This window comes from Streptomyces sp. NPDC060184 (assembly GCF_042728795.1).
Taxonomy (GTDB): Bacteria; Actinomycetota; Actinomycetes; order Streptomycetales; family Streptomycetaceae; genus Streptomyces.
Genome location: NZ_JBHWYX010000029.1, coordinates 1 through 104,766, shown reverse-complemented (window position 1 = coordinate 104,766; position 104,766 = coordinate 1). Strand labels below are relative to the sequence as shown.

Genomic DNA, 104,766 nt, shown 5'->3' with positions numbered 1-104,766 from the left:
GCCGGGGCCCCCCGGCCGGGCCGCCGGCACGACCCCGTACGGCGGTGTCGGCACCACCCGATACCGTCGATCCATGCCCAACGCGCCCACCCCGCCCCCCAATCTGGCAGTCCTCGAAGGGGTCCTGGAGCGGATCACCTACGCCAACGAGGAGAACGGCTACACCGTCGCCCGCGTCGACACCGGGCGCGGCGGCGACCTGCTCACCGTGGTGGGTTCGCTGCTCGGCGCGCAGCCGGGGGAGTCGCTGCGGATGGAGGGCCGCTGGGGCTCCCACCCCCAGTACGGCAAGCAGTTCACGGTGGAGAACTACACGACGGTGCTCCCCGCCACCATCCAGGGCATCCGCCGCTACCTCGGCTCCGGGCTGATCAAGGGCATCGGCCCGGTCATGGCCGACCGGATCACCACCCACTTCGGCACCGACACCCTCGACATCATCGAGAACGCGCCCAAGCGGCTCGTCGAGGTCCCCGGGCTCGGCCCGAAACGCACCAGGAAGATCGCCGACGCCTGGGAGGAACAGAAGGCGATCAAGGAAGTCATGATCTTCCTCCAGTCGGTCGGGGTCTCGACCTCGATCGCGGTCAGGATCTACAAGAAGTACGCGGACGCCTCCATCTCCGTCGTGAAGAACCAGCCCTACCGGCTGGCCGCCGACGTCTGGGGCATCGGCTTCCTCACCGCCGACCGGATCGCGCAGGCGGTCGGCATCCCGCACGACAGCCCGGAACGCGTGCGCGCCGGACTGCAGTACGCCCTCTCCCAGTCCTCCGACCAGGGCCACTGCTACCTCCCCGAGGAACGGCTGATCGCGGACGGCGTGAAACTGCTCCAGGTCGACACCGGCCTGGTCATCGAGTGCCTCGCCGAACTCGCCGCCGACCCGGAGGGCGTCGTCCGCGAGAAGGTGCCCTCCCCGGAGGGCGGGGAGCCGGTCACGGCGGTCTACCTCGTGCCGTTCCACCGGGCGGAACTCTCCCTCGCCGGACAGGTCCGCCGACTGCTGCGGACCCCGGAGGACCGGATGCCCGCCTTCAGGGACGTGGACTGGGAGAAGGCGCTGGAGTGGCTGGCCCGGCGGACCGGCGCCACCCTCGCGCCCGAGCAGGAGGCGGCTGTGCGCCTCGCGCTGAGCCGGAAGGTGGCCGTGCTGACCGGCGGACCGGGGTGCGGGAAATCGTTCACCGTACGGTCCGTGGTCGAGCTGGCCCGCGCGAAGAAGGCGAAGGTCGTGCTGGCCGCCCCCACCGGGCGGGCCGCGAAGCGCCTCTCCGAGCTGACCGGCGCCGAGGCGTCCACCGTGCACCGGCTCCTCGAACTGAAACCGGGCGGGGACGCCGCGTACGACAAGGACCGCCCGCTCGACGCCGACCTGGTGGTCGTGGACGAGGCGTCCATGCTCGATCTGCTGCTCGCCAACAAGCTCGTGAAGGCGGTGGCACCCGGTGCCCACCTCCTTCTCGTCGGCGACGTGGACCAGCTGCCGTCGGTCGGCGCGGGCGAGGTGCTGCGGGACCTGCTCGCCGAGGGCGGGCCCGTCCCGGCCGTCCGGCTGACCCGGATCTTCCGCCAGGCCCAGCAGTCCGGGGTGGTCACCAACGCCCACCGCATCAACTCCGGGCAGCCCCCGCTCACCCAGGGACTCGACGACTTCTTCCTCTTCGTGGAGGACGAGACGGAGGACGCCGGGGTGCTCGCCGTCGACGTGGCGGCCCGCCGCATCCCGAAGAAGTTCGGCCTCGACCCGCGCCGCGACATCCAGGTGCTCACCCCCATGCACCGGGGCCCGGCCGGCGCCGGGCACCTCAACGGCCTGCTCCAGCAGGTCATCACCCCGGGCCGCCCCGAGCTGCCGGAGAAGCGGTTCGGCGGCCGGGTCTTCAGGGTCGGCGACAAGGTCACCCAGATCCGCAACAACTACGAGAAGGGCGAGAACGGCGTCTTCAACGGCACCGTCGGCGTCGTGACCTCGCTCGACACCGACGAGCAGCGGCTGACCGTGCGCACCGACGAGGACGAGGAGATCGGCTACGACTTCGACGAGCTCGACGAGCTGGCCCACGCCTACGCCATGACGATCCATCGCTCCCAGGGCAGCGAGTACCCGGCCGTCGTCGTCCCCGTCACCACCAGCGCCTGGATGATGCTCCAGCGCAACCTCCTCTACACGGCCGTGACCCGGGCCAAGCGGCTCGTCGTCCTGGTCGGCTCCCGCAAGGCGATCGGGCAGGCCGTCCGCACGGTTTCCGCCGGGAGGCGCTGTACGGCGCTGGATTTCCGGCTCAGGGGAGGGGCAGGGGGAGACTCACCGCAAAAAATGATCGATCAAATCGGTGGGAAACATCACGCGGGGCTTCCGGAACCAACGGGGAGGGGGCAGGATGACTAAGTTGGCGGCACTCAGTGCCGCCATTAGGTCCAATGGACGACCCCGAGTGCACTCTCCTGAGCCAAATGGGGGAGGGTGGAGACAGTCAGGGCACAGGGCACCTAGTCAGGGCACCTCGAAGAAGAGGCACTACGTCGGTGAGGGATGACGTGAGCGAGCACACCAACAACGCTGTAGTACTGCGGTACGGCGATGACGAGTACACCTACCCGGTGATCGACAGCACCGTCGGCGACAAGGGCTTCGACATCGGGAAGCTGCGGGCCAACACCGGCCTCGTGACGCTGGACAGCGGGTACGGCAACACCGCCGCCTATAAATCCGGCATCACCTACCTCGACGGTGAGCAGGGCATCCTCCGCTACCGCGGGTACCCGATCGAGCAGCTCGCCGAGAGCTCGACCTTCCTTGAGGTCGCGTACACGCTGATCAACGGTGAGCTTCCGAAGGTCGACGAGCTGTCGACCTTCAAGAACGAGATCACCCAGCACACCCTGCTGCACGAGGACGTCAAGCGGTTCTTCGACGGCTTCCCGCGCGACGCCCACCCGATGGCCATGCTGTCCTCGGTCGTCAGCGCGCTGTCCACCTTCTACCAGGACAGCCACAACCCGTTCGACGAGGAGCAGCGTCACCTCTCGACGATCCGCCTGCTGGCGAAGCTCCCCACCATCGCCGCGTACGCGTACAAGAAGTCGATCGGTCACCCGTTCGTCTACCCGCGCAACGACCTCGGCTACGTCGAGAACTTCCTGCGCATGACCTTCTCGGTCCCCGCCCAGGAGTACGAGCTCGACCCGGTCGTCGTCTCGGCGCTGGACAAGCTGCTCATCCTGCACGCGGACCACGAGCAGAACTGTTCGACCTCCACCGTGCGTCTGGTCGGCTCCTCGCAGGCGAACATGTTCGCCTCGATCTCCGCCGGTATCTCCGCCCTGTGGGGCCCGCTGCACGGCGGCGCCAACCAGTCCGTGCTGGAGATGCTGGAAGGCATCCAGGCCAACGGCGGCGACGTCGACGCCTTCATCCGCAAGGTGAAGAACAAGGAGGACGGCGTCCGCCTGATGGGCTTCGGCCACCGGGTGTACAAGTCCTTCGACCCGCGCGCCAAGATCATCAAGGCTGCCGCGCACGACGTCCTGTCGGCCCTCGGCAAGTCCGACGAGCTGCTCGACATCGCGCTCAAGCTGGAGGAGCACGCGCTCTCCGACGAGTACTTCGTCTCGCGCAACCTCTACCCCAACGTGGACTTCTACACCGGTCTGATCTACCGGGCCATGGGCTTCCCGACCGAGATGTTCACCGTGCTCTTCGCGCTCGGCCGCCTCCCCGGCTGGATCGCCCAGTGGCACGAGATGATCAAGGAGCCGGGATCGCGCATCGGCCGCCCGCGCCAGATCTACACGGGTGAGGTCCTCCGCGACTTCGTCCCCGTCGAGGGCCGCTGACCCACCCCGCACGGGCGCACTCGGGGCGCCCGGGTGAACCGGTACGGCGCGACGACCGCATGAGCCGCGTGGCGCCGTACCCGTAGGGCCGCTCGCCGTAGTCGCTCCGTCGGCGTCGCCCGTAGGGCTCGTAGTACCTGCTGCCCCGCAGTGCCCGCACCGATCGCAGTACCCGCACCACCGCGCACCACCCGGCCTCCTCGGCCGACTGCCTTCGCCCCGCGTGCCGCGCTCGCCCAGAGCGCGGCGTCCGGGGCGATTCGGCGTTGTGGGGCCCGGGGCGCCGTGGCGCGCCTCTCGGCATGGCCGGAAACAGCAGGAAGCGCCCCGCCGTCGATCCCCCCACGGGTCGACGGACAGGGCGCTTCCCATATCCCGGAGCGGATTCCCCCCACGGGATCCGGCCGGGCGTCCTTCAGGGAGTCTGCACTCCCTTGTCCTGCTGCGGTCCGCCGGGGTACGTACGGGAGGGCCGCTCAAAGCTCCCCGATGCACGTGCCCCGGCCAACGCTTGCCATGAAGCGTCCCCCAAGACACTTCATCGGACGTCCCCCAAGACATCCTTGGCATCGCACTCTAAGACTCACGAACCCATTGAATGGTTACCCTCAAATCGATGTGATCTAGATCTCTTTGTGGAAATTACGTGAAGGAGCGCAGGCGCAGGCTGTTCGTCACGACGAACACGGAGGAGAACGCCATGGCGGCTCCCGCGATCATCGGGTTGAGCAGGCCGAACGCAGCAAGCGGCAGGGCCGCCACGTTGTACCCGAAGGCCCAGACGAGGTTGCCCCTGATGGTGGACAGCGTACGCCGAGAGAGGCGGATCGCGGCCCCTGTCACCTTCAGATCTCCACGTACCAATGTGAGATCGCTCGCCTCGATCGCCGCGTCCGTCCCCGTACCCATCGCCAGCCCCAGATCCGCGGTCGCGAGGGCGGCGGCGTCGTTCACGCCGTCGCCGACCATCGCGACCGACCGGCCCGCCGCCTGGAGCCTCCGCACAACCTCCACCTTCTCCTGGGGCAGCACCTCGGCGTAGACCTCGTCGATCCCGACGGCACGCGCCACGGATTCGGCCACGGCCCGGTTGTCGCCGGTCAGCAGCACCGGGCGCAGCCCCAGCCCGCGCAGCTCGGCGACCGCCGCGGCGCTGCTGTCCTTCACGGTGTCCGCGACCTCCAGGACCGCGCGGGCCTCCCCGTCCCAGCCGACCACCACGGCCGTGGTCCCGATGGCCCCGGCGAGCGCCGACTCCAGCGCCGGCGGCAGGGCGATCCCGGCCTCCGCCAGGAGCGCGGGCCGGCCGACGAGAACCGTACGGCCGTCCACCGTGCCCCGTACGCCGAGCCCGGCGACATTCCCGAAGCCAGTGACGGAAGGCAGCGCCCCCAGGCGCTCGGCCGCCGCCGAAGCCACCGCACGGGCCACCGGGTGCTCCGAGGCGTGCTCCAGCGCCCCGGCCAGCCGCAGCGCCTCGTCCTCGTCCGTCCCGGGCGCGGTGTGCACGGCCCGGAGCGCCATCCGGCCCGTGGTGACGGTGCCCGTCTTGTCGAGCACGATCGTGTCGACGCGCCGGGTCGTCTCCAGGACCTCCGGGCCCTTGATCAGGATGCCGAGCTGGGCGCCGCGCCCCGTACCGACCATGAGAGCGGTGGGAGTGGCCAGCCCGAGGGCGCAGGGGCAGGCGATGATCAGTACGGCGACCGCCGCCGTGAACGCGGCCGTCACGTCGTCCGTCACCAGCAGCCAGGTGACCAGCGTGGCCACCGCGATCAGCAGCACCACCGGCACGAAGACCGCCGACACCCGGTCGGCGAGGCGCTGCACCTCGGCCTTGCCGTTCTGGGCGTCCTCCACGAGCCGCGCCATCCGGGCGAGCTGGGTGTCGGCCCCGACCCGGGTCGCCTCCACGACGAGCCGGCCCGAGACGTTCACCGTCGCCCCGGTGACCTGGGCGCCGGGTCCCACGTCGACCGGCACGGACTCGCCGGTGAGCATCGAGGCGTCCACCGCGGACCCGCCCTCGGCCACCGTGCCGTCCGTGGCGATCTTCTCGCCGGGCCGCACCACGAACCGGTCGCCCACCGCGAGCCGGGCGACCGGGACACGTACCTCCGTACCGTCGTTCCTCAGGACCGCCACGTCCCGCGCCCCGAGGTGCATCAGCGCCCGCAGTGCCGAACCCGCCTTCCGCTTGGACCGGGCCTCCAGATAGCGGCCGAGCAGGATGAAGCTCACCACCCCGGCCGCGACCTCCAGATAGAGCGCGGAGGACGCGTCCGCCCGGGAGGCCACCAGGTCGAAGCCGTGCCGCATGCCCGGCATTCCGGCGTCGCCGAAGAAGAGCGCCCACAGCGACCAGCCGAAGGCCGCCAGGGTGCCGACCGAGACCAGCGTGTCCATGGTCGCGGCGCCGTGCCGGAGGTTGGTCCACGCGGCGCGGTGGAACGGCAGTCCGCCCCAGACGACCACCGGAGCGGCGAGCGTCAGCGAGAGCCACTGCCAGTTGTCGAACTGGAGCGCCGGGACCATCGCGAGCAGGACCACCGGCACGGAGAGCAGCACCGACACGATCAGGCGCTGCCGGAGGGCGGCGAGGGCGCCGCCCTTCTCGCTCTCCGTGGTGTCCCCGGTGGCCTCGGCCCCCGCCCCGGCCGCCTCGCCGGGTATGGCGGCGGACGCCGCGGGCTCCGGCTCGGGCGGCGGTGGCGGTGGGGGCGGGGTGGCGGTGTAGCCGGTCCGCTCGACGGTCGCGACGAGATCCGCCAGATCCGTGCCGGGGCCGAAGGAGACGCGGGCCTTCTCGGTCGCGTAGTTGACCGTGGCGGTCACGCCGTCCATCCGGTTCAGCTTCTTCTCGACCCGTGCCGCACAGGAGGCGCAGGTCATGCCGCCGATCGTCAGCTCGGTCTCGGAGACCTCCGGGGCCGGTGCGTCGGCTGTGGTGACCTCGGCTGTGGTGGTGCTGGCCATGTCCGAACTCCTGGGAGAAACACTTCGGGGCCGTACCCCACCAGTATCTGCTGGTGGCGTCCGGCCCGAAGGGTGGTGGGAGGGGCGGCGGTCCGGGCGGCCTGCTCCGGCGGGGTTCCTGTCCGGGGCGGTGCTGCTCGGACCGTGGTTTCGCTGCGGGCCGTGCTCGTGCGGGCCGATGTCGCTCGGGGCGGTGTGGCCCGGGGCACTGTTGCCCGGGCTGTCGTCGGTGAGGCCGGTGTGGCCCGGGCTGTCGTCGGTCAGGCCTTGCCGACGTACTCGTAGCCCGCCTCGTCGACGGCGGCGCGTACGGCTTCCTCGGGCAGCGGCGCACGGGAGGAGACGGTCACCTGCCCGCTCGCGGCGACGGCCTTCACCTCGGTCACTCCGTCGATGGCGGAGATCTCCTCGGAGACGGCGCCCTCGCAGTGGCCGCAGGTCATGCCCTTGACCTCGTACACCGAGGTGACCGAGCCGATCGCCACCTCGGCGGGGGCGCCGTGGTCGGCCCCGGACGAGCAGCAGGAGCGGGCGGCGGCCTGAGGGGTCTCGGTCTCGGCGGTCATGGTGTTCTCCTCTGATCGGACATACCGAAGAGCGTGGACCGTGGCGTCAGCCGTAGGTCGAAAGCGCAACAAATCGGCATATTGAGCGTTGTAGGAAGGGCTGGGGAACCGGGCATCCGTTGCGCGTCCGGACCGGCCCGAGGCTCCCTTGCCTCATGTTCCAGACTATACCCCTAGGGGGTATCAAGGCGAGCGCCTGACGCCAGGCGCCGATTCCCCCCGCGCCCGCGCCCGCTCCTGCCGGGAGCGCAGGACGAGGACGCGGAGCCAGCACAGCCCGACCAGGGTGGTCGCCACCGTGCCGCCCACCGAGATCACGGTGAAGAGGTGCTGCTGCTGGTCCGTCGGGTTCTCCAGGAAGCCCCGGGCCGGAATCGAATCCACCTGCCCGTCGCCGGTGACCCGGGCGACCAGCCAGACCGCGATGCCCCGCATCGAGTCCCACAGGGCGTGCAGGACGGCCACTCCGAAGAAGGTTCCGACCACTGTCGGCGGGAAGCGGAACCGGCCGTTCGCCTCCCGGTGGACCAGCAGGACCCCGCCGGCGATCGCCGTCCACAGGCCGTGCCCGAAGGGGGAGAGCACTCCGCGCAACACCTCGGTCTCCAGCAGTGCGCGCAGGTCGATGCCGTCCAGGGTGACCGCCGCGTTGAAGGCGTAACCGGCGCTTTCGAACGCCGCGAAACCGAAGCCCACCGTGGCGCCCAGCACCAGCCCGGCCCTCCGCCCGCGGACGGAGTGGTGGCGGCGGAGGACGAACATCAGGGCGCCCAGCTTCACCGCCTCCTCGATCAGCCCGACGCCGAGGAACAGCCAGACCGAGGTCTGATGCAGCAGGTAGTACTCCAGCACCGAGGCGCCCAGCACCCCCAGGATTCCGCCGGTCAGGAACGAGCCCAGGATCAGGGACGGCCCGAGATCCTCGCCGTGCCGCTCGTACGCCCACAGCACGAACACGGCCGGCACGAGAAAGCTGCCGAGCAGGATCAGCGTCGGCAGCAGCGTGGAGTTCTCGGTGAGGTACGTGGCCCCGGCGGCGAGGGCCCACGCGACGACCCCGCCCCAGAGGCAGCGCCGCCAGAGGCCGGGGCGCGGCCGGGGCGCGCCCGGCGGGCCCGGTGGCGGGCCGGGCGGGGGCGGGGGTGCGGGCGGGGGCGGCGGGGCGTCGGAGGGGAGGTCGTCGGAGGAGGACCAGTTCACGCCGGCTCCTGGTGGGGGGCCTTCCGGCTCCCGGAGGGGGCAGGAGGGGGCGATCGGGAGGGGTGGGGAGGGGGCGATCGGGAGGGGTGGGGAGGGGGGCGGGAGAGGCGACCGGGAGGGGGTGGGGTGGGTGATCGGGAGGAAGGGCATCAGGGGCCCGACCGGGGCGGATCGGATGATGTCGTGACGGTCGGGATGAATCGGATGGGATCCGCACAGCCTAGGGCTGCGCCCGGGCGCATCGGGCCGGTGCCCGAAGGGCGTGTCGTCGGCGCGCGACGGTCGTTGGTGGGGCATGTCGTCGCACCGATCGGGATGTTCCGGGGCATATGCCAGCGCGTGGTGGCCCTGTCGCTCCCTGTGTCCTGCCCCGGGCCGGGGCGGGGTGCGTGCCCCGGCTGCGGTGGATGACCGAGCCCCGGTCCGGGTCGCGAGGCCTGCGCCGGGCCGGGGGGTGTGCCACCGCACCGTCGGCCGCCGCGTGTGCGGTGCCGTCCGCCGGGGCTCGCGGTCAGGGGGAACCCGGGGTGCGGGAGAGGCGGTTCGCCTCGTCCAGCAGAGGGTTCAGGTAACGGAACATCACCGTCTTCAGCTCGCGGGCGTACGCCTCGCGCTCCTCGCCCTCGTGCGTCATGATCAGGTCGATTCCGGCCTTGAACAGCTGGAAGGACATGGCGCCCACGCGCTGTATCTGCGCCTCGGGAAGCTCCGGCAGGTACCCCGCGAGCAGGGTCTCGACGCGGGTGAGCATCGCGTCGTGCACCAGGTCGTGCTTCTCGGTGATCCGACCGGGCACCTCGCCCCCGTGCATCAGGACGCAGAACGCCGGGTTCTCGGTGTTGAAGGCGATCAGCGGATCGAGCACCGTGTCGAGCATTCGGTCCAGCGCGAGTTCGGAGTGGCTCAGGGTGATGGCCTCGCCGTACGTCTCCTGCCAGCGGTGCAGGAGGCGGTCGCCGAGCTCCACCGCGATCGCCTCCTTGTTCGGAAAGAACTGGTACAGCGTGCCGGGCGACACACCGGCCTCGCGGGCGATGGCGTTGGTGCTGGCAGCGGTGTAGCCCTGCGTGCGGAACACGTCGGCGGCGGCGCCGAGCAGCTGGGCTATCCGGGCCTCGCCGCGCGCTTGGCGGCGGCGGGGGGCCGGGGTGCTCGCGGCGCCCTGGTCCGGCTCGGCGCCACCGTGCGCCTTCCCTGTCGGTTCCGTTGTCGCCGAGGTGGTGGTCCGCTCGGTTCCGGCCTCAGACATGGTTCATCCCCAGCCCTCGGGAGAGTGATTGACAAATACGAGCGGGCGCTCGCATTCTTGAGAAACGCGAGCGACCACTCGTGTTTGCCAGTCTATGTGGCAATGGCCGGCCCGTGCTGCCCTGAGCGGCCCGGGCCTGGTGGAGGGGGCACGGCACCATGTCCGTAGTCGAGAGCCCGCAGCGGCTCGGTGGCTGGACCCGTTTCGTGACGGCGCGGCCTCGGCTCGCCCTGCTCGCGGCGCTCGTCTTCACCGCGCTCGCGGTGTTCGCGGGGAGCGGTGTCGGCGACCGGATGGGCAGCGGTGGCTGGGAGGCCCCCGGCGCCGAGTCGACCTGGACGACCCGGGCGCTGGAAAAGGAGTTCCCCGCCTCCCAGCCCAATCTCCTGCTGCTGATCGACAGCGGGCGGGCCTCGGTCGACGACCCGGCGGTGGTGGCCGAGGCCTCGCGCCTCACCGCACGCCTGGCCGCCCAGGAAGGGGTCACCGGCGTCGGCTCCTACTGGCAGGGCTCCGCCCCCGCCCTGCGCGCCCGGGACGGACACGAAGCGCTGATCGCCGCCCACATCACCGGCGAGGAGAAGGGCTCCGGGGAGACCCTCGACCGGATCGCCCCGCTCTTCGAAGGGGAGCACGGGCCGGTGAAGGTCTCCGTCGGCGGGCTGATCGCCGCACGGCACGAGATGCAGTCGATCATCCAGGAGGACCTGTTCAGGGCGGAGATGGTCGCCCTGCCGGTCACCCTCGTCCTGCTGGTGATGGTCTTCGGCAGCGCGGTGGCGGCCCTGCTCCCCCTCGGCGTGGGCATCGTGGCGATCCTGGGGACCAGCGCCGTCCTGCGCGGCATCACCGAGCTGACCGACGTCTCCGTCTTCGCCCAGAACCTCACGACCGCCCTCGGCCTCGGACTCGCCGTCGACTACGCCCTGTTCATCGTGCGCAGGTTCCGCGAAGAGATGGCCGCAGGCGCCGACCCCCGCTCCGCGGTCGGCGTCACCCTCCGCACGGCGGGGCGCACCGTGCTCTTCTCCGCGCTCACGGTCGCGGTCTCGCTCTCGGCGATGCTCGTCTTCCCCCAGTACTTCCTGCGCTCCTTCGCGTACGCCGGAATCGCCGTGGTGATCCTGGCGGCCGGGGCGGCCCTCATCGTCCTGCCGGCCGCGCTGGTGCTGCTCGGCCCCCGGGTCAACGCCCTGGACCTGCGGCGCGCGCTGGACCGCCGGAGGGGGGCCCGGGAGGTGCCTCCCGGGACGGCCGGCCGGGGGTGGGCCCGCCTCGCCGCCCTGGTGATGCGCCGCGCCCCGGTCTTCGCCCTGGTGACCACGGCCGCGCTCGTCCTGCTCGGACTGCCCTTCCTGGGCGTGCGGTTCGGCACGGCCGACGACCGCCAGCTGCCCGCGGACTCCGCGTCCCGCGTGGTGCAGGACCACATCCGCGAGGCCTTCCCCGGGTCCCCGGGCGGCGGTCTCACCCTGCTCGTCCGCGAGGCCGCCACCCCCGCCCAGTACGCGGCCCTCCGCGAGCGGATCGCCGCCACGGAGGGAGTGGTGCGGGTGGACGGGCCGCTGACGGCCGGCGGATTCGCCACCTACTCCGTGGTGCCCGAGGGCGAGGCGGCCGGTCCGGAGGCCCAGAAGCTCGTCCGCGACCTCCGCGCGCTCGACGCCCCCGTCCACGCCTCGGTGACCGGGACCGCCGCCGTACTCGTCGACTCGAAGGACGCCATCGCCGAACGGCTCCCCTGGGCGGTCGGCATCATCGCGGTGGTGACCCTGCTCCTGGTCTTCCTGCTCACCGGCAGCGTCCTGATCCCCGTCCAGGCGGTCGTCCTCAACGCCCTCAGCCTGACCGCGATGTTCGGGGCGGTCGTCTGGGTCTTCCAGGAGGGGCACCTCTCCGGACCGCTCTCCTTCACCAGCACCGGCGACATCGAGACCACCCTGCCCGTGCTGATGTTCTGCGTCGCCTTCGGGCTCTCCATGGACTACGGCGTCTTTCTGCTCTCCCGCATCAAGGAGGAGTACGACCGCAGCGGCGATCACGAGGGCTCCATCGTCTTCGGGCTGCGCCACACCGGCGGACTCATCACCGCCGCCGCTGTGATCCTGGCGGTGGTGATGGTCGCCATAGGGACCTCGCGGGTGACCAACACGAAGATGCTCGGACTCGGCATCGCCCTCGCGGTACTGATGGACGCCATGGTGGTGCGCAGCCTCCTGGTCCCCTCCGTCATGAAGGTGATGGGACGCGCCACCTGGTGGGCGCCCGCCCCGCTCCGCGCCCTCCACCGAAGATTCGGCCTCGACGAGGGGGCGGCCCCCGCACCGTCCGCGCAAGCCGGGAGAGCCGTCGCTTCCGTACCCGGCAGCCGTGGGGCGGACGGCGGCGGCGGGATGACAACCCGGTCCGGCCCGGACCGGACCACGATCGCCGGCGGCGGTTGACGCCCCACCCGGCGGGACGCGGCCGAACGGCACGCCGTGCCGGTCCCACCGGGCGCATCACCGGGCACATCACCGGGCGTATCGCCGCCCGCATCACCGGGCGTACCACCGGGACCCGAGACGTGACGGATGGGCGGGGCCATGCGAGCAGTGGTGTTCGAGGAGTTCGGCCGGGAGGCGCGGGTGCGTGAGGTGCCCGATCCGGTCCCCGCCCCGCAGGGCGTGGTGGTCCGGGTCGAGGCGACCGGGCTGTGTCGCAGCGACTGGCACGGCTGGATGGGGCACGACGAGGGCATCGCCCTCCCGCACGTGCCGGGCCACGAACTCGCCGGAGTGGTCGAGGCCGTCGGAGCCGAAGTCGTCGGCCCGCGCCCCGGCGACCGGGTCACCGTTCCGTTCGTCTGCGCCTGCGGGCGATGCGGGGCCTGCGCCTCGGGGGCGCAGCAGGTGTGCGAGCGCCAGACCCAGCCCGGGTTCACGCACTGGGGATCGTTCGCCGAGTACGTCGCGCTGGAGCACGCGGACGTCAACCTGGTGGCCGTGCCCGAGGAGCTCTCCTTCGCCACCGCGGCGGGCCTGGGCTGCCGGTTCGCCACGGCGTTCCGTGCGGTCGTCGGTCAGGGGCGCGTCGCGCCGGGGGAGTGGGTCGCGGTGCACGGCTGCGGTGGGCTGGGCCTCTCCGCCGTGATGATCGCGGTGGCCGCCGGAGCCCGGGTGGTGGCCGTGGACGTCTCGGCCGCCGCCCTCGACCTGGCGAAGGCGTTCGGGGCGGCGGCGTGCGTGGACGCGGTGGCCCACCCGGAGGGTGCGGACGCCGCCGTCCGCGAACTCACGGGCGGCGGGGCGCACCTCTCGCTCGACGCCCTCGGATCGCCGGTGACCTGCACCGCCTCCGTACGCAGCCTGCGCCGACGCGGACGCCACGTGCAGGTCGGGCTGCTGCCGAGGGCGGCCGGGGCCCCGGTCGTCCCCATGGCACGGGTGATCGCACTGGAGTTGGAGATCCTGGGCAGCCACGGAATGGCCGCCCACGCCTACCCGCCGATGATGGACCTGGTCAGGTCGGGGACCCTGCGCCCCGATCTCCTGATCACCTCCACCATCGGTCTCGCCGAAGCCCCTGCGGCGCTCGCCGCGATGGGCGGGGCCGTGGGAGCGGGGGTGACGATCATCGAACCGGGGCGTACCCGCCGCGGGGCGCTCGGCGGGTGAGTCGCTCAGCCGGCGAGTGTGCGGACGCGGTTGCGGTTGCCGGGGCGGCGGGCGACCCAGTGGCGGACGGTGTCCGGGTACCAGTAGGGCCGGCCGTCCCGCACCTGGTCGGGGTCGGGAAGGAAGCCATGCTTGCGGTACGAGCGCACGGTGTCCGGCAGGACCCGGATGTGCGCGGCGATGTCCTTGTAGGACCAGAGCGTGCTGTCCGTCATCGAGTGTCGCCTCTCTGCGCGTTGCCGCACCGCAGCGGTGATGGAGGGATGGAAGAGGGGCTGCGGCGCACCGGCTGACGGTCGGTCAGCGGCGTTCTGTCGAACGACCGGGAGCGCCGACTGCGGGATGTTGTCGCGCAGCTGTGACGCATGCCGTACACAACCGGTACATGTCCCACGAAGACGGGCGGGCGCTGCCCGGTGGCCCCGTGGGTGGACGGGGCCGTGTGCCCGGGTGGATCCCGTGGCTCCGGGCGGCCCGGTGTGACCGGAGGGGGCGCGGCAGGTCAGGAGTCGGGCAGCCCCACGGCGTGCACGAACGCGTCGGCGAAGACGTCGCACATCTCCTCGACGGAGGGGATCTGGAGACCGGGCACGAGTTCCAGGGCCGGTCGGAGCAGGAGGTGCATGAGCAGGGGGTTCGACATCTGGTGGATGAGCGCGATGAGGGGCAGGTCGCGGATGCGGCCCGCCGTGACCTCGGAGGCCAGCCACTCGCCGATGCTCGCGTAGAGGCGCGGGACCATGTGGCGCGCGAGGGCCTGCGTCGCGTCGTCCCCCGGGCGCGCCAGGACCTCGGCGAGGATCGCGGGGAGCACGCGGGGTTCGAGGCCGACGACGTGCGCGAGGTGCGCGTAGATCACGCGGACCGTGCTCCGCAGGTCCCCGGGGTGGGAGGCCAGGGCCGCTTCGAGGCTCACGAACGGGCCGTACCGCTCGAAGATGGCCTGCATCAGCCCGTCCCGGCCGCCGAACGCGGCATAGAGGCTGTGCACCGAGCACTCGGCCGCCGCCGCGACGCGTTCGAGGGAGAGCGCCCCCAGTCCGTCACCGCTGATGAGTGCCGCTCCCGCTTCGACGGCCCGCTCGCGCACGGGCTTGTGGCCGCCCGGGTCGACCCCGGCTGCCCGGACCGCCTCGTCCAAGGCGTGCCGGGCGCCCCCGAGGCGGCGCAGCAGGGTGCTGCGGGAGATGCCCGCTTCCTGGGCGATGGCTTGCATCGACACGTCGGCGACGGCCGCCCCGCGCGTCCGCGCTGCCCGGAGGGCCGCCTCGACCAAGTCGGACGGCACCTGGACCGCAGGGTGAAACTCTTCGTTTGACACACGCATCAATGTACCTTGTATTCTTGTATCAGATCCTGTGGCGGACGTGTGCGAGCGTGCGAACCATCGCGCTGCCGCACTCCGCCGCGCTCTGCCGCCCGGCCGCGCTCTGCCGCCCGGCCTCACGCGGAGCGTGATGTCCGGCCCCGGCGCCCTGTGCCGGTGCCTTCGTCCCTTCTCCTCCCGGCCATGCGCATCACATGGGCCCGGCAGGCGTCCACCCACCGGTCCGTCGCAAGGAAATCCGCCATGACCCAGCAAATCACCCCGCCCGCACCCGCCGGGCAGGCGCGCAAGCTCCTGGCCGTGGTCGTGGGCCTGGTCGCCGTCGTGATCCTCATGCTCTGCGCCTTCGCCCTGCCCTCGGTGAACAGCGGGCCCCACGGACTCCCCGTCGGGGTCACCGGGTCCGCGCAGGCGACCGAGGCCGTCTCCGGCGCCCTCTCCGGCGACGACTGGAACGTCACCACCTACGGCGACGAGGCGGCCTTGAAGGCCGCGATGGAGAACCGCGACGTCATGGGCGGCATAGCACTGGCCCCCGGGCACGTGACCGTCTACACGGCCACCGCCGGAGGGGCGCAGCCCACCGCCGCGGTGACCGCCGTGGGGAACGGAATCGCACACCAGCAGCAGGCCGAGGTGACCGTCACCGACCTCAAGCCGTTCACGGCCGACGACCCGAAGGGAGCGGGCTTCGCCGCCGCGGCGTTCCCCATGATCTTCGGCGGCATGATCCCCGCGGTGATCCTCACCCGCCTCTTCCCCGGACACGCCGGGCTCCGCCGCCGCCTCGCCGGAGGCGTCGCCTTCGCCCTGCTGGCCGGGTTCGCGGTCACGGCCTTCCTCCAGTTCGGCACGGGCTCCCTCGACGGCAACTACGTCCTCAGCGGTCTCGGCATGACCCTGGGCATGGCCGCCCTGGTGATGACCCTGCTCGGGCTCGAAGCGCTGATGGGCATGGCCGGATTCGGCCTCGGTGCCGCCGTGGTCATGCTGCTCGGCAACCCGCTCTCCGGACTGGCCAGCGGGGCCCACTGGCTGCCGAACGGCTGGGCCACGCTCGGACAGATCCTCCCGCCGGGCGCCTCCGGAAGCCTGCTGCGCGCCAACGCGTTCTTCGACGGCACCGGTGCGGTAACGCCCGCCCTGGTGCTCGCCTGCTGGGCCGTTTTCGGCCTCGCGCTGATGCTGATCGCGGACCGCCGCGGCCACCGGTCCCCCGCGGCGGCGCCGGAACCGCAGGTGCAACCCGCATGACCTGACCGGCAGTCGGCACGAGGAGCCGGGGCGGGGTGGGGGTGCCACGTGCCCCACCCCGCCCCCGCTCCGGCTCCCGCTCCGGCTCCCGCTCCGGCTCCCGCTCCGGCTCCCGCTCCGGCTCCCGCCCCGGCTCCCGCCCCGGCTCCCGCTCCGGCTCCCACCCCCGTCCCGGTTCCGCAGGCTCCGCCCCCGCCCCTTCCGTCGTGGGGTCAGGGCGCGGCCGGCGGGGTGCCGCAGGAGCGGAGGTAGGCGCGGGTGCGGCGGGCGATCGGCAGCGGCGCGTCGGGGTCGCAGGGGTACATGTCCTGCTCCACGATCGCGAAGAGGTCGGTGCCGAGCGCGCGCGCCGCTTCGAGCACCGGCTCCAGCGCCGGTACGCCGCGCGGCGGTTCGCACATCACCCCCCGGGCGACGGCGGGACCGAACGGCAGCTCCTCGGCGACCACCTTCGCCAGGACCTCGGGATCGACCTGCTTCAGGTGGAGGTAGCCGATCCGCTCCCCGTACGTCCGCAGCAGGGCGACGCTGTCGCCGCCGCAGTAGGCGTAGTGCCCCGTGTCCAGGCAGAGGGAGACGAGGTCGGGGTCGGTCGCGTCGAGGAAACGGTTGACGTTCTCCTCGCTGTCGATGTGGGTGTCGGCGTGCGGATGGACGACGATCCGCAGCCCGTACCGGTCCCGCACCTCCCGGCCGAGCCGCTCGGTCTGGGTGGTGAGGTCGCGCCACTGCGCGGGGGTCAGGGTGCGGTCCTCCAGCACCTCGCCCGTCTTGTCGTCGCGCCAGAACGACGGGATGACGACGAGGTGTTCCGCCCCCATCGCCCGGGTCAGTCCGGCGATCCCGGCGACGTGCTCCCAGGTCCGTTCCCAGACCTCGGGCCCGTGGTGCAGCCCCGTGAACACGGTCCCGGCGGAGACCGAGAGCCCCCTGCGCCGGGTCTCGTCGGCGAGCCGGGCGGGATCGGTGGGCAGGTAGCCGTAGGGGCCGAGCTCGATCCACTCGTACCCCGCCGCCGCGACCTCGTCCAGGAAGCGCTGCCAGGGCACCTGCCGCGGATCGTCCGGGAACCAGACGCCCCAGGAGTCGGGTGCCGAGCCGATACGGATACGCGAGGGAGCGGGTGCGGAACGGGTCATATCGGCCACACTCGGCCCCTGTCCCGGTGGAGTCAAGGGCGCGTCCGCATGTCCCGGCCAAATGTTGACGGTGTTTCGGGGTAGGGCTGTCACGTGCCCGGTGGCGGACGGTATCCATGGCGAACGGCATCCGTGAGGGATGTGATCCGTGTGGACGCGGTCCGTGCCGGATCGGTGCGCGGTGTCGGAAAGGACGCGTATGCCTCAGCCGTACGACCTGATCACCATGGGCCGGATCGGGGTGGACCTCTACCCGTTGCGGACGGGGGTGTCCCTCGCCCAGGTCGACGCCTTCGGCAAGTTCCTCGGGGGCTCGCCCTCCAACGTGGCGGTGGCCGGTGCCCGGCTCGGACTCCGTACCGCCGTCGTCACCCGCACCGGGCGGGACCCCTTCGGTGCGTATCTGCGCGCGCAGTTGCGGGAGTTCGGGGTGGACGACCGGTGGGTGGGCGAGGTGGCCGCGTACCCGACACCGGTCACCTTCTGCGAGCTGTTCCCGCCCGACGACTTCCCGCTCTACTTCTACCGCCTGCCCAAGGCGCCCGATCTGGAGATCCACGCGGACGAACTCGACCTGGACGCGGTGCGCGCCGCACGGATCTTCTGGGTCACCGGCACCGGCCTGAGCGCCGAGCCCAGCCGTACGGCGACCCTCGCCGCCCTCGAAGCCCGTACGGGTGGCGGCCCCCGAACGGCCCCGCCGCCCGGCGCACCCGAGGGGCGGCCGGTCACCGTGTTCGACCTCGACTGGCGGCCGATGTTCTGGGAGGGCGGCGACGCGGACTCCGGGGCGCCCCGCCGCTACCGGGAAGCCCTCGCGTTCGCCACCGTCGCCGTCGGGAACCTGGCGGAGTGCGCCGTCGCCACCGGGGAGCACGAGCCGTACGCCGCCGCCCGCGCGCTGCTCGACGCCGGAGTCGAACTGGCCGTCGTCAAGCAGGGCCCCGAGGGGGTGCTCGCCGTCCACCGTGACGGTACGGTCGCCGAAGTGCCCCCGCTCCCCGTGCGCGTCGTCAACGGACTCGGCGCGGGCGACGCGTTCGGCGGGGCCCTCTGCCACGGGCTGCTCGCCGGATGGGAGACCGAACACGTGATGCGGTACGCCAACGCGGCCGGGGCCATCGTCGCCTCCCGGCTCGCCTGCTCGTCCGCGATGCCCTTCCCCGCCGAGGTGGAGACCGCCCTCGCCCGCGGACGGGTCGCCCCGGAACACCCTGACGGACCTGATGAACCGTACGCACCGGCCGCCCCCGGCTCCGTACCCCAGCCCCCGCTCCCACTCCGGCCCCCGTCCCTGCCCCCGACCGGGGCGGACACGTGAGCCCGGCCGCCGCCTCCTCGCTCGCCGACCTCGTACGGCTGCGCGCCGAGCACCCGGAGGCCATCGCCGAGGCCGCCGACCGCAGGCGCCGCAGGCCCCTCGCGCGCCCCGGCGAGCAGCTGCTCATCCTCGCCGCCGACCACCCCGCGCGCGGCGCGCTCGCCGTCGGCGGCCGGGCCCTCGCCATGGCGCACCGCTACGAACTCCTCGAACGGCTCTGCCTCGCCCTCTCCCGCCCCGGCGTCGACGGAGTGCTCGCCACCGCGGACGTCGTGGACGACCTGCTGCTCCTCGGCGCCCTGGAGGACAAGGTCGTCATGGGCTCGCTCAACCGGGGCGGCCTCGCGGGCGCCGCCTTCGAACTGGACGACCGCTTCACCGGTTTCCGCCCCCTCGACCTGGCCCGGCGCGGGTTCGACGCGGGCAAGCTGCTGCTCCGCATCGACCACGAGGACCCCGGCTCCCTCGACACCCTGCACACCGCCGCCCGCACCATCGACGCGATGGCCGCCCACCGGCTGCCCGTCTTCGTGGAGCCCTTCCTCTGCCACCGGGAGGACGGCCGGCTCCGTACGGACCTCAGCATTCCGGCCGTCACCACCGCCATCGCGGTCGCCTCCGGGCTCGCCGGATCGTCCGCGTACACCTGGCTGAAGGTCCCCGTCACCGAGCGCCCCGACGACATGGCCCGGGTGATGGAGACCTCCACCCTGCCCGCCGTGCTGCTCGGCGGCGAGGTGGGCGACGACCTGGACGGGGCGTACGAGAAGTGGCGCGGCGCCCTGCGGCTGCCGACCGTGCGCGGCCTCGTGGTGGGCCGGGCGCTGCTCTACCCGCCGGACGGGGACGTCGCGCGAGCCGTCGACACGGCGGTCGGGCTCCTCCGACCGCGCGCCCCGGAAGCCGCCCGCACCACCCCGGGCCCGGACGGCCGGCACACCACCCCGGGCCCGGACGGTGCGCGTCGATCGGCACCGCCGGAGACCGACGGGGGTAGGGAGGCACCATGACGACGCGGGAGAAGCAGGAAAGCACCAACGATCCGCACGGCGGCCCCCTGCACCTGAGGGGCGGTCCCCAAGACGCCCCGTACGCCCTGGACATCGGGCCGGAGCGGGCGGGATGGGAGCGTTCGAGCCTTCGGGTGCTCGAATTGCCGCCGGGCGGAGTTCACACACTCGTCACCGGGGAGAGCGAATGGATCGTTCTGCCGTTGACTGGCGGCTGTACGGTGCACACGGCAGGTGACATCTTTGAACTCACCGGCCGTGAGAGCGTGTTCAGCGGGGTGGCCGACTTCGCGTACCTACCGCGCGATGCCACCGCACAGATCTCCTCCGGCGCGGGAGGCCGCTTCGCCCTGGCAGGAGCGAAGTGCGGGCGACAGCTCCCCGCTCGCTACGGCCCCGCGTCGGAGGTACCCGTCGAACTGCGCGGCTCCGGCACCTGCGCCCGGCAGGTCAACAACTTCGCCGCCGCCGACGTCTTCCGCTGCGACCGGCTCATCGCCGTCGAAGTCCTCACCCCCGCGGGCAACTGGTCCTCCTACCCGCCGCACAAGCACGACGAGGCCGAACCCGGCGTGGAGTCGGTCCTGGAGGAGATCTACTACTTCGAACTGGAGCGCGGAGGCCCCGGCTACCACCGTGTCTCCCCGTCCCGCCCCGGCGGCGCGGACGTGCTCGCCGAGGTACGCGGCGGCGACGCCGTCCTCGTCCCCGACGGCTGGCACGGCCCCTCCATCGCACCCCCGGAGGGTGCCCTCTACTACCTCAACGTGATGGCCGGGCCGGACGAGGAACGCGCCTGGCTGATCCGCGACCACCCCGACCACGCCTGGATCAGGGAGACCTGGGACCCCCAGCGGGCCGATCCCCGGCTCCCGTTGTACGCCGCCCCGGAGGACCGCAGGTGACCGTCCGTCTGACCACCGCGCAAGCCCTGATCGCCTTCCTCGCACGGCAGTACACCGAGCGCGACGGACAGCGGCAACGGCTGATCGGCGCCACCTGGGGCATCTTCGGCCACGGCAACGTCGCCGGCATCGGTCAGGCACTCCTGGAGTGCGGCGGCTCCACGAACGCCCAGTACTCGGGCCACAAAGGCACCAAGGGCACCAAGGGCACCAAGGGAGCCGAGGACACCAAGGGAGCCGAGGACGCGAAGGGCACCAAGGCGGCCCAGGGTTCCGGCTCCGCCATGCCGTTCCTCCAGGGCCGCAACGAACAGGCCATGGTGCACGCGGCCGTCGGCTACGCCCGGCAGTCCGGGCGGCTCTCCGCCCACGCCGTCACCACCTCCATCGGCCCCGGCGCCACCAACCTCGTCACCGGCGCCGCCCTCGCCACCGTCAACCACCTGCCCGTCCTCCTCCTCCCGGGCGACACCTTCGCCACCCGCCCCGCCGACCCGGTGCTCCAGCAGCTCGAAGTCCCCTACGCCGGAGACGTGTCGGTCAACGACTGCCTTCGGCCGGTCTCCCGGTACTTCGACCGGATCACCCGCCCCGAGGCGCTGATCCCCGCCGCGCTCCAGGCCGTACGGACCCTCACCGACCCGGTCTCCACCGGCGCGGTCACCCTCGCGCTCCCGCAGGACGTGCAGGCGGAGGCGTACGACTGGCCCGAGGAGTTCCTCGCCGAGCGGGTCTGGCACGTACGCCGCCCCGCCCCCGATCCGGACGAGCTCGACCGGGCCGTCCGGGCGGTGCGGGCCGCCCGCAGGCCGCTGCTCGTCGCGGGCGGCGGGGTGCGGCACAGCGCCGCCGAGCAGGCCCTCGCCGCGTTCGCCGAGGCCACCGGCATCCCCGTCGCCACCACCCAGGCGGGCAAGGGCGCCCTGCGCCACGACCACCCGTCGGACGTGGGCGGCATCGGCCACACCGGTACCGCCACCGCCGACGAACTGGCCCGCGAGGCCGACCTGGTGATCGGCGTCGGCACCCGCTGGACCGACTTCTCCACCGCCTCCGCCACCCTCTTCCCCGACCCGGCGACCCGGTTCGTCAACCTCAACGTCACCGGGTTCGACGCCCACAAGCAGGCGGCCCTCCCGCTCGTCGCGGACGCCCGTACCGGCCTCGAAGCGCTCGCCGCCGCCCTCGGCACCCAGGGCACCCACGGCCACCGGGTCGACCCCGGCTACCGGCGCGCGTACACGGCGGCGAAGGCGCGCTGGGAGGCGCGGGTGGACGCCGCGTTCGCCACCCCCGATCCCGGTGCCGCACCCACCCAGACCCAGGTCCTCGGCCTGCTGGACGCCCTCGTCACCGAGGACGACGTGCTGATCAACGCGGCCGGCTCGCTCCCCGGCGACCTGCACCAGCTGTGGCGGGCGCGTTCGCCGCGGCAGTACCACGTCGAGTACGGCTACTCCTGCATGGGCTACGAGATCCCGGCGGCGATCGGCGTCCAGCTCGCCGCCCCGGGCCGCCCGGTCTGGGCGCTCGTCGGCGACGGCACGTACCTGATGAACCCGACCGAGATCGTCACCGCCGTCCAGGAACGGCTGCCGGTCAAGCTCGTGGTGCTCGACAACCACGGGTACGCCTCCATCGGCGGGCTCTCGGCGTCCGTCGGCGGCGAGCGCTTCGGCACCGACTACCGCCACCGCGACCCCGACGGCGCGTTCACCGGCGACCCGCTCCCGGTCGACCTCGCCGCCAACGCCGCCTCCCTCGGCATGCGGGCCCTGCGCGCCCGCACCGTGGCCGAACTCCGCGCCGCCCTCGCCGAGGCACGGGCCGCCGACCACCCCGTCTGCGTCCACGTCGCGCTCGCCCCGCCGTCCGCCCGCCCCGCGGTCCCGGCACCCGGCAGTGTTTCGGGCCCGCCTCCGGCGCAGGCGTGGTGGGATGTGCCCGTGGCCGAGACGGCCACCCGCCCGGCGGCGGTGGAGGCCCGCGAGGTGTACGACCGCCGACGGGCGACCCGGCACCGCCGCCTCTGAAGCCCGGGAAGCTCAAGCTCCGACGCCGGGAAGCACTGAAGCCCCGGAAGCCCGCGAAGTCTCTGAAGTCGCCGAAGCCCGAAGGAGATCGTCATGACCAGGACCGTCCACCACTGGATCGGTGGCAAGACCGTCGAGGGCACGTCGGGCGCGTACGGCCCGGTCACCGACCCCGCGACCGGCGCCGCCACCACCCGCGTCGCCTTCGCCTCCGCCGAGGAGGTGGACGCGGCCGTCACCGCCGCCAAGGCCGCCCACGCGACCTGGGGCCTCTCCTCCCTCGCCGCCCGCACCGCCGTCCTGTTCCGCTACCGCGCCCTGCTCGACGCCCACCGCGACGAGATCGCCGCCCTGATCACCGCCGAGCACGGCAAGGTGCACTCCGACGCGCTGGGCGAGGTCGCCCGGGGGCTTGAGATCGTCGAGCTGGCCTGCGGCATCACCACCCAGCTCAAGGGCGAGCTCTCCACCCAGGTGTCCGGCGGGGTGGACGTCTCCTCGATCCGCCAGCCGCTGGGCGTCGTCGCCGGGATCACCCCGTTCAACTTCCCGGCCATGGTGCCGCTGTGGATGTTCCCGCTCGCCATCGCCTGCGGCAACACCTTCGTCCTCAAGCCCAGTGAGAAGGACCCGTCGGCCTCGGTGCTCCTCGCCGAACTGGCCGCCGAGGCCGGGCTGCCGGACGGGGTGCTGAACGTCGTGCACGGCGACAGGACGGCCGTCGACGCGCTGCTCACCCACCCCGACGTGGCCGCCGTCTCCTTCGTCGGCTCCACCCCGATCGCCCGCCACATCCATGCCACCGCCTCGGCGAACGGCAAGCGCGTCCAAGCGCTCGGCGGCGCGAAGAACCACATGCTGGTGCTGCCCGACGCCGACCTGGACGCCGCCGCCGACGCGGCGGTCTCGGCCGCGTACGGCTCCGCGGGAGAGCGGTGCATGGCGATCTCGGCGGTCGTCGCGGTCGGCGCGATCGGTGATGAGCTGGTCGCCCGGATCAAGGACCGCGCGGAGAAGATCAAGATCGGCCCCGGCACCGACCCCTCCTCCGAGATGGGCCCCCTGATCACCGCCGCCCACCGCGACAAGGTCGCCTCCTACGTCACCGGCGCCGCCGCGCAGGGCGCCGAGGTCGTCCTCGACGGCACCGGCCACACCGTGGAGGGCTTCGAGGACGGTCACTGGATCGGCATCTCGCTGCTTGACCGCGTCTCCACCGACTCCGACGCCTACCGCGACGAGATCTTCGGCCCGGTCCTGTGCGTGCTGCGCGCCGGGACGTACGAGGAGGGCGTCGCCCTCATGAACGCCTCCCCGTACGGCAACGGCACCGCGATCTTCACCCGCGACGGCGGCGCCGCCCGCCGCTTCCAGCTGGAGATCCAGGCCGGCATGGTCGGCGTGAACGTGCCGATCCCGGTCCCGGTCGGGTACCACTCCTTCGGTGGCTGGAAGGACTCCCTCTTCGGCGACCACCACGTCTACGGCAACGACGGGGTGCACTTCTACACGCGCGGCAAGGTCGTCACCACCCGCTGGCCGGACCCGGCCGACGCCCCGTCCGGCGTCGACCTGGGCTTCCCGCGCAACCACTGACGCCACCCCGTACACCCCGGGGAACGACACGGCGCCCCGCGGCCGGATTGCCGCGGGGCGCCGTCGATTCGTTTCTTCCCGGCCGTGCCCGGTCAGCGCGCGCCTGCCCGGGCCGTGCCGCACCACCTCGTCACCCGGTGGGGCCCGGCCCCTCCGGTGCGCTCAGTGGCGGTTGTCGCGGCCGGGGCCGCGGTTGTCGTCGCGTCCGTCACGACCGCGGTTGTCGTCGCGGCCGTGACGGCCCCACGACTTCTCGTCGACCTTCCGGCCGCGGGAGTCGCGCAGCGTGGCGGTGTCGCTGTTGTCCCAGACGTAGTTGTTGCGGTCCTGGTAGACGTCCGTGCGGCTGTCACGGCCCACACCGGTGTGGACGCGCACCGACGAACGGCCTTCGAGACGCAGGTCGAAGCGGTAGGTGCGGCGGCTCTCGTCGGTGAGCGTCCAGCCGCGCAGGTTGACGGCCTGGCGGGACGTGTTGGTGACGGTCACCCACTCGTCGTTCAGCGAACGGTTGGAGCGGTTGTCGCGGCCCGGGCTGTCGTACTGGATCTTGCCCAGGACGACGGAGGAGCGCGGGGCGGGCTTGACGCGGTCGTGCCCGCGGTCGTGGCCGTCCGCGGAGGCCGGCAGAGCGGCTGCCGCGAGCAGGGCGCCGGACGCGAGGACAGTAGCGGTGATCCGTCGTGCGGTACGGGACATGGGACCCCTCGGTACAGGCCCGGACGGGGAGGTCCGGGCGGTTCTCGGCCCCGGCGTTCGCTGCCGGGAGCACAGACTCTGGCCGGATTCGCCGATGGCCGGAAGTCGCTCCGGAGCGCGGTTACACAGTGCAGACATTTCCGTTATGGACGGATGTAGCTCGCACTCGCCGCGATCGTCGGGACCCTGTCAAATGGTGCGCAATGCACCCACCCTTGCGCCGCAAGGGCGAGATCGACTCCGCGCAGTTCGCGCCCCGCTCCGTGCCACCTTGTGTGCGCCCTGTGAAGAAGGTGGAGGAACGTAACGGCAGTTATCGGTCAAATCGAATGGGAGTCTGCATGTTTCCGGCTGACTCGTCGAACCGTTCGAGGGGAGACGGTTCCGCAGCGGCCGAACACCGGGAACGCGCCGGTCCGGGCGCCTATGCTCGCGGGATGGAGCAGAGGGAAGTCCTGAAGCGAGTGATCGGCATCCTCACCGAAGCCGGCGAGATCCAGCGGCTGCTCGAAGAGGACGTGGAGCGCGACGACGTCGACATGGAGGGCAGTGTCGTCACCGCGCTGCTGAACGAGACGATGCCGCGCATCGCGATCCCCGGGGACGCCACCGTCGAGGAGATGGCCGCCCTGATCGGCCGTGAGGTGGGCGGCGCGGTCGAGCAGTTGGTGGGGGCGTTCACCCTCGCCTTCACGATGCTGGCGCGGGTGCACGACTCCGGTCAGACCGACGTCTCCTCCACCGACGTGCTCCGCGACCTCGCGCTGCAGGCCGAGAGCGGCCCCTCGGGCGAACCCGGGGACGACGCCACCGAGCGCTGACGGTCCGTCCGCGGGGGCGCCGTACCAGGGAGAAACCGGTCAGGGAAGAAGCCGGTCAGGGAAGAAGCCGGTCAGGGAAGAAGCCGGTCAGGGAAGAAGCCGGTCCGCCGCCCCCGGGGAAAAGCCGGTGCGGTGGACCGGTGGGCCCGCGCACCATGGTCGGCATGACCGCACCCCAGTACGAGATCCGGGCCCGGCACACCGACACCACCGTCACCGTCTACCAGGCGTACGCACCGCACATCGGCCTGCCCGCCGCGCGTGACGGCCGCTTCCCGCAAGCCTGGAAGCGTGACCGGATGACCTGGGTCAAGCCGAGCTTCCTGTGGATGATGTACCGCTGCGGCTGGGCCACCAAGGAGGGCCAGGAGACCGTCCTCGCCGTCGAGATCACCCGCGAAGGCCTCGCCTGGGCCCTGGAGAACGCCGAACTCTCCCACTACGTACGCGGGCTCCACCCCGACCGCGCCGCCTGGAGCCGCAGCCTCCGCCGCGCCCCGGCCCGCGTCCAGTGGGACCCCGAGCGCGATCTGCGGCTCGATCCGCTGCCGTACCGCTCGCTCCAGCTCGGCCTGTCCGGCGAGGCGGCGGCGCGGTACGCGGACGAGTGGACCGTCTCCGTCACCGATGTCACCCCGCTCGCCCGGGAGATCCACCACCTGGTCCGCGCCGGAGACCTCGACGCGGCGAGCGCCCTGCTCCCGCAGGAGAGGCCGTACGCCGGGGGAGCCGGGGCGCCCCGGCCGCGGTAGGCGTCCGGACGGAGGGCTCAACCGGTAGCCGTCCGGACGAAGGGCTCAGCCGGTAGCCGTCGGACCGGGGGCCGGGGAGGCGGTCCCGCGCTCACTTCTCCGTACGGTCCGCCCCCTGGCGCTCGCCCTCGCCGCCCTCGTGCTCGTGGTCGTCCTCGTCCACCGTGCCCGGCAGCGTGAAGACGAAGCGGGTGCCCGAGGTGTAGGTGGTGTCCACGGCGATCGACCCGCCGTGGTGCTCGACGATCTTCTTGCAGAGCGCCAGGCCGATGCCGTTGCCCTCGTAGCTCTCGCGGGTGTGCAGCCGCTGGAAGATGACGAAGACCCGCTCCGCGTACTCGGGCGCGATGCCGATGCCGTTGTCGGTCACCGAGATCTCCCAGAACGGGCGCGAAAGCTCCGCGCTCCCCTCGCGGCCCGGTTCCGGCACCCGGCGGGCGGCCAGGTGGACGGCGGGAGCGGTGCCGGGCGTGCGGAACTTGATCGCGTTGGAGATCAGGTTCTGCAGCACCAGGCCGAGTTGCGTCGGCTGCCCGTGGACCACCGGCAGTTCGTCGTGGGTGACGGCGGCCCCGGTCTGCTGGACGGCCACGTCCAGATCGCCGACCGTCCGCCGCACCAGATCCGTGAGGTCGACCCGCTGGTCGTCGGTGTGGAGCCGGCCGACCCGCGAGAAGGTCAGCAGGTCGTTGATGAGGAGCTGCATGCGGTTGGCGCCGTCGACGGCGAAGGAGATGTACTGCCGGGCCCGGTCGTCGAGTTGCTCCGCGTACCGCCGCTCCAGCAGCTGGCAGAAGCTGGCCACCTTGCGCAGGGGCTCCTGGAGGTCGTGCGAGGCGACGTACGCGAACTGCTCCAGCTCCTCGTTGGAGCGGCGCAGTTCGACGGTCTGGGCGTCGAGCGCCGCCCTGGCCCGGTCCTTGAGTTCGAGGTCCTCCGCGAGCCGGCGCCGCATCGCGTCCACGTCGCCCGCGAGGACCCGGATGTCGGCGGGGCCGGTGGGCGCGAGCGCGTGGGCGTAGTCCCCGGAGGCGACCTTGCGCACGTCCGCCCGCAGCCGGTCCAGGGGCCGCTGCACGCCGAGGCGCAGACCCGCGAAGGCCAGGGCCATCAGCGCGAGCACCACGGCGGCGATCACGACGAAGACCGTGTTGCGCATGGTGCGTACGGAGGCCAGGTCGGTTCGGGCCCGGTCGCGCTCCGCGGCGATGTGCTCCTGCTGGACCCTGAGGGCGGTGCGCAGCGCGTCGAACTGGGTCCGCCCGCTCTCCGCCCGTTCCTGGGCGAGGGCGGTCGGGTCCGCGGCGGCGGCGATGGGCCGGGCGACCGACGCGTGCCACTTCTCGGCGAGCTCGTCCACCCGGGCGAGATCGGCCGAGGCCCGTGCGTCCCCGGCCGTGAGGTCCTCCAGCTCGGCCATGGCGGTCTTCTGCTGGGCCAGACCGGTGCGGTAGGGGTCGAGGAACTCCGCGTCCCCGGCCAGGCCGTAACCGCGGATGCCCGTCTCCTGGTTGACCAGCGCCGCCTCCATGCGCACCGAGGAGATGAGCGCGGGGGACCAGCGGCCGACGAGCCGCTGGTTGACCGCCGTGGACCGGACCAGGGCCCAGGTGCCGCAGGTGCCGAGCACGAGCAGCACCACCAGGGCCACGGTCGTGCCCGTGACGAGCCAGCGGCTGGTGCTCCAGCCGGGCCGGCCCCGCTCCGGCCGGAGCTCGGCCGGCCGGAAACCCTCTTCGGCGCTCTGCACGGTGGTTTGCCTCTCACTCGGCTGGGAAACGGTGGGCGGATCACGGGCTCCAGTACCCACCGGAGCGCGGGTCACCCTACCCCGCCGACAACGCAGGTTGTCGCGGGCCTCCCGCTCCGGCTACGGTGCGGCCATGACAGTGGAGACCTCGGCGCCTCCCGGGACCGACGAGCTCGCCGACCGCGCGCGTCGCGCCGTCGCGGACCTGGCGCAGCGACTCGCGCTGGAGCCGGACGCCGTCCCGTACGGGGAGGACCGTGACGCCGACGGTCCCCCGGCGGACGAGAACTGGACCGACCCGCTGGCCGCGCTGCGCGCGCTGGCCCTCCTCAGCCGCGCGGTCGACGAGTGCGCCGCCCGGGCGGCCCGCGCCGCCGCGGACGAGGGGGCCGGCTACCCGCAGCTCGGCGGCGCCTGGGGCGTCAGCCGGCAGGGCGCCCGCAAACGCTGGCCCGGCCTGGTCTTCACCGCACGACCGCCCTCCCGCCCCCTGCCCAACGATCACCGGAGCCCCCACATGAACGGCCTTGCACCCCGGCGCACCTACACCGTCCTGCTCGTGGAGGACGACGTGGCCGACGCCATGCTCATCGAGGAGGCCCTGATCGAGCGCGGGATGGCGCGGGGCATCAACCGGGTCGACGACGGGGTGTCCGCGCTGGAGTACCTGCGCGACCCGGCGAAGGACCGCCCGGACCTGATCGTCCTCGACCTCAACATGCCCCGCATGAACGGCCGTGAGCTGCTCGGCGTGCTCAAGAACGACGAGCAGCTCTCCAGCATCCCGATCGTGGTCCTCACCACCTCGGCCGCGCCCGACGACGTCCAGGACGCCTACACGCAGCACGCCAACGCCTACGTGACCAAGCCGGTCAACCTGGACGACTTCGTGCACACCGTCCAGAGCATCGACAGCTTCTTCCTGGAGACCGCCGTCCCGCCCCAGCACCGCCTGGACGGCTGAGAACGCCGCCCCCCGGGGCGCGTACCGCGTCCGCAGTACGCGCCCCTGGGGCCGTACCTCCCAAGGAGGCCGGGGGTTCCGCCCTCCGGCCCGGGAAACGCCTGTCGCCCGGCTTTAGGGTCGTGACATGGAGACCTCTACCGCACGACGGCTCCGGTGGCCCCGCGCGCGCGGCCGATGGGCGGCGGCACTCGCCGCCCTCGTCGTGCTCGCCGGTGCCGGCACCTGGACCGCCGTGGCCGACGACGGCACACCCGCCGTGCACCACCGGGACCGAACGATCCGCGACGGCGGTACGCCCCTGGACACCACGTACTTCACCGCCGACGGCGGCGGGCGGCGCCCCGCCGTACTGCTCGGCCACGGCTTCGGCGGCAGCAAGGACGACGTGCGCGCCGAGGCCGAGAAGCTCGCGGCGGACGGGTACGCGGTCCTCACCTGGTCGGCGCGCGGGTTCGGCGAGTCCGGCGGAAAGATCGGCCTCAACGATCCCGGCGCCGAGGTCGCGGACGTCTCCCGCCTGATCGACTGGCTCGCCACCCGCCCCGAAGTCCGGCTCGACGGCAAGGGCGACCCGCGCGTCGGCGTCACCGGCGCCTCCTACGGCGGCGCGGTCTCCCTCCTCGCCGCCGGGTACGACGACCGGGTGGACGCCGTCGCGCCCGTCATCACCTACTGGAACCTCGCCGACGCGCTCTTCCCGGGCGGGGTGTTCAAGAAGCTCTGGGCCGGGATCTTCGTCAGCAGCGGCGGCGGCTGCGAGAAGTTCGAGCCGCGGCTCTGCGCGATGTACGAACGCGTCGCGGCGAGCGGCGTACCGGACGCCGAGGCGCGCGCCCTGCTGACGGAACGTTCGCCCTCCGCCGTCGCCGACCGCATCGACGTGCCCGCCCTCATCGTGCAGGGCCAGACCGACTCGCTCTTCCCGCTCGGCCAGGCCGACGCCATGGCGAAGGCCGTCTCCGGCAACGGCGCACCGGTCTCCGTCGACTGGATCGCGGGCGGCCACGACGGCGGCGACACCGAGGACGCCCGCGTCCAGAACCGTATCGGCGCCTGGTTCGACCGCTACCTCAAGGGCGACGAGGGCGCCGACACCGGCCCCGCCTTCCGCGTCACCCGCACCGGAGGCGTCGACTCCACCGACGGCGCCGCCCTCACCCGGGGCGCCGGTGCCGACACCTATCCCGGACTGCGCGGCGGCGCCCAGGAGTTCGCCCTGAAGGCCACCGGCTCCGGTCCGGACACCCCGGTCGCCGGAAGCGCCGGAAGCACCGCGAGCACGGGAGGTGCCCCGAGCACCCCGGACACCGTGACCGTCCGCAACCCGGCCGGGGGCAGCCCGCCCGCGATCTCCGCCGTTCCCGGGCTCGGCGCCGGGCTCTCCCAGCTCTCCTCCCTCGGCGTCGGCCTCTCCCTGGACTTCCCCGGCCAGCACGCCACCTTCGACAGCGCACCGCTGACCTCCTCGGTGCGCCTCACCGGCACCCCCACGGTGAAGGTCACCGTCAAGGCCCGTACCGGCGACGCCGTCCTCTTCGGCAAGGTGTACGACGTCGCGCCGGACGGCAAGCGCCAGGAGCTGCCCGCCCAGCTCGTCGCCCCCTACCGGATCACCCCCAACCAGCAGGGCAAGCCGGTCGAACTGACCCTGCCCGCCGTCGACCACGCCTTCGACGCCGGACACCGCTTCCGCCTGGTGCTCTCCGCGACCGACCTCGGCTACGCGTCTCCGGCCGAGCCGAACACGTACACCGTGACCGTCGACGGCCCGCTCTCCGTACCCACCGACGCCGGACTGACCGCCGCGGCGGCCGGACTCCCCTGGTGGACCTGGGGACTTCCGGCCGCAGCCCTCCTGGTCGCCGCCGTGCTGCTGCTCACCGCGCGCCGCCGCAGCGCGACGCCCGCCCCGGACCCGGCGCTCGCGGGCGTACCGCTCCAGATCTCCGGACTCGCGAAGAAGTACGCGGGGGCCGCGGACCGTTACGCCGTCAAGGACCTGGGCTTCCGCGTCGAACAGGGGCAGGTCCTCGGACTCCTCGGCCCCAACGGCGCCGGGAAGACCACCACCCTGCGGATGCTGATGGGCCTCATCACCCCCGACGCGGGCGAGATCCGCGTCTTCGGCCAGGCAATCCAGCCCGGCGCCCCGGTGCTCTCCCGCGTCGGCGCGTTCGTCGAGGGCGCCGGCTTCCTGCCGCACCTGTCCGGCCGCGCCAACCTGGAGCTGTACTGGCAGGCCACCGGCCGCCCCGCCGAGGACTCCCACATGGACGAGGCCCTGGAGATCGCGGGCCTCGGCGACGCGCTCGCCCGGGCCGTGCGCACCTACTCCCAGGGCATGCGCCAGCGCCTCGCCATCGCCCAGGCCATGCTCGGCATGCCGGACCTCCTCATCCTCGACGAACCGACCAACGGCCTCGACCCGCCGCAGATCCGCGAGATGCGGGACGTGATGATCCGTTACGCGGCGGGCGGCCGGACCGTCATCGTCTCCAGCCACCTCCTCTCCGAGGTCGAACAGTCCTGCACCCACCTCGTGGTCATGGACCGGGGACGGCTCGTCCAGGCGGGCCCGGTCGCCGAGATCACCGGCTCCGGCGACATGCTGCTCGTCACCACCGCCGAGGAGGTCGCCGAACCGGTGCTCCGAAAGATCGAAGCGCTCGCGGGCGTCGCCTCGGCGGTCCGCACCGACGACGGGCGGGGGCTGCTGGTACGGCTCGACGGCGCCACCACCGCCGGGCTGATCACCGAACTCGTCCGGCTCGACGTGCCGCTCACCGGTGTCGGCCCGCACCGCCGCCTGGAGGACGCGTTCCTCACCCTGATCTCCGGAGGCTCCGCATGAGCGACGTCCTCACCGGCAGCGGTCCCGCACCCGGCGGGACCGCACCCGGCTACCACCCCCGGCGCACCCTCCCGCTCCGCGTCGAGGCGATGCGGCAACTGCGCCGCCGCCGCACCGTGCTGATGGGCGGAGTGCTGGCCGCCCTCCCGTTCATCCTGATCGCCGCCTTCGCCATCGGCGGCACCCCCGGCTCCCGGGGAGGCTCCGGTGCCGACCGGATCAACCTGATGGACACCGCCACCGCCTCGGCGGCCAACTTCGCCGCCGTCAACCTGTTCGTCTCGGCGGGCTTCCTGCTGGTGGTGCCGGTGGCGCTGTTCTGCGGGGACACCGTGGCCTCCGAGGCGAGCTGGTCCTCACTGCGCTACCTCCTCGCCGCCCCCGTCCCGCGCGCCCGGCTGCTCCGGAGCAAGCTCGTCGTCGCCCTCGGCTTCAGCCTGGCCGCGATGGTGCTGCTCCCGCTGGTCGCCCTCGCGGCCGGAGCGGCGGCCTACGGCTGGGGACCGCTCCAGCTGCCGACCGGCGGCGAACTCGCCCAGTCCGCCGCGCTGCCCCGGCTCGCGCTCGTCGTCGCCTTCGTCTTCGTCTCCCAACTCGTCACCGCAGGGCTGGCGTTCTGGCTCTCGGTGAAGACGGACGCACCGCTGGGCGCGGTGGGCGGCGCGGTCGGACTGACCATCGTCGGCAACGTCCTGGACGCGGTCACCGCGCTGGGCCACTGGCGCGACTTCCTGCCCGCGCACTGGCAGTTCGCCTGGGCGGACGCCCTCCAGCCCCAACTGGAGTGGGGCGGCATGATCAAGGGGTCGGCCGTGTCGGTGACCTACGCCCTGATCCTGTTCGCCCTGGCCTTCCGGGGATTCGGCCGGAAGGACATCGTGTCGTAGGAACCGGGCCGGGTCCGGACACCGCTCCGTGAGGACGTCGTGTCCGGACCCCGATGTTCCGCGTCCCGGACGGCCCCGGGCAGCGTTCCGTCACCGCATCGAGATTCATCCGCAACCGGTTCGACGGCTCCCGGCGCCCCCCGCGCGCGTCACATTCACAGATGTCGACGACTTGGGGGCCTCGGATGAACCACCGCACCTCGATACGCCCGGCGGGCCGGGCACGGGCGGGCGCGGCACTCGCCGCCCTGCTGGTGAGCGCCGCGCTCCTCGCCGGATGCTCGGCGAGCGGCTCGGGCGGCCACTCGTCCGAAGGCTTCGCCGCGGACAAGCGGGGCGGCCCGGTACCCGCCCCCGCGCCCACCGCGCCGGACGAGGCGGGCAAGCAGGCGAAGGGCGACGAGGCCGCACCCGACTACCTCTCCACCTTCGCGCTCGACGTGGACACCGCCAGCTACGGATACGCGCGCCGCGTCCTCGGCGACGGACAGCTCCCGAAGCCGGAGACCGTACGGCCCGAGGAGTTCGTCAACAGCTTCAAGCAGGGGTACGAACGCCCCGGCGGCAACGGCTTCTCCGTCAGCGTCGACGGAGCCCGCGTCGACGGAGCCCGCGTCGACGGAGACCGCGTCGACGGAGCCGGCGCCGGGGGAGGGGCCGACGGCTGGTCCCTGCTGCGGGTCGGACTGGCGACCAAGGCAGCCGACGACACCGCGCCGAGGCCGCCCGCCGCACTCACCTTCGTCGTCGACATCTCCGGCTCCATGGCCGAGACCGGCCGCCTGGACCTGGTGCGGTCCTCCCTCACGTACCTCACCGAGCAACTGCGCGACGACGACTCGGTGGCCCTGGTCACCTTCAGCGACGAGGCCGAGACCGTGCTGCCCATGACCGCGCTGCGCGGCCACCGCACGAAGATCCGGGAAGCCGTCGAAGCACTTCACACGGACAGCGCCACCAACGTCGCCGCCGGAGTGGAACGCGGCTACGACGAGGCCGTGGAAGGCCGCCGGAAGGGCGCCACCAACCGGGTCGTCCTGCTCTCCGACGCCCTCGCCAACACCGGCGAGACCGACGCCGACACGATCCTGGAGCGGATCGACAGCTCACGGCGCGCGTACGGCATCACCCTCTTCGGCGTCGGCGTCGGCAGCGACTACGGCGACGCCCTGATGGAACGGCTCGCCGACAAGGGCGACGGCAACACCACCTACGTCGCCGACGAGGCCCAGGCCCGCAAGGTCTTCGTCGACCAGCTCCCCGCCCACGTCCAGCTGCGCGCCCGCGACGCGAAGGCGCAGGTCGCCTTCGACCGGAAGACGGTCCAGCAGTTCAAGCTCATCGGGTACGAGGACCGGGCCGTCGCCGACGAGGACTTCCGCGACGACAGCGTGGACGGCGGCGAGGTCGGCCCCGGGCACACGGTGACCGCGCTCTACGCCGTACGCCTGCGCGAGAAGGCCTCCGGCCACGTCGCCACCGCCACCGTGCGCTGGCTCGACCCCGTGACCCGCAAGGCGCGGGAGGCGACCGGTTCGGTGGAGACCGGTGCCCTCGACGGAGCGCTCTGGGGCGCCGCCGACCCACGCCTCCAAGTGACGGCGGTGGCGGCCTACTTCGCCGACGAGCTGCGCGGAGGATCCCTTCCCGGCGCCCCGGGACTCGGTGAACTCACCTCCCGTGCGCGGAAACTGGCCGCCGAGACCGAGGACGGCTCGGTGGCCAGGCTGGCCGACGCCATCAGCCAGGCCGCCGCGCTCACGGGCGGGGCGGGCGAGATGCCGAGCGCACCGGCAGAGGGCGAGATGGACTGAGGGGCGGTCCGGACGGAAGCGGCGGGGCCGGGGCGGAAGCGGCGGGGCCGGGGCGGCCGAAACCGTGGGCCGCCCCGGCCCCGCCGCTTCCCCGTCTCACACGTTCGGGACCTTGAGCCTCGCCCAGCTGTCCTCGCCCGGGACACCGTCGGCCGCGTCGCCGACGTACCCGAGCTTGCGCTGCCAGGCGGCGTACGACGCGCGGTCGGACGCCGACCAGGTGGGTCCGGGCCCGACCGCGTACAGGTCGCAGCCCTCCGCCACGAGCCGCCTGCCCATGGCGGTGATGATCGGACTGTTGCGCCCGATCGTGAAGAAACCGGCCCCGGGGAACGGCTCGTACGGCTCCGGGATCGGCCCGTCCGGAGCCGCGCCGAGCCGGACCCCGATCCGGTCGCGCATCGCGGTCATCGGGAAGCCGCGCGGGTCCACCTTCCCCGGCTGCCACTCCAGGTGCCCGATCACGGAGCGCTCGGACCACTTGTGGGCGCGGCAGAGCGCTGCCGACGCCCGCTCGATCGCCAGCAGTTGGGCGGCCGGCCAGGGGTCCAGGCCGTCGCCGAGGTTGACGCACTCGAAGCCGTAGAAGTGGGTGTTGCCGTCCGTGTTGGCCTCGTTGTCGGCAGGCAGCGTCGCCGCCTCGGCGACCACCGCGCGCAGCACGTCGTCGTCGCCGAGCCCGGCGTGGTTGGCACGGCCGTTGCCCACCAGGTGGACCGTGCCCTCCTTGTCGATGACCCCGTGGCAGAGCGGCCCGGGGAGGTCGGAGCGTCCGGAGTAGCAGAGCTCCACGGAGTTCGCGGTGCCGGACGTGACGGTGTGATGGATCATCACGCCGTTGACCGGGCCCCAGGGGCCCTTGTGGTCGCGGTTGTTCGTGCGCCAGCTCTTGTACTCCACCACCTTCAGCCCCTCATCGCGGAGGGCCTTGAGCAGGGTGTCGGCGGACAAGGGGGTTGCCATGGTGGTGCTCCCTCGGTGCTTCGTCTGCGCGGTCGTGCGGAATGCGGTCGTGCGGAACGGGGTCGTACGGAACGCGGCCGTACGGGGATTCTGTGCCCCTCCGTGACCGTCTCCGAACCATCGGTCACCGGGGTGAGGGGGCGCGCAGCGTATCGCGGCCCGCCCCGCCCCCGTGGCCGAAGAGCCCGATCCCCGCCCTACCGGGTGACCCGCACCCGCGTACGCAGCGGCAACTCCGCCGAGGAACGCCCCACCGCGAACTCGTACGACCCCGGCAGCAGCGTCCAGCCGTCCTCCACCGACCGCCACACGGCCAGCGCTTCCCGGGGCACGTCCAGGGCGACGACGGCCGAACGGCCCGGCTCCACCGTCACCTTGGCGAACGCTTTGAGCTGCGAGGGGGGCTCGCCCGCCGCCGCCGGGAAGGTGACGTAGAGCTGCACGACCTCGCTGCCCGCGCGGGAGCCGGTGTTGCGGACCCGCACGGTCGCCCGGTGACCGGAACCGGCCCGGACGACCTTCAGCTCGGAGAGGGCGAAGGTGGTGTACGACAGGCCGTGGCCGAACGGGAAGAGCGGCTGCTCGCCCGACCGCGTGTACCAGCGGTACCCGACGGCCAGCCCCTCGTCGTAGTAGACCTGCTTGCCGTCGCCCGGGAACTCCACCAGCCGCTTGGCCGGCCCCTGCGTCTCCGTCGCCGGGAAGGTCTCGGGAAGCCGGCCGCCGGGCTCCGCGTCGCCGAAGAGCATCGCGGCGACCGCGTTGCCCTGCTCCTGGCCCCCGTACCAGTTGGCGATCACCGCCGGAACCTCCGGCAGCCACGGCATCAGTACGGCCCCCGAGGTGTTGAGCACCACGACGGTACGGGGGTTGGCGGCGGCGACCGCGGCGATCAGCTCGTCCTGGTCGGCGGCGAGGGCCAGCGTCGAGCGGTCCATGCTCTCGGCCGTCACGTCCACCACGACCACCACCGCCACCTCCGCCGCGGCGGCGGTGGCCGCCGCCTCGGCGATCAGCCGGTCCTGCCCCGGCTGGTGGCCCACCCGCAGGCTCGCGGCGCCGGAGGTGTGGCGGTAGGTGACCTCGATGGAGTGCGGGCCCTCGGCGAGGGTCACGAAGCCGTTCTGCACCACCTCGGCCCCGGTCGTGTAATCCGCCACGACCGCCCCGTCGATGGTGAGCACCACCGCCCCGCCGCCGCTCAGCGAGAACCGGTACCGCCCGGTGACGGACGCCGTGTACGTACCGCTGTACCGCGCCGACCAGGCGCCGGTCCGGCCGCTCACCGGGGGTGGCGCGGCGGTCCAGTCGAGGCGGTCGGTGGTCGTGGTGGCGAGGACCGTGCCGGTGAGGTCGGCCGAGGCGTAGTAGACCGCCCGCAGCCCCGCACCCAGGGCGGACGCGGGCACGGCGGGCAGCGCGCCGACCCCGAGGGTGCCGCGCGCGTACGTCACCGGGACGCTCACCGGGGCGCTCGCGGCGCGGGCCGTGATCCCGGCGAGCGGGGTCACCACCCCGCCGTACGGGTTCACGCTGCCCGAACCGCCGCCGTGCGACCGGTACCCCGCACCCGCCGCGTCCCCGATCACCGCCACCGACCGGGGAGCGGCGAACGGCAGCACCCCGCCCGCGTTCTTCAGCAGCACACTGCCCTGCACCCCGATCCGGCGGGCCAGCAGCCGGTTCTCCTCGGTGGAGACGACCGTGTCCAGCAACGTCAGCGGATCGGGGAGCGGGTGGTCGAACAGCCCGACCCGGTACATCGCCGTCAGCACCCGCACGGCCATCGCGTCGAGTGTCTCCCCGGTGACCGCACCCCGCGCCACCGCCGAGGCGAGCGCCGTACCGAGGTACGTCGACCCGGGCATCTCCGTGGTGGACCCCGCCTCGGCGGTTCGCACCGTGCTGTGGGTGCCGCCCCAGTCCGACATCACGATGCCGTCGAAGCCCCAGCCGTCTTGCAGCACGTCCTGGACCAGGGTGCGGTTCTCGTGCGTCCAGACCCCGTTGACCTTGTTGTACGCGGTCATCACCGCGCCCACGCCGCCCTGTTGGACGGCAGCGCGGAACGCGGGGAAGTAGATCTCGTGCAGCGCGCGCGAGGACACCACCACGTCGATCGAGTGCCGCAGCGTCTCCTGGTTGTTGGCCGCGAAGTGCTTCACCGTCGCGATGACGTGCTGCGACTGGATGCCCCGTACGACGGGCGCCGCCAGCGCGGCGTTGAGGTGCGGGTCCTCCGTGAACGTCTCGAACGACCGGCCCCACCGGGGCGTCCGCAGGATGTTGACGCACGGCCCGAGCGCCACGTTGTGCCCCTTGGCCGCCTGCTCACCCCCGTACGCCCTCCCGTACGTCTCCGCCGCGGCCGGGTCCCAGGTCGCCGCCAGCGCCTTCGAACAGGGCCACTGGGTCACCCCCGTCGACCCGTTCCCCACCCCGCTCGGCCCGTCCGCCAGGATCGTCGCGGGGATGCCGAGCCGCTCGTTGCCCGGCACCTTGCCGATGTACCCGGGCCGCGGGACCTCCGCCTTGACGTTCACCCCGTGCAGCAGGGCGATCTTCTCGTCCGTCGTCATCCGCCCGACCAGCTCGACCGCCTTCGCCCGGGCGGCGGCCGACCCGGGCTGCGTCACGGGGCCCACGGACACGGGTGCGGCTCCTTCGACGGCCGGGGCTTCGGCGCCCTTCGCGCCGTCGGCACTTCTGCTGCCCGAGCCCGAGCCCGAGCCCGAGCCCGCGTCCTTGTCCTTGTCCGAGGCAGCGGCCCCGGCCCCCACGGCGGTGAGCCCGGCGGCGAGCGTGCCCGCACTCCCCAGTCTCAGCAGCGAACGACGACTGACCCGCATGGCCTCTCCCGGTGTTGGATGCCAGGAACCTAACGGCCGGTGGCGTGCGGGCCCGGGAGACACCAGCGGTGATGCCGGTCGCGGTACACCGATGCAGCCACGGACGACCGGGCTCCCGCCCGCCGGGAGTGGCAGCATCGGGTGATCGGCCGCACGGCGCCGCCGACGCCGTGCGACCGATCAGCTTCTATCGACCGCCCTGTACCGATCGCCTTCTCAGGCGCAGGGAACGCCGTTCAGGGCGAAGCCCGTCGGGGTGGCGCCCGGCGCCCCGGATCCCTGGAATCCGAAGGACGCCGAACCGCCCGGGGCGATCGCCTTGTTGTGACCGGCGTCGGTGGCCGTCACGGCCGCGCCGGTCTGGGTGGCGGTCGCGTTCCACGCGCTGGTGACCTTCTCCCCGCCGACGAAGCTCCAGACGAGGCGCCAACCGTCCACCGCGGTCGTGCCGGTGTTGCGGACGGTGACGTCGGCGGTGAAGCCGCTGCCCCAGGAGGAGCCGACCTTGTAGACGACGGCGCAGCCCGCCCCCGCAGTGGGCGTCGGGGTCGGCGTGGGAGTCGGTGTGGGGGTGGGGGTCGGTGTCGGGGTGGGCGTGGGAGTCGGGGTGGGCGTGGGTGTGGGTGTGGGAGTCGGGGTGGGCGTGGGCGTCGGGGTGGGTGTCGGGCCGGACCCGTCCGGCAGGGCTCCCCACTGGCGTACGCCCCCGTCCAGCAGCACCAGGTTCGGCGCGTCCGCCGGGGTGGCGCCCGGTGTGGTGGGCAGGCCCTGGAGGGACCAGTCGTTCGACGGGTCCCAGGCGCCCGAGGAACTGATGCGGAACTGGACCTCCTTGCGGTACGCCGACTGCCCGGCCGGCGCGATCACCGTGTTCGAGCAGTCCACGCTCACGTAGTACACGCTGCCCGTGTACAGCGTGGGCCCGCTCGCTGTGCCGCACTGGTTGTAGTTGGTGGTGACCGTGACGGCCGTCGGCGAGACCCCCGGCTCCAGCGTGAAGTAGTACCGCAGGGACGCCTTCGTCAGCGAGCGGGCGGGCCAGGCCGACTTGTTGACCAGGTACGCCTTGATCTCGGTGAAGTTGCTCCCGGAGGCGTTCACCGACGCCTGCGCCAGCACCTGCGGTCCGTCCGGCTGCTCGGTGGGCGGGAAGGCGGTGAGCGGGGCGCCGCCGTACTCGGCGTAGAGGCGGGCGAGGGCGCCCGTGAACGCCGCGTTGTAGTCGGTGGCCACCTCATTGTTGGTGTAGTTCTGCCGGTCGTCGGTGTAGGCGTCGTCGGCCGCGCTCGGACCGCCGACGAGGGCGCCGTAGAGGACGTGCCGGCTTTCGGCGGGGCTGGTGATCTGGTCGGTCCACGAGCCGTGCGAGGTGCGGTGGTGCGGTTTGGTGGGAGGTGTGTTGCCGAAGCCGACGACGTAGCTCGCCCCGCGGGGGTTGTCGCCGAGCGCGTAGTCGATCTGGCGCACCGCGAAGTCGTGGTAGCGCGCCTTGCGGGTCGCGTCGCCGGTCAGCCAGTCGCTGTAGGAGAGCGCGGCGAACGCGGTGTTGGCCGCGTACCGCAGGGAGCCCCACGAGTCCAGCACGGCCTCGCCGCCGGGGGAGTAGCGGACCTTCTCGCCGTTCACCCCGGACGTCCACCAGTCGAGCCACCGGTTGGCGTCGTCGATGTACTTCTGCTTCCCGGTGATCTTGGCGAGGAGCACGTAGGAGCCGTAGGAGGTGTCGTCCCAGGAGAGGGTCCACCGGTAGGAGCGGGTGGTGGTCTGCGGCTCGGTGGAGAGGCCGTCGTAGTACTGCTCGGCCTTGGCGAGGTAGGTGGCGTCACCGGTGGCCCGGTAGAGCCAGACGGCACCCCACACCAGCTCGTCCTGGTACCCGCTCCAGGAGTTGTAGTACGACTTCGCGTCGGTGATGCAGTCGCTGTACTTGCCCCGGTAGGTGTCGGCGAACGCGTACAGCTGCTTCGCGTGGTTGACCAGCTTCGCCGCGTAGGCCGGGTCGTCGTCGGTGAACAGCATGGAGGACGAGGCCATCGCGGCGGCCGTCTGCCCGGCGAGGTCCGTACCGGGGCAGGAGGCGTCGATCCGGTAGGCGGGCCGGGCCATCGGCATCACCTCGGCCGGGCCCCACCACTTGTGGTCGTCGGCGCCGTTGCCCACCTGGCCGTACAGCACGTTCGCGGACGGGTGCGCCCTGACGAAGTAGTCGTTGACGTAACGCAGACTGTCCTTGAGGTACTTCAGCTGCCCCGACGCGGTGTACGCGGCCTTCTGCTCCACGCCGCCCCAGGCCAGGACGGTGGCGCTGTACGCCATGGGCAGACCGAACTTGACGTGGTCTCCGGCGTCGTACCAGCCGCCGGTCAGGTCGAGACCGACGTCCTTGCCGTCGTCGAGACCCGAGTCGCCGCGCCAGGAGACCCGGTTGTCCTCGGGCAGTCGGCCGGAGCGCTGGGCCTCGTAGAAGAAGAGCGACTTCTGCAGCGCCTCGCCGTAGGCGAACGCGGGGGCGGCTGCGGCCGGGGTCGCGGCGAGCGGGGTGAGGGTGGCGGCGAGCAGGGCGGTCACACCGGCGAGGGCGACGCCCCAGCGGGACCGGACGCCGGACGGGAGACGCAGCCGCGGAATCAGCCCGCGGCGTGGACGCAGCCACCGCTGCTTTGCATGTGCCTGACAACGCATGGGTTTCTTCTCTCCGTGGGGAGTGTCGGGAGTGTCGGCCACGGGCAGCGGCGGCGAGGTGTGATGGGAGCGCTCCCGCGCCTCAGACTGCCGCCCCGCGAAACGAAGCGGCAATGTGCGAACGCGCCACTTCCACGCCGCGTGGCCGAAACTGTTCGCTCATTGGGCGGGTACCGCAGCCGAGGGCGGGCCATGCCGGTGGCCGGAGGCGTGATGGCCGGGGCCGGCCCTGAGCGCCGGGTCGAGTTCCCGTGAGGCGTCCGGAATCACGTTGGTGTACGGGCGTTGACAGGACGTCACCCCACTCCCAATATGGGAGCGCTCCCATCGGCGGGACCGGGCCGCCGACCCGCATGCGCCCGACCGCACCGCGCTCACCTGCCGCCTTCCGCGCCGCCCGCGCGGAACATTCCGCTGCCCGGACGCCGCTCCACCCGCCACGTCGCACGCACTCTCGTACTCCCGATCGCCCGCACTTCCGCTCGCCCGAACTTCCGCTCGCACACGCTCCCGAACTCCTGCTCGCCCGAACTCCCGCTCGCCCGAACTTCCGCTCGCTCGGCGGCACGGCCCGACATCCACCGACCCGACCCGCTCGTGACGACGGACCATCCAGTGAGGACTCCCATGCCAGCACCGCACGGACCCGGCCGCCCGACCGCCACAGGCTTACGCCCCCTCGCCCGCGGCGCGGCCGTTCTGGCCGTGGCCTCAGCCCTGCTGACGTCGCTGGTCGGCGTCGCACCCGCCGCGTCGTCGGCGTCGTCGGCGGCGGCATCGGCGACCGACGCCGCGGACGTGGACGTCCAGGTCAACGCCCAGGCGGCGCTGGGCCGGCTGTCCGACACCGCCCGCGGCGTCAACACCGCCGTCTGGGACTCGCACATGAACGATCCCGAGGTGGCCGAGCTGATGAAGGCGGCCGACGTGGGGGCGATGCGCTACCCCGGCGGGTCGTACGCGGACATCTACCACTGGGAGACGCACACGGCGCCCGGGGGCTACGTCGCCCCGGGCACCGGTTTCGACTCCTTCATGGGCACCGTCGCCGCCACCGGCGCACAGCCCATCCTGATCGCCAACTACGGGTCCGGCACGCCCGAGGAGGCCGCCGGCTGGGTCAGGTACGCGAACATCACGAAGAAGTACGGCGCGAAGTACTGGGAGATCGGCAACGAGATCTACGGCAACGGCCACTACGGCAGCGGCTGGGAGCACGACGACCACCAGGACAAGAGCCCCAGCGAGTACGCCCGCCAGGTCCGCGCCTACGCCGCGGCCATGAAGGCCGTCGACCCGACCGTCAAGATCGGCGCCGTCCTCACCAGTCCGGGCGAATGGCCGGACGGCGTGACCGGCGAAGGGGACTCCGGTGACTGGAACAACACCGTGCTGCCCGAAGTGGCCGACGTCATCGACTTTGTGAGCGTCCACTGGTACGCCGGAGGATCCGACACCACCGCCGCGGACGCCTCCGCCAGGCTGGCCAGGCTCCCCGGTGAACTGCGGGAGGTACGCAACCAGCTCGACCGGTACGCGGGCGCCGACTCCCCGGACATCGGCATCGCGCTCACCGAGATCAACACCAACACCGGTGGCGCTCGGCTCACCGCCCGCGCCAACGGACTGTTCGCCGCCGACGCGTTCATGACGGCGCTGGAGAACGGCGTGTTCAACGTCGACTGGTGGAACACCCACAACGGCGTCGGCGAGATCACGACCGTCGACGGTGAGACCGACTACGGCGACATGGGGATGCTCTCCAGCGGCGCCTGCAACGGTGACGTCTGCGAGCCGGCGCCGAACACACCGTTCCACCCCTACTACGGCATGAAGATGACCAGCGAACTCGGCACCGCGGGCGACACCATGGTCGCCGCCGCGTCGTCCGCGCAGGACGTGTCGGCACACGCGGTCCTCCGCCGCGACGGACGGCTCAGCGTCCTGCTGGTCAACAAGAACCCGGACGCCGCCCGGACCGTGGACCTCGACTACGCGGGCTTCACCCCTGCCGCCACCGCGCCCCGGGCCAGCCGCTACGCACAGGGCGACAGCGACATCACCGCGCTGGCCGCCGGGGCGACGTCCGCCTCGCGGGTCACCGTGCCGGCGTACGGACTGCTCTCCCTCACCCTCGAACCGCTGGCCGGCACAGGACCGGGAGCCTCGGCCGCCGGAGCCCCGGGCACCCCGAAGCTGGCAGGGGTGACCGACACCACCGCGAGCCTGTCCTGGGGAAGCGCGACGGGCGCCGCCCGCTACCTGGTCCAGGAGCGCGACGGCGCGCACACCCACCTGATCGGCGAGACCACTGGCACCTCCGTGACCCTGCGGAACCTGCCCCCGGGCAGCACCCACACGGTCAACGTGCTGGCAGCCGACGCCTCCGGGCGGATCTCCGCCCCGTCCTCCCCGCTGACCTTCACCACCGGCGTCCCGTCGAACGCGTCCTGCGCGGTGACCTACCACCGGGACACGAGCTGGGGCAACGGCTTCGTGTCCACGGTCACCGTCCGCAACCTCTCCGACGTGCCGATCACCGGCTGGACCGTCGACTGGGACTGGCCGACCGGAACCCAGACGGTGTCCTCCGGCTGGAACGCCACGTTCTACCAGACCGGCTCCCACGTGCGGGTGACCGCACCCGACGGAGCGGGGCCGCTGGCCCCGGCCGGCGGCTCGACGGTCTCCTTCGGATTCGTCGGCGCCAACGACGGCCCCAACCCGGAACCGACGGCCTTCCGCCTCAACGGGGCGGTCTGCACCAGCGGCTGACGCCCCGTCGGCCAACGCCTACGACCTGCCCCTCAGGCCCACCCTGCCGCGCGGACCATTCCTGCGGTGGGGTGGGCCGAGTGGCGGGGTGGGGTGAGTGGCGGGGCACTCTCGGGCACGTGACGGCGCCTTGTCCCGCGCAGCGTCGGCAACTCGCGCGACACCCGCTGCGCTGGCCGCCGTCGCCTCGACCACCCGTAGCGGCCCGGTGGCAGCCGTAGAGCCCCGGTGCCGACCTTGATCACAAGGCGGATGCCGGGGCTTCGCTCTCTCCTCCACCGAAACCCACCGTGACCAGCGAAGAGCCCTCCCGGCGGGGAGGGCTCTTCGCTGGTGCCCCCGGCAGGACTCGAACCTGCGGGCAAGCGCTTAGAAGGCGCTTGGCCGGACCGGCGGCGCATGCTGCCCGAGCTGGCGTTATCCGCCTCGTGGTGGTGGGCGTGCGGCGCCTTCGACTCGTATTCGGCACGGGGCCTGGGACGGGCGTCGGCTGAAGCCGCGTGCTCGGGGTACCCGCCTGAACATGCTGGCTCTGAGCGCCTATCGGTCCTACCACGGCACAACGACGGTCTGGGCCTTCGTCGTTGCCATCCTCATCGGGGTCGTGGCGGTCTGGTACTTCCGACGTCGAAGGTAGGCGCCCGACCTGCTGCCACGGACCCGGCGGGCCGCTACTGCCGATTGATGGGGATCTCGTAAACGATCTCGCAGTGTGCGACCGGCACCACGATGTCGGCGGTCTCGACGGGCCGGCCCTGGTCGCTGTAGTACGTCCGCCGGATGTGCGTCACGTACGCGCCGTTCTGGATGCCGAGGAGTGACGCTTCCTCCGCGGTCGCCCCGCGCGGCTCCGGCTGCTCCACTGCGTGCCCGACGGTGATGCCGATGACGGCCATCCGGTTCACCACTCCCACCCCGGCGTGCGGGCCGCCCTCGGGGAGAACGATGAGTGTGCCGACCGTGAGTTCGTACGGCTCCCAACTCGTCGAGAGCTGCACGGGTCGGCCGTTCGCCAGGAACTCGTACACCGTCCGGACGCACAGATCACCCTCGGCGATACCGAGACGCGCCGCGATGTCCGCCGGCGCCGGGACCTTCACATCGGACCGGGACTCCCAGTCGCTCTGCCTGCCCACAGCCTTCATGTCCGCCCGGAACGGCGAACCGTCAGGCTGTTCGCGCGCCGAGGAGCGAACCATCCGCACACGTTCCCGGGGCTCGGCCACGTAGGTGCCCGATCCCGCGCGGCCCTCCAGCAGGCCCTGGGAGATCAGTAGTTCCTGCGCCCGGCGCACCACGTTCTCGCCCACGCCGTACTCCTGGCCGATCTGGGCGCGGGACGGCAGGCGGTCTCCGGGCTCCCAGACGTGCTCTGCGATCCGCCGCCGCAGCTCGTCGGCGATGCGGAGATAAGGCGCTTGCTCAGGCATATGGAAAATCTAGTCCATGGAGGGCGGTACCCCTCCATGGCTTCAGATGGCACTGACGAGGGCGAGCCTCAGGGATCGTGGTCCCAGCGCCGTGCCTTAACGGGCAGGTCCTCAGACTGCCCAAATCGCCGGAGGTCTACGAACTGATGCCCTCTCACCCGAGGCAGTTCTAGCGTCGTTTGGGCGCCCGGTGAATCCCTAGCGCAGATGGCTCAGGATCCTGCCCCGCAAGGCAGTGCCTCGATTAATCCTGCTAATTCGGTCGTTAATTCCGGACCGAACCCGACGGTAGTACTCAGCGGCGTCAGGCATTGGATCTGCCGTCCGTGTCACGTCATCTACTTCGTCGTAGAACGATTGGACGCTAGATGACACCGCTCTTGGGTCGAGTTTGGCTGACTCGACCACCATGATCTGGTATAGCTCGACTAGAAGCGTCAAAAGGTCGGCCTTTTGCCAGGTCCGCGACCGTTCTGGGAACTTGCATTCCTCAATAAACTTCATAATGAAGGTGAGGTTTTCGGAAATCACATGCTGTTGAGGGAAATCATCGTTGAAGCGCTCAAGGAACTCTTCGTGCCTGTCGTCCCGGTTGAAATATCCCGAAATGCACGAGATTACGAGAGTGAGGGCATAGCCGATGTCGTTCATTCGGCGGCCGTCAAGCGACGAAAATACCCTGTGGTCAATGAAGAAGCTTCTGGCGGCAACCTCTTCGGCGAACTTCTTGAACGCCCCATCGAAGCGCGAGTTGTTCACCTCCATTGCATTTAGGGAATAGTTCGTTGAGTTGATTCTGTGAAAAATTTCTCTAGTTTCATCCTCGCTGAGAGGGCCCAGATCGCGCACCACGACTTCGTACTCCAGGAATGCGACCTTTTGGTCTCTGTTCAGCTCCTGATAGCGAGGTACTCGGCCCTGACCAAGTCGAAGGGTCGAAGAATCTGTGAAGTACTCGTACAGGGTGGTGATTCGTTGCTGACCGTCTACGATCAGTTCGGTGCCGTCGCCAGTGTCGGGGTTTACTTCTCCGGCCGAAAGGAAGATTTCAGGGAAGGGTAGACCGTCTAGAACGGTTTCCAGGAACGCCGCCTTGTGCGCATTGGACCATACGAGGCGTCGTTGAAAGTGTGGATTGGGTACCAGCGTCTTATCTCTGATTCCAGTCAAGAGGAGCCTTAGACGCTTGTTGGTGGCCGAAGTCTGCATCTTTTTCACTGATCCCCCGCGATGTTCCTGCATGCCGCCACTGAGTTCATCTGGTATTTAGTAAGGAAAGTCATATCGTGATAGATCGCCGCAGCGATCTTGTATGGACCGTAGCGCCGACTTACCTGAATGGATCGGAAAAATTCCCACCAGGCCTCGGTAAACTCGAAACTTACACCACGAGGAAGCTTGTCTGGGCGAATCCACCCCCAGGCGAGGTACTTCTCGAACTGCCGCCTGTCCGGCCAATAGGCGCCCGACTCCATATATTCATGGGTCTCGTGCCAAACCTTTTCATACAAATCGTGACTTACGATCGCGACATCAATATCTGATGTGTCTCCGAAAATGCGATACCGCTTCGTTGGAGAGATGCTGAACCCCAGTTTCGCGGATCCCACAACAAAGATGTCCTGGTGGACCTTCAATGAGAATTCGTTCGCGATCTCTTCTTTCAGGCTGTAGTGGTCATCCTCGCTTACCGCGAAGCAGGCGCCATGCAAAATGTGGGCATCGACTATTCGTCGATCACTGAAATCTGACGAGAGTGCATCTTTGAATTTTTCAAGACGCCTATCCGCCTCCTCTTTCGTCAAAGTGATTCCTCTCCCCCCGGCGCCATGCTGTCCTTGCTTTAGGATACCGGGGCATGGACAGTGCGGCGGCCCAACTGGCTCCCGTTGGCCCGTAGATGTGTGCAGGTCAGTCTCGGTGGCGTCCGCGACCGGACATCGACAGCGACGGACGGCTGCAACCTGATTGGACCCCTGAAGTGCTGTCGCGCGGCCGACTCGCTAGGAGTAGCGAAGCTGCTGGAGGCCGTGGAGGCGTCGACTGAGGTCGGTGGGCGGCAGAGGCGAAGGTCAGAGGGCCAGGTACAACGAACCCAGACGGTCTTGAGAGTTGTCGTAGCAGCGATGCCACCGTGGGTTCGAACCTTACATCCACCACACGGGAATGGCCTCTGGCCAGGTGAATCGGTCGGGTTAGTTACGTACGCGCTGCCCGTCGACCCTTCTGGTTGCCTGTCAGCTCTCAGTCGATCGTGCACAGGGGGCAGTAGAGAAGGTCTTATCCGGCTCGCCCGGCGAAGCGGCTCCAGCGACGCCATGTTGACAGCCCAACTGCCGGATTTTCATACGCACCTGCGCAGGTGCTGTGGGTCGCCTGCATGCAGTATGTCGAGAGTCCTTGTCTGACCACTGGAGGTGGCCTGACGGCTCGTGGGCCTCCTAGTACTCCAGCCGTAGATCGTGATCTTCACGGCCGAGAGGCGGCTTGCCTGCGGTAATGACAGTGGCGTGCGCGGGCTTGGTGCCGGCGTCGCCAGTGCGACCAGCGGAGCTGGTGCGCGAGGTCGTGGATGGGGCTGATCAGTGCCGCGAACAAGTGTTTGATCTCGTTGCCGGTCAAGGGGGCCAAGCCGTCCGGGGCCGGTCGGTTGCTGCGTTCGGTGGCTGCGGTGACGGCGAGGAAGGCGTGGGCGAGCATCGCGAGGGTGACCCAGCGGTGCCAGGAGGTCCAGCGGCGGACTTGGTGCTCGTCCAGGCCGGTCAAGCCTTTGCTGGCCTGGAACGTCTCCTCGACCGTCCATCGCCGTCCGGCGACCCGCACCAGCTCCGGCATCGGCACCGGGTGGGGTGAGTAGCAGCGGTAGTAGGCGAGTTCGCCGGTGCGTCGGTTGCGGCGGACCAGCAGGCACCACTGCCCAAGCCGACCGGCCGGGCCGTGAACCTCGACCTGTGCCCAGTCGTAGTATCGCTCGCCCTTCGCACCCGATCCGGTCGACAGCCGCTGCCAGGCTCGCTTCGGGATCCGCGCGGCCAGGGTCGTCGCCTGGAACTTCCCGGCCTGCGTGGTGACGGGGTCGGTGCTGGAGATCGCGAGGACGTAGCCGGTCCGGCGGTCTTCCAGGGCGGTCCGCAGGTGCGGATTGTCGCCGTAGACCTCGTCTCCCGCGACCCAGCGGGCCGGTGTTCCGCCGTCCAGGGCCCGCGCGACCATACGCGCGGCAAGCTGCGGCTTGGTGGCGAACACCAGACCGTCCGGGATGCCCGCGCTTCGGCAGCGGTCCGGGTCCTCGGTCCATGAGCGCGGCACGTAAAGGGCCCGGTCGATGGCGGCGTGTCCATGGGCGGCGGAGTAGACGAGATAGACGGCGACCTGGGCGTTCTCGATGCGGCCGGCCGTGCCGGTGTACTGGCGCTGGACACCGACGGTGGTGGTGCCCTTCTTCAGATCGCCTGTCTCGTCGACCACGAGCACGGCCTCCGTGTCGTGCAGGTGCTCGACCACGTAGTCGCGTATATCGTCACGGATCGCGTCGGCGTCCCACCTCGCACGGTGAAGCAGGTGCTGCATGCCGTCCGGGGTGGCGTCGCCGGCGTGCTCGGCCAGCGTCCAGCAGTTCTTCCGGGGTAGATCCGACAACAGGCCGGAGACCAACCGCCGCACGCGGCGACGGGGTTCGACTCGGGCGAACCGGCCCGCGATACGGCTCATCAGGCCCTCGAACGCTTGCTGCCAGTGGGCAGGTACTACGCTGGCGTCCGAGGTCGCCGCGTGATCATTGGTTGTCCACACAACACCTAATGATCAACGGCGGCCTCTCCTGCTCGGATGCCACCGAAACCAGTAGTCCAGCCCCTCGACCCGGTAGCGGGCACCCGCATCAATGCGCACCTCGCCCACCAGTTGCCTCGCGCCATCCGGCGGCTGACGGTATGGCGCGAGCAGCAGCTCCAGCTCGTCGTAGCGGGCGTCGATCCTGCCCTGGCCCGGATGGGTCTCCGGCCCCACTGCCCCCGCCTCACAGCGCTCGTTCCACCTGGCGAAGATCGCCCACTGCTCGCGCTCCAGCTCCACCGCCGCGTCGCTCGCAGGCCAGACGCTGTACTCGTCGGCCTCATCGGCGTCATTCCAGTCGTTGCCCTGGAAGTAGTGGGGCTTGCCGTCCACATCGGCGAGGCCAGCGCGCGGCCCGCTGTACCACTCCAACTCGGCGTACACGCGCTCGAAGCCGTCCGCGATCAGCTGCACTTCGTCCCAGGTCTCAGCCACACGCGCAGGCTACCGGCGAGCTACCTCGGCATCCACGATCACAAACTACGGCTGGAGTACTAGGGCCCCGTTCGCGAGATGGCCGATTGAGTCAATTGGGCCCGTATCCGACTCGGTCACCCGCAGAACCCCGGTGACAGCCGTACAGCCCCGGTGTCCGACCTTGATCATCGAGGGAGGTGCCGGGGCTTCGCCACCCCCACCAAAACCCGCCCTGACCAGCGAAAAGCCCTCCCGGCAGGGAGGGCTCTCGGCAGTGCCCCCGGCAGGACTCGAACCTGCGGCCAAGCGCTTAGAAGGCGCCTGCTCTATCCACTGAGCTACGGGGGCCGGGTGTGGGCCGTGGCGGACGGGAGCCCTGTGGTGGGGGAGTCCCTCGCCGTGCCGGGACAAGGATAGGGCTCTTGTCGCGGTGTCCCGGTTGCTTCGCCTGCGTGGCACCTTGTGGAGGTTCGGTGAAGCGAACCGATAATCGCAGCTAGGTACGGATCGCGCACCGGTTTTCGGGCCGGATCGCGCGGGTGTTGTGCACTCGTTATGCCCACGCTGTGCGCGTCCCGCCTGCTCTCGGGGTGGAACCGCCGCGCACGGGTGGCCATACGCTTCAAAAAGGCGCTAAAAGCGGGCATTCTTCGCATGTGGTGACCATGGATGTACGGCCTCAGCTCATCGACGCACTCTCCGCCCTGCGCGACCGTGTCGCTGCCGTGCGTCTTCCCCTACCGCTCCCCGGATCGGAACGGGCCCGCCAGACCAGGGACGAACTCCTCGCGCAGCTCGACGATTACCTGCTGCCCCGGCTCAAGGCTCCGGAGGCGCCGCTGCTCGCGGTGATCGGCGGGTCCACCGGGGCCGGGAAGTCGACGTTGGTCAACTCGCTCGTCGGGTGCCGGGTCAGCGAGGCGGGGGTGCTCCGGCCGACGACCCGGACGCCGGTGCTGGTCTGCCACCCGGACGACCACCACTGGTTCGCCGACGTACGGGTGCTGCCCCAGCTGACCCGGGTCTGGCTGCCGCCGGGGCGGGGGGCCGGGGCGGACGGGATCGAGGAGGCGGGCGTCGGGCGGGCCCGGGGGGCGGCCCAGGAACTGCGGGTCGAGACGGCGCTGACCCTGCCGCGCGGGCTCGCGCTGCTGGACGCCCCCGACATCGACTCGCTCGTCGAACGCAACCGGGCCCTCGCCGCCGAGCTCATCTGCGCGGCCGACGTGTGGGTGATGGTGACCACGGCGTCCCGGTACGCCGACGCGGTGCCCTGGCACATGCTCCGTACGGCGAAGGAGTATGACGCCTCGCTGGTCAGCGTGCTCGACCGGGTGCCGCACCAGGTGGTGGGCGAGGTCTCCCGCCAGTACGCGGCGCTGATGACCCGGGCCGGGCTCGGGGACGTACCGCGCTTCACCATCCCCGAGCTGCCCGAGTCGGCAGGTGGCGCGAGTGGACTGCTGCCCACGACGGCCGTCGCTCCGCTGCGCGCCTGGCTCACGCACCGGGCCCAGGACCCGGCCGCCCGGCAGCAGGCCGTGGGGCGTACGGCGTCCGGGGTCATCGACTCGCTGAACGTACGGATGCCCGCGCTCGCCGGGGCCGTCGCCCAGCAGTACGCGGCGGCCGTACGGCTCACCGGCGCGGTGGAGGACGCGTACGAGAAGGAGGCCGAGCGCATCCGCCGCCGGCTCCGCAACGGTGCCGTGCTCGCGGGCGACGCCCGGACGCGCTGGCGCGGGTACCCGCTGGACAGTTCGGCCTGCGAGGTGCTGGAAGCGCTGGTGGAGAGCCTGGTCGCACTCATCCAGTGCGCCGTCGCCGCCGCCGACGAGAAGATCCGTACGGCCTGGCGACATGATCCGGCCGCGGCGGCGTCCCGCTTCGAGGGCGCGGGCCGGGAGAGCGGCGGCTGGGGGCCGACGGAGGACGTCGAGGGCCGGATCGCCGTGACGGTGCGCCGGTGGCGGCGGGTCGTCGAGGAACTGGCCGAGGAGGAGGTGGGCCGGCTCGACCGCAGTGTCGCGCCGGACCCGGAGACCGTCGCCGCGCTCCTTGCCGCAGCCCTGCTCGGCGGGCGCCGGGCCCGCAGCGCGGGGGAGCAGCTCGCCGAACGCATCGGCGCCCAGGGCGCCCTGAGGCTGCGGGACAAGGGCGGGTCCCTGCTCACCAGCTATCTGGACCAGGTGCTGCGGGTCGAGCGGGAACGGCGGCTCGCCCCGCTCGACGCGCTCGACATCGCCCCGGAGCCGCAGGCGGAGCTGATCGCCGCACTGTCCGTGTTGCAGAGGGAGAGGAGGCAGCGATGACTGCCGTCGTGGATCAGGATCGGGAGCAGGGCGATCAGGGCCGGGGGAAGGGGCGGCCGGGGAGTGACCCGGGGAGGGACGAGGGGACGGACGCGGAGAAGGGCCGGGGGAAGAGCCTGGAGAAGGGGGACGCGGGCGGCTGTGACGGCAGCGGCGCGACGGCCTCGGTGACGTCGGTGACACCGGGGGTGGCGGGGGCGTCGGGGGGGTCCGAGGGGGACGACGAGCCCGAGGCCCCCACCGTCGGCGATCCGAAGGTGCCGGGGGCCGCACGTGCTGCCCGGGACTTGGCACGGCACCCGGACCGGCGCCCGGACCGGAACGCGCATCGGAACGCGGGCACGGACGCCGCTGGGCCTGCGGACGCATCGGACGCCGCCAGGCCTGTGAACGCACCGTTCGCACCGGACGTGGCGGAGGAGAGAATGGGCGCCTCCGAAGTGGGCGCCTCCGAAGTGGGTGCCTCCGAAGCGGGCGCCCCCGAAGCGGTCGGTGACCCGGACCCGCGGGACATCGCGGTCACCCCGGCGGGTGTGCCCTCGCACTGGGACGACGGGCTCATCGCCCGCCGGGCCGCGGCCCGGGCCAAGGCCGACGAGCGCGAGCCGGTTGTGCCGGAGGACGAACCGGGGCCCGAGGTGGAAGCGTACGTATCGTCGGGCGGCACGCTCCGGCCGCGGCTCGAAGCGTTGCGCGAGCTGGTCGGGCTCTCCCGCGCGCGCATCGAGCAGGGAGCGCTCGCCGAGGCGGGCCGGGTGCTCGAAGAGGCCGCGGCGCGGCAGCGGCTCTCCTCCCGGCACACCGTGGTCGCCCTCGCCGGAGCGACGGGCAGCGGGAAGTCCTCCCTCTTCAACGCCCTCGCCGGAGCGCAGATCTCCGACACCGGGGTGAAGCGGCCGACCACCTCCTCCCCGATCGCGTGCAGTTGGACGGACGGGGCCGCCGGGCTCCTCGACCGGTTGGCGATCCCCGGACGGCTCCGCCGCAGGCCCCAGTCGGGGACGGCGGCTGCCGACGCGGCGCTCCAGGGGCTCGTCCTGGTGGACCTCCCCGACCACGACTCGGCCGCCGCGGGGCACCGGGAACAGGTGGACCGGGTCCTCGCCCTCGTCGACGCGGTGATCTGGGTCGTCGACCCGGAGAAGTACGGCGACGCGGCCCTGCACGAGCGCTATCTGCGCCCGCTCGCCGGTCACGCGGAGGTCAGCTTCGTCGTGCTCAACCAGATCGACCGGCTGCCCGGTGAGGCGGCCGATCTGGTCCTCGACGATCTGCGCCGGCTGCTCGACGAGGACGGCATGGCGGTGGGCGAGCACGGCGACCCCGGCGCCACCGTGCTGGCCCTCTCCGCCCTCACTGGCGAAGGCATCGGCGAACTGCGCGAGCTGCTGGGGAAGTTCGTGCAGGAGCGTACGGCCGCACAGCGCAGGCTCTCCGCCGACGTGGACGCCGCCGCCGCACGGCTGCGCCCGGTGTACGTCGCGGAGGGGCGCTCCGGGCTGGGCGAGCGGGCCCGGGAGGAGTTCACCGACCGGCTCGCGGACGCGGTCGGCGCCTCGGCGGCCGGGCAGGCGGCCGAGCGGGAGTGGCGCCGGAACGCGGGCCGGGCCTGCGGCACTCCGTGGCTGCGGCTCTGGCGCTGGTACGAGTCGACGCGCAGGCTCGGCGGCCTGGAACGCATCGGTCAGGTCCTGACGCCCGCGCGCGAGGAAGAGGAGGCGACCGCGCGACAGCGCGTCGAGCAGGCGGTACGGATCGTGGCCGACGACGCCGCCGGAGGGCTCCCCGACCCGTGGGCCCAGGCGGTGCGCGAGGCCGCGTACAACGGGGCGAAGGGGCTGTCCGAGGCGCTGGACGAGCTGGCGGGCACGACGAGGTCGACCGCCCCCGCCCGCGGCCGGAGGGCCGGAGCGGTGGCCGACACGGCGGGAACCGGCGCGGCGGGAACGGGCGCGGTGGACGGGGCCTCGGGGGCGGGCGGGCCGGGCGGGCCGGATGGAGCGGGCGGACCGGGCGGGGGCGGCCGTACGCGCGGCCTCGGGCGGTTCGGACGGAACCGGTCCCGGGGGGCCGGTGCGGCGACCGGCGTCGGGAGCGTTCAGGGCTCGCCCGTGCTGCTCGGCCGGCCCGCCAGGCCGCCGCGCCCCAGGTGGTGGCCTGCGGCGGTGGTGGTCCAGGCGTCCATGACGCTTCTGCAGATCTTCGGCGGGCTGTGGCTGGTCGGCCAGATCGCCGGGGTGCTGGAACCGGGACTCGTCGTCCCCGCGCTCGTGATGCTCGCCGGGGTCGTCGGCGGGCCCCTGGTGGAGTGGGCGTGCGCGGCTGCCGCGCGGGGACCGGCCCGGCGGTACGGGCAGGAGGTCGAGCGGCGGCTGCGGGACGCGGCGGCCGGATGCGGTCGCGCCCGGGTCCTCGACCCGGTGGCCGCCGAACTCGCCCGGTACCGCGAAGTGCGGGAGCGGTACGGGGCGGTGACGGAGTTGTCCACAACCGGCCGGTAATCCACAGGCCCCGGCAGGATCGCCGCACCTCGTCCAGCATGGAGTCCTCGCACCGGCCCGCACCCGGCCCGGTGGCGGAGGCGCAGCACGGGGAGCGGGGGAAGAGCCTCGCGTACCCACCGGTGCGCGGGGCTCTCCCGCGTTCCGGGAGGTGTACGTGGATCGGCCTCGCGCACCCCGGCTGTTCGGCACACGCGGGCTCGCCCGCACGGGGACAGGAAGCGAAGACGGGGGACAGGACATGAACGAGACCTTGGTGACCCTGGTCGGCAACGCGGCGACGGGGGTGGAGTTCCGGGAGACGGCCTCGGGCGGGGCGGCGCGGTTCCGCCTCGCGGTGACACCGCGCCGCTGGGACCGGGAGAAGCAGCTCTGGTCCGACGGGCACACGAGTTTCTACACGGTGTGGGCCTGGCGGGGCCTCGCGTCGAACGTGGCCGCCTCCGTCTCCGTGGGCGAACCGCTGCTGGTGCACGGCCGGCTGAAGGTGCGGGAGGAGGAACGCGAAGGCGCGCGACGGACGTTCGTGGACGTCGAGGCGGTGGCGGTGGGACACGACCTGAACCGGGGCTCCGCCGCGTTCCGGCGCGCGACACGACGCGAGCCGCCGTTCGGGGCGGAGGCAGGCATGGAGGCAGGCCCGGCCGCAGGTGCGGGGGCGGGTGCGGCGGTCGGCGCGGGCGTGGGGACGGGTGTCGGTACGGGCGTGGGTACCGGCGCAGGCGGGGGCCCCGGAGGTGGACGGGGTGGGCCGGGGGGACAGGACGCCGACGGTCCGGTTTTCGCGAGCGAACCGGTCGGTGACGTCCCCTCCTGGGAGATCGCACCCGCCGGCGAGGAGGCGGACCGCACGCGCGCGGCAGGCGTTCCGCGCGCGGCAGCGCGTCCAAAACAACAGACGGCCCGTCAGAAACGGTCCCCGAGGCTGGCGTCGAGCACCTGAGGGTGCCGAAGTGCGCTCGGTGCACGGTTGGTGACGGGGTGCTGATGGTTTTCGTCGCGCTCCGTGGGGCGGGAGTGGCGGCGATAACGATTGCGATTCGGAATGGTTGTACGACCGTAAGACGGGGGAGCGGTTCTGGCCGCCGTCCATAGGATTCCCCCGTACTCATGGGCACTTGAGTCTTTCGGCGGGGCACTCCCCACACGCGCACCGAGCGCGAGGGCTCCGCCCCGGAGGGGAATTCTGTGACTTCTGCGTTTTCTGAGATTTCAGCGCTTCAAGATTCCGACATGACGCCCGGCCTGGCCCTCGGCGCCGGTCCGGCCGCACGCCGCCCGGTGCGGGGACGGGGCAACGGGCTCGCCCGCCTGGCCTCCACCGCACTGGTCACCGGTCTCGTCGCGGCGGGCGCCCTCACCGGCGCGGGCGCGGCGGCGGCCGACGAGGCACCTCAGCACCAGGGTGGCGCGACCGCCGTCCTGGACGGGCTGAAGACGTACGACAAGGCCGTGATCAAGACGGCCGGAGCGAAGGACCAGCGCGTCTCCGCCGGTCTCTTCGAGATGACCGTCGACGGCGGCGGCAAGCTCAAGACCTACTGCATCGACATCCACAACCCCACCCAGCCTTCGGCGCAGTACCAGGAGACCCCCTGGGCCGACTCCTCGCTCGGCAAGAACGACAACGCCGGCCGCATCCGCTGGATCCTCGAGCACTCCTACCCGCAGGTCGACGATCTCGCCTCGCTCGCGAAGGCCGCCCACACCGGCCCGCTGACCGAGGGCACCGCCGCCGCCGGCACCCAGGTCGCCATCTGGCGGTTCTCGGACAAGGCCGACGTCACCGCGGTGAACGAGGACGCCGAGAAGCTCGCCGACTACCTCCAGGGCGCGGCCCAGAACTCGGCCGAGCCCCAGGCGTCGCTCACCCTGAGCCCGGCCGTGGTCTCCGGACAGGCCGGCGGCCTGCTCGGCCCGGTCACCGTCCACACCGACGCGGCCGAGGCCGCGGTGGCCCCGCCCGCCGACGCCGTCGCCAGCGGCATCAAGATCACCGACAAGGACGGCAACCCCGTCTCGAAGGCGACCGACGGCACCGAGCTCTACTTCGACGTGCCGAAGGGCGCCGCGGACGGTACCGCCGCACTCACCGTGCAGGCCACCACCTCCGTACCGGTCGGCCGTGTCTTCACCGGCGTGACCACCACCAGCCAGACGCAGATCCTGGCGGGCTCCAGCGAGTCCGTCGTCTCCGCGCAGGCCACCGCCACCTGGGCCGCCAAGGGCCCGGTTCCCGCGGTGACCGCGCAGAAGAACTGCGCCAAGGGCAGCGTGGACTTCACCGTGACCAACAGCGGCGACCAGCCGTTCACGTTCACGTTCGAGGCCGGAACCGACTACACCGTCGAGGCCGGCGGCACCAAGACCGTGTCGGTTCCGGTCGGTGAGGACAAGGCGTACGACCTCACGGTCTCCGGAGTCGACAGCGACTTCAAGCAGAACTTCAAGGGCGTGCTCGACTGCGTCACCGCCTCCACCCCGGCCCCCGGCGACGAGGGCACCGACACGCAGGCCGGCGCCTCGCCGAGCCCCGCCGCGACCGCCGCTGCCGCCGACGTGACCGGCGGTGGTGAGGGCGACCTCGCCGCCACCGGTGGCTCCAGCGCGACCCCGGTCATCGCGGGCGTCGCCGTCGTGCTCGTCCTCCTCGGCATCGGCACGATGGTCTTCCTCCGCCGCAAGAAGTCGGCCGCAGGCGCCTGATGACCGCCGGGTGCGCGCGGTGACCGCGCGCACCGCGCCGTAGCGGTGCGACGGCGTGGCGGCGGAGTGCCGCACCGCCGCAGGACCGCAGGACCGAAGGCCCCGGCCCCCGGACTTCCCGGGGGTACGGGGCCTTCGCGCGTACACCCGAAGCACCCGCACGCCCCCGAGGCGCCCCGCAGGGGGCTTCCGGCCGCCTCCGGTGGCGTCTCGTCCGGCGATGTCGCCTCTGTCGCCGCTCCCGGCCCCTGCCGCCGCCCAGGTCAGCGGCCCCGGGTGGGACGGGTTTCCCCCGTGGGCTTGTCGTCAGGCAAGATGGGGTGTATCTGCCCACACCTCTATTGCTGCCGGACGGTTTCTCTTGGCTGAGTTCATCTACACCATGCGCAAGACGCGCAAGGCGCACGGCGACAAGGTGATTCTCGATGACGTCACCCTGAACTTCCTGCCCGGCGCGAAGATCGGTGTCGTCGGCCCCAACGGCGCCGGTAAGTCCACGGTGCTGAAGATCATGGCCGGCCTGGAGCAGCCGTCCAACGGTGACGCCTTCCTCTCGCCCGGCTTCAGCGTCGGCATCCTCATGCAGGAGCCGAAGCTCGACGAGGAGAAGACCGTTCTGGAGAACGTCCAGGACGGCGCCGCCGACGTCATGAGCAAGCTCAAGCGCTTCAACGAGGTCGCGGAGCTCATGGCGACCGACTACTCCGACGCGCTGCTCGAAGAGATGGGCAAGCTCCAGGAGGACCTGGACCACGCCAACGCGTGGGACCTGGACGCCCAGCTGGAGCAGGCCATGGACGCCCTGGGCTGCCCGCCCGGCGACTGGCCCGTCACCAACCTCTCCGGTGGCGAGAAGCGCCGCGTGGCGCTCTGCAAGCTGCTCATCGAGGCGCCCGACCTGCTGCTGCTCGACGAGCCCACCAACCACCTCGACGCCGAGTCGGTGAACTGGCTGGAGCAGCACCTCTCGAAGTACGCGGGTGCGGTCGTCGCCGTCACCCACGACCGGTACTTCCTCAACAACGTCGCCGAGTGGATCCTCGAACTGGACCGCGGTCGCGCGCTCCCGTACGAGGGCAACTACTCCACGTACCTCGACAAGAAGGCCGCCCGCCTCAAGGTCGAGGGCCGCAAGGACGAGAAGCGCGCCAAGCGGCTCAAGGAAGAGCTGGAGTGGGTCCGGTCCAACGCCAAGGGCCGCCAGACCAAGTCCAAGGCCCGCCTCGCCCGTTACGAGGAGATGGCGGCCGAGGCCGACAAGATGCGGAAGCTGGACTTCGAGGAGATCCAGATCCCGCCGGGCCCGCGCCTCGGTTCCATCGTCGTCGAGGTCGAGCACCTTTCGAAGGCCTTCGGCGACAAGGTCCTGATCGACGACCTGTCGTTCACGCTGCCCCGCAACGGCATCGTCGGCGTCATCGGTCCGAACGGCGCGGGCAAGACCACGCTGTTCAAGATGATCCAGGGCCTGGAGACGCCGGACTCCGGTTCGGTCAAGATCGGCGAGACGGTCAAGATCTCGTACGTCGACCAGTCGCGCGCCAACATCGACCCGAAGAAGACCCTCTGGGCCGTCGTCTCGGACGAGCTGGACTACATCAACGTCGGCCAGGTCGAGATGCCTTCGCGGGCGTACGTCTCCGCGTTCGGCTTCAAGGGCCCGGACCAGCAGAAGCCGGCCGGTGTGCTCTCCGGTGGTGAGCGCAACCGCCTGAACCTGGCGCTGACGCTCAAGGAGGGTGGCAACCTGCTGCTCCTCGACGAGCCCACCAACGACCTGGACGTCGAGACCCTGTCGTCGCTGGAGAACGCCCTCCTGGAGTTCCCCGGCGCCGCGGTGGTCATCTCCCACGACCGCTGGTTCCTGGACCGCGTCGCCACGCACATCCTGGCGTACGAGGGCGACTCCAAGTGGTACTGGTTCGAGGGCAACTTCGAGTCGTACGAGAAGAACAAGGTCGAGCGCCTCGGCGCGGACGCGGCCCGCCCGCACCGCGCCACGTACAAGAAGCTCACCCGGGGCTGATCACCATGGCCCGTCACCTCTACCCCTGCCCGCTGCGCTGGTCGGACATGGACGCCTTCGGCCACGTCAACAACGTGGTCTTCCTCCGCTACCTGGAGGAGGCGCGCATCGACTTCATGTTCCGGCTGGCGCCCGGGGACGGTTCGCCGTCCTTCGCGGGCGGTTCCGTCGTGGCCCGCCACGAGATCGACTACCTCCGGCCGCTGGTCCATCGCCACGCACCGGTCACCGTCGAGTCCTGGGTCACCAAGCTCGGCGCGGCGTCCCTGACGATCGCGTACGAGATCAAGGACGCGGATCTGGTGTACGTGCGGGCCTCCACGGTCGTCGTGCCCTACAACCTGCTGGAAGGGCGGCCCCGGCGGATCACCGCCGAGGAGAAGCTCTTCCTCCAGGAGTACATGGAGCAGGAGCCCGCCGCGGCATGACCATGCCCGTGCACTCCGTGCTCTTCGCCGACGCGAGGGAGGCGGCGGACCTCGCCGCCTTCCTCGGTCGGCTGCTCCACTACGACCGCGCCGCCGCCGTCCGCCTCCAGGCGGCCGGCGGGGCGCTGGCCGTGTTCGGGCGCCCGCCGTCGTTCGACGTGCTGGCGATCCGTACCGCGCGCCTGGCCGGAACCGGGAGCCCCGAGACCTTCGGGACCTTCGACGTCACGGTGTCGGCGGGGGAGTTCCTGGAAACCCTCGACCCCGAAGGCCCAGGCGACGACGACGGCGGCGCGGGCGTCCTGCCCGCCCCCGTCACCGGACCGCCCTGGACCGGACTGCTGCCGCCGCGCGGCCCCTGGCGCGAGATACCGGGCCTGCCTGGCCCGCAGGACCTGCGGACCGCGCTGACCACGGCCGTCGGAGAGTTCCGTGCCCGCGACGAGGCGCTGCCCGAGGAGCGCCGTACCCGCGCCGAACGCGAACTGATCGGCCGCGAGATCTGGTCCCGGCAGGTCGGCGGGACACCGCTCCCGCTGCGCGCCGTGCACGCCGCCCAGTCGCTCGGCTTCCTCCGTCCCCAGCCGGACTTCCCGGTCAGCCTGCTGTCCGCGGGTTCCTGGCTGCGGCTGCGGACCCCGTACGGCTCCGTCGCGCTGCGCGCCGAGGGCAGCCGCGGGCTCGGGGCGCTCCAGGTGTCGGTCGGCCGACGCTGAGAACGACGCGCCGAAACCGGCGCGCCGGGACTCCCGTGTGACGACCCCCTGCCCGCCGGTCCGCCCGCCGTCGGCGGGGTGGCTCAGTCGGCCGTGTTCACCATCGAGGCCGCCGCGTACGTGAGGTAGGACCACAGCTGCTGCTCGTGCTCGGGGGCGAGGTCCAACTCGTCCAGGGCCACCCGCATGTTGGCGAGCCAGGCGTCGTGCGCCGCCCGGTCCACCCGGAACGGCTGGTGCCGCATCCGCAGCCGGGGGTGGCCGCGGTGGTCGCTGTACGTCCGGGGGCCGCCCCAGTACTGCATCAGGAAGAGCGCGAACCGCTCCTCGGCCGGACCCAGGTCCTCCTCCGGGTACATCGGCCGCAGCAGCGGGTCCTGGGCCACTCCCTCGTAGAAGCGGTGCACCAGGCGCCGGAAAGTCGCCTCGCCGCCGACCTGCTCGTAGAAGGTCTGCTCCTGAAGCGTGTCGCGCGGGTTCTCTGTCACGTCTCCATGGTCGCAGACGCACCGGCCCAGGTCCGGGGTCCTAGGACCCCTGGGACCCGCGGCCCCGTGCCGCCCTCGGACCCGCGCCGGGGCGGGCCCACGCGAAGACGAGCCCGGCGAGCCCGCAGACCCCGGCCGACAGCAGCAGCGACCAGCCGGTGTGCCCGGCCGCGACGGCGCCCATGAGGGCGACGCCGAGGGTGGCGCCGACCTGGCGGACCGCGTTGAGCAGGCCCCCGGCCGCGCCCGCGGTGCCCTCCGGGGCGGCGCCGACCACCGCCGCGGCGAGGGCGGGCAGCACGAAGGAGATCCCGAAGCCGGTGAGCAGCAGCCCCGGCGCGAGCAGGAGGAAGCTGCCCCCGGCGAAGGCCGGACCGGCGAGTGCCGCACCACCGGCGGTCAGCAGGGACAGACCGGTCAGGACGGGGAGCCGGGGGCCCTTGCGCGCCACGATCCGGCCGGTCAGCGGCGGGTTCGCCGCGAAGGGGACCGTCAGCGGCAGGAAGACGAGCCCGGTCTCCAGCGGGCTCAGGTGCCACTGCCGCTGGAGGAGCAGGGGGAGTACGAAGAGCGCGCCGGCCAGCGCGAAGCCGACGGCCGCGGCGGCCAGCAGACCGGCCCGCACCCGGGCGGACCGCAGCAGGTCCCGGTTCAGGACCGGTGACCGGCTTCCCCGTTCGCGTACGAGGAACGCGAGCGCCGCGAGGAGGAACCCCGCCGACGACCACACCGCGTGGCCCACGTCCCGCGCCCCGGCGGCGATCAGCGCGTCCGTGAGCAGCGCCAGTGCCACCGCGGCGGCGGCCTGGGCGGGCCAGTCGATGGGGCGGTCACCGCGCGGGCAGGCCACCGAGCGGGTCCGGGTGAGGGCCAGCGCCACCAGCCCGACGGGCACGTTGGCCCAGAACACCGCACGCCACCCCGCCGCCCCGACCAGGGCGCCCCCGGCGAGCGGACCGGCCGCGACGGCCGCGCCGCTGACCGCGGCCCACACCGAGATCGCGCGCGCCCGGGCGGCCGGCTCCGGGTAGAGCCGGCCGATCATCGCCAGGGAGGCCGGTACGCACGCCGCCGCCGCGGCGCCGGAGAGCGCCCGGAGGAGAAGCAGTGCGGTCAGGCCCGGGGCGACCGAGCTGAGCAGCGAGGCGAGGACGAACACCGTGACACCGCACCGGAAGAGCCGGTCAGCCCCGAACCGGTCGGCCGCGGCCCCCGCCGACAGCAGCAGGGCCGCGAAGGCCACGGTGTAACCGGTGACCGCCCACTGGAGTCCGGCCGTCGACGTGCCCAGGGAGGAGGCCAGATCGGGTTCGGCGACCGAGAGCACCGTGGTGTCCAGGAGGACCATGAAGTAGCCCAGCGAAATGCCCGTCAGCGCACGGGCCCGCCGTGCCTTCGCGCTCGTCGTGGTTTTCGGGGCCTTCGGGGCTGAGTAGCCCGTGGACGCGGGTGGTTCGACGACAGCCATGGCGGGACGGCCTCCAGGATCTGAGGGGTCTGAGGGGTCTGGGGGGTCTGAGGGAGTTGAGGGGCTGAGGGAGCTGAGTGAGTCGGGGAGCCCGGCCGGGAAGCCGGAGCGCGTACGGGGGCGTCCGGGCGAACTCGGGGGCAGGCAGCCCACCTTGGCCGTCGCGGCGGGCGGGCTCCACCGGCCTCTCCGCACGGAGCGTTCGGAATCTCCGAAGCCTCCGACGCGTTCTCCTCTGCCATGGAGCTACGCCAACTCAGGGTCTTCGCCGCCGTCTTCGACCACCGGACCGTGACCGCGGCAGCTGTCGCGCTCGGCCTCGCTCCCTCGTCGGTCTCGGAGCAGGTCCGCTCCCTCGAATCGGCTCTCGGGGTGTCCCTCTTCGACCGGGGGCCCCGGGGGATGGAGCCGACGGCCGCCGGACAGCGGCTGCGGGGCTGGGCGCGTTCCCTGCTCGACACGGCCGAGCAGGCCGTCCGCGACGTCCGGGCCGAGCGCCGGAGGCTGCGGCTCGGCGCGCTGGAGACGCTGGCCGGCTCCCACGTCCCGCTGGTCCTCGCCCGGCTGGCCGAGCGGCGGCCCGGGACCGACGTCGAGGTGCACGCCGACGGCAGCCGTCAGGCGCTCTTCGCCGACGTCGTCGCGGGGCGGCTCGACGCGGCGCTGCTGCTGGACTCCGGCGAAAAGCTCGGCGGCCTCGGCTTTCCGCCACCGGCCGAACCGCTGGCGTTCGTCGACCTCGACCCGGTCCCGCTCGCCCTGGTCGCCGCGCCGGCCCACGCGCTGGCCGGCCGGAGCGCGCTGGTCCCCGCCGACCTCGGCCGCGAGCGGCTCCTGGTCAACGTCCCGGAGTGCTCGTTCCGGATGGCCGGTGACCAGATCCTCGGCACCGGCCCCGAGCGGGTCCGGGCCGGTGGGGTCACGGTGATGCGCGCCTGGGCCGAGCACGGCCTCGGCATCGCACTGCTGCCGCACTTCGCGGTCGCCGACAGCCTCCGGGCGGGCACCCTGGTCCGGCTCGGACTCCCCCTGCCCGACCTCAGCCTGCGCCTCGTCTGGCGCGAGGACCGCGAGGCCCTGCCCGGCCTGCGGGACATCCTGTACGCCGTGGCCCACGCCACCCACCCGACCCCCTGACGCCCCCGGCGGGCCGCCGCCGCTCGCCCGCGGGGCCCCGCCGCAGGAGAGTGGAGACATGGGTGGACCAGAGCGCGCGGCGCGCGATCCGTTCGAGACCGAGGGGGCGGCGGTCCGGCAGGCGATGGTGCGGCTCATCGTGGCCGGCGGCGGACTGCGCGACCCCGCCTGGCGCGCGGCCTTCGAGGACGTGCCCCGCCACCTGTTCGTGCCGTACTACTACGAGGGCGGGCTCCTCGGCCACGTACGCCTCTGGTGCGAGGACGCCGACCCCGTGCGCCGCGAGCAGTGGCTCCGCGGGGCGTACGCGGACGGCCCGCTGGCCACCCGGATGAAGGACGGCGAACTCGTCTCCTCCAGCAGCCAGCCCTCCCTGATGGCGCTCATGCTCGACGCGCTGGACGTGCGCGACGGCCAGAGCGTGCTGGAGATCGGCGCGGGCACCGGATACAACGCCGCGCTGCTCGCCCACCGGCTCGGCGACAGGGCGATCACCACCGTCGACCTCGACCCGGAGATCACCGAGTCCGCCCGACGCCACCTCGCCGCCGCCGGGTACCGCCCCACCGTCGTCACCGGCGACGGGGCGCGCGGCTGCCCGGGGCGGAGCCCGTACGACAGGATCATCGCGACCTGCACCCTGCCGCTGATCCCGGAGGGCTGGCTCGACCAGTGCGCCCCCGGCGCGCGCATCCTGGCTCCGTTCGCCACCGGGCTGATCTCGCTCCGGGTACGGCAGACGGCGGGCGGGCGACGGGCCGAGGGGCACTTCCTGCACACCCCGGCGTTCTTCGTACCGCTGCGCGGCACTCCGGAGCGGTACGGCGGTCCGGCCCGGCGCATGACCGGGAACGACCTCTACGCGTTCCTGCTCGCCCTGGCGGGCGGCTCGCTCGGCGCGGACGAGGCGATGAACCTCTGGGAGGGCGAGGGGCGCCCCGGCCGGGAACGCTTCGGCCTCACCGTCGACCGGGGCCGGCAGTGGGCCTGGCTGGACGACCCGGAGGGCCCGTACACATGGCCCCTCACCGGTCACGAGGAGCGGTGAGGGGCCATGGCTTCCTCCGGCGAGGCGCGCGGCGGGGTCAGCCCCGGCGGACCGTGATCGTCGTCCACGCGCCGACGTGCACCTGGTCGCCGTCCTGGAGCGGGACCGGCACGTAGGGCTGGATCGGGTCCTCGGCGCCGTTCAGCGTGGTGCCGTTGGTGGAGTTCTGGTCCACCACCGCCCAGCCGCCGTCCGGTTGCTTCACCAGGACCGCGTGCTGGTGCGAGACGCCCGGGTCCTCCGGCGGCACCGCCAGGTCGATGTCGGGCGACTCGCCGGTGGAATGGCGGCGGCGTCCGATGGTGACCTGGCTGCCCGCGAGTTCGAGGTGCTGCTCGGGGGAGTACGCGGGCAGGTTCAGCCCGGTCGCCTCCGGGCCGCTGCGCTGCATCATCGCCAGGAAGTAGTCGCGGTCCGGTGCGATCACCGCGGTCCAGATGGTGGGCCGCGGCGGCTCCTGCCCGCCGGGACCCGCCTGGCCGCCCGGCGCGCCGGGACCCGCCTGGGCGCCTTGCCCGCCCGGACCCGCCTGTGCGCCGGGGAAGCCGCCCTGACCGGGGAACGGCGGCGGGAAGGCCCCCTGGGGGCTCTGCTGCTGGAAGGCGTGCGGCGGCTGCTGGTGCGGCGCGGGGGCGTGCGGCGCCTGGGCACCCGCCTGCGCCCCTGCCGGGCCCTGCGAGGGCGGCGGCAGCATCCAGTCGTCGGCCTCGGGCGCGGACGGACCGAGTACGGGCGGCGCGCTCTGCTGGAACGACGACGGCGGACCCTGCTGGAACCCGGCCGGCGGACCCTGCCGGCCGGCCTGCTGACCACCCTGCTGCGGTCCCGGCCCACCCGGCTGGTTCTGCGGTCCCGGCTGGTTCTGCTGTCCCGGCTGGTTCTGCTGTCCCTGCGGGAAGGACGGCTGCCCGGAGTGGCCGGGGAACTGCTGCTGCCCGCCCTGCGGGAACGGCGGCCGGCCGCCCGGCTGTCCGCCCGGCTGCCCGCCCGGCTGTCCGGGTCCGCCCTGCTGGAAGGCCGGAGGCGGCGGTCCCTGCTGGAAGGAGGAGGGCGGCGGCCCCTGCTGGAAGCCGCTCGGGGGCGCCTGCCGGCCGTCGCGGTCCGGTACGAGCGGCTCCGCCGGGCGGTTCAGCTGCGAGGGGCGCGAGCCCTGGTACTCGAAGGGGTCGCGCTGCTGCGGAGGCTGCGAGCCCTGGGACTGCGGGCCCGAGGACTGCGGGCCCTGGGGCTGCGGGCCCTGGGGTGCCTGCCGGGGGCCGGGCTGCGCCTGGAAGCCGGGCGGCAGGTTGAGACCGGGCACGGGGCCGCCACCGGCGCCGGGCTGCGGAGCCAGCGGGGTGTACGAGGTGGCCGTGTTGGTGAGGAAGTTCCACCGGCACTCCTCGCAGAACGGCGCCCCGGGCTCACGCGGGGTGCGGCACTGCGGGCAGAGTTCGACGCCCGCGGTCGGCTGACCGCCGGGACCGGGGCCCTGCGGATAGCCGTACCCGGGCGCGGGCGGCGGCGGAGGGGGAGGCGGGGGCACGGCACCGGGCGGACGGGCTCCGGCCATGCGGTGTCCGCAGACCTCGCACCAGTCCTCGGAACCCGACTGGTGTCCGTTCGGGCAGGTCGGCATGTCGGCGCTTCCCCCTCTCCTCGTCCGGCCCAGGGGGCCGTCATGCTCGTCGATCGCCGTGCGCGCGGCGGGGCGGAGGGTCCGCCCTCGGCCGTGCGGACGACTCTGTCGCTCGGCTTCGTCTGTGTCGTTCTCTTGCTACTTCTTGACGCGAACGGTCTTGGTGGAGCGCGTTTCGAGTGTCATCTCGTCCGCTTCCGCGACCTTCGCTTTCAGTCGCACAGTACCTGTCGCAGCGTCGACCACGTCGACCACCTTCGAAAGCAGCTTCGCGGTGTCCTCGTTGCCGGAGACCGCCGCGAGCTGCACCGCGCGCCCCAGTTTCGCGGTCGCCCCGTTCAGGTCCCCGGCCTTGCGGGCGTCGAGTCCCTGCTGGATCACCCGGGCCAGCTCGGCCTGGCCCGTATAGTGCGCGACCTGCGGATTCATCGCCGTGGACGCCACCAGGTCGTCGGTCCACACCGCCCGTACGAGCCCCTGCCCGAGCGGTTGTGGAGCGCCCCCGCCCGGGGGAGCGGGGAGGATCAGGGAGACCCGCGCCGCCAGCATCTCCTGGCCGATCCGGGCCTGGGGAACCCTGACGCACACGTGATAATCGCGGGATTCGTCACCCCAGGAACCCGTCGGATAGTCCCCGGCGCGCGGCCCCGCCTCCGTCCGGCGCCCGGTCAGGTCCGCGACCGACGGAGCGACCTGCTTCACGAAGAGGATCTCGGTGTCCACCGGCGTCCAGAGCCGCAGCGCCACGTCCGCGACCTCCTTGCCCATGGCGTTCTCCATCATCCGCGTGAAGTCCGCCGCCAGCCCGGCCGGGTCGGCGACGATGTCGGCGGTGCCCAGCAGGGCGGAGGCGACGCCCGTGACCTCCTTCACCTCCCAGTCGGTGCCGACGCCCCGGGCGTCACAGGTGAAGCGGCCCGCGCAGGCGTCCAGGGCCGCCCGCAGATCCTCCGGCGCCTCGTGCTCGTTGCGCCCGTCGGTCAGCAGGATGCCGTGCCGCAGATCCGCCCCCGCGGTGGTGAGCAGCCGGTCGGCGAGGCGCAGCCAGGTGCCGATCGCCGTGCCGCCGCCCGCGCTCAGTCCGCGCAGCGCGTCCTTGGCCTGCGCCTTCGTCAGGCGGTCCGCCGTGGCGAGCCCCCCGTTGCCCGGGTAGACGTCCCTCGCCACGTGCGTCCCGGCCACCACCGCGAACCGGGTGCCGTCGCGCAGGGTGTCGATGGCCGCCGCGGTGGCGTCCCGGGCGTTGCGCAGCTTCGTCGGCGGATGGTCCATCGACCCGGAGCAGTCGACCATCAGCACGACCGCCATGTTCGACGCGGACGTGTTCCCGGCGAGCGGCACCCCACCCGTCGTGCCGCCTCCCGTGGAGGTGACCGTGACGATCGCGTTGACCTCGCGGCCCCCCTCGGGGAGGTAGCTGTTCTGGTACACGTCGACGGAGAACCGCGGCGCTCGCGACTTGGAGAAGTTGGCCATGGAGCGGCTCCTCGATGCCTCACCGGAGGGACGGGTACGGGCGTGCGGTGGACGGTCGGCGACCGGGCGGGGAAGCGGTGGCGAGCGGTGGGCGACAGCCGGGAGCGGCCCGGAATCCGTCAGCCGGAGTGTGCCCCGGCGGGCGGCACGGTGAACGGCAGCAGCGCCACCGTCACGTTGTCGTGGCCCCCGCCGTCGAGCGCGTGCCCCACCAGCACCCGGGCGCCGTGCAGGGGGCGTTCGCCCGCGTCCCGGGGCACGGCGGCGGCCATCTCCTCGGCGGACTCCGCGTAGTTCCAGAGCCCGTCGGTGCAGACCACCACCGTGCCCGGCCGGTCGGGCTTGAACGCCGCGGTGTGCGGGTCGAGTTCGTAGGCGTCGGCGCCGAGCCAGCCGGTGATCGCGTGGGCCCGCTCGTCCGCGTACGCCTGCTCCTCGTTCATCAGGCCCGCCGCCACCATCTGCGCGGCCCAGGAGTCGTCCTCGGTGAGCCGGGCCGGCTGCTGGGTGCGGTCGGCCGGAACCCAGTAGACGCGGCTGTCGCCGACCCAGCCGACGATCAGCAGACCGGCGGCCACGACCGCGCCGACCAGGGTGCAGGCCGGGGCGTTCTGGTGGCGGTGCGGATCGTGCTCGGCCGCGCCCTCCTGCTCCCCGGCCAGCGCGTTGACCGCCCGGGAGGCCGCGACGATCGCGTCGTGCATCGCCTGCTGCGGGTGTGTACCGCGCGGCAGCGACTCCAGGAGGGACGCGTCGGCGGCCTGTGCGGCGGCGGCGGACGCCTCGTCGGGCCGGTGCGCGGAGGACACCCCGTCGCAGACGATCGCGACGACGGCAGGGGAACCGTCCGGCAGCGCCGTCGTCGACACGGCGAAGGAGTCCTCGTTGCGGTGGTGGCGCAGACCGCGGTCGCTGACCGCCGCCACCGCGCCGAGCTCCCGTTCCATGTGGTCGCGTTCGCGCGGCTGGGCGTGGCCGCAGGTCTCGCAGTACCCGTCGGTGTCCACCCGGCCCGCCCGGCAGGCGACGCAGAGCCCGGTGCCGCCCGGGGCGCTCGTACCGGCCGCGGGCGTCGCGGCGGACCCGGGCGCACGCGGGTCGGTGGCGGGCACGCCCGCCGCGGCGCCCGCACCCGGCGGAACGGACCCCGGAACGGACCCCGGTGCCGATTCCGGAACGGGCCCCGGTACGGCCCCCGGTGCCGCCAGCTCGAAGTCCCCCGAGCCGTGGCCGGGTTCGGGGGAGCCGGGGTCGGGGCGCTGTCCCGGTACCGCCCGGTCGTCGTGGCGCACGGCGGGCGGCGCCACCGGCGCGGCGGGTGCGGAGGGTGGAGCCGCCGCACCGGCGTACAGCGGGTGCCCCGCGGAGTCCAGGCCCGGCAGATCGGCCGGACGGTGGACGGGCGCGGGCCGGTCCGAGGTGTCGGTCTCGGACGCGGGCGGCCACTGGACCGGAGCGGGAGCCGCCCCAGCCGCCCCGGGAGCCGGCTGAGGCGGCTGTACGGGCGGTACGGGCGGGGCCGGTGGCGTCGGTGGTGCCGCCGGTGGGGGCGGAGGCGGGGTGGTGATCGCCATCGTCGGCCGGTCGCCCGGCCGTTCGGGCACGGCCGACAGGTCGTAGCCGCAGGCGCCGCAGAACAGGTCTGCCGGCTCCAGCGGTTCCGCGCAGCTGGGGCACGTCGGCAGAGCAGCCGCCTGCTGGTGGATCTGTGACATCTTCACACCCACGTCCGGGGGCGGAAACGGTTGGCCCGTTCCACCAGTTCGATCCTCTCGTCGCCCTGCTGAGCCAGCCTGGCGAGCATCCGATAAGCGCGTTCCAGCCCGAACCGGAGCCCCCGCTCGTCCAGTTCGCTGCCGAGCAGCTTCCGCGCGCCCGGCCCGAAGGGCGCGGGCCCCGCGGCCGGACGGGCGGGTCCTGTGGAGAGTACCCAGTCCAGCGCCGTCCCCAGCACCTCCGTCGAGAGGCGTTCGCGGCGCACCGCGTCCAGCCCCAGCCCGGCCAGCGCCGTGATCTGGTCCGAGGCGGCGGCCAGGTCGTCCGCCAGCGGCTCCGCCGGGTCGCGTCCGCGCAGCCGCGCGCGGACCGAGGCGACCCGGGCGGCCGTGAAGTGGATCGACGCGGCGGGCACCGACTCCAGCGTCCGTACGGCACCCGTACGGTCCCCGGCGGCGAAGCGCACCCGGGCCAGTCCGAACGCGGCGCTGACGAAGCTCGGATCGGTGGTCCAGACGAGGTGGTAGTAGTCGGCGGCGTTGTCCAACTGCCCCAGCACCTCGGCGCAGACGCCGAGCGCCAGCTTGGGTGCAGGTTCGCCCGGGAACGCGTCGTACACCGCGTCGAAGGAGAGCGCCGCGCGCTCGCGGTCACCGGTCACCAGGGAGACGACCCCCCGGTACCAGACCACCCGCCAGTCGTCCGGGTGCCGGGCCTCCAGCTCGCCCAGCACATGACCGGCCGCCGCGTACTCCGCCAGCTCCAGCAGGGCGCGCAGCTCGCGCAGCCTGGTCTCCGGGGAGGGGGCGGGTACGGTGCGCAGCGCACCGATCAGCTCCTGCGGGGCCGCCGCCATCACCCCCGCGAGGAAACCGGCGTTGGGGTCGCTCGCGTCGACGCGCGGCACCGGCAGGGCGAGCGCGGTGGCACCGGCGTCGACACCGCCGAGCCACCGCGCGGTCCCGGACGGTGCCGGACCCGCCCCGGACGGCGGGACCGCGACGGCCGCCGCCGGGTGGGCGTACGCCGGAGCCGCCGGCTGCGACGGCACGTACGGGGACGCCCCGCCGGCCGGCGGACGGCCGCCCGCCGACCCGCTCGCGTGGGTGGGCGGGGCCGCGAGGGCCGCCGCCGAGGGCTGGTACCCGCCCGGCGGGGTGTACGGGGACGGCTGGGCGTGCTCCGGAGCCCCCGTGTACCCGGAGGGCCGGCCGTACTCCGGAGCCCCCGTGTACCCGGACGGCTGGGCGTATCCGGACGGCGCCGCGTACCCTGTACGGGCCGGGGGGACGGCGCCGTACGGCCCCGGACCCGCCGGCAGCGCCGCCGCCACCGCCGGAGCCACCGCGCCCGGAGCCACCGCGCCCGGAGCCACCGCGCCCGGGGCCACCGCGCCCGCCTCGGCCCCCGCGGCGGACTTCCCGCGTCGCCTCGGGCGTCCCGCCCGTCCCCCCGCCCGCGCGCCACGGCCGCCGAGGCGGGAGACGTCGCCGGTCAGCTCGGCGAACAACTCCGTGTCCGTCACCCGTAGTTCAGGGCCGAACAGGGTGGACAGGGCCGGGCGCGGGCGGCCCGACTGGAGCGAGACGACCTCCCGCAGCACCCCCGTCAGCTGCTCGGCCATCTCCTCCGCCGAGGCGAAACGCCGCGCCGGGTCGGGGTCGGTGGCGCGGACCAGCAGCCGGTAGAAGGACTCGTACGTCCGGAAGACGTCGATGTTCTCCGGGTCCGGCAGCGAGTCCACGAAGACGTTGGTGTAGCCCTGGAAGTCGAAGGTGAGCACCGCGAGGGTCCGCGCCACCGTGTACAGGTCGGAGGCGACCGACGGGCCGACCTCCCCGACCTCGGGGGCCTGGTACCCCACCGTGCCGTAGATCGCCGACTCCTGGTCGTCCATCCGGCGCACGGCGCCCATGTCGATCAGCTTGAGCTGGTTCTCCGTCTGGATCGCGTTGTCGACCTTGAAGTCGCAGTAGAGGAGGTTGCGGCTGTGCAGATGGCCGAGCGCCTCCAGCGCCTCGATCCCGTACGCGCACGCCTGCTCGACCGGCAGCGGATCGCGCCTCCCGGACGGGGTGCGGCGGTCGTTGGCGATCTCCTTGAGGGCCTTGCCGCCGACGTACTCCATCACGATGTAGCCGTCCAGCGAACCCGTCCGCTGGTCGAGGTGTTCGACGAAGTTGTAGATCCGCACGATGTTGGAGTGCTCGATCTCCGCGAGGAAGCGGCGCTCCGAGATGGCCGCCGCCATGGCGTCCTGGTCGCCGGTGTCCAGCAGGCCCTTGAGGACCACCCAGCGGTCCGAGACGGCCCGGTCCACCGCGAGGTACACCCAGCCGAGCCCGCCGTGCGCGAGGCAGCCCGCCACCTCGTACTGGCCGTGCACCACGTCGCCGCCGCGCAGCTTCGGCACGAAGGAGTACGGGTGCCCGCACTTGGTGCAGAACCCCTCGGTGCGGCCCGGCCGGTCGCCGCGTGCCCGGCCCACCGGCGCCCCGCAGTCCGAGCGAGAGCAGAACCGCTTCCGCTCGGGGACCTCGGGGTTCGCCATCACGGCCGCGCGCGGATCGGGGCGCGGCACGTCCGGCACCTGCACCAGGCCCGCGCCCAGCCGCCCCCGGCCGGAGGAGCCGCCCGAGGCGCCGGAGGCCCGTACCGACACCGACGGCACCGTCCCCGCCCCGCCGGACAACCCCCGCGAGAGGCGGCCCGAGACGGACCGCCGCGAGGTCGACGAACGCGAGGAGGCCCGGCCCGAGGCGCGCGAACCCGCCGGTGACGAAGCCGAGTTGGCGCCGCGCACGGCGAGGGCGCCGCCCGCGATGCCGGTGGGCGGCGAGGCGACCATGCCGTTCGGGGAGACGACGGGGGCCAGACCGCAGGTGTCGCAGTACAGCTCGCCCTCGCCCATGTCCTCGTAGGAGCCCTCGCACGTGGGGCGCTGGCACCGGGTACTCATCGTGTCTCCCCCTCGTCGCGGGGCCGGACGTCCTCGGGCGAGGACGTCCGGCCCGGCGCCATCATCTCGGTGGCCGCGTGCTGGTAGCGCAGCACCGCCTGCCCGGCGACGCGCAGATCGCAGGGCGCGCTCCACAGCATCCGGCGGGCCGCGTCGTACCGCTCGATCAGCAGCGGGTCCTCCGCGAGCCCGTGCCGCGCCACCTTCGCGCGGTACGCGTCGAGCCTGCCCCGCAACTCCGCCCGCACGGCGAGCGGCGCGGTGACCGAGGTCAGCGACTCGCGGGCGCGCAGCAGCTCCTCCTCGGCCTCCCGCTCCAACTGCTCCAGGAGCGGCGGGAGCCGGTGCCAGCGGGCGTGCCTGCGGTGCTCGGAGGCGGCGGCCAGCCGCTCCTGGAGCGCGGTCGGCGGGCCGCTGACGGCGGGTACCTCCGAGGCGGCGATCTTCGCCAGCACCTCGACCCGGGCGACCCGCGCCTCGGCCAGCGTGCGGTCCGCGCGCGACAGCACGTCCCGCAGCCGTGCGAGCCGGTGTTCGGCGTCCTGCCGGACGGCGAGGACCGCCTCGATCTCCCGGCGTACCTCCTCCAGCGCGCGGGCCGCCCGGTCGTACCGCGTGGTGTCCGCGCGACCGCCGCCCGGCGCCGTGCTGCCGGAGCCCGGAAGCCAGAACGCCAGCGGGTCGGCGATGACCTGCGCCCGCAGTCCTGCCAGCTCCTGGGTGATCGACTCCAGGTCGTCGCCGGACGGGTGCTCGCCCGGCCGGACCCCCACGGAGTGGGCCAGCGAACGGGTGCGGTGGAGTTCGGCGGCGAGCAGGTCGATCCGGGCGGGCAGCGCCGACCAGACCGAGTCCGAGGCCACCACCATGTCCAGGGAGCGCGCGTAGAGCGTGTTCATCCGGGCCACCAGCTCCTCCAGCGAGAAGCGGGTCGCCAGCCGGGCCGGTCCGGTGACCGAGGGATCGGGCGCCACCGCTCCGTGCGCCACGGTGATCTCCCGGCCCCGGAGCAGCCCGGTGAGGGTCTCCAGGTCGTCCCGGTTGGGGTGCCGCCTGCGGGCGCGCACCGCGCGCGCCTCACCGAGCGCGCCGGCGTACGCGTCGAAGTACTGCCAGAGCAGAGTGATCGAATGCTCGGTGGTGGCCCAGCGCTCCTTGGTCACCCCGGACAGGTCGGCACCCTCCAGGAGGCGCCGGCCCGCGTGGTCCTGCAGGGCGAGGAGCGAGGTCTCGATCGCCTCGTGCTCCGCGCCGAGCCGGGCCAGCGCACGGTCCGCCTCGTCCCGGTCCATGACCGGTCCCGGGGGCCTTGCCGCGTAGCCGGGGAAGGGTCCCGCGACGCCCATCGCTCACCTCTCCGCTCTCCCCGACGGCCCGTGGGCCCGCCGGGATCAGTTGCTCCGGTACGTGGGCGCCGGGGGCGCCGTGATGCCGGGCAGTCCGGCCTCCAGCCAGGTGCGGTACGAGCGCATCCACGGGCTGTCCGCACCGCCGCCGCGGTAGTCCGCCAGCACCTGGTTGACCCGGGCCACCAGGTCGTCGGAGCCGAGCTTGGCGGCGACGCCGTAGTACTCCGTCGTGAACGGGCCGCCCTTGAGCTCCACCGTCGGGTCCTGGGCCACCTGTCCCGCCGCCAGCGCGTTGTCCGTCACCACGGCGTCCACCTCGCCGAGCTGGAGGCGCACCAGGCAGTCGAGCTGGCTGGGGACGGTCAGCCGGTCCTCGTCCGCGGCGGTGCCGTCGTGCGCGTCCTCGAAGACCGCGCCGTACGACTGCTTCTTGAGGGCCTCGTACGCGGTGGAGCCCTCGGCGGTGCAGACCCGCTTCCCGCGCAGCGAGGCGTTGTAGCCGGTGATGTCCGAGGCCACCGGGGCGAGGACCTGCTGGCCCGCCCGGAAGTAGGCGGTGGAGAACGCGACCTGCTTCAGCCGGGCGCAGTTGATCGTCATGGTCCGCACCACCACGTCGACCCGGCCGCTCTCCAGCGCGGCGATCCGCTGGCTGGTCGGGATGGCCCGGAAGACCACCTTGGAGGAGTCGCCGAGGATGTCCCGGGCGATGGCCCGGACCAGGTCGATGTCGAAGCCCTCCAGCTTCCCGGTCGCCGGATTGCGGTACCCCCAGCGGTAGCTGTTCTGGTCCACCCCGGCGATGAGCTTGCCGCGCTCCTTGATCCGCCGGACGCCCGGGCCGTCGTTCCGGGAGGGCGGCAGGCTCGCCTCGGGCCTGTCGCAGGTGTCGGCGCGCACCTGGGCGGCCCGCGCTGTCCCCGGGCCGGTGTCGCCGCCGGGGGAGCCGGCGGTGTCGTGCGTCAGCGGCGGCAGGGCGAACAGGGCGGTGAGCACGCAGGCCACCGCCATGGCCGCCACCCCGCCCCAGCCGCGCAGCCTGCCCCCGCCGGTCCGGGTCCGTGCCATCGTTCCCCCTCCCACCGCTCCTGCCCCCGCCGGCTCTCCCGCCGGTCCGACCGCGTTCACCGGTACTCCCCGAGTCTCCGGCCGGTCCCGGCGAGCGCGGCGACCGCTCCCAGCACCGCCAGGACGCCCGCCCCGACCGCCAGCCCGTCCAGGGCGCCCCGGCCCTTCCCGGCTGCCGCGTCGAACTGCCTCTGCTCGTGGGCCAGGGCCGTCTCCAGGGCGGCGTCCACCTTCGAGAAGCACTCGCCGGTGGAGCCCTTCGCCCCGATGACCAGGGCGAGCGCACCCTCGTAGTCGCCGCCGTCGTCGGTCTCCCGGGCGTCGGCGTGGCGCTTCTGCCACTCCGTCACGCTCTTGGTGGCCGTCTTCACCGGGGTGCTCCCGAGGTCGTCGTCGGCCAGCGCGCCCGCCTTGCCCAGCTCGGTGCGGAGCGCGTCCATGTCCGCGGTGTAGTCGGTCTGGTACTGGTCGGCGGAGCCGTCCGCGGTGAGCACCGCGCCCCGGGCGACCAGGGTGAGGTTCTCGTTGGCGCGGGCCTTGAGGGAGGCGATCCGCGCGCCGTTCAGCACGTCCAGCGAGGCCTGGCCGTCCGCCATCGCGTGGTGCAGCTCGGTCCTGGCCAGGGCCTGCCCGGCGGCGAGCCAGACCAGCGCGGCGGCGGTCGCGGCCGTCGCGGCGAGCAGCCCGCGGCTGAAGACCCGGTTGGTCCGGCGGTAGTCGCGCCGCTGGGCCCAGGCCAGCACGGCCAGGGCCACGATCCCGGCGGCGAGGGCGACGAGCGGCCACTGCCGGGCGTCGCGCTGGTCGGCGTCGAGCCGGCCGGTCTCCGCCGTGTACAACCGCTCGGCGGCGGGGAGGAGTTCGCCGCTCATCTTCTGGTTGGCGTACCGGAGGTAGGCGCCGCCCAGCGGCAGTCCGAGGCGGTTGTTGGCGCGGGCCCGCTCGACCAGGCCGGTGTAGACCGGCAGGAGTTCGTTCATCGTGCGGATCTCGCGGCCCGAGGAGGTGGTGGCCGAGGTGTTCGCCGCCGCCTTCACCAGCAGCCGGGACGCGTTCAGGATGTCCTTCTCGTACTGGGCGCGGATGTTCTCCGGTTCCTCGGTGCCCGCGAGGAACCCGCTCGCCGCCATGGTGTCCGCGTCGGCGAGCGAGCGGTAGACGGCCGCCGCGTCCGCGCTCAGCGGCTGGCTGCGGCTCACCACGTCGTCCGCGGCGGCGGCCCGCCCGGAGACCTCCACGGCGGTCACCGCCCCGAACGCCACGACGAGCAGGGCGAGTACGGCTCCGACGAGCCGCAGCCGCCCCGGCTCCGTCGTCGCCGCGTCGCGCAGCCGCCCCGCCAGCGCGGATGCCGCCCCGCGCCGCTGGGCGGGCACGCCGGAGACCGGCGCCGCTCCGTGCTGTCGCGGCGGGCCCCCGATCGGCGGGTGTGTCACTCGGCTTCCCCCTCGGTCACTGACGGCGCCGTTGCCCCCGGCCGGTCGGGGGAGTGGCGCCCGGGCTGAAGTATGGCCGCAGCGACGGGCATCCACCAGGAATACCCGGATCTCGCGCCGGACTTGGACCTTCACGGCCATGACCGGACCGCCCCCGCTGTGAACACGATCGGCGCAGGTGATCGGTTCCCGCGCGCCGGGGCCGTCCCGGGCGGCGGAGCCGGGGAGCCGAGGGTCCGGCACCGGGCGGTGGTCTCCCCGGCGCGCCCCTCAGGCGTACCGCGCGCGCAGCCTGGCGTGCGCTTCGGGCGCCGCCCCCGTGTGGTCCAGGCCCAGCAACCCGGCCCCCAGGACGGGTGGTTGGGCCACCACGCGGATCTCGGCCCGAGGTGCGCGGGCCGCCAGCAGCGAGGCGATCCGGCGGTCCAGGTCCGGGTGGCGCGCGGCGAGCACGCTCCCGCCGAGAATCACCGGAACGTGCTCCTTCAGAAGGCCGAGCCGGTCCAGCGCCACCGAGGCCATCACGACGACCTCCTCGGCGAGCCGGTCCACCACCGCGCGCGCCACCGGGTCCCCCGCCGCGCCCGTCGCGAAGAGCACCGGGGTCAGCTCGTGACGGCGCTCGTACGGGATGTGCTCCCGGTGCAGCGCCTCGATCAGCTCGTACATCGAACCCAGCCCGAAGTGCGCCGGGAGCTCCCGGGCCAGCTCGGTCGGCGCGCCCCGGCCGTCCTCGGCGCGGGCGGCGAACCAGAGCGCCTCCTCGGCGAGCCCCGAACCGCCGCCCCAGTCGCCGGACATCCGGCCGATGGCGGGGAACCGGGCGGTACGGCCGTCCGGGAGCATGCCCACGCAGTTGATCCCGGCGCCGCAGACCACCGCGACGCCCCGGGGCTCGTCCACCCCGGCGCGCAGTACGGCGAAGGTGTCGTTGCGGACCTCGACGGTGCTGCCCCAGCCGCGTGCGAGCAGCGCGTCCGCCAGCTCCTCCTCCTCGACGGGGAGGTCGGCGTTGGCGAGGCAGGCGGAGACGTGCGCGACCGGGGCGGCCTGCTCGCCGGCCGAGGCGAACGCCCCCGCCACGGCGGCGGCGAGCACGTCCAGCGCGGCGGGGATGCCGACCACGGGCGGCTGGAAACCGCCGCCCCGGCCCGTGCCGAGCACCGTGCCGTCCCCGCCGATCAGTGCCACGTCGGTCTTGCTGTTCCCCGCGTCGATGGCGAGGACCGAAGCGTTCAGGCCCACGCGAGGTGCTCCCGGTTGTGCGCGATCAGCCGGTCCGTGAGGCCCTCGGCGTACTCGAACTGCCCGACCAGCGGGTGGGCGAGCAGCGCCTTGAAGACGCGGTCCCGGCCACCGTGCAGGGCGGCCTTCAGCGCCAGGTCCTCGTACGCGGTGACCTGGGCGATCAGCCCGGCGTACAGCGGGTCCAGCGCGGGGACGGCGAGCGGGACGGCGCCCGAGCCGTCGACCCGGGCCTGCGTCTCGATCACCGCGTCGTCGGGGAGGAACGGCAGGGTGCCGTTGTTGAGGGTGTTGACCACCTGGACGGTGGCGGCGCCCCCGCCGAGCAGCGAGGAGGCCAGGTCGACCGCGGCCTCCGAGTAGAAGGCGCCGCCGCGCTTGGCGAGCAGCGCGGGCTTCTCGTCCAGCTTCGGGTCGCCGTACATCGCGAGGAGTTCCTTCTCCATCGCGGCGACCTCGGCGGCCCGGGACGGCTTGGTGCCGAGCTCCCGGACGACCTCGTCGTGCGCGTAGAAGTACCGCAGGTAGTACGAGGGGACGACGCCGAGCCGGTCCACGATCTCGCGCGGCAGGTGCAGGTCGGCGGCGATGGACGCGCCGTGCTCGGCCAGCAGCCGCGGCAGTACGTTCTCGCCGTCCGGGCCCCCGAGGCGCACCCCCAGCTCCCAGGAGAGGTGGTTCAGCCCGACGTGGTCGAGGTGCACCTCGGCGGGGGAGACGTCGAGCATCGCCGCGAACTTCCGCTGGAAGCCGATCGCCACGTTGCAGAGGCCGACGGCCTTGTGGCCGGCCTGGAGGAGCGCCCGGGTGACGATGCCCACCGGGTTGGTGAAGTCGATGATCCAGGCGTCCGGGTTGGTGCGGCGGACCCGCTCGGCGATGTCCAGCACGACCGGCACGGTGCGCAGCGCCTTGGCGAGGCCGCCCGCGCCGGTGGTCTCCTGGCCGACGCAGCCGCACTCCAGCGGCCAGGTCTCGTCTTGGTCGCGCGCGGCCTGTCCGCCGACGCGCAGCTGGAGCAGGACCGCGTCGGCGCCCTCGACCCCCGCGTCGAGGTCGGAGGTGGTGGTGATGGTGCCGGGGTGGCCCTGCTTGGCGAAGATCCGCCGGGCGAGGCCGCCCACGAGGTCGAGACGGTCGGCCGCCGGGTCGACGAGGACGAGCTCCTCGATCGGCAGGGTGTCCCTCAGACGGGCGAACCCGTCGATCAGTTCGGGGGTGTAGGTGGACCCGCCACCCACTACTGCGAGCTTCATTTCAGCCCTTCACTCCGGTCAGTGTGACGCCCTCGACGAATGCCTTCTGGGCGAAGAAGAAGACGGCGATCACGGGGGCCATGACCAGAACGGTCGCGGCCATGGTCAGGTTCCAGTCGGTGTGGTGCGCGCCCTTGAAGGACTCCAGGCCGTAACTGAGCGTCCAGGCGGCCGGGTTCTCGGAGGCGTAGATCTGCGGCCCGAAGTAGTCGTTCCAGGCGGCGAAGAACTGGAACAGCGCGATGGCGGCGATGCCCGGCTTCGCCATCGGCAGCACCACCCTGAGCAGGGTGCGCAGTTCGCCGCAGCCGTCGATCCGCGCCGCGTCCAGGTACTCGTCCGGGATGGTCAGCAGGAACTGGCGCAGCAGGAAGATGGAGAAGGCGTCGCCGAAGGCCATCGGGATGATCAGCGGCCAGAGCGTGCCGGAGAGGTCCACCTGTTTGGCCCAGAACAGGTACATCGGGATGATCACGACCTGCGGCGGCAGCATCATCATCGAGATGACCAGCATCAGCGACAGCTTGCGGCCCGTGAAGCGGAACTTCGCGAGCGCGTAGGCGACGGGCACCGAGGAGACCACGGTCAGCACGGTGCCGGCCCCGGCGTAGAGCAGGGTGTTGCGCCACCAGGTGAGGAAGCCGGGGGTGTCGAAGACCCGCCGGTAGTTCTCCCACTCCCAGGTGTCGGGGGTGAGGTCGCGGGTCAGCGCCTGCTGGTCGCTCATGAGCGAGGTCAGCACGACGAAGACCAGCGGGAGGACGAAGAAGAGCGCGGCGGCGACGCCGAGCGCGTGCACCGCGATCCACTGGAGCAACGCCGTGCGGCGGGCGGTGCGTTCGGCGGCCGTGCGTGCGCCGCGGGCGGACCCGGCCGTGGTGCCGGGCGTGTCGAGCAGCTGGGTCATGGGTCAGTCACCGGCCTGGACGAGGTTGTTGCGGCCCCGCATCAGCAGCGCGGTGAAGGCCATGGCCAGGGCGAACAGGACCAGGGCGACGACGCAGGCGGAGCCGTAGTCGAAGCGCTGGAAGCCGAGGTTGTAGACGAGCTGGGGGAGGGTCAGGGTCGACTTGTCGGGGTAGCCGGGCTCGAAGGACTGTCCTGAGCCGCCGATCACGCCGGAGGCCACCTTCCCCGCCACCAGGGGCTGTGTGTAGTACTGCATCGCCTGGATGACCCCGGTGACCACGGCGAACATCACGATCGGCGAGATGTTCGGCAGGGTCACGAAGCGGAACCGCTGCCAGGCGGAGGCACCGTCGAGCTCGGCCGCCTCGTACTGCTCGACGGGTACGTCCAGCAGCGCCGCCATGAAGATCACCATCAGGTCGCCGATGCCCCAGACCGCGAGCATGGTCAGCGCCGGCTTCGACCAGGTCGCGTCGTTGAACCAGCCGGGCGTCGGCAGCCCGAGGTCGCCGAGGACCGAGTTGACCGGCCCGGTCCCCGGGTTGAGCAGGAAGACGAAGGCGAGGGTCGCGGCCACCGGGGGCGCGAGGTAGGGCAGGTAGAAGAGGGTGCGGAAGAGCCCGGTGGCGGTCTTGATCCGGGTGATCAGCAGCCCGACGCCGAGGCCGAACACCACCCGGCAGGTGACCATGACGACCACCAGCCAGAGGGTGTTCCGCAGCGACGGCCAGAACATCGGATAGTCGGTGAAGACGTACGTCCAGTTCGTCAGCCCGTCGAAGACCGGCGCCCCGAACCCGTCGTACTTCGTGAAGGAGAAGTAGACGGTCGAGATCATCGGGTACGCGAAGAAGAAGCAGAAGCCGATCAGCCAGGGCGACAGGAACGCCACCGTGCGCAGCGCCGACCTGCGGCGCTTGGAGCGGAGTGTGTACGTGGTCATCGCGGGCTACCTGGCCTTGGCGATGTCGGTGTCGATCTGCGCGGCGGTCTTCTCCAGACCGGCCTGGAGGTCCTTCACCGAGCCCTTCTCGTACTGGTAGCCGAAGTCCTGGAGGGTCTGCTGGTACGTGGCCCCGTTGACGGCCCCGTCCGGGGTGTTGGAGTGCGGGTTCTGCGCGATGTCCAGGAAGGTCTTGAAGCGCGGGTCGAACTTCAGGTCGGGCGACTTCAGCGCCTCGAAGGTGGAGGGCACGTTCTTGATGCCGTTGGCGAAGTCGACGACGGCCTTCGTGTCGCTGGTCATGAACTTGACCAGCTCCCACGCCGCGTTCTGCTTCTTGCTGGCGGGCGCGATGCCCATGATCGTGCCGGAGAGGAAGCCCTTGCCGTAGGTGTCGGCCTCGTCGTCGGCGACGGGCATCGGAGCGACCCCGATCTCGAAGTCGGTGCCCGCCTCCTCGGCCATCCCGAGCCGCCACTCGCCGTCCAGCTGCATGGCGACCTGGCCGGTCTGGAACGGGTGCTTGGCGCCCCACTCGTCGCCGAAGGAGCCGCGGAACTTCTCCAGCTTGTCGTAGCCGCCGAGGTCCTCGACCAGCTTCTTCTGGTACGTGAACATCTCGGCGAAGGCCGGGTCCTTGGCGATGTTCGACTTGCCGTCCGCGTCGAAATACGTGTGGTCCCAGGAGCCCAGGTAGTGGTCGGCGACCGACTCGTAGCCGTGGAAGGTCGGCATGAAGCCGAGCTGCTGGTAGCCGTCGCCCTTGGTGACCGTCAGCTTCTTCGCGTCCGCGGCGAACTCGGAGAGGGTCTTCGGCGGCGAGGTGATCCCGGCCTTCTCGAAGGCGTCCTTGTTGTAGTAGAGCCCGTACGCGTCGGCCAGCAGCGGCAGCGAGCAGCGCTTGCCCTCGAACTGCGTGTAGTCCAGGAGCACCTTCGGGAAGGTCTTCTCCAGGTCCAGCTTCGACTTCTCGATGAACGGCGTCAGGTCCGCGAAGGCCCCGGACGAACAGAACTTGCCGACGTTGGAGGTGGTGAAGGACGACACCACGTCCGGACCGTTCGAACCCCCGGCGCGCAGCGCCTGGTTGAGCTTGTCGTCGTTGATGTTGCCGACGACGTTCACCTTGATGTTCGGGTGGGCCTTCTCGAAGCGGTCGACGTTGTCCTGGACCGCCTTGACCTCGGACGGCGCGCTCCAGCCGTGCCAGAAGTTGATGGTGGTCTTCGCGTTCGGGTCGTCGGTGGCGCCACTCTCCGACTGACCCGTGCAGGCGGTGGCGAGGGCGGATATCGCGGCGACCGCGACGGCGGCGGTGGTGAGGCTGTTTCTGCGCATGGCGAAGCTCCTTGAAGACGGTGAAGGAGAGGCAACAGCGGTACGGAGTGCGGGAGGTTCAGGGGCGCGAGGTGTCGAACACCTCGTCGCGGGTGTCCGCGAGGGCCCGTTCCAGGGCGCCGCGCAGGACGGGCAGCCGGACGGTCTCCGCGAGGACGAGCGGGGGCCGGGAGGCGGCCAGTTCGGCGAGTTCCAACTGGATCAGCGCGCGCAGCCGCTCGCCGCCGGCCGAGATCAGCCCGCCGGCCAGCACGATCAGCCCGGGGTCGAGCACGGCCGTCAGGGAGGCGAGCCCGGTGGCGAGCCGCTGCGCGTAACTCCGCAGCAGCTCGGTCAGCCGCTCGTCCTCGCCGTACGCGGCGGCGGCACGGGTCAGCAGGGCGGCGGCGACCTCCGGGTAGGGCTGCTGCGGGCTGTCGATGCCGAGCGACGCGGCGAGCCGGGGGATCGCCTGGGCGCCCGCCAGCTCCTGGAAGCCGCCGCTGTTGGCCTTGACGACCTGGCGTACGAGCGGGGTGCCCGGCACCGGCAGGAAGCCGACCTCCCCGGCGCCGCCGGTGAACCCCCGGTGCAGCCGGCCGTTGATGACGAGCGCACCGCCGAGCCCCTCCTCGTTCCAGAGCAGGACGAAGTCGTCGTGGCCCCGGGCCGCCCCGCGCCGCTGCTCGGCCACCGCGACCAGGTTCACGTCGTTCTCGTACTCCACGGGCATGGGCAGCGCCGCCGCCAGTTCGTCGAGCAGGGTGGGGGAGTGCCAGCCCGGCAGGTGCGAGGCGTAGCGCAGCCGGCCGGTGCCCGGGTCGAAGGCGCCCGGGGTACCGACCACCAACCGGTGGACCGCGGACCGGTCGAGACCGGCCCGCTCCACCGCGCCGTCCAGCGCCCGGACGACCTGGCCGGCCGCGCTCTGGGCGCCCCGGCCCGGGGTACGGAGCTCGAACTCGCCCACCACCGTGCCGGTGACGTCGGCGACCGCGGCCACGATGCGCTGGGCGTTCACGTCGAGCCCGGCCACGTACGCCGCCTCCGGGTTGACCGCGTACAGCTGCGCGTTGGGCCCCGGGCGCCCCTCGGTGGTGCCGGTGGCCCGCACCAGCCCGGCCGCCTCCAGCCGGGCCAGCAGCTGCGATGCGGTCGGCTTGGACAGCCCGGTGAGCTTCCCGATCCGGGTACGGGAGAGCGGACCCAGCTCCAGCAGCAGATCGAGGGCGGCACGGTCGTTCATGGCGCGCAGCAGCCGGGGGGTGCCGGGCACGCCGGTGCCGGGGGTGGTTCCTGCCATGGAGGTGGGTCCGCTCTCTGTTAGGAAAGTTTCCTATCCGGTGAGAGGAAGGTAGGCGTCCGCTCCCGGGGCGTCAATGGCGAGGCGGCGGGGCAACGAAAGCGTTACCCGGAGGAGGCGCGCGGAAGCCGCCCGGAAACACGGAAGGGGGCCTCCGCGTCCTGCGCGGAAGCCCCCTGGCGGCGGTGTGCCGGAACACCGGCTACTTGCTGATGCCCGGCGGGGTGAGCGGCGTCGCGGCGAGCGACTGCGGCGAGGTCGTCGAGGCGTACGCGGACGGGGCGGCCATCGCCGCCGTCGGGTCCGCCTTCGACTCGCCCTCCGGCTGCGGCGGCACCGTGCCGATCATGCTGATGCCCGCCTCGTCCAGCGACCGCTTGATCCGCCAGCGCAGCTCGCGCTCCACGGCCAGCGCCTTGCCCGGCATGGTCTTCGCGGAGACCCGTACGGTCATCGAGTCCAGCAGGACGGCGTCCAGGCCCAGGATCTCCACCGGGCCCCAGAGCCGCTCGCTCCACGGCTCCTCCTTCGTCATGACCTCGGTGGCGGCGGAGACGGCCGCGCGCACCCGGTCCAGGTCCTCCGTCGGCCGGACGGTCACGTCGACACCGGCGGTGGACCAGCCCTGGCTGAGGTTGCCGATCCGCTTCACCTCGCCGTTGCGGACGTACCAGATCTCGCCGTTGTCGCCGCGGAGCTTGGTGACCCGCAGCCCCACCTCGATGACCTCGCCCGAGGCGACGCCCGCGTCCACCGTGTCGCCCACGCCGTACTGGTCCTCCAGGATCATGAAGACGCCGGAGAGGAAGTCGGTGACGAGGTTGCGCGCGCCGAAACCGAGCGCGACACCGGCGACACCGGCGGAGGCCAGCAGCGGCGCCAGGTTGATCTCGAAGGCGCCCAGGATCATCAGCGCCGCCGTGCCCAGGATCAGGAACGAGGTCACCGACCGGAGCACGGAACCTATCGCCTCCGAACGCTGGCGGCGCCGCTCGGCGTTGACCAGCAGCCCGCCGAGGGCGGTGCCCTCCACGGCCTGGGCGCTGCGGTTCATCCGCTCGATCAGATTGGTGAGGGCGCGCCGGATCAGGTAGCGCAGCACGATCGCCACGGCGGCGATCAGGATGATGCGCAGACCGGTGTTCAGCCAGGTGGACCAGTTCTGCTCGACCCAGCCCGCGGCGTCGCCGGCCTGCCGGGCGGCCTCGTCGAGCGAGCCTCCCGACCCGGTCGGCGGGGCGGCGGCCAACAGAACGGACGGGGACACGGCGGGACCTCCAGAACGGGCGACAGCGGGTCAACCAGGTTAACGACGGGCGCGCCCCGGATGATGTCCGCGGCCCGGCGAGAGACGCATCTCATCCCTTCATCACACGTTTGTGCGCGTTTCCTCGCGCACTCCGGTCGCGTCCGGTCATCCGCCGGGCACGGCCGGTCCGTGCGCCCGTCGGGCGGAATCGGTCCGGCCCATTACCCGCACGTGGTGGCGCCCGGACCAGGCATGAGGAGAGACTGAGAGCGGATCGTCCCGGCGCGAGCCACGCGCCGCCGGCGTACAAGGAGGCATCCACCGTGCCGCACGTCCTGGTTCTCAACGCGTCGTACGAGCCGCTCGGCGTCGTACCGCTCCACCGCGCGCTCGTCCTCGTCCTCGAAAACAAGGCCGTCTGCCTCGAAGAGTCCGGCGCCCTCCTCCGCAGCCCCACCACCGCCGTGCCGGCGCCCAGTGTGGTCCGCCTCAAGCGCTTCGTCCGGGTCCCCTACCGAGGGCCCGTCCCACTCACCCGCCGTGCGCTCTTCGCCCGGGACGGAGGGCGCTGCGTGTACTGCGGGGCCGCCGCCACCAGCGTCGACCACGTCGTCCCGCGCAGCCGGGGCGGCCTGCACGCGTGGGACAACGTGGTGGCCGCCTGCCGCCACTGCAACCACGTCAAGGCCGACCGGCACCTGCCCGAGCTCGGCTGGCGCCTGCGCCACCAGCCCGCACCCCCCACCGGCCTGGCCTGGCGGATCATCGGCACCGGCCACCGCGACCCGCGCTGGCTGCCCTACCTCCAGCCGTTCGGCGCGGACGACGCGCTCGCCCGGATCGACGGCGTCTCCGCGTGAGCGCCGTCCGCCGCCCCGGTCGCCGGACCGCGACCGGGGCGGCGGTGGCGCGGCGACGGTGGTACGACCGGGGGGTCCCGGACGGGCAGGGGGACGGGCGGGCGGAGCGGCAGGCGGATTGGCTGAAAATGGCTCAAATCTGCCGTCCGGGGGAACGAGATGTGACCCACGGCACGTTGAGGACGTTGGCATCGGACCTATGCCACGCTCACGTCTGCGCACCCGAGGGCTGGGTAGGTCTCTCTTCCGTCCTGCTCCCACGGCCAGGAGGCCCACCTTGCCCGCAGCCGCGCGTCCTCCGCTTCCCGCCCTGTCCAAACAGGTCCCCGGTCCGGCCCGCCCGGAGCCGCCGGCCGGTGAACCGCTGACCAGTGAACCGCCCCTCCCGCCCGCAGCCGTCCCCCGCCCCCTCGGCGGACCCCGCACCGGCCTCGGCACCGGCCTCGTCGCCGCGTTCGACGCGCCGCCCGCCGCCGGTGCCGCGCCCCTCACCAGCGAGCCGCCGCTCGCCGACGCCACCCCCCTGACGAGCGAGCCGCCGCTCGCCGTCGTCGCTCCGCTCACCAGCGAACCGACCGCCCCCGGTGTCGCGGGGGCCATGGAGTCTCCAGGAGTCTGAATGGGCCTCTCCCGGCTCGCCGCCCTGCACGGCGTCGCCACGTCCTACTCCCCGTCCGCGGGCGTCACGGTGCCCGTCCCCGACGACACGGTCACCGCCGTGCTCGCCGCGCTGGGCGTGGACGCCTCCACCCCGGACGGCGTACGGAGGTCGCTCGCCGCCGCCGAATCGAGGGCGGGCTCCCGGCTGCTCCCGCCGACCGTGGTGGTCTGGGCGGGCGAGCCGCTGCCGCCCGCCCTCACCGCGCTGCCGATCGGGACGACCCTGACGGTCGCCCCGGAGGCCGGACCGGGCGCCGCACGGCCCGAGCCGGTCCGGCTGCGCGTCACCGGCGCGCAGGCCGACGTCCCGGACACGCCCCCGCCGTCCGCCGTCCCCGTCTGGTGGACCGACCCGCCCCTCGGAGTGCACCGGGTGACCGCGCGCACCCTCGACCACCGGCAGGGCACCGCCACCCTCGTCGTCGCCCCCGCCCGCGCCCCGCAGCCACCCGCCCGCGCCCAGGGCTTCCTCGTCCAGCTCTACTCCCTGCTCTCCGGCCGGTCCTGGGGCATGGGCGACCTCGGTGACCTGGCCGATCTCGCCGCCTGGGCCGGACGGACCCTCGGCGCCGGGTTCGTCCAGATCAACCCGCTGCACGCGGCCGTCCCCGGGCGCCCCACCGACCCGTCCCCGTACCGCCCCTCCTCGCGGCTCTTCCCCGACCCCGTCCACCTGCACGTCGAGTCGATCCCGGAGTACGGCCAGGTACGCGCCCGTGCGGTGCTGGACGACCTCCGCCAGGACGCCGCCGCGCTCTCGGAGGCGGTGCTCAACAAGGGCGCGCTGATCGACCGGGACGCCGTCTGGGAGCTGAAGCGGCAGGCCCTGGAGCTCGTCCACCAGGTGCCGCTCACCCCCGGCCGCCGGGCCGCGTACTGCGACTTCCTCTCCGCCCGGGGCCAGGCCCTGGAGGACCACGCGCTCTGGTGCGCGCTGGCCGAGGTGCACGGCCCCGACTGGCACACCTGGCCCGAGCCGCTGCGCGACCCCCGCTCCCGGGAGACCGCCCGCGCCCGCACCGGACTCCTCGACCGGGTGGACTTCCACAGCCGGCTCGCCTGGCTGACCGACATCCAGCTCGCCGAGGCCCAGCGGGCCGCCGAGGACGCCGGGATGGAGGTCGGCGTCATCCACGACCTCGCCGTCGGCGTGCACCCGGCGGGCGCCGACACCTGGGCCGGCCAGGACCACTACGCGCTGGGCATGTCCGTCGGCGCGCCTCCGGACGCCTTCAACGCGCGGGGCCAGGACTGGGGCCTGCCGCCCTGGCGGCCCGACGCCCTCGCCGCCTCCGGCTACGCCCCCTTCCGGCGCCTGCTGCGCGGCCTCCTCGCCCACGCCGGGGCGCTCCGCGTCGACCACGTCATGGGCCTCTTCCGGCTCTGGTGGGTCCCCGAGGGCAAGCCGCCCACCGAGGGCACCTATGTCGGCCAGGACGGCGAGGCGATGCTCGCCGTCCTCGTCCTGGAGGCCCACCGCGCCGGGGCCGTCGTGCTCGGCGAGGACCTGGGCACGGTCGAGCCCGGCGTCCGCGAGGCGCTCTCCCGGCGCGGGGTGCTCGGCACCTCCGTGCTCTGGTTCGAACGCGACTGGGAGGGCGACGGCCGCCCGCTGGCCCCGGAGCGGTGGCGCCAGGACTGCCTGGCCACCGCCACCACCCACGACCTGCCGTCCACCGCCGCCCGCCTCTCCGGCGACCATGTGCGGCTCCGCCACGAACTCGGCCTGCTCACCCGCACCCTGGAGGAGGAGCTGGCCGAGGACGCCACCGGCACCGCCGAATGGCTCGGCCTGCTCGCCCGGCTGCGGCTGCTGCCCGAGGGCGAGGGCGACGAGGAGGCCGCCGTACGGGCCGTGCACCGCTTCCTGCTGCGCACCCCCGCCCGGCTGACCGGCATCTGGCTCCCGGACGCCGTGGGCGACCGGCGCCCGCAGAACCTCCCCGGGACCTGGGACCAGTACCCCAACTGGCGCCTGCCGATCGCCGACGGGGAGGGCCGTCCCCTGACGTTGGAGCAGATCACGGGCTCGCCCCGGCTCCACCGCCTGATGGACGGACTGACCCCCCGCACCCCACGTACGGCACCCCCGGACGCGCGGCGTCCTTAGGCGTTCGCTACGTTTGCACCGTGGACAAGAAGAACGCTATGCGCGCCGGCGCCGTTGCGGCCGGTACGACGCTGATGATGCTGCTCATGTCGTCCCCCGCTCTCGCGCTCACGCGCGACGACGGCGACGACCCGGGTCAACACGGTCTGTCGGTCATCGAGACCATCAGCCTCTACGTCCTCGCGCCCCTCGCGCTGTTCGTGGTGATCGCGGGTCTGGTCGTGGTGCTCGACAAGTCCAAGAAGAAGGCGTAACCGCCTCACACGCTCACGCCGTGTGCGCCGCCGGTACGGGTTACCGCGCGGCGCACACGCATGTCCGGATACGGGCGTGCCCCGCGCCGCCGGGTGCGCGCGAGGGCGCCCGCGCCCGCCGTGAGCCCCGCGTCCGCCGTGAGCCCCCGCCGCACGCGAGGGCGCCCTCCCCGGCACGTACCGCCCGGGGAGGGCGCCCTCGCGTTCCTCGCGTGAGGAGCCGTTACGCGGTCGCGGCGGCGGCGTCCGCGGCCCGGGCGCGCAGCGCGCGCTCGACGCCCGCGCGGGACTCCGACATCAGCCGGCGCAGCGCCGCGTTCGGCCCGGCCGAGGCCAGCCAGGCGTCCGTGGCGTCCAGCGTCTCCTGGGAGACCTGGATCGCCGGGTAGAGGCCGATCGCGACCTGCTGGGCCATCTCGTGGCTGCGGCTGTCCCAGACCTCCTTGACCGCCGCGAAGTACTTCTCCGCGTACGGCGCCAGCAGCTCGCGCTGCTCGGTCTGGACGAAGCCGCCGATGACGGCCTCCTGGACGGCGTTCGGCAGCTTGTCGGACTCCACGACCAGCGCCCAGGCCTCCGCCTTGGCCTCCTCGGAGGGACGCGCGGCGCGGGCCTCGGCCGCGTGCCGCTCGCCCGCCGCGGTCCGGTCGCGCTCGTACTCGGCGGCGATCTCCTCCTCGTCGAGCAGACCGGTCGCGGCGAGCCGCTGCACGAACGCCCAGCGCAGTTCGGTGTCGACGGCCAGGCCCTCGACCGACTTGGTGCCGTCCAGCAGCCCCTGGAGCAGGTCCAGCTGCTGCGGGGTACGGGCCGTCGCCGCGAAGGCGCGGGCCCAGGCCAGCTGGTGGTCGCTGCCGGCCTCGGCGGCGTTCAGGTGCGCCAGGGTGGCGTCCGTCCAGCGGGTCAGCAGCGCCTCGCGGGACTCCGGCGCCGCGTACTGGTCGAGTGCCAGCTTCAGCTGCCGGTGCAGCGATTGCACCACGCCGATGTCCGACTCCTTGCCGATGCCGGCCAGCACCAGCGCGAGGTAGTCGCGGGTCGCCAGCTCGCCGTCGCGGGTCATGTCCCAGGCCGAGGCCCAGCACAGCGCGCGCGGCAGCGACTCGGCGAAGTCGCCCAGGTGCTCGGTGACGAACCGCAGCGACTCCTCGTCGAGCCGGACCTTCGCGTAGCTGAGGTCGTCGTCGTTGAGCAGGACGACGGCCGGGCGCTGCGTGCCCTCGGGCAGCTCCACCTCGGTGCGCTCGCCGTCCACGTCCAGCTCGATCCGCTCGCGGCGGACCAGCTTGCCGTCGGCGCCCAGGTCGTAGAAGCCGATCGCGATGCGGTGCGGGCGCAGCGTCGGCTCGCCCTTGGCACCGGCCGGGAGCGCCGGGGCCTCCTGGAGCACGGCGAAGGAGGTGATGCGGCCCTCGGCGTCCGTCTCGATCGACGGGCGAAGGATGTTGATACCGGCCGTTTCCAGCCAGGACTTCGACCAGGTCTTCAGGTCGCGGCCGGAGGTCTCCTCCAGCGCGCCCAGCAGGTCGGTGAGCCGGGTGTTGCCGAAGGCGTGCGCCTTGAAGTACGCCTGCACGCCCGCGAAGAACTCGTCCTTGCCGACGTACGCCACGAGCTGCTTGAGGACCGAGGCGCCCTTGGCGTACGTGATGCCGTCGAAGTTGACCAGGACGTCGTCGAGGTCGTTGATCTCCGCCATGATCGGGTGGGTGGACGGCAGCTGGTCCTGCCGGTACGCCCAGGTCTTCATGGAGTTGGCGAACGTGGTCCACGACTGCGGCCACCACGAGCCCTCGGCGTCCGCCAGGCAGGCGATCGAGGTGTAGGTGGCGAACGACTCGTTCAGCCAGAGGTCGTTCCACCACTCCATGGTGACCAGGTCGCCGAACCACATGTGGGCCAGCTCGTGGAGGATGGTCTCCGCGCGGCCCTCGTAGGCGGCGTCGGTGACCTTGGAACGGAAGACGTACTGGTCGCGGATGGTGACCGCGCCCGCGTTCTCCATCGCGCCCGCGTTGAACTCCGGCACGAAGAGCTGGTCGTACTTGGCGAACGGGTACGCGTAGTCGAACTTCTCCTGGAACCAGTCGAAGCCCAGCCGGGTGACCTCGAAGATGTGCTCCGCGTCGAGGTGTTCGGCGAGCGAAGGGCGGCAGTAGATGCCGAGCGGCACCGTCTGGCCGTCGCGCTCGTAGCTGCTGTGCACCGAGTGGTACGGGCCGGCGATCAGCGCGGTGATGTACGTCGAGATGCGGGGCGTCGGCGCGAAGGTCCAGACGTCGTCCACCGGCTGGGGCGTCGGGGAGTTCGAGATCACCGTCCAGCCCGCGGGGGCCTTGACGGTGAAGGCGAAGGTGGCCTTCAGGTCGGGCTGTTCGAAGCTGGCGAACACCCGCCGCGCGTCCGGCACCTCGAACTGGGTGTAGAGGTATGCCTGCTCGTCCACCGGGTCGACGAACCGGTGCAGGCCCTCGCCGGTGTTGGTGTACGCGCAGTCGGCGACGACCTTCAGCTCGTTCGCGCCCTCGCGCAGGTGCGGCAGGGCGATCCGCGCGTCGCGGAAGACGGCGGCGACGTCCAGCGCGGTGCCGTTGAGGACGACGTCGTGCACGGCGGGGGCGACGAGGTCGATGAAGGTCTCCGCACCGGCCTCCGCGGAGTCGAAGCGCACCGTGGTGACGGACCGGTAGGAGCCGCCTTCCTGCGCGCCGGAGAGGTCGAGCTCGACCTCGTAGGAGTCCACGGTCAGCAGGCGGGCCCGCTCCTGTGCCTCTTCGCGGGTCAGATTCGTGCCAGGCACCCGGTCAACTCCTTCGATCGTGACGTTTCGGGTCATCCTTCCACGTCGGGGGTGGGGGTGGTTAAGGGCTTTCGCCCGGAGCGGAGAGGGGAACGCGCGAGGGGGCGGCCACCGGTGGTCACCGGTAACCGCCCCCTCGGGTCTTCCGTCCGGATCAGCCGTTCAGCTCGGCCGCCACCAGCTCCGCGATCTGCACCGCGTTCAGGGCCGCGCCCTTGCGGAGGTTGTCGTTCGAGACGAAGAGCGCGAGACCGTGCTCGACCGTCTCGTCGACCCGGATGCGGCCCACGTAACTGGGGTCCTTGCCGGCCGCCTGGAGCGGGGTCGGGATCTCGGAGAGCTCGACGCCCTCGGCGTCCTCGAGCAGCTCGTAGGCGCGCTCGACGCTGATCGGACGCGCGAACCGGGCGTTGATCTGGAGCGAGTGGCCGGAGAAGACCGGCACGCGCACGCAGGTGCCGGAGACCTTGAGCTCCGGGATGCCGAGGATCTTGCGGGACTCGTTGCGGAGCTTCTGCTCCTCGTCCGTCTCGTACGAACCGTCGTCCACGATCGAACCGGCCAGCGGCACCACGTTGAAGGCGATCGGGCGCTTGTAGACGCCGGGCTCCGGGAAGTCCACGGCCCCGCCGTCGTGGGTCAGCCGGTCCGCCTCGGCGACGACCTTGGAGGCCTGGCCGTGCAGCTCGGAGACGCCGGCGACACCGGAGCCGGAGACCGCCTGGTAGGTGGCGACGGTGAGGGTCAGGAGGCCCGCCTCGTCGTGCAGGGGGCGCATCACGGGCATCGCGGCCATCGTGGTGCAGTTCGGGTTGGCGATGATGCCCCTGGGGCGGTTCAGCGCGGCCTTCGGGTTGACCTCGGAGACGACCAGCGGGACCTCGGGGTCCATGCGCCAGGCGGAGGAGTTGTCGATCACGACGGCGCCCTGCTGGGCGACCTTCTCGGCCAGCGCCCGGGAGGTGGCGCCACCGGCGGAGAAGATGACGATCTGCAGGCCCGTGTAGTCGGCGGTGGAGGCGTCCTCGACGGTGACCTCGGTGCCCTCGAAGTCGATCGTGGTGCCCGCCGAGCGGGCGGAGGCGAACAGCCGCAGCTGGGTGACCGGGAACTCACGCTCGGCCAGGATCTTGCGCAGGACTGTGCCGACCTGACCGGTGGCGCCGACGATTCCGACCTTCACGGAAGACTCCTCTGTACGTGTGTGCGGCCCTGGGGGGCTCGTCCCGTCGTCCCTGGTGAGGGGGTACGTCGTCCGGCCCTTTGCCGCTCCATGATGCGTATGTCCCTGCCCACCTTGTCCAATCCATTGTCCGGCCTGCGGACTCCTCGGGCCCGGGCCGCAGGTTCTGCCGTCGCGCGGGCCCGGGGAGCGAACATCTTCGGCGGGGCGCCGGGGCCCGTTTCGGCGGCCGGTGCGGACGCCCGGTGGAGAAGCCCCGTGGGGACGCCCGGGGAAAACGCGGCGGGGCGGGTGCCCGTGAGAGCGCCCGCCCCGCCGGTGCGGGCCCGGCGGGGCGGGGGGCCGGCCGGCCGGGGGGGGTTCCCGCGGGGCCGGTGGGAACGGCCCGCCCCCGGGCCCCCGCGGGGGGGGGGGGGGGCCGGTCGCCCCCCCCCCCCCCCCGGGCCCGCCGGCCGGGGCGGGGGCCCGGGCCGGACGGAGGTGTTACCCGGTGACCTTGTCGATCAGGACGCTGCCGGTGCCCGCGGCGGTGCCGTGGGAGTTCACCAGCTGGACCTCGCCGAAGAACTGCCGGCCCGCGGGGGCCGCCCCGGCGACCAGGACCTCGGCGCCGAACTCGGCGGACGCGCCGGCGGCCAGGTTGACCGGGGTCGACTCGTCGACGCTGATCGTGCCGAGCGCCGCGGAGTAGAACACGTCGCGGTAGTCGTACGCGGTGGTGCCCGACGGGACGTCGTAGCCGTCCACCACGACCGTGTAGGTGCCCGCGGCCGGCGAGGGGACGCTCACCGACTCCTCGGAGCCCGCGGTGGTCGAGGTGCCGACCTCCTCGTCGCCGAGGTAGACGTACAGGTCGATGTCCGCGTTGGTGTCCGAGGTGGAGCCGATGGCGACGTCCAGCTTCTCGGCGCCCGCCGGGACGGTCACCTCGAACGTCTGCGCCTGGCCCGTGGAGATCGACGGACGCTCGACGGCGGCCGAACCGAGGCTGCCGCCCTTGAGGTTGCCGGTCAGCGCGGCGGCCTCGTTGGTGACCGTCCAGTGCACCGCGGCCGGGGTGCCGATCTTCGCCTCGGCGATGGTCTGCACCGCCGGGTCGAAGGTCGCGCCGAGCAGCGAGACGTCGAGCTTGAACGGGTTGTCCAGGAGCGGGGACGTACGGCGGGCCTCGACCTCGATCTCCCACACGCCGGGCTGCGGGTCCTGGTAGGCACGCGCGTCCGGGCGGCAGGTGTTGGTCGGGCTCTCGTAGTTCGGGTAGCAGAAGATCGTGGAGCTGTCCTCCATCTGGACCCCGTAGGGGTGGATGGAGATGAACCGCGTCTGGCTGCCCGACCGCAGGCCGCTGAGCGCGACCTCCAGGGTCTTGGCGCCCTCCGGCACGTTCAGGAAGTACGACGTGGTGCTGTTGCGCTGCACCGAGCCGGACGCCTTGAACGCGTTCGTCGGGGCCTTGATGTCGGTGGCGACGACGACGGTGGTCAGGATCTGCTGGTCCACACCCACGGTCTTGGCGTCGTTCACTTCCAGGATGGCGCTGTGCGTGCCGGCCGAGCGCGGCTGCGCCTGGACCTTCACGGTCACCGGGGTGCCGAGCGGCAGCTTGACGGTGCTCGGGCCGACCAGCTTGAAGGTGCCGTCGCCGTTCTTCCACGACAGCTTGTGCGCGACGTCGCGGTCGGCGCCCGTCGTACGGGTGATGACCACGTCGTACGTCTTCTTCTGGCCGGTCTTCAGGCCGCCCTCACGGTCGTAGAGGCCGGTGCCGAAGCCCGGGTCCTTGAGCGCGAAGTCGATCGAGGTGTCGACCGGGGCCTTGACCGCGTACTCGTTGGCCGTGGCGCCCTTCTTGATGAGCTTCCACGCGTCCAGGATGTTGATCAGACCGGAACCCTGGGCGTGCGCCGGCACGTTCTTGATCTGGGTCGCGGAGCTGGTCAGCGCGGTGCGCAGATCGGCCGGGGCCAGGTCGATGCCCTTCTGCTTCGCGGCGGAGAGCAGCAGCGCGGTGGCGCCGGCGGCCTGCGGGGAGGCCATCGAGGTGCCCTGGAGCATCGAGTAGCCGGCCGGCAGGGAGTAGCCCGCCTCCTTGACCGGACCACCGGGCAGCCAGGTCGGGGTGGTGTTGATGGCCGCGCCGGGGGCCGTGATGATCGGCGCGAAGCCGCCGTCCTCACGCGGACCGCGCGAGGAGAAGGGCAGCATGTCGTACTTCTTGGTGACCAGGGAGCCGTAGTTGGCCGCCCAGGTGTCCTTGGAGATCGACGCGCCCACCGAGACGACGTGGTCGGCGAGGCCGGGGTCACCGATGGTGTTCACACCCGGGCCGTCGTTGCCGGCCGAGATGACCAGCTGGACGCCGTAGATGTCGATGAGCTGCTTGTACAGCTCGGCGCGGGCGTTGTTGCCGTCGTTGAGCGGCGGCAGGCCGCCGATCGACATGTTGACGACGTCGACACCGCGGTTCACGACGAGGTCGATCATGCCCTCGGTGAGCGCGATGTTGGTGCAGCCGCCGGTCCAGGTGCAGGCGCGCGAGGAGACGATCTTCGCGCCGGGGGCCGCGCCGTTCATCGCGCCGCCGAAGAGGCCGTTGGCCGCGGTGATGCCCGCGACGTGCGTACCGTGCTCGCCCTCGATGACGCCGATGCTGACGTAGTCGGAGGTGGCGCCCGCCGCGTTGTAGACGACGTTCTTGCGCGTCTCCACGACGAACGGGATGCGCTCGGCGACGTCGGTGCGCGGGTCGTCCGTACCGAAGTACGAGACCTGGTGCTTCTCCTTGTACGGCAGCAGGACCGTGTCGTCGGAGAAGTCCCCGTTGTTGTTCAGGTCCACCCGGGTCGTGCCGGTGACCGGGTCGTACAGCACGCCCCAGGTGTCGGTGTTGTCACCGTCACGGTTGAGGTCGCCCAGCATCTCGCCGCCGTTGGTGGCGGACTCGCGGAACAGGCTGAACTTGTACGAGCCCGCGGGCGCCTTGTACGTGACCCCGCCGAGGGTGAAGGAGGGGCCGGAGACCGCCTGCGTCATCCGCAGCCAGGTGCCGTCGCCGTCGCTGACCGGGTCGGTCGCGGTCACCCAGTCGACGATCTTGCGCTCGCCGGTGCTGGTCTTCTGGAGCGCCGGGTGGGCGAGGTCCACACCGGAGTCCAGGATGCCGATGGTGATGCCCCGGCCGTCCGCCTTCGGGTTCTGCTTCACGAAGTCGACGGCGCCCGTCTCGAAGGACGGGTTGTACGGGTTCTTCGCGGGCGTCTTCTTCGACGGCGCCGCGTACGTGGAGGACGTCGTGGCCTTCTTGGCGCCCGGGGCGCTGTCGGCCTGCGGCGTCGGGTCGTCCAGCTCGATCTCCTGCTGGAGGTCGATGCCGAGCACCGACGACAGCTTCGAGGCCGACGCGATGGTGGCCTTGGCCGTCTTCGTCGGGACGGTCGCCCGGACGTAACCGAGCTTGTCGTACGTGATGCCGGGCACCGAGCCGCTGACGGCGTCGAGCTGGCTCTTGACCTGCTCGGTCGCGCCGGGCTTCGTGGCGACCATCAGCGTGACGGACTTCTCGCCCTGGGCCTCGGCCTGCGCCAGGACCTCGGCGTCGGACGAGCCGAGCTTGTCGCCGGACGGGCTCGCGGCGGCGGGCTTGACGGTGGTCGGAGCCGGGTCGTCGGCGGCGAAGACCGGGGTGGTGGCGGTGGCGGCGAGCGCGGCCACCAGCCCCGCTGCGGCGGCCACCCGGGCGACCCGTCTCGCCGTCGGTATGGAGCCGGGGGAATCCTTGGTCATCAGCATCCCTGCGATCGGAAAGAATGAGTCCGGAAATCGGTACCGGATGACCGCTCACCCTTTCGTATCCGACAGGGTTTTGTGGAGAGTTGACGGAGGCGCGTAGACGACATGGCGTAGATCCGCCACCGTTGCCCCTGCGTCACCGGGGAGAAAAGGTGTCAGACCATGACCTTGCCGCCGACCGCCGGAGCCGTCCCTCCGGAGCCCGCCACTCCGCTCAGCGGGGCAACGCCACCACGTACGCGGCGGGTTCCCGGTCCCGCGCCGCGCCCAGCGCCGTCCGCACCACGTCCGCCTGCTCCTCCATCGCCTCGCGCAGCCGCTCGGCCGTGAGCCGCACCACCGTGACCCCGAGCCGCTCCAGGTGCTCCCGCCGCACCGCGTGCGCGGCGTGCCCCGCTTCGCGTGCCGCCCGGCCGTGCTCGCCCTCCGCCCGGCCGTGCTCGCCCTCCGCCCGGCCGCGCGCCCCGCGCGGGGCGGGCCAGGACGTGGCGGCGTACCGGGGCGCGCGGGCGGTGTCCAGCTCCAGCGCCACCGCCTCCTCGGGCCAGTAGGCGTCCACGCTGCCCAGGTGCGGGCCGCCGGGCAGCCGCAGGTCCACGTTCCACACCGGCTCGGGCAGCCGGTGCAGCCGCACCATCGCGTACAGCCGCTCCTCCGCGACGCTCCGGCCCTCCGCGAGCAGCAGCTCCACCGCCCGGGTCACCGCGGGCCGTCCCAGCAGCTTCGCCGCGCTCAACGCGGCGACGAGCGGGCCGGGTTCGCAGTGGCCGTCGCGGACCGCCTCGGTCAGCAGCAGGCGTACCGCGACCGGCTCGTCCAGCCCGGCCACCACGTCGGCGACGGCCCGCTCCGCGGCCACCACCGGAATCCCGCCGACCGTCACCCGCTCCCGGGGGAGGGCCGCGCGCACCACCCGGACGAAGCCCGCCGCCCGCAGCCGCCTGGTGCGCGGCACGAGGACGTCGACCCGGGTGAGCGCGGGGACCGGCGGGGCCGCGGCGAAGCCGTGCAGCGCCAGCGCCGCCACCCCGGTGACGAGGGCGTCCGCGGCGGCGGAGCCGTCCGTACCCGCCGGGAGGTCCGCACCGGCGGCGAGGTCCGTGCCGCGGCGCCCGGTGGCGGGGCGGCCCGCGTACAGCAGCGCCGCGCGCAGCCGCTCCCGCCCGTCGGCGGGGCCCGTGTGCAACAGGTACACGCCGGGCAGCAGCCGCTGCCAGGGGCCCCGGGGCGTGCAGCGCCCGGAGATCTGGGCGGCGGTCAGGCCCCGCCGCCGCAGCTGTGTGCCGGTGACCACCCGGAGGTCCGCCCCCGGCGTGCGGGGGAGGGCGCGGGGGGAGGACAGGGAGGTGTCGTGGTTCATGCCCAGGGGCCTTCCGCCGACGGACCGGCCGCTAACCCCTGTTACAGGCCCGTCGCCATACCAGGACAGCCCGGCCCCCCTGCGTACGGACCGATGATCGAAATCGCCCGCCGTGCGGAGGTTGCCCTCGGCGCCGGGCCGTGCGCGGCCCTGCCCGCACAGCCGTGCGGGCCGCCCCCCAGGAAGAAAGGGGGACGGCCCGCACGGGGCGCGGCCGGGTCAGGCCGCCGCGTCGCGCTCCTGGCCGCGCAGCGCGCGCGCCAGGTCGTCCCGGGCCTCCAGCACCAGGCGGCGCAGCGCGGGCGCGGCGTCCTCGTGCTCCTTCAGCCAGGCGTCGGTGGCCTCCAGGGTCGCCGGGTCGTCCTGGAGCCCCGGGAACAGGCCCGAGACCACGTCCATCCCGATCTGGATGGAGCGCTCCTTCCAGACCCGCTCGATCGCCGCGAAGTACTTCCCGGCGTACGGCGCGAGGAGCGCGCGCTGCGAGGGCCGGACGAAACCGGCGATGGTCGCCTCCACCAGGGCGTTGGAGAGCCGGTCGGACTCCACGACCGCCGCCCACGCCTGGTCCTTGACCGCCGCCGAGGGGCGCGCCGCCAGGCAGCGCACCTGGTGGCGCTTGCCCGACGCCGTGTCGTCGCGGGCCAGTTCGGCACTGATCGCCGCCTCGTCGGCCACGCCGTGCGCGGCCAGCGGGAAGAGGAACGCCCAGCGCAGCTCCTGGTCGACGTCGAGGCCGTCGATCGTGGCGGTGCCGTCGAGCAGGTCGCCCAGCAGGCGGAACTCCTCGTCCGAGGAGGCCGTCGAGGCGAAGAACCGGGCCCAGGTCAGCTGGTCCTGGCCGCCCGGCACGGCGAGCCGCAGCTCGCGCAGCGCACCCTCGGCCAGCAGCCGGCCGCCCTCCTCGCGCCAGGCCGGGGCCGCGTAGTGGGTGAGCGCGGACTGGGCCCAGTTGTGCAGCATCTGGAGCACGCCGATGTCCGTCTCGCGCCCGGCGAAGGCGAGGACCAGGGCGATGAAGTCGCGGGCCGGCATCAGCCCGTCGCGGGTCATGTTCCACAGCGCCGACCAGCAGAGCGCGCGGGCCAGCGGGTCGGTGACCGCGCCCAGGTGGTCGCGGAGGGTGGCGAGCGACCGCTCGTCGAAGCGGACCTTGCAGTACGTCAGGTCGTCGTCGTTGACGAGGACCAGCTCGGGCTTCTCGGCCCCGGCCAGTTCGGCGACGACCGTCCGCGCCCCGGCCACGTCCGTCTCGACACGGGCGTACCGCGTCAGCGCGCCGTTCCCGTCGTGCCGGTACAGGCCCACCGCGATCCGGTGCGGGCGCAGCTCCGGGTGGGAGGCGGCGGCCTCCTGGACCACGGCGAGCTCGGCGATCCGGCCCTCGGAGTCGTACGACACCTCCGGGGTGAGGCTGTTGACGCCCGCGGTCTGGAGCCAGGCGCGGGACCAGGCCGTCATGTCGCGGCCGGAGGTGTCGGCGAGCACCGAGAGGAGGTCGCCGAGACGGGTGTTGCCGTAGGCGTGCTGCTTGAAGTAGCGCCGGGCGCCTTCGAGGAACGCGTCCCGTCCGGCGTACGCCACCAGCTGCTTCAGGACGGAGGCGCCCTTGGCGTACGTGATGCCGTCGAAGTTCAGCTTGGCGTCCTCCAGGTCGCGGATGTCGGCCGTGACCGGGTGGGTGGAGGGCAGCTGGTCGGCCCGGTAGGCCCACGCCTTGCGGTTGTTGGCGAAGGTGATCCAGCCGTTGGTGAAGCGGGTCGCCTCGACCATCGAGAAGGAACCCATGAAGTCCGCGAAGGACTCCTTCAGCCACAGGTCGTCCCACCAGCTCATGGTGACGAGGTCGCCGAACCACATGTGCGCCATCTCGTGCAGGATGACGTTGGCGCGGCGCTCGTAGGACGCGGTGGTGACCTTGCCGCGGTAGATGTACTCCTCGCGGAAGGTGACCAGGCCCGGGTTCTCCATCGCGCCGAGGTTGTACTCCGGCACGAACGCCTGGTCGTACTTCCCGAACGGGTACGGGTAGTCGAAGTGGTCGTGGAAGAAGTCCAGGCCCTGCTTGGTGATGAGGAAGACGTCGTCCGCGTCGAAGTGGCGGGCGAGGCCCTTGCGGCACATCGCGCCGAGCGGGATCTCCAGCGTGCTGCCGTCCGCGAGGGTGCGGGAGTAGTGGTCGGTCACGTAGTGGTACGGACCGGCGACCACGGCGGTGATGTACGTCGAGATCGGCTTGGTCTCGGCGAAGCGCCACACCCCGCCCTCGTGGGACTCCTCGGCGCCGTTGCTCCACACCCGCCATCCCTCGGGGGCCGCCACCTCGAAGCGGTACGGGGCCTTGAGGTCGGGCTGCTCGAAGTTGGCGAAGACCCGTCGGGCGTCGGCCGGTTCGTACTGCGTGTAGAGGTAGACCTCGCCGTCCTCCGGGTCGACGAACCGGTGCATCCCCTCGCCGGTCCGGCTGTACGCGCAACGCGCGTCGACCACCAGGACGTTCTCGCCCTCGGCCAGGCCGTCCAGCGCCACCCGGGTCCCGTCGAAGACGGCCGCCGGGTCGAGCGCGGTGCCGTTCAGGGTCACCGCGTCCACGCCCGGGGCGATCAGGTCGGCGAAGGTGGAGGCACCCGCGCGGGCCGAGCGGAAGCGGATCGTGGTCACGGACCGGAAGGTGCGCGCGGCGCCCTCCTCCTCGGCCCCGCCGACGGCGGACCGCAGATCGAGCGCGATCTCGTATCCGTCGACGTTCAGCAGCTCCGCCCGCTCGCGGGCCTCTTCGCGGGACAGGTTCTCACCGGGCACCGGCACTCCTTCGTGACTCGATTTCGAATGTTTTGATCCTCGCATGCCGCCGTCCGGGGAATCCCGGGGGAATCTCCCGCCCCTTCCACGCGTTGTCCCGCGCGGAGACCGACGCTGCCAAGGAGAGACATGTCCGACACCACCACCGCACCCGGCAAGATCCCCGCGGACTTCTGGTTCGACCCGCTCTGCCCGTGGGCGTGGATGACCTCCCGCTGGATGCTGGAGGTCGAGAAGGTACGCGACGTCGAGGTCCGCTGGCACGTGATGAGCCTGGCCGTCCTCAACGAGGACAAGCTGGACCAGCTGCCCGAGGAGTACCGCGACATGCTGGAGAAGAAGGCATGGGGCCCGGTCCGGGTCGTCGTCGCCGCCCAGCAGCTGCACGGCGACGAGGTCACCGGCCCCCTCTACACGGCGCTCGGCACCCGCTTCCACAACAACGGCGAGGGCCCGACCCGCGAGGCGGTCCTCGGCGCGCTGGCCGACGTCGGCCTGCCCGCCTCGCTCGCCGACTTCATGGACGACGTCACCTACGACGCCGAACTGCGCGCCTCCCACCAGGAGGGCATCGACAAGGTCGGCCAGGAGGTCGGCACCCCGGTCATCGCGGTGCCCGGCGCCGACGGCGAGCAGGTCGCGTTCTTCGGCCCGGTCGTGACGCCCGCCCCCAAGGGCGAGGCCGCGGCGAACCTCTGGGACGGCACGCTGCTGGTCGCCTCGGTCCCCGGCTTCTACGAGATCAAGCGGACCCGCACCCAGGGCCCGGTCTTCGACTGATCCGCACGGCCGGACCGGCGCGGGGCAGCGCGGGGCGGGTGCGGGGCGTGCGGCCCCGGCCCGCCCCGCATTCGTTCGCACACCCGCAACACACGAACCCTTGTTCCCCCGGTGTGTCCGCCGCATGATCGGCGCATGCCCGCCGACAGACCCCCGCAACCCGCGCCCGCCCTGCCCCGCCGGGTGCGTGTCGGTTACGGCCTGGGTTCCCTCGCCACCGGCGCCTTCTCCACGGTGCCCGGTCTCGTCCTGCTCTACTACCTCACCGACGTGCTGGCCGTGCCCGCCGCCGTCGCCGGGGCCGCCGTCTTCCTCCCCAAGGCGTGGGACGTCCTCGTCAACCCGCTGGTCGGCGCGGCCTCCGACCGCAGCAGACTGCGCGGCGGCCCCCGCCGCCCCTTCCTGCTGATCGGCGCCTGCACCCTGCCGCCGTCCTTCGCGCTGATCTTCGCCGCGCCGGACCTGCGCGGGGGAGCCGCCGCCGGATACGTCGCCGTGCTCTTCCTGCTCGCCGCGACCGCGTACGCCGTGTTCCAGGTGCCGTACGTGACGATGCCCGCCGAGATGACCGAGGACCCCGCCGAGCGCGGCCGGGTCCTGGCCTGGCGGGTGGCGTTCCTCGGCGTCGCCATCCTGCTCTCCGGCGCCCTGGCCCCCGCCCTCGCGCACGCGGACGGCGACACCCCCGCGAGCTACCGGCTGATGGGCGTGGTCGTCGCCGTGCTCCTCGCGGCCGGCATGTTCGGCGCCTGGTACACCACCCGATGGGCCCCCACCGTCGCCCGCAGCGAGGCCGAGCCCTCGCTCCGCGCCCAGCTCAAGGCCGCCCGCACCAACCAGCCCTTCCTCCACCTCGCCGGGATGTGGACGCTCCAGGCCCTGGCGATCGGCGTGATGCTGGCGGGCGTCCAGTACTTCGCCACCTACACCCTGGGCTCGGCGTCCGCGGTGACCCCGCTCTTCGCCTGCATGATCGGCCCGCTGGTGCTCTTCATGCCGCTCTGGAACCGGCTCGCCCGCCGCAAGGGCACCCGGTACGCCCAGTGGTGCGCCTCGCTGCTCTACGTCGCCGGGGCACTCGCCCTCGCCTTCACCGGGGTGGCCGGTCCGGTGCTCGGCTACCTCGCGGTGGCCGCGGTCGGCATCGCCTACGCGGGCCTCCAGCTGCTGCCGCTGACCCTGCTGGCCGACACCCTCGCCGCCGACGCGGTCCGCACCGGCAAGCGCAGGACCGCCACCTTCACCGGACTGTGGACCGCCGCCGAAACCCTCGCCTTCGCCCTGGGCGCCGGGGTGTTCGCGCTGGTCCTCGCGGTGACCGGGTTCCGCTCCTCGGACGCCGACCACGAGGTCGCCCAGCCCGCCGCAGCCCTCACCGGCATCACCGCCGGGATGAGCCTGCTGCCCGCCGTCCTCGCCGCCGCGAGCCTCTGGCTGCTGCACCGCTACCGCGAGGAAGCCCAGCCCACCGCCGTACCCCCTTCCGCCCCGGAAGCCACCCCGAACGAGGACCTGACCCGTGCCGACTGACCCCGTACCCGCCCCCGCCGCGACCGGGCGCCCCGCCGCCGAGGTGCTGGCCGAACTCCGCGCCCTGCGCGGCGCCGACGCCCCCACCCGGGGCGGACGCACCTTCGCCTACGTCTACGACGCCGGGCTCGACGGACTCGACGAGCTGACGGCCGAGGCGTACACCGCCTTCGCCACCGTCAACGGCCTCGACCCCACCGTCTTCCCCAGCGTCGCCCGGCTGGAGAACGACCTGGTCCGCGCCGCCGTCGACCTCCTCGGCGTACCCGGCGCCCAGGGCACCTTCACCAGTGGCGGCACCGAGAGCATCCTGCTCGCCGTCAAGACCGCCCGCGACCACGCCCGTGCCGTACGCGGGGTGACGGACCCCCAGCTGGTGCTGCCCTCCACCGCCCACGCCGCCTTCCACAAGGCCGCCCACTACCTGGGCCTCGAACCGGTCGTCGTCCCCGTCGACCCGGTCACCTTCCGGGCCGACGCCGAGGCCATGGCCGCCGCCCTCACCGACCGCACCGCCCTGGTGGTCGCCTCCACCCCCTCGTACGCCCACGGGGTCGTCGACCCGGTCGCCGAGATCGCCGCCGCCGCCTCCGCGCGCGGGGTGCTCTGCCACGTCGACGCCTGCATCGGCGGCTGGCTGCTGCCCCATCTGCGGCGCGCCGGACGGGACATCCCGCCTTTCGACCTGTCGGTGCCCGGCGTCACCTCGCTCTCCGTCGACCTCCACAAGTACGGGTACGCCGACAAGGGCGCCTCCGTGGTCCTCTACCGGGACGCCGGACTCCGCCGCCACCAGTACTTCGCGCACGCCGGCTGGCCCGGCTACCCGGTCGTCAACCCCACCGTCCAGGGCACCAAGTCCGGCGGGCTGCTCGCCCAGGCGTGGGCCGCCCTCCACCACGTCGGCGAGGACGGTTACACCGCGCTCGCCGGCCGGGTCGCCGAGGCGTCCGACCGGCTGCTGGCCGGGCTGCGCGCCCTGCCCGGCCTCCGGGTCCTCGGCGAACCCGCCGCCGGGCTGGTGGCGTTCACCGTCCTCGGAGCGGAGGCGGGGTCCGACGAGGGAGCCCCCGACCTCAGCCTGCTGCTCCACCTCGCCGACGAGATGCGCGAGCTCGGCTGGTACCTCCAGCCCCAGCTCTCCTTCGACGGCCTCCCGCCCAATCTGCACCTCACGCTCACCCCGGCCACCGTCGGCCAGGTCGACGCCCTCCTCGCCGATCTGGCGAAGGCGCTGGTCGCCGCCCGCGCGCTGGACCCGGTCGCGGTCGACCCCGCCCTCGCGGCGCTCGCCGCCACGCTGGACCCGGACACCCTCGGGCCGGAGGAGGTCGCCGGGGTGCTCGCCTTCGCCGGTCTCGACGGGGACGCCGGTCTGCCCGGCCGGATGGCCCCGGTGCTGGTGCTGCTGGACGCCCTGCCGGGACGGCTGAAGGAGCGGCTGCTCGCGGAGTTCATCGGCGCGGTGTTCCGGGTCTGAGGGGTCCGCGCTCCCGGGGCGGACAGGGGAGAGCCCCCGCGAGTCATGTCCTCGCGGGGGCTCTCCGTCCATCCGCCTGCCGGGTGAGGGTTGAGAAGACGATCACGAGGCAGGACGCTTCGGCGGCCGGGGTTCAGGGGGCGAGCAGCAGCACGTTGTCCCGCGCCTGGGCGGCGGCGTACCGCCGAGCGACGTCCTGCCAGTTGACGACCCGCCACATCGCCTCGATGAAGTCGACCTTCTGGTTCTTGTACTGGAGGTAGAAGGCGTGCTCCCAGGCGTCGAAGACGAGGATCGGCACGGACCCCTGGCCGACGTTGCCCTGGTGGTCGTAGACCTGCTCGACGATCAGCCGGCCGCTCAGCGGCTCGTACGCGAGCACGCCCCAGCCCGAACCCTGGGTGGTGGCGGCGGCCTTCGTCAGCTGGGACTTGAATCCGGCGAAGGAGCCGAAGGAGGCGGTGATCGCGTCCGCGAGGTCGCCGACGCCGTCCGCCGCGAGCGGTTCGCCGCCGCCGTCGCCGGTCATGTTGTGCCAGTAGATCGAGTGCAGGATGTGCCCCGAGAGGTGGAACGCGAGGTTCTTCTGGAGCCCGTTGACCGCGCCCCACGCCTCCTTCTCCCGGGCCTCCTCCAGCTGCTCCAGGGTGTCGTTCGCGCCCTTCACGTACGCCGCGTGGTGCTTGTCGTGGTGGAGCTCGATGATCTGCGGGTTGATGACCGGTTCCAGCGCCGCGTAGTCGTACGGGAGTTCCGGGAGCGTGTAGGTGGCCATGGTGGGGACCCTTCAGATGCTCAGCAGTTGTTATTGCAACCTATGTGCAACTGCAGGCTAGCAGGAAGAAGATCGCGTGAGGGAGAGGGTCCGGCGGAAGCACCCGCACAGGAGAAGGGAGCGGCGGTCCGGGGGAATCCCCGGAC

71 protein-coding genes, 1 tRNA gene and 1 pseudogene are annotated in these 104,766 nt (G+C 72.6%); 33 read left to right on the top strand and 40 right to left on the bottom strand.

Annotated features, from left to right (window positions below; all coding sequences use genetic code 11):
* Positions 1-73 precede the first annotated feature (73 nt).
* Entirely contained in the window at positions 74-2,392 is a 2,319-nt protein-coding gene (locus ACFWEE_RS20285) for an ATP-dependent RecD-like DNA helicase (protein WP_386890857.1), read from the top strand.
* A gap of 149 nt (positions 2,393-2,541) precedes the next feature.
* Positions 2,542-3,840, top strand: coding sequence for a citrate synthase (locus ACFWEE_RS20280; protein WP_328721589.1), 1,299 nt, complete (start codon positions 2,542-2,544; stop codon positions 3,838-3,840).
* 642 nt (positions 3,841-4,482) lie between these two features.
* Here ACFWEE_RS20280 and ACFWEE_RS20275 read toward each other — a convergent pair.
* The 4 genes from ACFWEE_RS20275 to ACFWEE_RS20260 all read right to left on the bottom strand — a co-directional run bounded on the left by ACFWEE_RS20275 (position 4,483) and on the right by ACFWEE_RS20260 (position 9,831).
* Entirely contained in the window at positions 4,483-6,816 is a 2,334-nt protein-coding gene (locus ACFWEE_RS20275) for a heavy metal translocating P-type ATPase (protein ID WP_386890855.1), read from the bottom strand.
* A gap of 260 nt (positions 6,817-7,076) precedes the next feature.
* On the bottom strand, positions 7,077-7,382 hold the full coding sequence (locus ACFWEE_RS20270; RefSeq protein WP_386890853.1) for a heavy-metal-associated domain-containing protein: 306 nt from the start codon (positions 7,380-7,382) through the stop codon (positions 7,077-7,079).
* A gap of 183 nt (positions 7,383-7,565) precedes the next feature.
* On the bottom strand, positions 7,566-8,582 hold the full coding sequence (locus ACFWEE_RS20265) for a PrsW family intramembrane metalloprotease (RefSeq protein WP_386890851.1): 1,017 nt from the start codon (positions 8,580-8,582) through the stop codon (positions 7,566-7,568).
* 511 nt (positions 8,583-9,093) lie between these two features.
* Positions 9,094-9,831, bottom strand: a complete 738-nt coding sequence (locus ACFWEE_RS20260; protein WP_386890850.1) for a TetR/AcrR family transcriptional regulator — start codon at positions 9,829-9,831, stop codon at positions 9,094-9,096.
* A gap of 158 nt (positions 9,832-9,989) precedes the next feature.
* On the opposite strand from ACFWEE_RS20260, the gene ACFWEE_RS20255 reads away from it, so the two are divergent.
* Together ACFWEE_RS20255 and ACFWEE_RS20250 are read left to right on the top strand one after the other, a co-directional pair.
* Positions 9,990-12,275 carry an MMPL family transporter gene (locus tag ACFWEE_RS20255; RefSeq protein WP_386890849.1) on the top strand — a complete coding sequence of 762 codons (2,286 nt, stop codon included), beginning with the start codon at positions 9,990-9,992 and terminating at the stop codon, positions 12,273-12,275.
* A gap of 141 nt (positions 12,276-12,416) precedes the next feature.
* Positions 12,417-13,487 (top strand): zinc-binding dehydrogenase, encoded by a 1,071-nt coding sequence (locus ACFWEE_RS20250; RefSeq protein ID WP_386890847.1) that lies wholly within the window; start codon positions 12,417-12,419, stop codon positions 13,485-13,487.
* Between the two features lie 5 nt (positions 13,488-13,492).
* On the opposite strand, the gene ACFWEE_RS20245 is transcribed toward ACFWEE_RS20250, so the two are convergent.
* Positions 13,493-13,702: a MarR family transcriptional regulator gene (locus tag ACFWEE_RS20245; protein WP_386890845.1), complete on the bottom strand. Its 210-nt coding sequence runs from the start codon at positions 13,700-13,702 to the stop codon at positions 13,493-13,495.
* Positions 13,703-13,989: 287 nt separating this feature from the next.
* Positions 13,990-14,808 (bottom strand): TetR/AcrR family transcriptional regulator, encoded by an 819-nt coding sequence (locus tag ACFWEE_RS20240; RefSeq protein ID WP_386890844.1) that lies wholly within the window; start codon positions 14,806-14,808, stop codon positions 13,990-13,992.
* A gap of 249 nt (positions 14,809-15,057) precedes the next feature.
* On the opposite strand from ACFWEE_RS20240, the gene ACFWEE_RS20235 reads away from it, so the two are divergent.
* Positions 15,058-16,068: a hypothetical protein gene (locus tag ACFWEE_RS20235; protein ID WP_386890843.1), complete on the top strand. Its 1,011-nt coding sequence runs from the start codon at positions 15,058-15,060 to the stop codon at positions 16,066-16,068.
* 212 nt (positions 16,069-16,280) lie between these two features.
* Here the strand turns inward: ACFWEE_RS20235 and ACFWEE_RS20230 are convergent, their stop codons facing one another.
* A complete protein-coding gene (locus ACFWEE_RS20230; protein ID WP_386890842.1) occupies positions 16,281-17,207 on the bottom strand; it encodes a sugar phosphate isomerase/epimerase family protein in 927 nt (308 codons plus the stop codon).
* Positions 17,208-17,406: 199 nt separating this feature from the next.
* Between ACFWEE_RS20230 and iolC the strand changes: the two genes are divergently transcribed.
* The 5 genes from iolC (at position 17,407) to ACFWEE_RS20205 (ending at position 24,072) form a co-directional block, all read left to right on the top strand.
* Complete coding sequence (iolC, locus tag ACFWEE_RS20225; RefSeq protein ID WP_386890840.1) at positions 17,407-18,528, top strand: 5-dehydro-2-deoxygluconokinase; 1,122 nt, start codon at positions 17,407-17,409, stop codon at positions 18,526-18,528.
* Complete coding sequence (locus ACFWEE_RS20220) at positions 18,525-19,538, top strand: deoxyribose-phosphate aldolase (RefSeq protein ID WP_386890838.1); 1,014 nt, start codon at positions 18,525-18,527, stop codon at positions 19,536-19,538. Before iolC ends, ACFWEE_RS20220 begins: the two co-directional genes overlap by 4 nt.
* On the top strand, positions 19,535-20,443 hold the full coding sequence (gene iolB, locus ACFWEE_RS20215; RefSeq protein WP_386890836.1) for a 5-deoxy-glucuronate isomerase: 909 nt from the start codon (positions 19,535-19,537) through the stop codon (positions 20,441-20,443). Before ACFWEE_RS20220 ends, iolB begins: the two co-directional genes overlap by 4 nt.
* Positions 20,440-22,476, top strand: a complete 2,037-nt coding sequence (gene iolD, locus ACFWEE_RS20210; protein ID WP_386890835.1) for a 3D-(3,5/4)-trihydroxycyclohexane-1,2-dione acylhydrolase (decyclizing) — start codon at positions 20,440-20,442, stop codon at positions 22,474-22,476. The genes iolB and iolD overlap by 4 nt, the downstream gene beginning before the upstream one ends.
* Before the next feature lie 93 nt (positions 22,477-22,569).
* The gene (locus tag ACFWEE_RS20205; RefSeq protein ID WP_386890833.1) at positions 22,570-24,072 is read left to right on the top strand and encodes a CoA-acylating methylmalonate-semialdehyde dehydrogenase; all 1,503 of its coding nucleotides are present in this window, start codon (positions 22,570-22,572) and stop codon (positions 24,070-24,072) included.
* 162 nt (positions 24,073-24,234) lie between these two features.
* On the opposite strand, the gene ACFWEE_RS20200 is transcribed toward ACFWEE_RS20205, so the two are convergent.
* Positions 24,235-24,771 carry a lamin tail domain-containing protein gene (locus tag ACFWEE_RS20200; protein WP_386890831.1) on the bottom strand — a complete coding sequence of 179 codons (537 nt, stop codon included), beginning with the start codon at positions 24,769-24,771 and terminating at the stop codon, positions 24,235-24,237.
* A gap of 437 nt (positions 24,772-25,208) precedes the next feature.
* Here ACFWEE_RS20200 and ACFWEE_RS20195 point away from each other — a divergent pair, with 437 nt between their 5' ends.
* Positions 25,209-25,592, top strand: coding sequence for a hypothetical protein (locus ACFWEE_RS20195; RefSeq protein WP_386890830.1), 384 nt, complete (start codon positions 25,209-25,211; stop codon positions 25,590-25,592).
* 155 nt (positions 25,593-25,747) lie between these two features.
* On the top strand, positions 25,748-26,344 hold the full coding sequence (locus ACFWEE_RS20190; protein WP_386890859.1) for a DUF4291 domain-containing protein: 597 nt from the start codon (positions 25,748-25,750) through the stop codon (positions 26,342-26,344).
* A 91-nt stretch (positions 26,345-26,435) separates the two neighbouring features.
* Here the strand turns inward: ACFWEE_RS20190 and ACFWEE_RS20185 are convergent, their stop codons facing one another.
* Positions 26,436-28,094, bottom strand: a complete 1,659-nt coding sequence (locus tag ACFWEE_RS20185) for an ATP-binding protein (protein WP_386890828.1) — start codon at positions 28,092-28,094, stop codon at positions 26,436-26,438.
* A 133-nt stretch (positions 28,095-28,227) separates the two neighbouring features.
* Between ACFWEE_RS20185 and ACFWEE_RS20180 the strand changes: the two genes are divergently transcribed.
* From ACFWEE_RS20180 to ACFWEE_RS20165, 4 genes are all read left to right on the top strand, one after another.
* Positions 28,228-29,058: a response regulator gene (locus ACFWEE_RS20180; protein ID WP_386890826.1), complete on the top strand. Its 831-nt coding sequence runs from the start codon at positions 28,228-28,230 to the stop codon at positions 29,056-29,058.
* A gap of 127 nt (positions 29,059-29,185) precedes the next feature.
* On the top strand, positions 29,186-31,912 hold the full coding sequence (locus ACFWEE_RS20175; protein ID WP_386890824.1) for an alpha/beta fold hydrolase: 2,727 nt from the start codon (positions 29,186-29,188) through the stop codon (positions 31,910-31,912).
* The gene (locus tag ACFWEE_RS20170) at positions 31,909-32,799 is read left to right on the top strand and encodes an ABC transporter permease (RefSeq protein WP_386890822.1); all 891 of its coding nucleotides are present in this window, start codon (positions 31,909-31,911) and stop codon (positions 32,797-32,799) included. The genes ACFWEE_RS20175 and ACFWEE_RS20170 overlap by 4 nt, the downstream gene beginning before the upstream one ends.
* A gap of 185 nt (positions 32,800-32,984) precedes the next feature.
* Positions 32,985-34,613, top strand: coding sequence for a von Willebrand factor type A domain-containing protein (locus tag ACFWEE_RS20165; protein ID WP_386890821.1), 1,629 nt, complete (start codon positions 32,985-32,987; stop codon positions 34,611-34,613).
* Between the two features lie 96 nt (positions 34,614-34,709).
* Here the strand turns inward: ACFWEE_RS20165 and ACFWEE_RS20160 are convergent, their stop codons facing one another.
* The 3 genes from ACFWEE_RS20160 to ACFWEE_RS20150 form a co-directional block, all read right to left on the bottom strand.
* Positions 34,710-35,576 (bottom strand): peptidoglycan-binding protein, encoded by an 867-nt coding sequence (locus ACFWEE_RS20160; protein WP_386890819.1) that lies wholly within the window; start codon positions 35,574-35,576, stop codon positions 34,710-34,712.
* A gap of 197 nt (positions 35,577-35,773) precedes the next feature.
* Positions 35,774-38,425 (bottom strand): glycoside hydrolase family 3 C-terminal domain-containing protein, encoded by a 2,652-nt coding sequence (locus ACFWEE_RS20155; RefSeq protein WP_386890817.1) that lies wholly within the window; start codon positions 38,423-38,425, stop codon positions 35,774-35,776.
* Positions 38,426-38,641: 216 nt separating this feature from the next.
* A complete protein-coding gene (locus ACFWEE_RS20150) occupies positions 38,642-41,107 on the bottom strand; it encodes a glycoside hydrolase family 9 protein (protein ID WP_386890815.1) in 2,466 nt (821 codons plus the stop codon).
* Positions 41,108-41,812: 705 nt separating this feature from the next.
* Here ACFWEE_RS20150 and ACFWEE_RS20145 point away from each other — a divergent pair.
* Positions 41,813-43,882: a cellulose binding domain-containing protein gene (locus tag ACFWEE_RS20145; RefSeq protein WP_386890813.1), complete on the top strand. Its 2,070-nt coding sequence runs from the start codon at positions 41,813-41,815 to the stop codon at positions 43,880-43,882.
* Positions 43,883-44,553: 671 nt separating this feature from the next.
* Here ACFWEE_RS20145 and ACFWEE_RS20140 read toward each other — a convergent pair.
* The 6 genes from ACFWEE_RS20140 to ACFWEE_RS20115 form a co-directional block, all read right to left on the bottom strand.
* On the bottom strand, positions 44,554-45,312 hold the full coding sequence (locus tag ACFWEE_RS20140; RefSeq protein WP_386890811.1) for a GntR family transcriptional regulator: 759 nt from the start codon (positions 45,310-45,312) through the stop codon (positions 44,554-44,556).
* A gap of 198 nt (positions 45,313-45,510) precedes the next feature.
* Positions 45,511-46,554, bottom strand: coding sequence for a DUF262 domain-containing protein (locus ACFWEE_RS20135; RefSeq protein WP_386890809.1), 1,044 nt, complete (start codon positions 46,552-46,554; stop codon positions 45,511-45,513).
* A complete protein-coding gene (locus ACFWEE_RS20130) occupies positions 46,527-47,117 on the bottom strand; it encodes a hypothetical protein (protein WP_386890807.1) in 591 nt (196 codons plus the stop codon). The genes ACFWEE_RS20135 and ACFWEE_RS20130 overlap by 28 nt, the downstream gene beginning before the upstream one ends.
* Before the next feature lie 664 nt (positions 47,118-47,781).
* Positions 47,782-49,023, bottom strand: a complete 1,242-nt coding sequence (locus tag ACFWEE_RS20125; protein ID WP_386890805.1) for an IS701 family transposase — start codon at positions 49,021-49,023, stop codon at positions 47,782-47,784.
* A gap of 93 nt (positions 49,024-49,116) precedes the next feature.
* On the bottom strand, positions 49,117-49,581 hold the full coding sequence (locus ACFWEE_RS20120) for a hypothetical protein (RefSeq protein WP_386890804.1): 465 nt from the start codon (positions 49,579-49,581) through the stop codon (positions 49,117-49,119).
* A 257-nt stretch (positions 49,582-49,838) separates the two neighbouring features.
* Positions 49,839-49,911: transfer RNA gene (locus ACFWEE_RS20115), tRNA-Arg, on the bottom strand.
* A 317-nt stretch (positions 49,912-50,228) separates the two neighbouring features.
* Here ACFWEE_RS20115 and ACFWEE_RS20110 point away from each other — a divergent pair.
* The 7 genes and pseudogenes from ACFWEE_RS20110 (at position 50,229) to ACFWEE_RS20080 (ending at position 60,252) form a co-directional block, all read left to right on the top strand.
* On the top strand, positions 50,229-51,875 hold the full coding sequence (locus ACFWEE_RS20110) for a dynamin family protein (protein WP_386890802.1): 1,647 nt from the start codon (positions 50,229-50,231) through the stop codon (positions 51,873-51,875).
* A 425-nt stretch (positions 51,876-52,300) separates the two neighbouring features.
* Positions 52,301-54,376 carry a GTPase gene (locus ACFWEE_RS20105; protein ID WP_386890800.1) on the top strand — a complete coding sequence of 692 codons (2,076 nt, stop codon included), beginning with the start codon at positions 52,301-52,303 and terminating at the stop codon, positions 54,374-54,376.
* Positions 54,377-54,617: 241 nt separating this feature from the next.
* Positions 54,618-54,983, top strand: a pseudogene (locus tag ACFWEE_RS20100) (single-stranded DNA-binding protein); the annotation flags it as partial.
* Between the two features lie 626 nt (positions 54,984-55,609).
* Positions 55,610-57,082 carry a Cys-Gln thioester bond-forming surface protein gene (locus tag ACFWEE_RS20095; protein WP_386890798.1) on the top strand — a complete coding sequence of 491 codons (1,473 nt, stop codon included), beginning with the start codon at positions 55,610-55,612 and terminating at the stop codon, positions 57,080-57,082.
* Positions 57,083-57,443: 361 nt separating this feature from the next.
* Entirely contained in the window at positions 57,444-59,108 is a 1,665-nt protein-coding gene (gene ettA, locus ACFWEE_RS20090) for an energy-dependent translational throttle protein EttA (protein WP_386890796.1), read from the top strand.
* Between the two features lie 5 nt (positions 59,109-59,113).
* Complete coding sequence (locus ACFWEE_RS20085; RefSeq protein ID WP_386890795.1) at positions 59,114-59,536, top strand: acyl-CoA thioesterase; 423 nt, start codon at positions 59,114-59,116, stop codon at positions 59,534-59,536.
* The gene (locus ACFWEE_RS20080) at positions 59,533-60,252 is read left to right on the top strand and encodes a hypothetical protein (protein WP_386890794.1); all 720 of its coding nucleotides are present in this window, start codon (positions 59,533-59,535) and stop codon (positions 60,250-60,252) included. The genes ACFWEE_RS20085 and ACFWEE_RS20080 overlap by 4 nt, the downstream gene beginning before the upstream one ends.
* 83 nt (positions 60,253-60,335) lie before the next feature.
* On the opposite strand, the gene ACFWEE_RS20075 is transcribed toward ACFWEE_RS20080, so the two are convergent.
* On the bottom strand, positions 60,336-60,740 hold the full coding sequence (locus ACFWEE_RS20075; RefSeq protein ID WP_327175860.1) for a globin: 405 nt from the start codon (positions 60,738-60,740) through the stop codon (positions 60,336-60,338).
* Between the two features lie 40 nt (positions 60,741-60,780).
* Positions 60,781-62,208 (bottom strand): MFS transporter, encoded by a 1,428-nt coding sequence (locus ACFWEE_RS20070; protein WP_386890793.1) that lies wholly within the window; start codon positions 62,206-62,208, stop codon positions 60,781-60,783.
* Positions 62,209-62,448: 240 nt separating this feature from the next.
* Between ACFWEE_RS20070 and ACFWEE_RS20065 the strand changes: the two genes are divergently transcribed.
* Together ACFWEE_RS20065 and ACFWEE_RS20060 are read left to right on the top strand one after the other, a co-directional pair.
* Positions 62,449-63,345 (top strand): LysR family transcriptional regulator, encoded by an 897-nt coding sequence (locus ACFWEE_RS20065; protein ID WP_386890791.1) that lies wholly within the window; start codon positions 62,449-62,451, stop codon positions 63,343-63,345.
* 58 nt (positions 63,346-63,403) lie between these two features.
* The gene (locus ACFWEE_RS20060) at positions 63,404-64,393 is read left to right on the top strand and encodes a methyltransferase domain-containing protein (protein ID WP_386890790.1); all 990 of its coding nucleotides are present in this window, start codon (positions 63,404-63,406) and stop codon (positions 64,391-64,393) included.
* Positions 64,394-64,430: 37 nt separating this feature from the next.
* Here ACFWEE_RS20060 and ACFWEE_RS20055 read toward each other — a convergent pair whose 3' ends face one another.
* The 14 genes from ACFWEE_RS20055 to ACFWEE_RS19990 form a co-directional block, all read right to left on the bottom strand.
* Positions 64,431-66,011: an FHA domain-containing protein gene (locus ACFWEE_RS20055; RefSeq protein ID WP_386890789.1), complete on the bottom strand. Its 1,581-nt coding sequence runs from the start codon at positions 66,009-66,011 to the stop codon at positions 64,431-64,433.
* A 138-nt stretch (positions 66,012-66,149) separates the two neighbouring features.
* Entirely contained in the window at positions 66,150-67,487 is a 1,338-nt protein-coding gene (locus ACFWEE_RS20050) for a VWA domain-containing protein (protein ID WP_386890787.1), read from the bottom strand.
* 119 nt (positions 67,488-67,606) lie between these two features.
* Positions 67,607-69,202, bottom strand: a complete 1,596-nt coding sequence (locus ACFWEE_RS20045) for a PP2C family serine/threonine-protein phosphatase (protein ID WP_386890786.1) — start codon at positions 69,200-69,202, stop codon at positions 67,607-67,609.
* Positions 69,203-69,204: 2 nt separating this feature from the next.
* A complete protein-coding gene (locus tag ACFWEE_RS20040; RefSeq protein ID WP_386890785.1) occupies positions 69,205-72,162 on the bottom strand; it encodes a tetratricopeptide repeat protein in 2,958 nt (985 codons plus the stop codon).
* Positions 72,159-73,508, bottom strand: a complete 1,350-nt coding sequence (locus tag ACFWEE_RS20035) for a hypothetical protein (RefSeq protein ID WP_386890783.1) — start codon at positions 73,506-73,508, stop codon at positions 72,159-72,161. Before ACFWEE_RS20035 ends, ACFWEE_RS20040 begins: the two co-directional genes overlap by 4 nt.
* Positions 73,509-73,553: 45 nt before the next feature.
* Positions 73,554-74,579 (bottom strand): glutamate ABC transporter substrate-binding protein, encoded by a 1,026-nt coding sequence (locus tag ACFWEE_RS20030; protein WP_386890782.1) that lies wholly within the window; start codon positions 74,577-74,579, stop codon positions 73,554-73,556.
* Between the two features lie 56 nt (positions 74,580-74,635).
* The gene (locus ACFWEE_RS20025) at positions 74,636-76,015 is read right to left on the bottom strand and encodes a hypothetical protein (protein ID WP_386890780.1); all 1,380 of its coding nucleotides are present in this window, start codon (positions 76,013-76,015) and stop codon (positions 74,636-74,638) included.
* A gap of 270 nt (positions 76,016-76,285) precedes the next feature.
* Positions 76,286-77,260: an N-acetylglucosamine kinase gene (locus tag ACFWEE_RS20020; RefSeq protein WP_386890778.1), complete on the bottom strand. Its 975-nt coding sequence runs from the start codon at positions 77,258-77,260 to the stop codon at positions 76,286-76,288.
* Entirely contained in the window at positions 77,251-78,516 is a 1,266-nt protein-coding gene (locus ACFWEE_RS20015; protein WP_386890777.1) for a 6-phospho-beta-glucosidase, read from the bottom strand. Before ACFWEE_RS20015 ends, ACFWEE_RS20020 begins: the two co-directional genes overlap by 10 nt.
* A 1-nt stretch (position 78,517) precedes the next feature.
* On the bottom strand, positions 78,518-79,423 hold the full coding sequence (locus ACFWEE_RS20010) for a carbohydrate ABC transporter permease (RefSeq protein WP_386890776.1): 906 nt from the start codon (positions 79,421-79,423) through the stop codon (positions 78,518-78,520).
* A gap of 3 nt (positions 79,424-79,426) precedes the next feature.
* Positions 79,427-80,368: a carbohydrate ABC transporter permease gene (locus tag ACFWEE_RS20005; RefSeq protein ID WP_386890775.1), complete on the bottom strand. Its 942-nt coding sequence runs from the start codon at positions 80,366-80,368 to the stop codon at positions 79,427-79,429.
* Between the two features lie 6 nt (positions 80,369-80,374).
* The gene (locus ACFWEE_RS20000; protein ID WP_386890774.1) at positions 80,375-81,706 is read right to left on the bottom strand and encodes an ABC transporter substrate-binding protein; all 1,332 of its coding nucleotides are present in this window, start codon (positions 81,704-81,706) and stop codon (positions 80,375-80,377) included.
* 58 nt (positions 81,707-81,764) lie between these two features.
* Positions 81,765-82,988 carry an ROK family protein gene (locus tag ACFWEE_RS19995; RefSeq protein WP_386890773.1) on the bottom strand — a complete coding sequence of 408 codons (1,224 nt, stop codon included), beginning with the start codon at positions 82,986-82,988 and terminating at the stop codon, positions 81,765-81,767.
* Between the two features lie 202 nt (positions 82,989-83,190).
* The gene (locus tag ACFWEE_RS19990; RefSeq protein WP_386890772.1) at positions 83,191-84,255 is read right to left on the bottom strand and encodes a mechanosensitive ion channel family protein; all 1,065 of its coding nucleotides are present in this window, start codon (positions 84,253-84,255) and stop codon (positions 83,191-83,193) included.
* 305 nt (positions 84,256-84,560) lie between these two features.
* On the opposite strand from ACFWEE_RS19990, the gene ACFWEE_RS19985 reads away from it, so the two are divergent.
* From ACFWEE_RS19985 to ACFWEE_RS19970, 4 genes are all read left to right on the top strand, one after another.
* On the top strand, positions 84,561-85,097 hold the full coding sequence (locus tag ACFWEE_RS19985; RefSeq protein ID WP_327175842.1) for an HNH endonuclease: 537 nt from the start codon (positions 84,561-84,563) through the stop codon (positions 85,095-85,097).
* 277 nt (positions 85,098-85,374) lie between these two features.
* Positions 85,375-85,716 (top strand): hypothetical protein, encoded by a 342-nt coding sequence (locus ACFWEE_RS19980; RefSeq protein ID WP_386890770.1) that lies wholly within the window; start codon positions 85,375-85,377, stop codon positions 85,714-85,716.
* Entirely contained in the window at positions 85,717-87,867 is a 2,151-nt protein-coding gene (gene malQ / locus ACFWEE_RS19975; protein ID WP_386890768.1) for a 4-alpha-glucanotransferase, read from the top strand. It begins immediately after the preceding gene.
* A gap of 20 nt (positions 87,868-87,887) precedes the next feature.
* Positions 87,888-88,121, top strand: coding sequence for a hypothetical protein (locus ACFWEE_RS19970; RefSeq protein ID WP_386890766.1), 234 nt, complete (start codon positions 87,888-87,890; stop codon positions 88,119-88,121).
* A gap of 223 nt (positions 88,122-88,344) precedes the next feature.
* Here ACFWEE_RS19970 and pepN (ACFWEE_RS19965) read toward each other — a convergent pair whose 3' ends face one another.
* From pepN (ACFWEE_RS19965) to pepN (ACFWEE_RS19945), 5 genes are all read right to left on the bottom strand, one after another.
* Entirely contained in the window at positions 88,345-90,921 is a 2,577-nt protein-coding gene (gene pepN / locus ACFWEE_RS19965) for an aminopeptidase N (protein ID WP_386890764.1), read from the bottom strand.
* Positions 90,922-91,075: 154 nt separating this feature from the next.
* The gene (locus tag ACFWEE_RS19960; RefSeq protein WP_386890762.1) at positions 91,076-92,104 is read right to left on the bottom strand and encodes an aspartate-semialdehyde dehydrogenase; all 1,029 of its coding nucleotides are present in this window, start codon (positions 92,102-92,104) and stop codon (positions 91,076-91,078) included.
* 483 nt (positions 92,105-92,587) lie between these two features.
* Entirely contained in the window at positions 92,588-95,893 is a 3,306-nt protein-coding gene (locus ACFWEE_RS19955; protein ID WP_386890760.1) for a S8 family serine peptidase, read from the bottom strand.
* Positions 95,894-96,107: 214 nt separating this feature from the next.
* Positions 96,108-97,253, bottom strand: a complete 1,146-nt coding sequence (locus ACFWEE_RS19950; protein WP_386890758.1) for a hypothetical protein — start codon at positions 97,251-97,253, stop codon at positions 96,108-96,110.
* A 219-nt stretch (positions 97,254-97,472) separates the two neighbouring features.
* Positions 97,473-100,055, bottom strand: coding sequence for an aminopeptidase N (gene pepN / locus ACFWEE_RS19945; RefSeq protein WP_386890757.1), 2,583 nt, complete (start codon positions 100,053-100,055; stop codon positions 97,473-97,475).
* Between the two features lie 129 nt (positions 100,056-100,184).
* Between pepN (ACFWEE_RS19945) and ACFWEE_RS19940 the strand changes: the two genes are divergently transcribed.
* From ACFWEE_RS19940 to ACFWEE_RS19930, 3 genes are all read left to right on the top strand, one after another.
* Positions 100,185-100,835: a DsbA family protein gene (locus tag ACFWEE_RS19940; RefSeq protein WP_386890755.1), complete on the top strand. Its 651-nt coding sequence runs from the start codon at positions 100,185-100,187 to the stop codon at positions 100,833-100,835.
* Positions 100,836-100,970: 135 nt separating this feature from the next.
* Positions 100,971-102,365, top strand: coding sequence for an MFS transporter (locus tag ACFWEE_RS19935; RefSeq protein WP_386890753.1), 1,395 nt, complete (start codon positions 100,971-100,973; stop codon positions 102,363-102,365).
* Positions 102,355-103,845: a pyridoxal phosphate-dependent decarboxylase family protein gene (locus tag ACFWEE_RS19930; RefSeq protein ID WP_386890751.1), complete on the top strand. Its 1,491-nt coding sequence runs from the start codon at positions 102,355-102,357 to the stop codon at positions 103,843-103,845. Before ACFWEE_RS19935 ends, ACFWEE_RS19930 begins: the two co-directional genes overlap by 11 nt.
* A gap of 133 nt (positions 103,846-103,978) precedes the next feature.
* Here the strand turns inward: ACFWEE_RS19930 and ACFWEE_RS19925 are convergent, their stop codons facing one another.
* Complete coding sequence (locus ACFWEE_RS19925) at positions 103,979-104,620, bottom strand: superoxide dismutase (RefSeq protein WP_386890749.1); 642 nt, start codon at positions 104,618-104,620, stop codon at positions 103,979-103,981.
* Between the last annotated feature and the right edge of the window lie 146 nt (positions 104,621-104,766).

Excerpts from the sequence above, each read along its gene's own strand:
- ACFWEE_RS20180 (WP_386890826.1), top strand. The coding sequence starts at position 28,228 with ATGACAGTGGAGACCTCGGCGCCTCCCGGGACCGACGAGCTCGCCGAC.
- ACFWEE_RS20140 (WP_386890811.1), bottom strand. The coding sequence starts at position 45,312 with ATGCCTGAGCAAGCGCCTTATCTCCGCATCGCCGACGAGCTGCGGCGG.
- ACFWEE_RS20065 (WP_386890791.1), top strand. The coding sequence starts at position 62,449 with ATGGAGCTACGCCAACTCAGGGTCTTCGCCGCCGTCTTCGACCACCGG.
- ACFWEE_RS20270 (WP_386890853.1), bottom strand. The coding sequence starts at position 7,382 with ATGACCGCCGAGACCGAGACCCCTCAGGCCGCCGCCCGCTCCTGCTGC.
- ACFWEE_RS20195 (WP_386890830.1), top strand. The coding sequence starts at position 25,209 with ATGGAGCAGAGGGAAGTCCTGAAGCGAGTGATCGGCATCCTCACCGAA.
- ACFWEE_RS20260 (WP_386890850.1), bottom strand. The coding sequence starts at position 9,831 with ATGTCTGAGGCCGGAACCGAGCGGACCACCACCTCGGCGACAACGGAA.
- ACFWEE_RS19940 (WP_386890755.1), top strand. The coding sequence starts at position 100,185 with ATGTCCGACACCACCACCGCACCCGGCAAGATCCCCGCGGACTTCTGG.
- ACFWEE_RS20150 (WP_386890815.1), bottom strand. The coding sequence starts at position 41,107 with ATGCGTTGTCAGGCACATGCAAAGCAGCGGTGGCTGCGTCCACGCCGC.
- ACFWEE_RS20110 (WP_386890802.1), top strand. The coding sequence starts at position 50,229 with ATGGATGTACGGCCTCAGCTCATCGACGCACTCTCCGCCCTGCGCGAC.
- ACFWEE_RS20125 (WP_386890805.1), bottom strand. The coding sequence starts at position 49,023 with ATGAGCCGTATCGCGGGCCGGTTCGCCCGAGTCGAACCCCGTCGCCGC.
- ACFWEE_RS20080 (WP_386890794.1), top strand. The coding sequence starts at position 59,533 with ATGACCATGCCCGTGCACTCCGTGCTCTTCGCCGACGCGAGGGAGGCG.
- ACFWEE_RS20060 (WP_386890790.1), top strand. The coding sequence starts at position 63,404 with ATGGGTGGACCAGAGCGCGCGGCGCGCGATCCGTTCGAGACCGAGGGG.
- ACFWEE_RS20135 (WP_386890809.1), bottom strand. The coding sequence starts at position 46,554 with ATGCAGGAACATCGCGGGGGATCAGTGAAAAAGATGCAGACTTCGGCC.
- ACFWEE_RS19995 (WP_386890773.1), bottom strand. The coding sequence starts at position 82,988 with ATGGCAGGAACCACCCCCGGCACCGGCGTGCCCGGCACCCCCCGGCTG.
- ACFWEE_RS20230 (WP_386890842.1), bottom strand. The coding sequence starts at position 17,207 with ATGACCCGTTCCGCACCCGCTCCCTCGCGTATCCGTATCGGCTCGGCA.
- ACFWEE_RS20105 (WP_386890800.1), top strand. The coding sequence starts at position 52,301 with ATGGGCGCCTCCGAAGTGGGCGCCTCCGAAGTGGGTGCCTCCGAAGCG.
- ACFWEE_RS20045 (WP_386890786.1), bottom strand. The coding sequence starts at position 69,202 with ATGTCACAGATCCACCAGCAGGCGGCTGCTCTGCCGACGTGCCCCAGC.
- ACFWEE_RS19955 (WP_386890760.1), bottom strand. The coding sequence starts at position 95,893 with ATGCTGATGACCAAGGATTCCCCCGGCTCCATACCGACGGCGAGACGG.
- ACFWEE_RS20235 (WP_386890843.1), top strand. The coding sequence starts at position 15,058 with ATGACCCAGCAAATCACCCCGCCCGCACCCGCCGGGCAGGCGCGCAAG.
- ACFWEE_RS20165 (WP_386890821.1), top strand. The coding sequence starts at position 32,985 with ATGAACCACCGCACCTCGATACGCCCGGCGGGCCGGGCACGGGCGGGC.
- ACFWEE_RS20015 (WP_386890777.1), bottom strand. The coding sequence starts at position 78,516 with ATGAAGCTCGCAGTAGTGGGTGGCGGGTCCACCTACACCCCCGAACTG.
- ACFWEE_RS20205 (WP_386890833.1), top strand. The coding sequence starts at position 22,570 with ATGACCAGGACCGTCCACCACTGGATCGGTGGCAAGACCGTCGAGGGC.
- ACFWEE_RS20285 (WP_386890857.1), top strand. The coding sequence starts at position 74 with ATGCCCAACGCGCCCACCCCGCCCCCCAATCTGGCAGTCCTCGAAGGG.
- ACFWEE_RS20000 (WP_386890774.1), bottom strand. The coding sequence starts at position 81,706 with ATGCGCAGAAACAGCCTCACCACCGCCGCCGTCGCGGTCGCCGCGATA.
- ACFWEE_RS20005 (WP_386890775.1), bottom strand. The coding sequence starts at position 80,368 with ATGACCACGTACACACTCCGCTCCAAGCGCCGCAGGTCGGCGCTGCGC.
- ACFWEE_RS20245 (WP_386890845.1), bottom strand. The coding sequence starts at position 13,702 with ATGACGGACAGCACGCTCTGGTCCTACAAGGACATCGCCGCGCACATC.
- iolC (WP_386890840.1), top strand. The coding sequence starts at position 17,407 with ATGCCTCAGCCGTACGACCTGATCACCATGGGCCGGATCGGGGTGGAC.
- ACFWEE_RS20170 (WP_386890822.1), top strand. The coding sequence starts at position 31,909 with ATGAGCGACGTCCTCACCGGCAGCGGTCCCGCACCCGGCGGGACCGCA.
- ACFWEE_RS20010 (WP_386890776.1), bottom strand. The coding sequence starts at position 79,423 with ATGACCCAGCTGCTCGACACGCCCGGCACCACGGCCGGGTCCGCCCGC.
- ACFWEE_RS20070 (WP_386890793.1), bottom strand. The coding sequence starts at position 62,208 with ATGGCTGTCGTCGAACCACCCGCGTCCACGGGCTACTCAGCCCCGAAG.
- ACFWEE_RS20085 (WP_386890795.1), top strand. The coding sequence starts at position 59,114 with ATGGCCCGTCACCTCTACCCCTGCCCGCTGCGCTGGTCGGACATGGAC.
- ACFWEE_RS20055 (WP_386890789.1), bottom strand. The coding sequence starts at position 66,011 with ATGCCGACCTGCCCGAACGGACACCAGTCGGGTTCCGAGGACTGGTGC.
- ACFWEE_RS20040 (WP_386890785.1), bottom strand. The coding sequence starts at position 72,162 with ATGAGTACCCGGTGCCAGCGCCCCACGTGCGAGGGCTCCTACGAGGAC.
- iolB (WP_386890836.1), top strand. The coding sequence starts at position 19,535 with ATGACGACGCGGGAGAAGCAGGAAAGCACCAACGATCCGCACGGCGGC.
- ACFWEE_RS20050 (WP_386890787.1), bottom strand. The coding sequence starts at position 67,487 with ATGGCCAACTTCTCCAAGTCGCGAGCGCCGCGGTTCTCCGTCGACGTG.
- ACFWEE_RS20035 (WP_386890783.1), bottom strand. The coding sequence starts at position 73,508 with ATGGGCGTCGCGGGACCCTTCCCCGGCTACGCGGCAAGGCCCCCGGGA.
- malQ (WP_386890768.1), top strand. The coding sequence starts at position 85,717 with ATGGGCCTCTCCCGGCTCGCCGCCCTGCACGGCGTCGCCACGTCCTAC.
- ACFWEE_RS20190 (WP_386890859.1), top strand. The coding sequence starts at position 25,748 with ATGGTCGGCATGACCGCACCCCAGTACGAGATCCGGGCCCGGCACACC.
- ACFWEE_RS20255 (WP_386890849.1), top strand. The coding sequence starts at position 9,990 with ATGTCCGTAGTCGAGAGCCCGCAGCGGCTCGGTGGCTGGACCCGTTTC.
- ACFWEE_RS20155 (WP_386890817.1), bottom strand. The coding sequence starts at position 38,425 with ATGCGGGTCAGTCGTCGTTCGCTGCTGAGACTGGGGAGTGCGGGCACG.
- ACFWEE_RS20250 (WP_386890847.1), top strand. The coding sequence starts at position 12,417 with ATGCGAGCAGTGGTGTTCGAGGAGTTCGGCCGGGAGGCGCGGGTGCGT.
- ACFWEE_RS20275 (WP_386890855.1), bottom strand. The coding sequence starts at position 6,816 with ATGGCCAGCACCACCACAGCCGAGGTCACCACAGCCGACGCACCGGCC.
- ACFWEE_RS20200 (WP_386890831.1), bottom strand. The coding sequence starts at position 24,771 with ATGTCCCGTACCGCACGACGGATCACCGCTACTGTCCTCGCGTCCGGC.
- ACFWEE_RS19935 (WP_386890753.1), top strand. The coding sequence starts at position 100,971 with ATGCCCGCCGACAGACCCCCGCAACCCGCGCCCGCCCTGCCCCGCCGG.
- ACFWEE_RS19950 (WP_386890758.1), bottom strand. The coding sequence starts at position 97,253 with ATGAACCACGACACCTCCCTGTCCTCCCCCCGCGCCCTCCCCCGCACG.
- ACFWEE_RS19925 (WP_386890749.1), bottom strand. The coding sequence starts at position 104,620 with ATGGCCACCTACACGCTCCCGGAACTCCCGTACGACTACGCGGCGCTG.
- ACFWEE_RS20160 (WP_386890819.1), bottom strand. The coding sequence starts at position 35,576 with ATGGCAACCCCCTTGTCCGCCGACACCCTGCTCAAGGCCCTCCGCGAT.
- ACFWEE_RS20095 (WP_386890798.1), top strand. The coding sequence starts at position 55,610 with ATGACGCCCGGCCTGGCCCTCGGCGCCGGTCCGGCCGCACGCCGCCCG.
- ACFWEE_RS20030 (WP_386890782.1), bottom strand. The coding sequence starts at position 74,579 with ATGGCACGGACCCGGACCGGCGGGGGCAGGCTGCGCGGCTGGGGCGGG.
- ACFWEE_RS20175 (WP_386890824.1), top strand. The coding sequence starts at position 29,186 with ATGGAGACCTCTACCGCACGACGGCTCCGGTGGCCCCGCGCGCGCGGC.